Origin of the sequence: Pedobacter terrestris (genome assembly GCF_052343045.1) — a bacterium.
Classification (GTDB): Bacteria; Bacteroidota; Bacteroidia; order Sphingobacteriales; family Sphingobacteriaceae; genus Pedobacter.
Window position 1 is genome coordinate 4,208,158 of record NZ_CP180264.1, and the last position, 115,343, is coordinate 4,323,500.

Sequence of the window (115,343 nt, forward strand, 5' to 3'; positions counted from 1 at the left end):
CGACAACCAAAGTGCTGCTCAGTTTGTACTTCTAATGGAAAAGCTAACATCGGCAGGTTTTGATCATTATGAAATTTCTAATTTCGGCAAACCTGGTTGTTATGCGGTGCACAACACCAATTATTGGAAAGGTGTAAACTACCTCGGCATTGGGCCGTCCGCACACGGCTTTGACGGACACAACCGTTATTTGAACCCAGCAAATAATGCATTATACACGCAAGAACTTGCACAAAATAAGCTGCCGGAAATTATAGAAGAACTTAGCCTGAATGATCGTTTCAATGAATATGTGATGACATCTTTAAGAACCATATGGGGAATTAACCTTCAAAAAATTGAACAAGAATTTGGAAAAGATTTTCTGGAAGAAACCCGATACAACTTACGGAATTTTAACGATAAAAACTGGCTGTTAACAACCGGAGATCAGATTGTGTTGAGCCAGGAGGGTAAACTTTTTGCCGATCATATTGCATCAGAACTTTTTATTGTAGATTAAGATTTTAATACGCAAATCGGCCTCTCAATCATTCAATCATAATAATATTGTATGTCAAAAATTATATGGATTACAGGCGCATCTTCCGGAATTGGTGAAGAACTGGCCTACAAATATTTTAAAGCTGGTCATAAATTAATTATTTCTGGCCGAAACAGAGATGAACTTTTCAGGGTCAAATCAAACTGTCAAAATTCATTTAATGTGCATGTGCTTGCTTTTGATTTAGCTGAAACTGGAACCTTAAAACGCAAAGCAGATGATGCCGTAAAAATTTTCGGGAAGATTGATATTTTGATCAATTGTGGAGGTGTAAGTCAACGTGCATTGGCTATGGAAACGCAGCTTGAAACCGAACAGACCATTATGAACACCAATTTCTGGGGAACTGTTGTATTAACGAAAGCAATTTTACCAAATATGCTTGCAAACGGCGGCGGCCAAATTGTGTTAATTAGCAGTTTAGTTGGCAAGTTTGGTACCAAATTCAGATCGGCATATGCAGCATCTAAACATGCTTTGCATGGTTATTTTGATTCTTTACGTGCAGAAATTTACGACCAAAATATAGACATTACTATTGTTTGTCCGGGTTTTATTAAAACCAATGTTTCTATTAACGCTTTAACTGCAAAAGGAACCCAACAAGGAACAATGGACAATGCCCAGGCAAATGGAATGCCTGCTGATGTTTGTGCCGCAGAAATTATTAAAGCCGTAACGGCCAAAAAAGAAGAAGTTTACATAGGAGGCAAAGAAACCAAAGCGATTTTTCTGAAGCGTTTTTTTCCAAATATCTTTTCAAAAAAAATACGGAACGCCGAAGTCGTTTAATAGACTTTCTGTAAAAAATACTATACCAGGCCGGGCAAAAAGAACAGATGTTTCTTTTACCCGGCCCTCGTTTTTTAAACCGTTTTGGCGCGACATCCTTTTTGCCTTTTTCTGGCAAAAAGATACAGCAGAAAGACGGCCAAAATTGGCCATTACACGTTAATACTCATTTTCAAATTCTTTTACCCCAAAGGCAAATTAAATTTTAAGCAATTGATTTACTGGTCATTATATAATAAAAATTATTTACAAAAACCAAGGTTTACAGAATCAACGTACATGTTGACAAATAAAGAAACCATAAAATAATAAATAATGAAAAAGTTAATCTTATCTGTTTTTGCTGTTGGTGTAATGGCATTTACAACTCAAGTTTTTGCACAGAAAAACCCTATGGTTGGTGGCGCAGCGATGTATGCAACCAAAGATATTGTAGATAATGCTGTAAACTCTAAAGACCACACTACTTTGGTTGCAGCAGTTAAAGCTGCTGGCTTGGTAGAAACACTTAAAGGTAATGGCCCCTTTACGGTTTTTGCACCAACAAATGAGGCTTTTGATAAATTGCCTAAAGGAACCGTTGAAACTTTAGTGCAACCAGAAAACAAAGCAACTTTAACAAAAGTACTGACTTACCACGTGTTGGCTGGAAAGCTGGATAGTAAAGCTATTGCAGCTGCAATTAAAAAAGGAAATGGCAAGGCAGAATTTACAACAGTAGAAGGCGGAAAAATTTGGGCTTGGATGGAAGGGAAAAAATTGGTACTGAAAGATGAAAAAGGCGGGATGAGTACAGTAACCATTGCAGATGTGTATCAGAAAAATGGTGTAATCCATGTGGTTGATACGGTATTGATGCCTAAATAAATTTTTGTTGCTATCCCTATTGTTTGCGATCTGGCCAGTAAAGTCAGATCGCATTTTTTTTATTTTTCTAAAATCCAAGCCAATTTTGTTTACGTATTTAACCATCAACAGACATTTCGGCCTTTGCGGCTTTTAAAAATATAATCACGTCCCGAATGATTCAATACTAACGTTCTCGCCATTGGTGAGAACGTTTTTTATAACCTAAATGTATTACTTTCTGACTCTTTTCGACTAATTGTCAGCTAATTTTAAAGATTTTAGAATTGCCCCATAAGTTTTATTCAGGTTATTAAATTTGCTTTTTCTTAAGAATTATTTAACATGAAGTTCGACTTATCTCCGATAGATGTTGTTGATGACATATCTAAAATCGATTTTGAAAAGAATTATCTAAAACCACGAAAACCACTTGTAATAAAGAATATGGCTAAAAAATGGCCTGCTTATCAAAAGTGGACACTAGACTATATGAAGGAAGTTGTTGGCGATACATCAGTTCCCTTATACGACAGTTCTAAAGCCGATCCTTCAAAACCTATTAATGCTTCTGCTGCCGAAATGAATTTTGCAGATTATATAGACTTAATTCAAAATACCCCAACAGATTTAAGAATCTTTTTATTTGACCCAATTAAACATGCCCCAAAATTACTGGACGATTATATTGCGCCTAAAGATTTGATGGGCGGTTTTTTAGACAATTATCCAAACATGTTTTTTGGTGGCGAGGGCTCTGTTACCTTTTTACATTACGATATTGATCTGGCACATATTTTTCATACACATTTTAATGGCCGCAAACATGTAATTTTGTTTGATTATAAATGGAAAGAACGTTTGTATCAAATTCCATATGCAACTTACGCTTTAGAAGATTATGATATAGAAAATCCCGATTTCGAAAAATTTCCGGCATTAAAAGGTATTAAAGGTTTAGAAACACATTTAGAACATGGAGATACTTTATTTATGCCTACCGGATACTGGCATTGGATGAAATATTTGGATGGCTCCTTTTCGATTAGTTTACGTGCCTGGGATAAAAGCTGGGCTGTAAAAGCAAAAAGTTTATACAACCTTACGTTACAACGAAAATTTGATGATTTTATGAAAGCAAATTACCGTGAACGTTACATGAGCTGGAAAGAAAAATTAGCCATAAAAAAGGCAACAAGAGCATTAGAAAAAAACCTGCCAAACCTATAGATAGAATACAATGAGAGAAATGGCTTAAATCAAAACTTTCATCTCAAATAAAAATTACTTCTCTCATTCCACATTCAATCAACAAAACATAATGCATCAGAACATTATTAAAATTCAAGAAAACATTGAGCCTTTAAGGCAGCAAATTATTAACCACAAAGTGTATACAGAGATTGGTGCTATAGAAGATTTACAAATCTTTATGGAATACCACATTTACGCCGTTTGGGATTTCATGTCGCTACTAAAAGCTTTACAAATTAATCTTACATGTACAACTTTGCCTTGGTTCCCAGTTGGTGATCCGGTAACCCGGCAATTGATTAATGAAATTGTAGCCGGTGAAGAATCTGATGTAGATGCCAATGGCGAAATAAAAAGTCATTTTGAATTGTACCTCGATGCAATGGAGCAATGTGGCGCAGATATTGGTCCGGTACAGAAATTCCTAATTTCACTAAAAAATGGCCGCAGCCTCGAAATGGCTTTCGAGCTTGCAGAAGTTCCGACAGCTGCGAGAGAATTTGTACGGTCTACTTTTGAAACCATTAACAGCAAACAAAACCATTTACAGGCTGCTAGTTTTACCTTTGGCCGCGAAGATTTAATTCCAAACATGTTTTTTAGCATGGTAAACGATCTGAACAGCAGCGCACCAGAAAAAATGTCGACATTCAAATATTACCTGGAAAGACATATTGAGGTAGATGGTGATCACCATAGTCATCTTGCTTTAAGCATGACCGAAAAATTATGCGAAACCAACGATGCTTTCTGGGCCGAAGCCGAAGAAACTGCTACAATGGCATTACAACATAGGATAAAACTTTGGGATGCAGCCTATGAAAAAATTAAGACCAGAAAGGTACTTGCTTAAATCTGTGTTTACAAATTATTAAATCTGCGTAAAAAAGCATTTAATAATTTGTATCACATTTTTTTTCATCGCTATATTTTGTAAAATAAAATGTACACTTTTGCTGTTCGGCTATAAATAACCGAGTTACACGCATGAGTTTCATTTTAAAACCTGTAGATACAGTTGAAAGTATCACACCAGAGGATTTTAAGAAAAATTATCTGAAAACGAAACGTCCATTGGTAATCAAAGGCCTAACGAAAGATTGGCCTGCACGGGAAAAATGGACTACAGAATATCTGAAAGAAATAGCCGGAGAGCTGGAAGTTCCATTGTATGATAATTCTAAAGCCGATCCTTCAAAGCCAATAAATGCAGCTACCGCACACATGAAATTTGGAGATTATCTGGATTTAATAAAACGTGAGCCTACAGAGCTGAGAATCTTTTTCTTCAACTTGTTTAAGAAAGTTCCGAGCTTAATTAATGACATCAAAATCCCAAAAGATTTGATGGGTGGCTTTATAGAAAGCATGCCGGCGATGTTTTTTGGCGGATCTAACTCTGTAACTTTTTTACATTACGACATCGATCTTCCACATATTTTCCATACGCACTTTGGTGGCAGAAAGCATATCGTTCTGTTCGATTACAAATGGAAAGATCGTTTATATTGCCTGCCTAATGCAACATATGCCCTTGAAGATTATCAGGTAGACAATCCAGATTTCAAGAAATTCCCTGCACTCAACGGTGTAGAAGGATATGAAGTTTTTTTAGAACATGGCGATACTTTATTTATGCCAACGGGAATGTGGCATTGGATGAAATATGTGGATGGTTCTTTCTCTTTAAGCTTGCGTGCATGGGATCAATCAATAACCAGAAAAGCGGCTAGTATTTGGAGCTTATTTACACATGGCGCGATTGACAGTGTAATTAAAATGGCATTTAAAGAAAAGTACGCAAACTGGCGAGAAAAGAAAGCCGTTAAAATAGCAGAAAAAGCACTTGCCAAAGGCAAACCATAAGTCTTTTCCATAAAATACGTAAAGGGGAAATATTTCAATTTCCCCTTTTTTATTTGATCATTTTTAGATTAAATCCTTACAAGCGATTAACTTTATCAAATGGACAATACTACACAGACCGAAAAACAGAAAATGCTTGCGGGTAAAGCCTACCAGGCCGGTGATGCAGAACTTTCTAAAGAAAGATTAAAAGCCAGAGAAATAGTATTTGAGTTTAATAACCTGGCGCCAAAGTTCATTAAACAGCGAAAAGAGTTGTTAAAAAAACTATTCGGCAAAACACAAACCATGTTTTATGTAGAACCACCTTTTAGGTGCGATTATGGTTATAATATCGAAATTGGAAATCACTTTTATGCAAATTTCAATCTCGTTGTTTTAGACTGTGCAAAGGTTTCTATTGGCAATAATGTATTTATTGGCCCAAATGTAGCCATTTATACCGCAGGTCATCCGCTTCATGCGCATCTGCGCGATCAGGAAGTGGAATGGGCACAGCCAATCACAATTGGAGACAGTGTTTGGATTGGAGGAAATGCTGTAATCAATCCGGGCGTTAAAATTGGGTGTAATGTAGTAATCGGATCGGGAAGTATAGTTACAAAAGACATTCCGGATGGTGTTTTTGCTGCCGGAAATCCGTGCAAGGTCATCCGCCAGATTACAGATGAAGACAAAGAATTTTATTATAAAAACCGCACATTGGGCGAGTAAAAAACCAGCAAAAGGTTCAGCAGTTTTACTCGCTGAACCTTCAAAAATTACTTCGGTAAATATTAACTACTGTGGTCTACCGCTACTTTCCACTCGCCATTTATCTTTTTAAAGAGCAAAGTATAATAACCTTTCGGCTCGTCTTTCGCACGTTTTAAGTTCCAGCTTCCCAACACAAAAGCAACATCTTTGGATAAAAACTCTACCTTCTTAATCCCGAAAGTAAGTATACCCATTGCAGCTTTATCCGGGTAGGTCTTTTTATAATTGTCAAGAGTTTTCTGCCAACCATAAGTCGGTCCGTTTTGGCCGACAAACAACAAACTGTCGCTTTTTATATAACCGTCCATAAACGTTTCTACATCGCCTTTATTCCACGCTAAACGTTGCGATTCCAAAACATCCAAAATGGCTTGTTTATCTTTTGGACTTTGTGCCTTTGCTGCAAAGCCGATAAACATCAATACTATTATAAAAAGCTTTTTCATAAACCTGTAATTTAACTGTTGTTTGAATAAATAAAAATGCAATTATTTGTTGGAAAACCACGAAAAATTGTTCCTTTACAAATCATCATTAGAACATGCAGAAAACAGTAACATCAATAGGGGAAATTTTGTGGGATGTTTTCCCGGAAGGTAAAAAAGCCGGTGGCTCATCTATGAATGTAGCCCTAAATCTTCATAAACAAGGCATAAACAGCCGGTTCATTAGTTCCGTTGGCGAAGATGAAAATGGAAAAGAACTTTTAGATTTCCTTGAAAAGCAAAACTATCCTGTAAACCTCATTCAAAAATCACATTTACCAACCAGCACGGTTCAGGTATTTTTAGACGAATCGCAGCAAGCAACGTACACCATTGTTGAGCCGGTTGCGTGGGATGCTATTTTATTAAATCCGGAAACAATTAATGCGGTACAAAACGCTGATGCATTTGTTTATTGCAGTTTAACCTGCCGCAACGAAACCAGCAAAACTACTATTCTGTCTTTGTTGAAAGAAGCAAAACTGAAAGTATTCGACATTAATCTGCGGCCACCGTTTTACAGACCAGAAACACTAAAAGCCTTGCTTGCTGAAGCGGACATTCTGAAAGTAAATGAGCACGAAATTGTATATCTAAGAGATCAGTTTGCGTTGAGTGGGAACAATGACGAGCAAATACTTAAACAACTGGCCATTATGTTTGACATCCAAATCATTTGTTTAACCTTAGGCGATAAAGGCGCTTCTGTTTTGCACAGTGGCCAGCTCCATACACATGCTGGTTATAAGGTAAAAGTTGCGGACACTGTTGGTTCCGGCGATTCCTTTCTGGCAACTTTTATCTCCAGTTTTCTAAATGGTTACCCAATGGATGTGATTTTGGATCGCGCATGCAAAGTTGGTGCTTTTGTAGCATCTCAAACAGGTGCTAATCCTCCATATGGAGAAGAAATTTTTGGTTAATTTTTTCTGTTAAGGGTAACTTTTATTTTTATGCCTAAAGCGTGCGCTGATTTTGAGAAGAAGACCTTATGTCGAGTTTGGAGGGGAGAATAACGGTTCTTTCATCGTCATAAATGATTTTACCATTTACCATTTTAATAAGCAAAGCCGCAGCCGTTTGGCCCATTTCAAAAGCAGGCTGTGTGATTGTGGTAACGGATGGAGAAAGAATGGCGGCATGTTTCGCGTTAGAGAAAGCAGCCAATTTAACCTCATCCGGAATACTGATGTTCATTTCGGCACAAGCTTGATATAAAGGCAGAATTAAATCTTCACCAGAGGCAATAAAAGCGTCTGGTGGATTAACACTTTTTAAGCAATTTTTTATTTGCTCTAAATTTGATGGTTCACTACCACTGCATAAAATAAAACGATCTGCATCAACCTTGATACAACAATCTGCATGTGCCTGTATGTAGCCTTCACTTCGTTGTTGGTTAGTAAACAAAACATCTGATGGAGATAAAAAAGCAATTTTGTAGCAACCACTTTCTATCAAATGACGGGTTAGTTGGCGGCTGGCTTCAAAATCATTTGTAATCACAGATCCATCACCAATTTCTTCTAAAATTCGATCAAAAAAAACAATGTCAACGCCCGCTTCTTTTAAATTCTCGAAACAAGTGTAATCGTCGTAGCGACTAACAACCGAAATAAGCACACCATCTACACGGCCGTTGGCTAACTGCGCCAAAATGGATTGCTCCCGCTCAGGCTTATCATGGCTTAGGTAAATCATCACATCAAAACCCTCACTTAGCGCAACCTCTTCTGCACCATTAACGAGCCGCGCAAAAAAGCTGTCTGCAATATCGGGTACAACTATCGCAATAGTTCTACATTGTTTACGCCGTAAATAACTTGCGTGCGGGTTCGGGCTATAATTTAATTCTTTAGCCAAAGCCAACACACGTGCTTTGGTTTCTTCTCCAATATCATAACTGTCTCTCAGTGCTTTTGATATTGTTGCGGTTGATAAATTAAGTCGCAAAGCCAGATCTTTCATTCCAACTTTTCCCATACTATATTTTTCTTTCTACGTAAATGATTAAGTAAATATATCCATTCAAAAACTCAATATCACAGCTATTTAATCGCAAATTTGAGTAAAGCACTAAACTGAATGAGCACGACATCCTCTGGAATCTTGATGCACATAGCGTACAAATGATTTGGTGCCTATATAGGTTAAACAACTTTCCTGTTTATCGGCCTGAAGTCTTCCAGAGCTACCATCAGGCCAAATATGACATGGCGCTTAAATTAGTTCGTTCTCAAACTTTTATATTCGATAATTCGTTATAAAAGCACATGAGAGGTTTTCGTTTTTCTGATTATAAGCCAGGTGATAAACCGGCTGGGGGGTTTGATGAGTTGCTGAAATTATTTAGTGAATTGCTGAATTATACATCTGGCGATGCTGCTGAAGCATTAAGCTGGCTCAATGAACTCGACAAACAATACAATTTGACATCTAATGATTATGGCATTGGAAACTTTATAGACGATTTAAAAGACAAAGGTTATCTTACAGATGATAACCAAAGCGGAGAGCTTAAAATTACACCAAAAACCGAACAAACCATACGCAAATCCGCGCTTGAAGAAATTTTCGGTAAGTTAAAAAAAGGCGGAAAAGGCAACCACAACAGCAATAAAAGTGGTTTAGGAGAAGAAAAAAATGCCGATCGCCGAGAATACAATTTTGGTGATAGCCTCGATCAGATTGATATGACCGCGTCTATCCACAATGCACAGATTAATCATGGCATTGGCAACTTCACGCTTACTGAACGCGACCTGGAAGTAGAAGAAAAAGATTTTAAAACTCTAACTTCTACAGTCTTAATGATAGACATTTCGCACTCCATGATTTTGTATGGCGAAGATCGGATTACACCGGCTAAAAAAGTTGCTATGGCACTCGCAGAGCTGATTAAAACGCGCTATCCAAAAGATACATTAGATATTGTTGTATTCGGAAATGATGCCTGGCCCATCAGCGTAAAAGATTTGCCTTATCTGCAAGTTGGCCCTTACCACACCAATACTTATGCTGGTTTAGAGCTTGCCACAGATTTACTACGCAGGCGAAAAACCCACAACAAGCAAATTTTTATGATTACCGATGGGAAACCAACCTGTTTAAAAGAAAACGGCCGTTATTATAAGAACAGCATGGGCTTAGACCGGAAAGTAATTAACAAAACATTAAATATGGCCGCGCAATGTAAACGATTGAAAATTCCAATCACCACATTCATGATCGCCAAAGATCCGTACTTACAACAGTTCGTGCGCCAATTTACCCAAATTAACGGCGGACGGGCATTTTACAGTTCATTGAATGGATTGGGAGAATACATTTTTGAAGATTACATTAAAAACCGAAGAAGAACAGTAAGATAGTTTTTAAACTGTACATACATGACAAAACGAACAAATACATACAAATTAACGCTAGAAGCACTTAGTCTGGCAAAAGAAGACGAAATTAAATCAGAACCGCTTACTATTGAATTTGACAATCACGATAACATTTTCAATATTATAAAAGCAATTAAACAAAAAGATTTGTTTCAAACTGAAGGAGACAGCGCGGAGTTCGCCATTGGATTAAAATTATTTGGCGAAGTCATGCTGAAAAACCGAGACAATGATCTGTTTGCCGAATTGAAGCCTGCTTTTGCTGAGTTTATGAAAAAGTTAAAAAGCAAATAACCAAAAGCATTAGGTAACTGGTTTACACCCGAATTATATTTACAATACTCATCCATGCAAAATACAACACTAGGCCAGTTAAAGGCAACCAACTATACATCCCGAAGCGTAAAAGACGAATTGAGGGAAAACTTAATTAAACAGCTTCGCGATAAAAAATCGGAATTCAAAGGTATTATCGGGTACGACGAAACTGTAATTCCGGAATTGCAAACTGCCATTTTATCGCGCCACAATATTTTGTTGCTGGGTTTACGTGGTCAGGCTAAAACGCGGATTGCCCGTTTAATGGTTAATCTACTGGACGAATATGTTCCATACGTAGCGGGAAGTGAAATTTTCGATGATCCACTGAATCCGATTTCCTGGTATGCGAAAAACGAAATTGAGCAAAAGGGAGACGATACAGAAATTGCCTGGTTGCACCGGAGTGAGCGTTATACTGAAAAATTGGCTACTCCAGATGTAACCGTTGCAGATTTAATTGGAGACGTTGATCCCATTAAAGCCGCAACTTTAAAACTAACCTACAACGACGAACGTGTAATCCATTTCGGTTTAATCCCCAGGGCACACAGAAGCATATTTGTAATTAATGAACTTCCGGATTTACAAGCCAGAATCCAGGTAGCATTGTTTAATATGCTCCAAGAAAAAGACATCCAGATTCGCGGTTTTAAACTGCGCCTTCCATTAGATATTCAATTTGTATTTACAGCAAATCCGGAAGATTATACCAATCGCGGCAGTATTGTTACGCCTTTAAAAGATCGGATAGAAAGCCAGATTTTAACGCATTATCCAAAAAGCATTGAAATTTCAAGAAAAATTACTTTCCAGGAAGCCAAATTATCGACAGAGCAGAAAGAACAGATTGAGGCAGATGGATTGGTAAAAGACTTGGTAGAGCAAATTGCTTTTGAAGCCCGGAAAAGTGAATTTATCGACCAAAAATCAGGCGTTTCTGCAAGGCTAACCATTTCTGCATATGAAAATTTAATCAGTACAGCAGAACGCAGAATGTTGATTGCCAACGAGAAAAATACGTTTGTTCGCCTGTCTGATCTTGCTGGAATTATTCCGGCCATTACCGGAAAAATAGAACTCGTTTATGAAGGCGAGTTGGAAGGGCCCGCGCACGTAGCTACTACATTAATTGGTAAAGCCGTAAAAACTTTATTTGCCCGTTATTTCCCGGATCCAGAAAAAGCAAAAAAGAGCAAATCGGCTAATCCATACGTTCAGATTACCGAATGGTTTACAGAAGGGAATAATCTTGATGTGACAGATGTTCTAAGCAATAGTCAATACAAAAAAGTTTTAATGAGTGTACCAAACCTGTACGATTTGGTTAAGAAATTTCACCCGAAATTAAGCGAAAATCAAACGTTATTGCTAATGGAATTCGTGCTTCACGGATTGGCAGAATATTCTCAACTCAGCAAAAACCATCTGAACGGAGGGTTCGCATTCTCAGACATGTTTGGCAGCTTATTTAACGCAGAATTTGGAGAAGAAGAGGAAGACGAAGACGATTTTAGATAACCGTCTATATTCATAATTTAATTAGCTTTGGTGGCATTATCTGTAAAGATAAGCAATCAAAGCTTTTTTATTTACACCACATTAGTTACAAAAATGGGCAGATTACCCCTCATCCTTGCAGGCTGCATTCTCATTATCCTATTCGATGTTTATTGCTACCGCGCCATTACTTCAGTTTTTAAAAAGTGGAGACCCACAACCAGAAAAATATTTGGAATTGCCTATTGGACGTATAGCCTCTTGCTTATCATTGGCGTGTTTTGTGGCATTTACCTCAACCTATTTTTAACACTCCGGGCAATTATTCTTGTAGCATTCTTCTTAACAGTTGCCTGCAAACTGGCTATGTTGCCATTTCTTTTACTTGATGATTTACGCAGATTATACATCAAGTTATTCAAAAAGAAAACTCCTGAAACTAAAAGTTCAGCGCCTTTAACACCTGGCGACGATACGATTAGTCGTTCTGACTTTCTGGTCAAAGCTGGATTGGTTGCCGCTGCAGTACCGTTAACATCACTAAGTTGGGGCATTATTTCTGGCGCCTATGATTATCAGGTAAGGCGCGTAAATTTAATTCTTCCCCATTTACCAAAAGCATTTGAAGGCATTACACTCGGACAGATTTCAGACATTCATTCAGGTAGTTTCTACAACAAAACCGCAGTAAAAGGCGGCGTAGAAATGTTGCTGGCAGAAAAACCAGACTTCATCTTTTTTACGGGCGACCTTGTAAATAATCTGACCAAAGAAGTGCGCGATTATCAAGATATTTTTGCCAATGTTAAAGCACCGCTTGGCGTATATTCTTCACTAGGAAATCATGATTATGGGGATTATTATTTTGGAAAAGAATCTTCTCCAGCTAAGGTTAAAAACCTGAAAGATATGGTTGATGTGCACAAAGTAATGGGTTATGACCTATTGATGAATGAACACCGACGCTTGAAAGTGGATGGTGAGGAGATTGGTATTTTAGGTATTGAAAACTGGGGCATGGGCAGATTTCCAAAATATGGTAAAATGGAACTTGCGGTTAAAGATACAGATGATTTGCCGGTTAAATTATTGCTGAGTCACGATCCGTCTCATTGGCGTGGAGAGGTATTGCAGAAATATCCGCAAATTGATGCGATGTTTAGTGGTCATACTCACGGTATGCAATTTGGTGTTCGCCTGAAAGAATTGCAATGGAGCCCCGTGCAATACATATACAAAGAATGGGCAGGTTTATATCGCGAGCAACAACAACAGCTCTACGTAAATGTAGGTTATGGCTTTTTAGGCTATCCGGGCAGAGTAGGTATTTTACCCGAAATCACAATTTTTACGTTGAAAAGAGCTTAAATATTTTTGAGTGAGAAAATGGGCGTTTCGCCAAAACATTCTCTCACTCAAAATGACACCGTTATCGTTAACTTATCCTGCGTTAAAACGATAACCAATACCACGAACAGTCTGCAACAACTGTGGATTATCCGGGTTTAATTCAATCTTCTTACGCAAGCGCACAATGTGCATATCTAGCGTACGGGTATTAACATCAGAGTTGTAACCCCAAACCACCAACATCAGTTCATCTCTATTGATTACTTTACCGGGATTACGTAAAAAGTAAAGCAGAATCCGGTTTTCCAGTATAGTCAACTCAATCTTCTTTCCGTCTCTAAATAAAGTATGGATATTTGGATGGTGTTCCATATTTCCGAAACGGTGAATTTCTGCGGTATCTTTATTTACAATAAACTTCACTTTACTGTCTAACATGGCAACCAAAACATCCATATTAAATGGTTTGGTAATGTAATCTGAAGCGCCAAAATTATATGCATCAATTTTGTCTACATCCTGGGCTTTTGCAGTCATCATAATAATAAGGTTTTCAAAACCTTGTTTACGAACATTCTCGCAAACTTCTGCGCCTTGTTTGTTGGGCATCATCCAATCCAGCAGAACAATATCCGGCTGATCGGCAATTATCATACGTTCGCCTGCCTCGCCATCATTGGCTTCCAAAATTGTATATCCTTCTGCTTTTAGTCTGTGAGCAACCAAAAAACGAAGGTTTTCATCATCTTCAACAATTAGTATTTTTACTTCTTTAGACATCTGTGTTGTATAAAAGGTGTTTAGTAGAGCGGTGCTCTCTGCAATTGTTTATTTTATAAATGGCCGCCTGTATTGCGTACAGGTTGCGGCGGTTTTAATTTTCGTAAGGAAGCACAATTTTAAACTCTGTACCTACGCCAACTTTACTTTTGACCGAAATTTCGCCCTGCATAAAGTTAACCAGTTCTTTGCAGAATGCCAAACCCAAGCCTACACTTCCCATTTGGTTGTATTGATTCTGTATTCTGAAAAATTTCTTGAAGATATTACCCAATTCGCTGCCGGCAATTCCAATTCCTTTATCTGCAAAACGAAATACCAGGACGCCTTTAATCAGCTTAGCAGATATGTGAAGTTTCTTGTTTTCGGGTTTAGAATATTTGTATGCATTTTCTACCAGGTTATCAAATAAACTGCCCAGAAGGACAGGATCGCTGATGAAAGATGTAAAACCTACAACTTCGTACGTGATATCGAAATCCGGATGTTTTAGCGTATGCGATTCTATTGTACTTTCTATAAAATCTGTAATATTTACCGCTTCCTGGTTTAGTTTAATTGCTTTATTTTCAATCTGTGTAAAGGCCAGCAATTTATTCATTAAACCGTTTAGCTTATCGGCTTCTTCATCCAGAATTTTACCGTATAAATTCAGTTCGCGTTCAGAAAGAACCGTAGCACTTTTAATGTTATTTCCAGCAATTTTAATTACACTTACCGGTGTTTTAAATTCATGCGTCAGGTTATTTACAAAATCATACTGCAGTTTAAACATTTTGCTGTTGATGTTTAAATTGCGATAAATTAAAAATGCAACCAGCAAAAGCACACCATACACCAAAAGCAAAACCAAAGCAATCGGCATAAAATAAATGAACGTTTCTTTTTTGATATAAGATTTTGAAGAAATCATGTACAACTTAAAATTCGAAAATGCGCCTGGAAGTGCAATTTCGGTAGTCATGTTTTCTTCAGAAATATCTATAGGATCATAAGTAAGCGGTTCTACTTTGATGGTTTGATACAGTAAAGGTCTGGTATTAATGATTTTTAACCGAGATGCCGCCAGTTGAAAAACCAGCATATCTTGTTGATAAACCGGCATTGGATCAAGTTTACGCTTCATCATCTCCTTATAGTTTTTCAAGTCTTCAATTCTAGGAATATTGAGATAACTGATCTTATTAGTATTGGGATTTACTACAGAAAAGTTGGTAAAAAGCGCTTCTTGAGTGGGAACACTGGTGGTATCCAATTGATCTACAAAAGTTGCGAGTTTATATGCCAGTGCGTTAAAATCATCACCTACATTAAAAGCCTTCGTATTATTTTCTGAATATAATTTTGTAGAATCTGAAGGAATACCTTTCCCAAACTGAAAGATGAATTTTGGCCCGATGCCGAGTTGATTGGCATTAATACCATCTCTAACGGGCATATTCTTAACTTCGGTATCGTAAAATATCACTTTAGTTACAAAGGGATATTTAAGCATAACGGTATCTACAAAACGTGATGCTGTAGATGAATCCAGAAATCCGTTGTAATACGAAATTTCGGGCATTTTATTCTGGAAAAAATCATTATAGGGTTTAATGGTTTGTTCCAAAACATTTACCTTTTCAGATACAAAATCTGTTTCGATGGTTTTCTTGCTGAAATTAAAGGCCAGAAATAAGGAAAGGATAAAGAGGATTGAAATCAGTGCGATAAAAGTAACTACAAGGGAAAAATTTTTCCTATACCCGCTGTTCTTATCTAAAGCCATGAACTATCGCTTGTTTAAATTTTGCTCTAGAAACGTTTCGAGCGCTTTATAAAGTGCTGTTCTGCCTTGCTGGCGCAATACCGGATTTGGGCCTTCTTCTTTTTCTATATAGGTTACCTCAATATTTCGTTTTTTCAATTCTTTAATAAATTGAACACCTTCTGCAACGTTTACGCGCGGATCTTTAGAGTTTTGCGCAAAAAATACCGGCGCTTTAAAACGATCGGCGTGAAAAACCGGAGATGCATAACGCATGTAATCTGTATCGCTTTCCGGATTGCCTACAATTTCATAATACATTTGCAGATTAGTCTTTAAAAATGGTGGTATGGTCTTAAAATAACTAAATAAATTGATAACACCAGAATTTGATCCACCACATTTATACAATTCGGGGTTTTTATATAAACAGTTCAAAGCAATGTATCCGCCAAAACCATAACCGTATACGGCAACTTTATTTGGATTAACCAGTTTTTTATCAATTAACCACTGCACGCCATCATTTACATCTAACTGGATTTTATCTCCCCATTCTTTAAAGCCCGCAGCATAAAATGTTTTGCCATAACCGGTAGAACCACGATAGTTTACCTGAAGCACAGCATATCCTCTGTTGGCTAAAAACTGAACTTCTGCATTATACCCCCAACTGTTACGCCCGCCCGGACCATGATGCGGAAGCACAACCAAAGGCAAATTAGACGCCTTTTTATGATTTGGCAATGTTAAATAACCATTAATTAACAAACTATCTCTGCTGCGGTAACTGATCGGTTTCATCTTACACATTTGTTCTTCCTTTATTGAAGAGTTAATGTCTGCCAGCTTTTTAAGTTTATTGTCTTTGGCCAGATACAAATAGTAAGAACCCGGATTTTTATCGGTGAAGGTACGCACAATAAATACGCTGTCTTCTTTGTCTTTATCCATAATCTTCCACTCGGTTCCGGGTAAAAGTTTTTCAATTTTAGAGTAGGTTATTTTCGTTTCCTCATCCAGATAAACTTTCTCTTTCTTCCAGGTTTCGCAGGTTACAAAAAGCATTTTCTTTTTAATGCGCGAGTATTTTGCATCAACCACATTCAGTTTATCATTCCCGAAAAGGACTTTATTTTCAGCACCTGTTTTTAAATCTAGTGCAACAAGCGCATTTTTATCCCGATTTACATTAGAAATAGCATACAAAACATTGTCTTGATTTTCAGAAAATGCAACGGGTTGTAAAGTAGTATCAAAATTATGTGTAGTAACTGGCGTAAATGGCTTGTTTTCGCTATCGCGATACATTAGCGTTTCGGTTAAACCATCGCTGGCTACTGCAATTTTTAAAACGCCTTTACTATCTGTCATCCATTCGGTAACATTGCCCGGATTTTTGGCGGCAATATCCATCTTCCCATTTCTGACATTTAAACGGTATACATCAAAAACTGTAGAATCTCGTTTATTTGATGCAACAATAATGTATTTATCATCAATTAACTGGTCTTCAATAACCTGCAAACGTGTTTTCTCATTTGAACCCAACTGAACTTGTTTTGACCCATCTTTGTTGATTACAAAAAGATCAGATTTGCGGTCTTTACTATCGTCTTCAGTATAATATACCAATTCATCGTTACTCGTCCAGAAGTAAAAACTGATACTTTTATCGCTCAAACGGGTAAGTTGAACGTTTTTACCATCGGCAATGCTTTCTACAAATAAATCGAGCTTTTTATCTTGCAATTTAAGGTAAGATAAACTCTTTCCATCTGGAGAAACACGGTAATATGCTTTATCCTGCGTTTTAAAAAAATCGTTCACAGGGATCGTATCTTCCCCGTCTGTGCTTTTGCAAGCCCAGATAAGAGACGCCACAAATACCAATAAAACAATCCTTTTCACCATAAAAAAATAATATAGGACGACAAAAGTATGCAACCTAAACGCTTTAAGATAAAATACACCAACAATGTTACTTATGTCGCTATATTGAAGCGGATTAATTTAGTGTTTATAACATATCTTGGAAACAGTACACGAGTAACATTTAAAATACGTTTTAATTTAGCATGCGCCAGAGCCAGTGAAATATTAAAATGTTACATTTAATTTTTGATTCCCTGCATATGAATAGATTGCTTTTCCTTTTCCTTCTTTTCTTTTCTACAGCAATTGAGGCCCAGGTTCTTTTTCAGGGACAAAATGCCAATAAGGATGAAAGTGCCTTAGCTATTCAGTATTTTCAGGATGGAGAATATGAAAAAGCTTCGGTGCTGTTTGAGAAACTCATTAACAAACCCAATAGCGAAGGCTATTTTGATTTGTATTTTACCACATTAATGCGTTTAAAAAAATATGATGTAGCAGAGAAACTGGCCAGGAAACTTATTAAACAAAGCGGGCAAAATGCAGACAGTTACCAGGTGGCATTGGGTAAACTTTACCAGGAAAAAGGAGATGAACAGGCAGCAAATAAAATTTTTAACGAGGTAATTTCCAAACTGCCGAATGAAGAATTTAAGATCAGGCAGCTCGCCAATAGTTTTTACCGCTATGAAAATTATGAATTAGCGGTACAAACATTTAGGCAAGGCAGAAAAATCCTGAACAACAATGAAGCATTTACTTTTGAATTGCTAAACATTTACCGGTTTAAAAAAGATAAACCAATGTTGATGCAAGAATATCTTGGTGCATTAGAAACCATGCCGCAATTATTGCCACAGGCAGAATCTGTTCTTTCCAGCATTTTTGAAGATAAAACAGATTACCAGACTTTTCAGGCAGCCATTTTAAAAAAAGTGCAGAAATTTCCGGATGCACCGATTTATATACAATTGCTTACCTGGAACTATATTCAACAACAAGAATTTGAGCTTGCTTTAAGGCAATTGATTGCTTTTGATAAAAGAACGAAAGCAGATGGTGCCACCATTTTTAATGCCGTTTATACCTTTGTGGATAATGCTGCGTACGATGCCGCAATTAAAGGTTATGAATACTTGCTTACGAAAGGGAGAGAAAATACCTATTATTTGCCCTCCAAAATTGAGCTGCTAAACACCAAGTTTAACATGCAAACCAAAGGGAAATATGCAACTGCAGATTTGGCATTGCTGGCCAAAGATTACCAGGGTTTACTTGATGAATACGGAAAAAATAAAAATACACTATTTGCCATGAAAAAAATGGCAACCTTGCAGGCATATTACCTTAATGAAGCCAAAAAAGCAGAAGCGATTTTGGAAGAATCTTTGCAATTGCCCGGACTTTCATCAAACGATATCGGTCAATTGAAAATGGATCTTGGCGATATTTACATTCTAACAAACCAACCTTGGGAAGCATTTTTGGTGTATGAACAGGTAAGTAAACAATTTGAAGGCCAGCCATTAGGAAATGAAGCGCGCTTTAGAAGTGCAAAGCTCTCTTTTTACCAGGGAAATTTTGAGTACAGCAACAGCCAATGTGCCATTTTAAAAACGGCTACATCACAACTGATTGCAAACGACGCTTTAAATTTAAGTTTATTGATTTCTGACAATATACAAACGCCGGCAGACAGTAGTGCATTAAAAATGTTTGCCGATGCCGATATGCTGGTTTTTCGGAATTTGCCAGAACAAGCCATTAAAAAGCTGGACAGCATTACCATCCGATTTCCACAAAATAGTTTGTCTGATGCCGTGCTGATGAGTAAAGCACACATTTTAATTGAGCGAAATGATTACCAACAGGCTGCCGAGATCCTGAAAAAAATCTCTGAAGATTTTCCGGATGGAATCTGGACGGACGATGCTTTATTCAGTCTGGCCGATCTGTACGAGAAAAAATTGAATAATGCCGAACAGGCAAAAATCTATTTTCAGAAACTGATCACAGATTATCCGGGCAGTATGTTTAGTACAGAAGCACGTAAAAGATTCCGTAATCTGCGCGGCGACGGTATTTCTTAAAACCGTTTACAGCATTTATTTCCAGTCCCAAAGCACAATATTCCATTGATCACCACTTTGATCTGTATAATCGTGAATGGATTTAAAGCCAACATGCGCATGTGCCGTCATTGAGCGCAAATTGTTGCTGGCTATTTCTGTAATGGCAAAATCATAGCGTGCAGAGAAGTGATCTTTATACGCATCGTAACAGGAACGAAATAAACCTTTAGCCCGAAAATCTTTATCAATACAAACCTGGCCAACTACTACATAATTGTAATCTGAAACAGGTTTATCACCGTAAAAAACCTCATCAAAACTGTCATACATTTCAATGAGTCTGGGGATATCATTTTTAGACTTTTCGGTCATTCCCAAAACGTAACCAATAACGTGTTGGCCATTTGTTGCAATTACATTTTTTTCGTGTTTATGCATTTTCTGCAGATCATCAAGCGTGTGCGATACCGTTACAAACCCTTGCTGCTGTATGTCATCGGCAGAAAGTACGTGTTTTAAATTCTTTTGCTGAAGGTCAATAATGCCATCGAGATCTCGATTTGTGGCAGATAAACGAATTTGGATCATCAGAGTATAGATTTACAGCCTAAGATAAGAATTGCGATTTAGAGATCAACTCAGATCAATTCTTATCTTTGCATTATGCTTTTATACAACGTAACACTGATTTTAGAAGATTCTGCAGCTGCAGAATGGAAACAATGGATGCTAGACACGCACATTCCGGAAGTAATGGCCACGGGTTTGTTTGTATCTAACCGATTGCTGAAAGTTGTAGATTCTCCAAATGAAGGAGTAACATATTGTGCGCAGTATATCTTGGAAACATTAGAAAACTACAACACCTATCAGGAACAATATGCGCCAGCTTTACAAGCTACATTAAACGAAAAGTTCGAAAACCGTTTTGTAGCGTACAGAAGTTTGATGGAATTTGTAAATCCCTAGTTTCGTAAAGAGGAATAAATAAAATCCAACATTTGGATATAAACGATGGAAATTCAAAGTTCCCATTAGGGGATTTGGGGGTTTATCTTCTGATTTGCTTTATGTCGCTCGGCGTCTCTGTTGGTTTTCTTTTCGAGGTTTTTGTGTAGCGCATCTGTCAGGTCAATTCCGGTTTGGTTGGCCAAACAGATCAAAACAAACATTACATCGGCCATTTCATCAGCAAGGTTTACCTCCTCATCACTCTTTTTGAAAGATTGTTCACCGTATTTTCGGGCCATAATCCGAGCAACTTCGCCAACTTCTTCCATTAAAATGGCAGTATTGGTCAATTCGTTAAAATAACGGATTCCGGTAGTGTTGATCCATTGATCTACTGTTTCTTGTGCTTCTTTAATAGTCATTGTTGCTCTTTTATTATTTCGGCTTCAATTATTGGATTGATGTTGATTTTTGCTCCCTCCAGCAGAAAAACTTTGGTACCATACTCGCGCGAGTACGGATTTTTTACTTCGCCAATCTGCGTAATTTTTTCGAAAATAGGCCTTTCTTTTTCGCGTTGCGGATCATCATCACCTATCGGCCTAATTAAAATTAAATCCTTAAGTGGTTTACTCATCCTAAACCATTTAAAATAGTCATCGCTATAGGCAACCGCGCCGATATGTGGATATTTAGAATAGTAATTAATGGCGCCTGCTTCTCCATAATTATCTGCGCGCACCAAAACCGAACTTTTATCTTTAACCTTGCTGTAGGCAAGATCTGTTAAATACGCCATTTCTTTCCAGCCTTGCATATCAGCATAATCTTGCGGCAAAGTATGGTCTTTTCCGTCTTCCCAACGAAGCAAACCGACTCTTTTAAACCTCTCGCTATTTTGAATAATTTGTTCTGGCGAGTATAACGGCATTAATAAAGGTAAAACGTATACAAATGATCCAACGGTAAATACCAAAAGTGTGGTGAGCAGAGCCCTGCGTTTAGCCAAAACCGACGCAAAATAAACAGCGCCAAAGCAAAGCAAAACGGGATATAAGCCCAAAGTGTAATAATCTTTCCCTTTAAAATAGATGAACACCAACAACGTAAATATATAAGTAAGAACAACCCAGCGATATGGATTAAATCGCTTGGAAAATATTAATGCAAAGATCCCGGCGAGCAGAAAAAATATGGCGTTGAGGAAAAACAGAAGCTGGCTCATCAGAAAGTTGCTTAATGTAACATGCACCAATTGCAGTTTTTGCAGTAAACGCATGTGATGAAGTACCGGAAAATTGTTGCTCATCTGCCACAAAATATTGGGCATGGCAATTAAAACCCCAAGCAATACCGCAAAATAAAGGTGTTTATTGGCGAGTATTTTTCGCTGCTTACTTACAACAATTGCCGGCAGCAAGCCTATCACAAGAAATAAAATATTGTATTTATTTAAAAAGCCAATTCCAATTGTGGCTGCAAAGAAGTAGAGATATTTGTTTTGATCAACGTTAAAATAACGGATTAGAAAATAAAACGCTGCTGTCCAGGCCAAAACATCAAAAGAATTAGGTTGAAATAAGCTGTTCAAGCGGAGAAAAATTGAGCAAATCATGGCCATGCAAACCATGCATTTTGCTAAAAGATTTCCTTTTACGGCATCAACAATTTTCCAACAAAACAGCATGGTAAGTGCACCAAAAATTGCCGGAAACAACCGAACCAGGTAAAAACCACCGCCAAGTTGCTGAATAATTAAAGAAAACAATGACGTTAAAGGTGGTACCGAAAAATAACCGAACGCAAGATGATTGGCCTGATCAAGATAAAGAAATTCATCCCGATGAAAATCATAAACACGGTTTACCAAAACCAGGCTTAATACAATTTTAATTATCAAGAAAAGACACAGAATTATGGGTTCTGAAATTTTTATCGGTTTTTCGGATTGAGCGTTCATTGATCTGTTTATTGTTTATCTTTTGTATCTATCAATATCGTAACCGGCCCATCATTTACAAGTGCAATTTTCATATCTGCACCGAAAATTCCGGTCTCTACTTTTTTACCCAATAAAGCAGAGAGTTTTGAAATCATTGTTTCATACATTGGAATGGCAAAATCTGGTCTTGCCGCACGCGTAAAGCCTGGTCGGTTTCCTTTTTTGGTTGATGCAAACAAGGTAAACTGACTAACCAGAAGAATATGTCCATCAATATCTGCCAAAGCTTTGTTCATCAGTCCATTTTCATCAGAAAACACACGCATATTCACAATTTTTTGCGCCAGCCAATCCAGATCTTCAAGCGTATCTGCTTCTTCAATGCCCAATAAAACGAGAAATCCGGTTTCAATTTGTCCGGTAATATCTCCGTCTACTTTGCAACTTGCCTCGGTAACTCTTTGTAAAACTGCGCGCATTTATTCTATTTTTGATGATTATTTGATATGCGCAAGATAACCATTTTCATACTCTCTCTACTTTTCCTTTTCGGCTGCAAGCAGAAATCGGTTGTTCATCCAACATTTTATTTCTGGAAAACGGCGTATCAAAATCATCCTTCAGAAACAGCCTATTTAAATATTTTCAAATCGAAATCATTATATGTGCGTATAATGGATATAGATTACGATCCGGATTTTAACCAAGCTGTACCGGTTTCGCCAATAAAATTTATCGATGCACTTCCTGCCCACATTGATATCATTCCGGTCGTTTTCATCGTCAACAATGTTTTTAATACTATGGATTCTTCCAAAACTTCGCAGCTCGCCGCAAAAATTGCATCGTTCGTAGAGGCGAAAGTCAAACAAGCAGGAAAATCTGGTTGTACAGAAATTCAAATTGATTGCGACTGGACCAAAACCACCAGAAATAAATACTTCGTTTTTCTTAAAGAACTTAAAGCAAATCCACTTCTTAAAGGGAAGACGATTTCTGCCACATTGAGGTTACACCAGGTAAAAAATATTGTTTCTAACGGGATTCCTCCAGTAGATAAAGCCATGTTAATGTGTTACAATATGGGAAACCTGAGGAAATATGGCAAACAAAATTCTATTCTTGATCTTCGGGAAATGAATACTTACCTGAAAGATGACCTTGAAAATTATCCACTTCGCTTAGACGTGGCTTTACCGGTTTTTGAATGGGCGGTAGTGTTTCGTAAAAAGCAGTATGCGGGTATCTCCAAAAGATTATTAAAAGCCGATATCCACAACAAAAATTTATTTAGCCAACAAGGTAAAAGCATCGTCTACACCTTGCTGGCCGATTTTTCAAAAGCCGGTTTAAAACGCGGCGATGAAGTGCGCTGGGAAGAAATTACGACGGACGATTTGCTTAAAACATCTGATTTTTTATCCCGATATTTAAAACCCGAAGAACGAAATCTTGTTTTTTACCATCTTGACATCAACCTATTAAAACATTTTCCCCATGAAAGCTTTCAAAAAATTATCGCTCATTTTTAGTGTATTTCTCTTGTTTTATTTTGGCGAAATTGCTGTAAACATCGCCTGCGGCGGAGAAATAGATCCTTACGATTATTACATTACGTATTTCCACAACAACACATCTGGTGAAGAATATACACCTTTCGCATTCAACGAAATGGTATACCTGAACAATGAAAATGATGTAGAAAGTGAACCGGCCACTAATAGCCGCGAATGGGCAAAATATCTAAATGCGAAAGAACAGGATGTTTTAGCCGTAATGTATAAAACAGATAGTGCAACAAGCCAGAAACTATCTACCTATTCGGGTAAAGTTGCTGACCTTCCAGACAGCTTGCAGAACAATAGTTTTCTAAAGGCTTTAAGCAAAGACAAAAAAGCATTAAAGTACTTTCTTTTTGCAAAAAGTGTAGAACCTCTGGCCAATGTAACGTTCAGTTTATGGGATCCGCAACCTCGGGATACTACTGCAATGACAGAAAAAGGAAATGAGGCACTTGCCAATGCAACTGCAGAAAAAGATACTTTTTTGAAGCTTCGCTATGCATATCAATCGGCCAGAATGTTTCATTACGCCGGAAATTTCCAGCAATGTAAAGATGTATACGAAAAATACATTGCCGGTACAAAACTAAATACTGCACTTAAAGGTTGGGCTTTGGCTTTATATGCTGGCGCTGTACGTAAACTGGGCGAACCGGAGAAAGCTGCATATCTCTTTTCGAAGGTTTTTGCCAGCAATCCAGAACGCAGAACACAAGCCTACAAAAATTATTACTATACCAGTTCTCCCCTGGCTGGCGCTTTGAAGTTTGCCAATAATACCGATGAGCAAGTAAACATTTGGGCCATTAATGGTTTTGGAAATTATGAATACGATTTAAAAAGCCTGAATAAAGTATATCAACTTTCGCCTTCAAGTCTTATTGTTGGCGCCTTGATGGTGAGAGAAATCAATAAACTGGAGAAAAATTTAATTCAGGCGAGCGACATTTCCAATATAGGTTACAACTATTATTTTACTGATGATTACCGCGGCCAGAAATACAAAGACAGCATTAAAATTGTAAACCTGAAACAACTTCATGATATACAGAATTTTGCGCTGAAACTGGCTGCAGAGAAGAAATATCCGCAACCTGAACTGGGAACTTTAACTGCGGCCTATTTATCGTGGATGGAAAACAAAAATCAAGATGCTGCACGTTATCTTTCTCAATTAAATGCTGAAAATTTGACGGAAAAGCTGCGCGATCAGTTCCGGATTACCGATTTATTAATCAAATCTACGAACATCAAAAAAGGAAATCCATTTAATGAAAACGAACTGTTACCGACATTAAAGTGGCTTGATGAAAAACGTTTTGCAGAAAACAAAGCCCAGCCGAAAGACAAATATTACTACTGGACAGATGGCAACAATCGTTTCACTTTAACGACAAGAAATTTCTATCAACAGATTCTGGCTCCTGCTTATATGAAATTGGGCGATACCGCAAAAGCCGCTTTGGCGATGGTAAAAGGCGATTTGAAATACGAGAAACTTACAGAAACTTCTTTGTTTAAAAATATGAGTTACCAAACTACAGAATTTTGGCAGCGCTATTTAAGTCCGAGAAGTATGAATGGACTTTCTATTTTCAAAAGTAAATCTAGTGGAAATGACTTAACAGCTTTGCTGGCAAAAGCATTGAACCAGTTAAATAATGATGATTTTTATGAATTATTTGGCACAACCTATCTGCGTACACACCAATACGCAAAAGCTGTAGAAATGTTTGGAAAGGTTTCTTCGAACTATCAATATTTTAGTCCGGAGAACTGGTATTCAAGTGATTCTGAAGCAAAATTATATGCCAATCCTTTTATAGAAAGCATTAACGATTATCCAAAAAAATACGTCAATGCAAAAGCCGCTGTGAGTAAGAAAAGTTATGCAGCAGAAATGTTGCGTTTGCAGAAATTGCTGGTATCTGATAAAAAGAATGCTGCGCTTTACTATTATAAAATGGCAAATGCCGTTTATCAAACCGGTTATTTTGGCAATGCCTGGTTTTTGATTAGTTACGACTGGTCATCTTATGACAATACCAGCCCGGTTAAATATGTTTACGATGCAGATTATAAAACCGCTGCAACAGCTAAAACCTGGTATTTAAAAGCCAGAAGTTTAAGTACAGATGCCGATTTTAGAGCTAAATGCACTTTTATGCTGGCCAAATGCACGCAGAAAAGAATTATCATGAGCAGCAAAATCAACTCTTTCAGCTATTTTGATAAAAGCGACATTAAATGGAAAACATTTTTGCGGGCAAATTATGCCAATCCTTACTTTCAGGAGTTGAGAATGAGTTATTCAAAAACACCTTTCTATCAACGTGCAGCCAAAGAATGTAGCTATCTGGGCGATTTTATAGTAAAATAGTCTGAGGAAGGTAGAAGGAGGAAGGCGAAGGGTAGAAGGCAAAAAACTGGAAGCCAAAAGCGCCTGTAAATTGCAAAAACAAACCTTCGTGTTTCTCTGTGCCTTCCTCTGTGTTCTTTGTGGTCGAAAAAGAAATGTCTAAATCATTACCATCTGATCAAAGCGCTTGCCCAGGTAAATCCAGATCCGAAAGCAGCAAGACAAACTAAATCTCCATCTTTAATTTTCCCGGCTTCCCAGGCTTCACAAAGTGCAATCGGAACAGACGCTGCTGTGGTATTTCCATATTTTTGAATGTTGTTAAATACCTGATCATCGCGTAAGCCTAGAAGCTGTTGTACATACTGACTGATGCGAAGATTTGCCTGGTGCGGAACCAACATATCCAAATCCTTCTCTGTCAGATTATTTTTGGCTAAAGCTTCTTTAATTACTTCAGGAAATTTTACAACCGCTTTTTTAAAAACTGCAGGTCCGTCCATATAAGGCAATGCGGCGCCACTTTTTATAATTTCTTCAGTCATGAAAAGTCCGCCTAGTTCCTGATCCGGAAATGCAGGTTTATCTTTTAACCATTTATTGGCATGAGCGCCCGGATAATGCATGGCCAAAATTTCGGCATCTGTACCATCACTGTGTAAATGTGTACTCAAAATGCCTTTACCTTTCTGCTCTGTTGGCTGCAATACAACAGCTCCGGCACCGTCGCCAAAAATTACAGAAACATTGCGGCTTCGGGTTTCAAAATCCATTGCGAAAGAATGTTTTTCACTTCCTACTACTAAAATATTTTTATACATGCCGGTTTTGATGAACTGATCTGCGACGGACAAAGCGTATACAAATCCTGAACATTGATTTCGGATATCTAAAGCGCCAATTTCATTCATACCCATTTCACGTTGCAGTAAAACACCACAACCGGGAAAATAATAATCCGGGCTTAACGTAGCGAAAATGATGAAATCGATTTCTTTTTCTGTTACTCCGGCACGTTGCATTGCAATTTTGGCCGCTTCAATTCCCATTGTAGTAGTGGTTTCTTCATTGCGATCTGCAAAACGGCGTTCTTCAATGCCTGTCCGTTCTCGTATCCACTCGTCGCTGGTTTCCATAAACCGGCTCAAATCAGAATTGGTATAGATATTCTTGGGGACGTAATATCCTATCCCAGCAATTTTTGATTGGTGCATGTTAATATTATTAGTTTTGGTTAATCAAATGTAATTAAATTAAGCAACGAAGAAGATAAATCAGAATTGGTTGTGCTTTTTCAATCAAACACTTACCTGTGTATGAATATCCGAAATACGTATAGAAATGGTTTTTGAGCGGTTAGATTTCACTCTGATATCTCAAATCGATATGTTCGGCTTTAAAACGAGATGAATCTGAAATCTATTGTCTCAAATCTCCATTAATTCCCTACTTTTGTAGTTATGTCAACAGAAACTAAAGAAGAGACCTTTACGCTCGACGAGATTTTAACTTCCCTTAAAACCGTACACCGCCTGATTTTGTGGAATGATGATGTCAATACCTTTGATCATGTGATTCATTGCATGATGAAATATCTGGATTACAGCGAAACGCAAGCTGAAAAAATCGCTTGGAAAGTACATAATGAAGGAAAATGTGCTGTACTAGAAGGTTCGTTTACAGAGATGGAAGTATACCGGAAAATCCTCCAACAAGAAGGATTAACCGTTTCTGTAGATTAATTGTGGCGTCTTAAGTTAGCAGAATCTGTTTAATCCAACCGTTTTAACACCTCATTTAACTCTGCCTGCGTAGTTTGAGTTTTATCTTTAGCATACCAGCTGTGAAGTTTTTCGGCAAGTATGGTCATTTCTGAAGTTTCCGTTTTCCACTCTTTTAACAGCACTTGTAGAGCTTCAGGCCGCGGCGCCCAAGTGGCCAGAACGTGTTCAAACTGCTCATCCAGAATAATCAATACCGGGATTGCTCTACCTCCATTGGTTAGATGTGCATCAATTAGCGGAAGATTTTGATCGCGTAGCACAAATTTTAAATCTATTTTACCTAAAGAAGTGCTTGCAATTTTATTGAATACCGGAATAATCTGCGCTGCATCTCCGCACCAACCTTCTGTAATTACTAAGAAATTATAGCGTCCTTTTAAAGCATCAATTGTTGCATTCATTTCTGCGGTTAAACTTACCGTTTTATCAACCCGATTCATCCGCTGAACATTCATTTTACTGTAATGCAACATGGCTTCAGACTGATCTGGACCTGTGGTTTTTCCTTCCAGTAAAAGACGATCTACCAAAGCGCGGTAAGTTTGATAATCCAACCCGTTTTCGTTGTAAATTTCGCTGTAATTGAGCATATTCTTTCTTTTATGCTGCAAAGGAAAGCAGAAAATTGATCAAAATAATCACCGTTTTGCAAGAAAAATACGCACTGGTTTTCACTTATCGTGAAACGAAAAAAAACAGTTAAACGGAAGTGTTATTGATGTTTATAGATTTAACGCCAATTGCAATTGTAAAATTTAAGCTTTCATCAATTCTGCAACGTGCTGGGTAAGTGCCACAAAATCTGCAACAGTCAATTGCTCTGCCCGTTTTTCAAAGTAAATGTGATTGTCCATTTTATCTTTCGGCATAACCGCCGAAACTGCATTACGCAATGTTTTTCTACGTTGATTAAAACCTGCTTTCACAATACGCCAGAACAATTTTTCATCGCAATCCAATTCTGCAACACCATTTCTGGTCAGGCGAATAACCGCCGAATGTACTTTTGGTGGCGGATTAAATGTACCAGGTTTTACGGTAAAAAGGTATTCTATCTTATAATAAGCTTGCAGAAACACACTTAAAATGCCATATTCTTTGCTTCCTGAAGGCGCCGCACAGCGTTGTGCAACTTCTTTTTGAAACATGCCAACCATCTCTACAACTTTGTTTCTGTTGTCAAGAATTTTAAATAAAATTTGTGAGGAAATATTATAGGGGAAATTGCCAATAATGGCGAAAGGGTCTGGGAAAATGGCATCAAAATCAAGTTTCAGGAAATCGCCGTTAATTAATCTGGTGCCCAGTTGAGGATATTTTTCGTTTAAAAAGTGAAAAGATTCTGTATCAATATCAATCAGGTAAGTTTCCAGATCGCTACGTTGAAGAAGAAAATCAGACAAAATGCCCATTCCGGGGCCAACTTCAAGCACTTGTTTGTATTGATCTGTACGAATCAGACTTTCTACAATACGATTGGCAATTCCTTTATCGGTTAAAAAATGCTGACCTAAATGTTTTTTCGCTTTTACTAAACTCATCTTACGCTTTATTTTGCCACGGAGGCTCAGAAACCAAAGAAAAAATATAAAAGAAGAGAAAAACCTGTCTGCTCGACTTTTAAACTGTGTTTCTATGGTTACACTATTTTATACAAAATAACTAATTTTTATCCGGTAAGCACCTGTTTAAACGAAAATCAGTATTTTGCGCTAAATTTTTTCAGCAATTATGAGCAATAAACTTAAAATAGGCATTAGTATTGGCGACGTGAACGGAATAGGTTTAGAAGTAATTATCAAGACATTATCTAATCCGGCTATTTTAAATTATTGCACTCCAATTGTTTATGGCCACACCAAAGTATCATCTTTTCATAGAAAAGCGAATAACCTTGGCGATTTCAGCTTCAATGTAATTAACCACGCCAACCAAGCGCAGGTTAAACGGGCAAATATGATCAACTGCTGGGATGACGATGTAAAAATCGAACTCGGACAGGTTACTGCTACAGGAGGCAAATACGCGCTCCTTTCACTAGAACGTGCAACTGCAGATTTAGTAAACGGAGATATTGATGCGCTGGTTACTGCGCCAATCAATAAACACAATATACAATCAGAAACTTTCGCCTTTCCGGGCCACACAGAATACCTTCAGGAAAAAAGCGGAAGCCGCGATGTGCTAATGTTTTTAATTAGCGAAGGTTTGCGCGTTGGCGTAGTTACCGGACATATTCCCGTAAAAGATGTTTCATCTGCAATTACTAAAGAAAAGATTGTTAATAAGATAAAACTGATTAACGATAGCTTGAAAAAAGATTTCTGGATTGAGAAACCAAAAATTGCTGTGTTGGGTTTAAATCCCCATGCAAGCGACAATGGTTTGCTTGGTACAGAAGAAGCAGAAGTGATTAGTCCGGCAATACAAGAAGTATATGAAAAAGGCATCATGTGTTTCGGTCCATATCCGGCAGATGGCTTTTTTGGCAATGGCAGTTACAAACAGTTTGATGCCGTTTTGGCTATGTACCACGATCAAGGCTTAATTCCATTCAAAACACTAGCCTTCCACAATGGCGTAAACTATACCGCGGGTTTAAACTTTGTTCGTACGTCTCCAGATCATGGCACAGGCTATGATATTGCAGGTAAAGGTTTGGCAGATGAAACTTCTTTCAGGGAAGCCTTATTTTCTGCAATACACATTGTAGAGAAACGCAGAGAACAAGCAGAAATGCTAAGCAACCAGTTGCGCACGGGCGGAAAAATTGTGGAAACGCAATTTGACATTAAAGATGATGCTTCTTAAAAGTTGAAATAAGTTTAGCGCATGCTGCCTAAACAAAATCAGTTTTTCGGAGTGTAAGATACAAACATCATTTTTTCCAAGCGGGAAATACTGCTTGCTTAAATTTTTATATATCAGTTTTTTTGAGATGGATTAAATACCGGCGCACTAAAACCGGGATCAAAATAACATTAAAATGAAAGCCATTCAACCCATTGTTACTCCGGAAGACTTAATTCCATTAAACCAGAAACAGGAAATTGTACTTATTGATGCCAGCGCCGGATCCAAATCGAGATACGACGAACAACATCTTGAGGGTGCATTATTTGCCGATGTAAATACAGACTTGGCAAATATTACGGATTACGCCAACGGCGGAAGGCATCCTTTACCAACCCTGATACAATTTTCAGATTTACTTGGCCGTTGGGGTGTGCATGCAGATAGCCACGTTATTGTTTATGATGATAAAAATGGCGGAAATGCTGCCGCCCGTTTATGGTGGATGTTAAAAGCCATTGGACATGAAAAAGTTCAGGTTATAGATGGTGGATACCAAGCTGCTGTAAAAGCCGGATTCCCGGTAACTGCAGAAACGAAAAATATAAAACCAGCGCAACCTTACCCAATTGAAAAATGGATTTTACCTACGGCAACTATTGACGAGGTGGAAAATGCAAGGCAAAGTGAAAACCACATTGTGATTGATGTAAGAGATGCGAACCGTTATGCTGGTTTAACAGAGCCTATTGATCTTATTGCCGGACATATACCTGGCGCCATAAACATTCCCTTTACTGAAAATTTGGATGCTCAGGGTCGTTTTCTATCACCAGAAGTTCTTCAACAAAAATATGCTGAGGCATTATCTTCCATTAAATCAGACAATACCATTGTGCACTGCGGATCTGGAATTACGGCTTGTCACACTCTTTTAGCCATGGATTATGCAGGTTTAGCAATTCCCAAATTATATGTAGGATCTTGGAGTGAATGGAGCAGAAACGATAAACAAATGGTTTTGGCTATAACTTAGGTTTTACTTTGCACACTGGCTAAACGAGTTTAAACCCTAAAGGCGTAGCAAAACGGCGCAGGCCTGCGGCTGGTGTTAAACAAAAAGCGGGGCCAGAGCAACCGAAAAGCAATGAAACTGATATTCAAAAAATTAGGATTTAAAAAAACACGATAAAAGATCCAATATTTTTTAAAAAACATTTTTTATCTAATTTTTTATCCATACATTTGCAGGCTAAAATTTTACAGTACTTTGAACCCGTTAAAACAATTTTCAGTACCGTTTACCGGATTAAAATTGGGATCTCATCAGTTTGAATATGAGCTTAATGATCACTTTTTTAATGCTTTCGAGTACTCGTTAATTAAAAGCGGACATTTAAAAGTAAACCTGGAACTTGACAAACAAGAAACCATGTTGATTTTAAAGTTTAAAGTTGAAGGCAACGTAAATCTGGACTGCGACAAATGTTTATCCGAATTTGCTTATCCGGTAAACCTTTACGAAAGACAGATTGTAAAATTTGCTGAAGATGAATTGGAAAGCGATGATGACGAAATTATCTCGCTTAGCAGAAAAGAAACTGCGATTGACATCTCTGGCCCGCTTTACGAAATGATTAACGTAGCGGTACCATACATTAAAAACTGTGAACAGGCAGGTAAAGACTGTGATCAGGAGATGATCAATAGACTGGAAAACCTGTCTTTTGACAAACAAGAAGACGAAAGTGAACAAACAAGCGACCCACGTTGGGAAGCACTTAATAAGTTAAAAAAATAATTAGATTATACACCAATGGCACATCCAAAACGTAAGATCTCTAAACAGAGAAAGAATAAAAGAAGAACGCACTATAAAGCGGAATTACCTTCTTTAGCAACATGCTCGGCAACAGGTGCTATCCACGTACCTCACCGTGCTTATAACGTTGATGGTAACTTATACTACAACGGCAAACTGGTTATCGAAAATACTCAGATAGGGTAATTTTCTTAAAGAATTGTTTGTGTTTTCAGCGGCTTTAGTCATACCTTAGTCCCCTGAAAATTTCGGGATTTAACCCGAAAAAACACAAACAGATTTTTTCTATGAAAATAGGCCTCGACATAATGGGCGGAGACTATGCTCCCAAAGCAATTGTTTTGGGAGCAATAGCAGCTCATAAATCGCTAAATGCCGGAGAACAGCTAGTTCTAATCGGCGATACTGAACAGATTAAACCCATCCTCGCAGAAGAAGGTTTTAATCCTGATCATTTTGAATACGTACATACCAGCGAAGTGATTGGTATGGGCGAACATCCTACAAAAGCAATCGTTCAAAAACCAAATTCGAGTATCTCAGTTGGTTTTAACCTTTTGAAAGAAGGTAAACTCGATTCATTTGCAAGTGCTGGAAATTCCGGTGCCATGTTAGTTGGTGCCGTTTTTAGTGTAAAAACCATTCCTGGTATTATACGCCCATGCTTGTGCTCTATCTTACCAAAAGTTAAAGGCGGTACTGGCCTTCTATTGGATGTTGGCGCAAATGCCGACTGCAAACCCGACATTTTATTACAATTTGGTGCCTTAGGTAGCCTTTATGCAGAAAATGTACTTCAGGTAACCAACCCTAAAGTGGCTTTAATGAATATTGGTGAAGAAGAAGAAAAAGGCAATATGCTAAGCATGGCGACGTTTCCGCTTATGAGCGATACCAATTTGTTCAATTTTGTGGGCAATGTAGAAGGCAGAGATTTGTTTAACGATAAAGCTGATGTGATTGTTTGTGATGGTTTTACCGGAAATGTGATGCTTAAATTAGCAGAATCTTTCTATGTATTAACTGTTAAAAAAGGAATGAAGGATGAGTTTTTCGATCGTTTTAACTATGAACAGTATGGAGGCAGCCCGGTACTCGGTGTAAATGCCCCGGTAATTATTGGCCATGGAATTTCGAGCCCTTTGGCTGTTAAAAACATGGTGCTCCAATCTCGTGAGATGATTACAGCTGGTTTGATCGAAAAGATAAAAACGGCGTTTAAATAATTTATTTTAAGATTTAAAGATGAGTAAAATTCGCGCTGCTATTACAGCAGTTAATGGTTATGTACCCGATTATGTGTTAACCAACGCAGAGTTAGAAACCATTGTTGATACTTCGGATGAATGGATCACCAGTAGAACAGGTATAAAAGAACGTAGAATTTTAAAAGGAGAAGGTTTAGGTACTTCTGACATGGCCGTACATGCGGTTAATGGATTGCTTAAAAAAAGAGGGATTGATGCAAAAGAAATTGAACTGATTATTTTTTGTACCACTACACCAGATTTTACTTTTCCGGCTACGGCAAATGTTCTGGCGGATAAAGTAGGTGCTAAAAACGCCTGGGGATATGATTTGCAAGCAGCTTGTTCCGGATTTCTTTTCGGATTAAGTACTGGCGCGCAGTTCATTGAATCTGGAAAACACAAAAAAGTATTGGTAGTTGGTGGCGACAAAATGTCGTCTATCATCAATTACGAAGACCGTACAACTTGTATCATCTTTGGAGATGGTTGCGGTTGCGCATTATTAGAACCAACGGAAGATGGATTAGGCATACAGGATTCAATTCTGAGAACCGATGGATCTGGCCGTGATTTTCTGGGCATGAAAGCCGGAGGTTCTGTTAAACCAGCATCGCACGAAAGTATAGATGCACGCGAACATTATGCACACCAGGAAGGTCCTACTGTTTTCAAATTTGCAGTAACCAATATGGCAGATGTGGCCGCAGAAATTATGGAACGCAATAGCCTAACGGCAGATGACGTTGCATGGTTAGTACCACACCAGGCCAATAAACGCATTATTGATGCCACAGCAAACCGTATGGGAATCGGAACCGATAAAGTAATGATTAATATTGAACGCTACGGCAATACAACAAATGGTACCATCCCGCTTTGCTTATGGGAATGGGAAAGTAAATTGAAAAAAGGCGACAACATTGTGCTTGCGGCCTTTGGAGGTGGTTTTACCTGGGGTTCCATTTATTTAAAATGGGCTTACGATAGCCAATCTTAACATCGCCTTTTAAGCACAGCTTTAAAACGCTGCAAATCATTGAATAAAACAAAAAAAGTATAACTTAGTTAATTCATTATACACTATTTTTTACATAACAAAGCCTAAAAAATGGATATCAAACAAATACAGGAACTGATTAAATTTGTTTCTCGTTCTGGTGTAAACGAAGTTGCTATTGAGCAAGAAGACTTTAAGATCACCATTAAAACAAACCAAACGCCAACAGTTGTTCATGCTACGGTACCACAAGTGCCACTTGTACAAGCTGCAGCACCTGTAGCAAGTGCGCCTACTGCACCGGCAGCCGTTGTTACCCCAGCTGCGCCTGCTTCAGATGACAGCTCGAAATACATCACTGTAAAATCCCCAATGATTGGTACTTTTTACCGTTCTTCAAGTCCGGATAAACCATCTTTCGTGAATGTCGGTGATGAAATCGGAACTGGAAAAGTAGTTTGTATTATTGAAGCAATGAAACTTTTCAACGAAATTGAAAGTGAAGTTTCTGGCCGTATCGTTAAAATATTGGTAGAAAATGCATCGCCGGTAGAATACGACCAACCTTTGTTTTTAGTAGAACCTATTTAGTAGCTGATTCACAGATTAATTTGATTTCACAAATTTTATTATGCCACTTAATCGGCATGATCTTTTAAATCTGTGTAATCCTAAATTAAAGATTATGTTTAAAAAAATACTTATTGCCAACAGGGGTGAAATCGCTTTGCGTGTTATCCGTACCTGTAAGGAAATGGGCATCAAAACTGTTGCTGTGTATTCTACCGCCGATCGCGAAAGCTTACATGTACGTTTTGCTGATGAAGCGGTTTGTATCGGTCCGCCACCAAGTAAAGATTCATACCTAAATATTCCAAATATCATCTCTGCAGCCGAGTTGACCAATGCAGATGCCATCCATCCAGGTTATGGGTTTTTATCAGAAAACGCTAAGTTTTCTAATATCTGCCGCGAGTATGGGATCAAATTTATTGGCGCCACACCTGAGCAAATTAACGACATGGGCGACAAAGCTTCGGCTAAAGCAACCATGAAAACAGCAGGTGTTCCAACTATTCCGGGTTCTGAAGGTTTGTTAACCAGCGTTAAAGAAGGTATCCAGATAGCAAATGAAATGGGCTACCCGGTAATTCTAAAAGCAACTGCCGGTGGTGGTGGCCGCGGAATGCGCGTGGTTTGGAAAGATGAAGATTTTGAAGGCGCCTGGGATAGTGCACGTCAGGAATCTGGTGCTGCATTTGGCAATGATGGTTTGTATCTTGAAAAATATATCGAAGATCCACGCCATATTGAAATCCAGATTATTGGCGATCAGTTTGGTAAAGCATGTCACTTATCTGAGCGCGATTGTTCTATTCAACGTCGTCACCAGAAACTGGTAGAAGAATCTCCTTCTCCGTTTATGACAGAAGAACTTCGTTTGAAAATGGGCGAAGCAGCAATTAAAGGTGCTGTAGCTGTAAATTATGAAGGTGCTGGAACAATTGAATTTTTGGTTGATAAACACCGCAATTTCTACTTTATGGAGATGAATACCCGTATTCAGGTAGAACATCCGGTAACAGAAGAGGTGATCAATTTTGATTTAATCAAAGAACAAATTAAAGTTGCTGCAGGTATTCCAATATCCGGAAAGAATTATTTCCCGGATATGCATGCCATAGAATGCCGTATCAATGCAGAAGATCCATTTAATAACTTCCGTCCGTCACCGGGTAAAATTACTAATTTCCACTCTCCGGGAGGCCATGGTGTGCGTGTAGATACACACGTTTATGCAGGTTATCAGATTCCGCCAAATTACGACAGTATGATTGCGAAGCTGATTACAGTTGCGCAAACGCGTGAAGAAGCCATCTGTACTATGGAGCGTGCATTGGGAGAATTTGTAATTGAAGGTGTAAAAACTACCATTCCATTCCATTTGCAGTTGATGAAAGATCCGAACTTCAGAGCCGGAAATTTCACAACTAAATTTATGGAAACATTTGATTTATCAGAATAATCTAAACTATTTCTATATTTAGCACGTAAATACCATTCTATTCAATTAGAATGGTATTTTTGTTTTTGAACCATGAGCAGCAATAAAGAAAGATCATCCTTAATCAAGGCTATAGGAGAAAAAGGTAAAAACATTGAGGCAGAAATGTCTTTTTTTGACCATCTCGACGTTTTACGTAAACATTTAATCCGAGCAGTAATCGCTATCGCTGTTTTCACGGGTATCGCATTTTATTTTAATGAAGAATTGCTGGACAAAGTAATCTTCGGACCGAAAAAGCCTGGATTCTGGACCTACAGGATGATGTGTAAACTGGTAGATATGTTCCCTTCACTTGGGCAAGACATGTGTATCAAAAAAATTAATGGCGAAATTATCAACACAGAAATGGCCGGCCAGTTTAACTTGCAGTTAAACGTATGTGTTATGTGTGGTATTGTGGTTGGTTTCCCCTATCTACTTTGGGAAATCTGGCGTTTTATTAAGCCGGCACTTCATGAAAATGAGCGCAAATCTGCAAGCGGCTTTGTATTTTTCGCTTCGATACTTTTCATTATCGGTATATTATTCGGCTATTTTATCGTTTGTCCGCTATCGGTAAACTTCCTTACAGGTTACACGGTAAGTGCAGAAATCAAAAATACATTTACAGTAGATTCTTATCTATCATCTGTTGCAACTTTGACCTTAGGTACCGGAATCATCTTCGAATTGCCGATTATCATCTTCATTTTATCGAAATTAGGATTGATGACGCCTAAGCTGATGCGTTCTAGCAGAAGATATGCAGCCGTAATTATCCTGATCATTGCAGCAATTGTAACACCAACGCCAGACATTATGACGATGTTGATTGTTGCTACACCACTATTTTTACTTTATGAGTTGAGCATTTTCGTTTCAGCATATATAGATCGCAAACGCAAGAAAGCAGAAAAAGAATTTTATACCAGTTAACAAAAACATTACGAACGAATTTTAATATTCTCTATACTTTTGACCATGCCCGTTAACCGATTTAAAATTGCCATTGGCGCTGATCATGCAGGTTTTGAATATAAAGAAGCTTTAATCAAACATCTTGTTAATTTCGAAGTTAAAGACTTTGGCCCATACTCTTCAGATTCTGTAGATTATCCCGATTTTGCACATCCGGTTGCATCTGCTGTAGAAAACGGAGGTTTTGATTACGGCATTTTACTATGTGGTTCTGCAAACGGCGTGGCCATTACAGCAAATAAACATCAGCATATCCGTGCAGGTCTTTGCTGGGAAAATGAAGTAGCTGCATTGGTACGCAAGCACAACAATGCGAATATTTTGTGCATTCCGGCCAGGTTTGTATCAGAAGAACAAGCGAAAGAAATTACAGATACTTTTCTCCGTACAGAATTTGAAGGTGGCAGACACCAGAATAGAATTGATAAAATTTCTTGTTAACAAGAACTCAACTAACTTATTATATGAATAAACGATTTTTAACCCTTACATTGGCCTCGCTGTTATCGGCAAGCTGTTTTGCTCAGGTAAAACCTTTACCTCAAAATAAAGACGCAGTCCGGTTTAGCAAAGCCATCAATCCGGAAAACGCATACAAACACCTTTCTGTACTGGCTTCTGATGAATATGAAGGCCGTGAAACCGGAACTAAAGGTGCGTGGATGGCTGCAGATTACATTCGCGATTATTTCAAATCACTTGGCTTAAAAGGTCCTGTGAATGGAAGTTATTTCCAGAAAATTGATTTGGTAAACGTTACACTCAAAGAAAGCCATGTTACTCTTAACGGGCAGCCAAAAGAATACCAGAAAGATTTTGTGGTACAACCCACGCTAATTAGCGATAACGGTTTTACTTTCTCTGCTGATCAGATTGTTTTTGTTGGATATGCATTAAACAAAGACGGATATAATGATTTCAGCGGACAAGACATTCAAGGTAAAGTGGTCATGATGTTTAACAGCGGAGACCCAACCTTAGCCGCCGGAACACGTATAGACCGTGCAACATATCGTGCCATTTTAGAAAAACGAGCTGCTTTCTTCGCTCAAAATAAGGTTAAAGGCATTTTAATCATTGATCCAACTGTTGATCGTTTAGATGCAAATGGAAAAGCCAACATGAACAACGGACGTGTTTTGGTGAAATCAAAAAGTGCCATAGAAGCACAACAACAAAATGATATTCCGAGAATTTCTATCTCTACAGCTTTTGCAAATGAATTGTTAAAAGGCGCCAATACAACGGTTGCAGATCTTCAGAAAAAAATCATCGACAGTAAACAACCAGCATCTCAGGTTTTAAATGTTCCTTTCTCTGCCAGTGCAGCGAAAACAGAAACTGCGGTTAGATGTGAAAACGTTCTTGGCTTTTTAGAAGGTTCAGATCCAAAACTTAAAAATGAAGTATTAATTCTTACCGGGCATTACGATCACATTGGTTTGGTAACCAACCCAAATGCCACGGATAAAGTAAATAATGGTGCAGATGACGACGGTTCTGGTACCACTGGCGTACTTTTAATGGCCAAAGCATTTACCGATGCCAAAAAAGCTGGAAAAGGTCCAAAACGCAGCATTCTTTTTATGACTGTAGTTGGCGAAGAAAAAGGATTGTGGGGATCTAACTGGTATTCAGAAAACCCGGTTTTCCCTGTTGAAAATACAATTGCCGATTTGAATACAGATATGATTGGCCGTATCGGCGAAGAATATTTGGGTAAACCAGATTCCGCTAACTACATTTATTCTGTAGGTTCTAAAATGTTAAGTAGCGATCTTGCAAACCTAAGCGAGCAGGTAAATGCAACTTATACCAAAATAAAACTGGATTATAAATATGATGACCCGAAGGATACAGAGCAAATTTATTACCGCTCAGATCATTACAACTTCGCAAAGCTAGGCATTCCAATTATTTTCTATTACGATGGTATGTTGCAGCAAGACTACCACAAACCTGGAGATGAAGTAAGCAAAATCAACTTCCCGCTATTGTCTAAAAGAGCCAAACTTACCTATTACACCGCATGGGAACTGGCCAACAGAGCAAAGCGCCCGGTTGTAGATATGGATGGAAAAGGAAATCCAAAAAAATAAAATCGAAAGGCCTCTTGAAAATTCAAGGGGCATTTTTCGTTTAAAGCCTAAACCAAATATCTGTAAAATCAATACGAATTTTGGTTATATAGAAACTCAGCATGGTTTCCTATCTTTGGCCATTAATGCAGATTAGTTGAAACAAAGTGAATTGATCTTCGTTACAGATTACAAAACAAAAGCCGATGAAAACTGCCGAGGAATTTTTAGAGAAATCAGACGAGAAAGCATTCGATATTCCCCATCGCAATACCATCAATTATAATATTGGCAAATACAATGTTGCCGTAGCACGAGGCATTTCACGATTGGAGAATCTCGAAGCGTCAAAGAAAAAGGCACATGCAATTAAATGGCGGGTGATGGAAAATCTGGATAAATTTCTTCCGGAATTTGAGGCCAATTTTCAACGCCGTGGCGGAAAGGTGATTTGGGCAAATGATGCCGAAGAAGCACAGAAAGAAATTCTGAATATTATTCAGCGCGCCGATGGTAAAACTGTAATCAAGTCAAAATCTATGACAACGGAGGAAATTCACATCAACGATTTCCTTGCAAAAAATGGAATAGAATCCCTGGAAAGCGATTTAGGCGAATATATTGTTCAGTTGCTTGGGCAGGCGCCATATCATATCGTAACACCAGCAATGCATTTGAGTGCAACGGATATAGCAAAACTTTTTCATGAAAAATTCAATACGCCGATAGATGCAACTCCACCGCAATTGGTGCAGAAAGCGAGAGAATTGCTGCGCGATAAATACCTGCGGGCAGATATTGGCATTAGTGGCGGAAATTTCTTAATTGCCGATACAGGCAGCATTGCCCTTACAGAAAATGAAGGCAACGCGCGTTTAAGTACCACATTTCCAAAAATTCATATCGCCATTGTAGGTATCGAAAAAGTAATTCCATCACTTGCAGATTTAGATTTATTTTGGCCTTTGCTGGCCACACATGGAACAGGACAAAATTTAACGGTATACAACTCGATTTTAAGCGGCCCGCGGCAAGCCAATGAAACCGACGGACCTGAAGAAATGTATGTAATCCTGCTGGATAATGGCCGCACAAATTTGCTGGCTCAGAAAGACCAACGCCAGGGTTTATACTGCATCCGTTGTGGCGCATGTTTAAATGCTTGTCCGGTGTATAAAAATATTGGCGGACATACATACAATACCACATATAGCGGCCCCATCGGTTCGGTAATTACGCCACATTTTAAAGGCATGGAAGAATTTAAACACCTAAGTTATGCTTCCAGCTTATGCGGAAAATGCTCAGAAGTCTGTCCGGTAAAAATTGACATTCATAAAATGCTTCTGCTCAATCGTAGAGATGCAGCAGCCGCACATGAAAACGGGAAGGTTGAAGAAGTAGGCTGGGGAATGTTTAACCGTATGATGCAAAAACGTAAATGGATGGACTTTTTTGGAGGAAAATTTAAGAATTATATGCTGAAAACTTTCTTTAGGAAAAGCTGGGGCAAACATCGGGAACTGCCAAATGTAGCAGACAAATCTTTCTCCAAACAATGGGAAGATCTGAAAAAAAAGCGCGAAGACTAAGCTATATATTAATCATTTCATTCGACATTTAATCCATAAATCTATAACGGATTCGGCTTACATTTTTGTTATATTTGATTTACCGACTAAACTGATCCAAATATGGAAACGATTTTGCTGCAAATTACAAACGAGAAAGCTTATAAACTTTTACAAGATTTAGAAGCGTTAGATATTGTTAAAATTTTGGAAAAAAAAGAAGCGCCAACAGAAAGTCTATGAAAGAAATTCGCCATCTTCACTAAATCTTACTGATCAACAATACGAAGAATTTCAGTAATATATCATTGATACCAGAAATGAATGGGAAAGGAATATTTAATTGACACCAATACCATTATTGACTATCTTGATAATAAAATTGGTAGAGATGGAATGTTATTTATGCATCCAATTATAGATCGCGTTCCAAATAGATCTTTCATAAATAAAACCGAGTTATTGGGATTTAATACTACAGCAGATGGGTATCAGACATTACTTGATTTTACAAACTCAAGCAACGTCGTCGGCTTAACAGAAGAAATCATAGATTCTCAATCAATATTTGTAAAATGTCTAAAATAAAACTTCCCGATGCCATAATCGCCACAACTGATATAACTCAAAACCTAACTTTGATCACCTGAAACTTTTCCGATTTTTAAAAAATCAAAAACCTGAAAATGGTCAACGCTTGGGACAACTCCTCTCTTAAATAACAAAACATGCAATTCAACCGCGGACATAAAGACAACAAATTTTTAATTGATTTGTACAAAAAGCTTCTTTATCCACGTATGGTTGAAGAGAAAATGCTCAAGCTTCTCCGTCAGGGCAGAATTGGAAAATGGTTTTCAGGCATCGGTCAGGAGGCCATTTCAGTTGGTTCTACGCTGGCCATGCAAAGCAACGAGTATATTTTGCCCATGCACCGCAATCTGGGCGTATTTACCAGTCGGGGTATTCCATTAAAAAAACTAATGGCCCAATGGCAAGGCAAAGCAACCGGTTTTACCAAAGGCCGTGATCGCTCTTTTCATTTCGGTACGCAGGAATATAAAATTATTGGGATGATTTCTCATCTCGGTCCGCAAATGGCACTTGCCGATGGAATTGCATTGGCAGACACCTTAAATAAATCAGCCAAAGTAACATTGGTGTATACTGGAGAAGGCGCAACAAGCGAAGGTGATTTTCATGAAGCCGTAAACCTAGCAGCAGTTTGGAACCTGCCGGTTATTTTCCTCATCGAAAATAATGGCTACGGTTTATCTACCCCTACCCAAGAACAATTCAAATGTGAACAACTTACGGATAAAGCAATTGGTTATGGCATTGAGGGTATTCAAATCGATGGAAACAATATTCTGGAAGTTTATGATACCATTAATCGTATTGCGATGGATATCCGGGAAAATCCCCGTCCGATCTTGGTTGAATGCCTGACCTTCAGAATGCGCGGGCACGAAGAAGCATCCGGAACAAAATATGTCCCTCAAACGCTGTTGGATGAATGGGAACAAAAAGATCCAATCCGAAATTTTGAAGCTTTTCTCCTTGAACAAGAAATTTTAGATTCAGACCAGCTCATTGACATCAAAATCAAACAAAAACAAAATATAGATCTGGAAGTAGAAGTTGCTTTTGATGAAGAGGAACCCACTGCAAATGCGTTAAAGGAAGAAAAAGACATGTACTTTCCATTTGTACAATCTCCGGTACTTCCTCAGCAGAACAACTCAAACAAACGATACTTAGATGCAATTACCGATGCCTTGGATTTAGCTTTGGCAAAATACCCGCAGCTAATTATTATGGGCCAAGACATTGCAGAATATGGCGGAGCATTTAAAATTACTGAAGGCCTGGCAGAAAAATATGGTAAAGCAAGGATCAGAAATACACCAATTTGCGAATCTGCAATTGTTGGTGCGGCTTTAGGTCTATCTATTAACGGTTACAAAGCGCTTATGGAAATGCAGTTTGCAGATTTCGCGACCGAAGGTTTCAATCAAATCGTAAATAATCTGGCCAAAACGCATTACCGCTGGGGAGAAAAAGCAGATGTCGTAATCCGCATGCCAACCGGAGCCGGAACGGGCGCAGGTCCATTTCATTCGCAAAGCAATGAGGCTTGGTTTACCAAAACACCAGGGTTGAAAATTGTGTATCCGGCTTTCGCTTGTGATGCAAAAGGTTTACTTTTGGCCGCAATTGAAGACCCAAACCCTGTATTGTACTTTGAACACAAATACCTGTACAGAAATTTAACAGGCGCGGTACCAGAAGGTTATTTTACAACTGAAATTGGAAAAGCAGCAACAGTTTCTGAAGGAAATGAATGTACCATTGTTACGTATGGTTTAGGTGTACATTGGGCGCTGGATTATATCCATGAACATCAGCTCAGCGCCACCGTTGTTGATTTAAGAACATTGCAACCTTGGGATAAAGAAACGGTAAAACTGGCCGTTCAAAGAACGGGGAAAGTTTTGATTTTGCATGAAGATACACTCACGAATGGTTTTGGCTCAGAAATAGCAGCATGGATTGCCGAACATTGTTTTGAATATCTGGATGCACCAATTTTTAGATGTGCTAGTTTAGATACCGCAATTCCGATGAATAAACTTTTAGAAGATGATTTTCTGGCTAAAGCCAGATTAGCAGAAACGATAAATAAATTATTAAAATACTAGAGCGCGATTGATTTGAAAGTAAAAAACTGAAGTTTAATTTCGTTTTCAAAATCAATCGCCAAATAAAAAACCGCAATGTAAACTGGGGTAAAAAGATAAAAGATGAGCCAATTTAAAGTTGAAGGAAACATAGTTGATATTGAAAACCGAAACATATATTTCGGTAAAATATCGGTAGAGGCAGGCAAAATCAAATCAAAGGAAAAGATGTCTGATGCAAAAGATAGTGCCCATTTTATTTTACCCGGATTTATCGACAGCCATGTCCACATTGAAAGCAGTATGCTTATTCCGAGTGAATTTGCCCGCCTTGCTGTTGTACACGGCACGGTTGCTACGATCAGCGATCCGCATGAAATTGCAAATGTCTGCGGTTTGGAAGGTGTAGAATTTATGATTAGTAATGGAAATACTGTTCCCTTTAAATTTAATTTTGGCGCCCCAAGTTGTGTACCTGCTACACATTTTGAAACTGCCGGAGCAGAACTAAATGTTGAAGATGTTCGCGCATTGCTGAGCCGGCCGGAGATCAAATATTTAAGCGAGATGATGAATTTCCCTGGTGTTCTCAATCAAGATAATGATGTAATGGCAAAAATTGCCGCCGCTCATGAGTTTGGGAAACCTGTAGATGGACATGCACCCGGCTTGCGTGGCGGTGCTGTACAACAATATATTGATGCAGGCATTTCTACCGATCACGAGTGTTTTACGGCCGAAGAAGCTTTAGATAAGCTTCAACGCGGAATGAAAATCCTAATTAGAGAAGGAAGTGCTGCAAAAAATTTTGAGGCACTGATTGGCTTGCTGAACGATTGGCCGGAAATGATTATGTTTTGCAGTGATGACAAACATCCAGACAGTTTAGTTGCCGGGCACATTAACGAACTTTGCGCACGCGCCGTAGCTAAAGGAATAGACCTTTTCAATATTTTACAGGCCGCCTGCATCAATCCAATTAAACATTATCAACTTGATGTTGGCAGTTTGAACGTTGGAGACAATGCCGACTTTATTATTTCAAGAGATCTCACAGATTTCAAAGTTGAACAAACTTATATCAATGGCATTTTATTAGCCGAAGAAGGTGAAACTGTTGGTGACTGGATCAAATCCGCAGCCAATAAACCCTCAGTAAACAATTTTGATTGCAGTGTGAAAAGCCCGCAAGATTTCAAACTTCCACATTGTGGAGAAGACCGAATACCTGTTATTGAAGCGCTGGACGGACAACTGATTACACATAAACTTTCGGTAAAACCTCGTGTGCTGAACAATGAAATTGTTTCGGATGTAGATCATGATATTTTAAAAATTGTAGTTGTAAACCGTTATCACGATGCACCCGTGGCTATTTCTTTTGTAAAAAACTTTGGCTTAAAACACGGTGCAATAGCTTCTAGTGTTGCGCATGACAGCCACAATATTATTGCCGTTGGTGTAGATGATGAAAGCATTTGTAAAGCCGTTAACCTGGTTATTGCGCAAACCGGCGGTGTTGTGGCTTTAGGCAATGGAAGAGAAGAGGTTTTAGCTTTGCCGGTAGCGGGTTTAATGAGCGATCATAACGGACACGAAATTGCCGAACAATACACCTCAATAGATCAGTTTGCCAAAAATTTAGGTTCTACGCTAGAAGCACCTTTTATGACACTTTCTTTTATGGCGCTTTTGGTTATCCCGCATTTAAAATTAAGTGATAAAGGTTTGTTTGATGGCGATGAATTTCGATTTATTTAGCAAGGCTTAAAGCAAGGCCTTAAAAAATATTAAGCGAGTACCAAAACTTCTGCCAGCGGATTAAACAGATAGGTTCTTTTATCATCCAGACAAATACAGCGGTATCGTTTACGGATCCGTTCTCCTTTGATAAAACGCCTTCCATCTTTAATTTGAAATGTAGTTTGAATTGGCAACTGCTCTAAATGAAGGCTTTCATCTTTCTGCGGATCGTATTTTTTTAAAGCGCGGGATAAGTGTAAATCAGAACAACTTGATGCAGCCGGATTAGACATGTAATTATCTATAGCCTGATGAATATCGTTTGGGAAAATATGGAGATCAAAAAAGGGAACCATCATCCGCTGGAAGTTCTTTTTCCATTCTAAACCATGTGGTTTCACTTTGTTTTTATGGTCGTTCCAGGTGAGCAAATGTGCAAACTCATGCACTGTAGTTACCAAAAAAGCGTAAGGATTGAGATTGAAGTTTACCGAAATACGATGTCCTTTGCCTTGAAAAGGATGGCGATAATCGCCAAGTTTTGTAGAACGGGTTTTTGAAATTTTAAACTCACATTGAAAATAATCAATCCACCTGGCAATAAGTGGTGCTGCCTGTTCTGGCATGTACTGTTCTAAAAGTTTAACTTTCTCCAATATAAATTTTTATAAAATTTTATAAAAATAACTAAACCATATAAGAAATAGAAGACCAGTAAACAATATCATCAGCACACTAATGTAAAAATCTATACAGCTCGTTAACATACGTTTTTTGTCCGTACTCAAAAATATTCAAGCAATTAAAATTAATCATTAATCCCATTGGTACACTAAGAAGTTTCATGTAGGATAATAGCTGAGCCTGTATTGGCAAGACTTTTTCAACTGCTTTCAATTCTACCACAAGTGCGTTTTCTACAAACAGATCACAAAATAAATCTGTTTGAACCAACTCATCTCTATAGTAAATTGGCACAGACATTTCAGACTTGAACTCAATGCCTCGATGAATCAATTCTCGTTTCAAACATTTATGATAAATGCTTTCCAGTAAGCCTGGCCCCAAAGATTTATGAAACTCAATTGCGGCTCCGTTTACTCTGTAAACAAGATCTTTTAATTCTTCTCTATTCATAAAAGCTTATTTGTTCTTACATCCCTTATATGGTTTATTTTTTCCACTGTGGTTAAATCACTCTTCAGTCGGAAACATCGAAGCCAGTGCCATTTTAATTTCTCCAAAACTATAATCGTGGCCTAAAAAATCTTTAATTGTTTTCATTGATTTTGTTTGAAGGCTTTCTACAGCAGAGCTTATATTTCTCAGTTTATTGGCTTTTACAAAATCTTTAACATCCAATTGTTGTGTAGATACATAATAGGCCAAATGACCTTCAATTGTTGTAAGTGAAAATCCGCGTTCTTTTGCAATTTCGTCTATCGTTTTACCCTGATTGTACATATCAAAACTAACCAGTTTTGTATCTACCTTTGGTTCCTTTTTCTTCTTTTCAACTGGCGATTTTACTTTAATTGTTGTGCCTTTTAATTGTACAGCTTTCTCCAGTTGCTTATTCCGCTCAACGGTATTGAGCAGTGCGTCCATATCCCCTTTGCTAAATTCTTTTCCATCAACAAAAGCTTCTAGTAAAGCTTTGCTTTTATGCATCTTTTTTAACTGCTCGTAAATCAATATTTCGAGTTCAAGCAATTCTGTCAAATAGGTTTTGATTTGCTTTTCATCTTTAATGGCTTCGATATGTGCCAAAAAGCGGTCAGAAATTTCCTTGATCAACGGATTAAAATATTTCAATGCTGCATCAACACGTTTAGATACATTGAATAAAGTATGTTCTGTTTTTTGCGCAAACAGATTTTTAAGTTGATTGATGAAGGTATCTGCCGTTGCAGTAATTTTCACAAAATCATCGTAAACCAATTGCGCCCAATCGTCATGTTTTTGCTTCGCAGATTTTCCTTCACTTTTGTCAAAAGTTTGCCTGTGTTCTTTTAAATAATAACGTGTAACATTCAAATCAAACGCAGCCAACAGATAACTTCTGATGAATGTGTAACTTTCTTCTCCAATTTGCTGATTTAAAATATCTTCAGGTTGTTTTGTATTGGAGAAGTAATGAATATTCTGATCTTGTTGTAAACCGGAATCACGCAGGTGCGACGTTAAAACCAAACCTTTTAAAGAGCGCAAGCGCGAAAGCGCAACGTATGCTTGTCCGGGTGCGAATGCGTCGCCAATATCAATAATGGCTTTATCGAAGGTCAAACCCTGACTTTTATGCACCGTTATAGCCCACGCAAGCTTTATGGGATACTGCATAAAAGATCCGGCAACGTTTTCCTGAATTTCGTTTGTTACTTCATCCAGTTTATATTTAACATTTTCCCAGGTGTAAGGCGCAATCTGAATGACCATTTTATCTTCTGGCAATTCTATTTCAATCAAATCCTTTTCGATATGATGAACGATACCAAGTTTACCGTTATAATACCTTTTTTCTCCTGTCATGTCATTTTTGATAAACATGATTTGTGCACCAACTTTTAATTCAAGGCTTTTATCATTTGGGTACGCATACTCATTAAATTCTCCCTGAATCTTCGCTTCAAAAAAGTAAGATTTGGTTTTTAGTTGTGTAATCCGCTCGCGGTTTATACTGTCGGCTTTATGGTTGTGCGTGGTTAATGTAATGAAATTTTCATTGGCTGCTGGCTTAAAATCCTGTTTAAAATGTTGACGAAGAAGTGCGGTATCATCTGCATGAATTTGATTGTTGCGCAGATTGTTTAATAAATTGATAAACACGGCATCATCCTGACGGTAAATTTTATCCAGTTCAATATAAACCGGAGGATTTTCCTGCAAGGCCAAAGCATCAAAAAAGTAAATACTTTTATAAAATTTAGCCATAATTCGCCACTCATCGTTTTTCACTACCGGCGGTAGCTGATGAAGATCACCAATAAATAAAAGCTGAACTCCGCCAAAAGGTACATTTTTATTTCGCCTAACATAACGTAAGGCAAAGTCAATCGCATCCAGCATATCGGCGCGTAACATACTTACCTCATCAATAACCAAAAGCTCTACCTCTTGCAACATGCGTCTTTTATTGCCTTGCATGTTCAGGTGCTTAACCAACGTTCTGGGTGTATTAAAATTAAAATTGATGTTTTCATTTACAAGCGCACCGGCAGCATCTGGAAAAAACGCACCAAAAGGCAATTGAAATAAAGAATGGATAGTAACCCCGGCAGCATTAATTGCAGCAATACCTGTTGGTGCACAGATTAAGGTTTTCTTATGCGTAAGCTTAATCAGTCTTCTTAGAAATGTAGTTTTACCTGTACCTGCTTTCCCGGTTAGAAAAACATGTTTAGAGGTATAATTCACAAATTTCGCTGCAATTTCTGCAGGCATAGAAGTTTCTTCTACAATTGGCATCGGCAATAATTTTTAGGTTTGGCTTTATCAGGGAGGAACAAATAAAACTAAACAATTTAGCACAAAAATAGAAATATTGCCGGGCTTTCTGCCAACGCTTACAATATCCGCTGTGCATAAGTATACAATTGCCCAGTTTTTATTATCTTTGCAACCTCATGAAGCACAACTCTAAAATCCTAGTTTCCACCAGATTTCTTTAGCGCTTCCTCCTATCTTATAATTTCCTTTTATTATGCTTAACCCCGAAATAGAAAAACGCAAAACCTTTGCTATTATTAGTCACCCCGATGCGGGCAAAACCACACTTACAGAAAAGTTTCTGTTGTTTGGAGGTGCCATTAATACGGCTGGTGCAGTAAAAAGGAATAAGGCAAACCAAAGCAATACTTCAGATTTTATGGAGATTGAGCGTCAGCGTGGAATTTCTGTAGCCACATCGGTTATGGGTTTTGAATATAGCGACAAACGCATTAATATTTTGGATACGCCGGGTCACAAAGATTTCGCAGAAGATACCTATCGTACACTTTCAGCGGTAGATAGTGTAATTCTTGTGGTAGATTGTGTTAAAGGTGTTGAAGAGCAAACGGAGAAACTGATGTCAGTTTGCCGCATGCGAAATACGCCGGTAATTATTTTCGTCAATAAAATGGATCGTGAAGGTAAGGATGCATTTGATCTTTTGGACGAAATTGAAGAGAAACTAGCCATTAGTCTTTGTCCGCTTTCGTGGCCCATTGGACAAGGACATACGTTTAAAGGTGTATATAGCATATACAACAAACACCTTAATTTATTTAATTCTGATAAAACCAAGGTTACGGATTCTGTTGTAGCGGTTAATAATCTTGATGATGAAGCGCTTTTAGATTATCTTAAAGACAACGAAGTACAGACTTTAAAAGACGATGCCGAACTTGTAAACGGCGTTTATGGCGATTTAGATATTAGTTTATATAAAGAAGGTTTAGTGGCGCCTGTATTTTTTGGTAGCGCAATCAATAACTTTGGGATTAAGGAACTTTTAGACACGTTCATTGACATTGCGCCGAGTCCGCGCCACCGCGAAGCAGAACAACGTGATGTATTGGTAGATGAAAAGAATTTTACCGGTTTCGTTTTTAAAATTCATGCCAATTTAGATCCGAAACATCGCGATCGTATTGCCTTTTTACGCATTTGTTCGGGCAAATTTGAGCGCAATAAATTTTACTACCATACTCGTCAGGATAAGAAACTGAAATTCAGTAATCCGATGGATTTTATGGCAAATGAAAAAAGCATTGTTGAAGAGGCTTGGCCGGGCGATGTTGTAGGTTTATATGATAGTGGAAATTTCAAAATTGGCGATACGCTTACTGAAGGCGAAAAGCTTCAGTTTAAAGGCATACCAAGTTTTTCTCCATCAATCTTTAAGGAAGTAGAAAATATGGATCCTATGCGCACCAAACAGCTTGAAAAAGGTATTGAGCAGCTAACGGATGAAGGTGTTGCGCAATTGTTTGTAATGCAACCCGGAAACCGGAAAGTGATTGGTGCTGTTGGAGAACTTCAGTTCGAAGTAATTAACTTTCGTTTAGAACATGAATATGGTGCAAAATGCAGATTCCGTACTTTGAGTTATAGCAGATCGAGCTGGGTAAATTCTACCGATCGCAAAAAACTGGATGAATTTGTAAAAAGAAAACAAGCGCATATTGGAACGGATAAAGAAGGACTTCCCGTTTATCTTGCCGATAACGATTATATGATCAATTTAACCAAACAGGATTATCCGGATATCGAATTTTTCAAAACCAGCGAATTTAAGTAAGTCGGAGGTTAGTAGGCCGAAGTCTGAAGATATACAACAAAGCTCCTTTCAAAATGTTGAGAGGAGCTTTGTTTTTATAACACAATTGGATTCTGGCGATTATCCCCAAAAAAAGAACTTCAATTTTATCTGCTTAACTCCTTAATTCAAATTCCAAACCTTAAAATTCTTCAGTTGCGCTATATCTCCTTTAGCAAATGCAGATATTCCATTTGCATTTTTTCCCGGAAATACCATCGTAGTAATTACTTTTTCTCCTCCATTGGCAAATACTTCTAGCGATGATTGATCAATCAGAATCTGAAATTTTACTTTGCCCTTAAGCGGATGAATCTTTGTTTTTTGAACCAGATTTTTATCCTCTTTGATTCCTTTTTCTGAGCGAGAACAATCTACATATAACTCTTGCTGATCTGCGTAGTAGCCAACTTCTACTTCTTTAACTACATTTCCTTTATCATCTTTAAGTTGCAAAATTTTAATGCCCACGGTTTTCGCATGTTGAAGATCAAATTCTGCATCAATCCAATTGGAATTTGACAAGCTATCCAAGCGCAATTCTCCGCGGATTTCGAGGTTTTGCTTAGAAAAAATGCGGTTTTTTGATAAACTGTTTAATTTTTCCCCGATAATGGATGTTGGTTGCTGAAATAGACGAATGCCTTCCGGTGTTGATCTAAGCGATAAATCTCTGGGGATAGACATTTGTCCTTTCCAAGGAAAAGTTTTACTGTTTCCGGGTTGTAACCAGCCAAGCAAAATCGATTTGGCATTTGGTGCGTTGTTCCAGGGAATTGCGGCATAAAAAGAATCGCCATCATCTACAGTCAATGTCCAATCTGCAGGATTATTATTTTTAAAAGTTTTACCATCAAAATCGCCAATAAAATACTGCATCATTGGTCCGCGCGGGCCGAAAAGCGAAATTGCCAAAACCCATTTCACATCGTCTTGATTTTCATCAACGGCTAAAGGAATTAAAAACGGGCATTCCCACCCATTTCCGGTATTGCCTTCGGGGCCAAAATCACTTAAAGCCGTCCAATCTCTCAAGTTTTTTGAGCCATAAATGAGTGCCTGATGTTCATCTACCATTGCAACTGTCATAATCCATTGTTTAGAAGCGCTATGCCACCAAACATTAGGATCTCTAAAATCTTTCTTATTTAGGTTGAGGATTGGATTTTTCTGATAATTGGTAAACGTTAAACCGCCGTCATTACTGTAAGCCAAATATTGCGATTCATTGTGCTGTTTGGGTAAATCTGCAGTGTAAAATGCCACCAACGGTGCTTTTCCATTTTTTCCGAATCCGCTTACATTTTCTTTATCTAAAACGGCAGAGCCTGAAAAAATCATAGTTGTGGTATCTGCGGTAATTTTTTCAGGAATCGCCACAGGCAAATGTTTCCAATTTACTAAATCTTTACTCATGGCGTGCCCCCAACTCATGTGCCCCCATTTATTCTCAAACGGATTGTACTGATAATACAGGTGAAATTCTCCATTCAAAAAAATCAAACCATTTGGATCATTAATCCAGTTTTTCTCTGCGGTAAAATGGTAGTTCGGACGCCATTGAAGTGTCGGTTCTTGCGCGATACTCTGGAGGGATAAAAGCATCACTGCACAGGCGATAATTTTATTGAATTGCATGTCTTTCTATTTGGTTAAGCAGATTTTATAAACATTTTTAGTTGAAAATAAATTTAACATAAAGCACTTAAAAGTTGCTTCATTGACAGCAAATTATCTTTGTTATTTATTTAAACGCTTTTTTGATGTAAAACAGATAAGCCTTACATTTGGCTAATCCCTCCGTTAAAGAACTAAAACACAGTAACTATGCAAGAACCTTTAAATTTAGATCCTACAAAAATCGATAGCACTTGGGACAAATTTTCATCAACAGCGATGGATTATGCACCTAAAATTGCAACAGCTGTAGTCTCAGCAATTATTATTGCTTTACTGGGATTATGGATTATCAAAATTATCAATAAGATTGTCACCAAAATTTTCGAAAAACAAAAGGTTGACCTTTCGCTCAGACGTTTTTTAAGTACGCTTATCGATTGGTCGTTAAAAATTCTTCTGTTTATCATTGTGATTACTCAACTGGGTGTTCAAACTTCTGCTTTCATCGCGATGATCGGTGCCGCTGGTTTAGCTATTGGTTTGGCTTTACAAGGTTCGTTATCAAATTTTGCAGGCGGCGTGTTAATTCTAACATTACGTCCTTTTAAAATTGGTGATTACATCTCTAGCAGCACAGGTGTTTCCGGAACAGTTGTTTTAATCGATATTTTCAATACGAAATTACAGACACCTCAAAATCAGTTGGTGGTGGTTCCAAATGGAACGCTTTCTAACAGCAGTATTACCAATTTTACAGAACTTGGAACAAGGAGAACCTGGTTTGATATTGGCGTTTCGTACAGTGCAGATTTAAAAAAAGCAAAAGATATTTTATTAAGTGTCGCAGAAAAAAATACGTATGCACACAAAGATCCGGCGCCTCAAATTGTAGTTACAGCGCTCGGAGATAGTTCTGTAAACTTATCTATACGCGTAACAACCTCAAATGATGATTTCTGGACGATGAATGAACAGCTAATTATCGATTGTAAAAAAGCATTAGACGAGGCCGGTATAGAAATTCCATTTCCCCAGACCGATGTACATATCATCAACAATCCTTAAAGGCAGTTTGGTTAAAACAAAAATCCCTCAGCATTTTATCATGATGAGGGATTTTTTATTACCTAATTTTAGTTGTTATTTCAGTTTGCTCAAGGCAACTTTAATACGCGGCATCATATCTTTAATGTCTTGTAAAGTACAGGCGCCAACAGATGCTCTAAACCAAGGCATAGAATCTTCGTTGCCAAAGGCAGAAAAAGGAACTAAAGCTACACCGGCTTCTTTAATTAAATAAAAGTTCACATCTGCACTGTCTTTCAACAATTGGCCATCTTCAGTTGTTTTTCCGATATAATCAATTTTAATGGTCAGGTAAATGGCCCCCATAGGTTCAACAGCATTTACAGCGAAACCTTCTGATTTAAGTTCTTGGAAACCTTCATAAAGCGCGGATAAACTGTCCTGAATTTTTGCCTTAAAGGCGGTTAGAAAACGATCTAGTTCTACTTTATCGGCAAAATATTTTGCCATTGCAACTTGTTCTGCTTTTGGAGACCATGCGCCCATATGGCCAACCAGTGCTTTCATTTTATCGACAATAGATGCCGGCCCAAAACCCCAGCCAACACGCACGCCAGTTGCAGCTAAGCATTTTGAACTTCCATCTACAAAAACAGTATAATCGCGCATTTCTGGTCGTAAACTTACCGGATTTACATGCTCTACACCAAAAGTAAGCAAAGAATAAATCTGATCGTACATCATGTACAAAGGTTTTTCATCCGCTCCGCGAGATTGGTTTTCTTCCAATACAACATCACAAATTTCAGCAAGCTGATCGGCAGTAAACATCGTTCCGGTAGGATTCAATGGTGAACATAAAGCCAATAAAGTTGCCCCTTTCAAATGCGGTTTTAGTTGCGCTGCTGTAGGCATAAAATTATGTTCTGCATCGGTTTCTACAGCAATTGCATTTGCCGATGTTAAGTGGCAATAATGATTGTTATTCCATGATGGAGCAGGAAAAACTACTGTATCTCCGGGATCAATCAGAGCAAGATATGTTGCATAAATTAATGGTCTGGAGCCACCTGCAACCAGAATTTCATTATTTTTATAATCGAGATTGAAACGATCTTTTAAAACCTCTACCACAGTATCGCGTAAAGGCAAGATACCATCTGCCGGCGGATAATTGGTTTGATTTTGATGATAAGCTTCTACAATTCCTGCTTTTAATGCTTCTGGAATTGGATAAATATTTGAATCGAAATCGCCAATAGTCAAATTCGCAATGGTTGCACCTGTGCGTTTCATCTCATTTACTTCATTTCCAATTTTGATAATCTCTGAGCCAATTAATGAGTTGGCGAGTACTGAAACTTTCATATTTTTTGTTTTTAACCTATACAGCTGTTTGTTACCGATCTGATTTTATTATTTAACCAGATTTTCGATCGCTCTTTTTACTTTTTCGAAACCAAACTGACTACAAACGGCTTGCATTGATGCAGAAATTTCTTCGTTGCATAAATTGCCAATGCTCCCCTCATGAGTATGATGAATTTGGTTAGATGGAGCAAAAGTACCGTTTTCTATCTGTTCGCCAACAATTTTATATGCTTCTCTGAAAGGAACGCCTTGCAAAGCCAAATCATTTACCACTTCTACACTAAATAAGTAATCGTATTTTTTATCTTTCAGGATATCATCTTTAATGCTGATATTCTGAAACATGAAGGTTGCCATTTCCAAACATTCGTTAAGCGAAGAAATTGCCGGAAAAAGGTTTTCTTTAAGCAATTGCAAATCGCGGTGATAACCTGAAGGAAGGTTGGTAATCATCATAGCAATTTCATTTGGCAATGCCTGGATTTTATTGCAACGCGAACGAATTAGTTCAAATACATCCGGATTTTTTTTGTGTGGCATAATGCTGGAACCGGTTGTTAATTCTGGCGGAAAGCTGATAAATCCGAAGTTCTGATTGATGAAAAGACACACATCCATCGCCATTTTAGCCAATGATGCAGCAATCGCAGACATCGCCTGCGCCAGAATACGTTCCGTTTTACCACGGCCCATTTGCGCATATACCACATTGTAATTAAGGCTTTCAAAACCCAATAAATTTGTAGTAAGCGTACGGTTTAATGGAAATGATGATCCATAACCCGCAGCAGAACCTAAAGGATTTTTATTGGTAATTTTCCAGGCAGCAAGCATCAATTCTAAATCATCTGCTAAACTTTCTGCATAAGCACCAAACCACAAGCCAAAAGAAGAAGGCATTGCAATCTGAAGATGCGTATACCCCGGCATCAGTTTATCTTTATGCGTATTGCTAAGTTCAATAAGTTGGTTAAACAAAACCGAAGTATTGTTTACCATATCTTCTATACAGCTTCTGAAAAAGAGTTTCAAATCTACCAGAACCTGATCATTACGAGAGCGGCCACTGTGTATTTTTTTGCCTGCTTCTCCAATACGTTGGGTAAGCAACCATTCTACCTGAGAGTGCACATCTTCTACACTGTTTTCGATGGTGAAATTGCCAGCCTCAATTTCTGCATAAATATTCTTCAGTTCGGCTTGTACTATGCTGAGTTCTTCGGCAGTAAGCAAATCGATTGTTTCTAGCATTTGGGTGTGTGCAAGCGAACCAAGCACATCAAATTTTGCCATCTGCAAATCCAGTTCGCGGTCTTTACCTACAGTAAAACTTTCTACAAATTGGTTTACATCAATATTTTTTTGCCAAATTTTCATTCAAAAAATCATTTAAAACCTGCAAAATACTTCGTACAGATTCAATTAAAACATGTGTTAAAGGCTTTATTTCGCCCAAAAAATTTATCGGCAAAAGTACGATAAATCGGTCATAACTCAGACACTTAACATTTGTTAATATATCTTAATCTTGGAAAAAAACCCTTATAATTCTTATTTTGTCGAAAACAACCTTTATGAAGAAAACCAAATTTATTTGCACGCTTTTGTTGCTTGCCAGCACTTTGGGTGTACACGCACAAGAGAAACCCGCCTTAACCTGGAAAGATGTTTCTAAATGGACTTTCAACCGGGGCAATTCATTATCTGCAAACGGACAATGGCTGGCTTGGGCAAGCGGACCAACCGAAGGCGATTTAAAACTGACCATTAAAAAAACTTTCGATACCTTACAATACAGCTATCCCATTGGTGCAGTGGCCAATACAGCTGTATTCTCTAAAGATTCTAAATATGCGGCTTTCAAAGTTTCTCTGACAGATGCAGAGGCAAAAGCGGCAAAAAAGACCAACAAGCAGCAGTATGATAAGTTAACAATTGTATCTCTGGCAAACAATAAATCTGTTGTTTTTGAACGAGTAAAAAGTTTTGATTTCTCTGGCGAACAGGCAGACTGGATTGCCATTCAATTTGCTGCTTTAGAAAATGCAGCAAAAGATAAAGACGCAGCAAAAGGAACCGATGTTATTCTTTACCAGCTTAGCACAAAGAAAATTTTTAATATTGGCAATGTATCTGAATTGGCTTTCAATAAAGCAGGCACACAACTGGCCTATCTTATTGATGCAAACGGGCAGAACGGAAATGGAGTTTTTCTGCGTGATATGAAAACCGGAATTACCACCGCACTCGATAACGATAAAGCCAGTTACAAAAGTCTGAACTGGAATGATGTAGGAACAGCTTTCGCATTGTTAAAATCGAACAAAAACGATAAATATAAAGATGAGGTCTATTCGGTTTTAGGTTTCAATAAACTAAATGGTGAAGCCACTGTAAAAACAGTTTACAACGGACTGGAAGATGCGAATTTTACAAAAGGAATGGGCATTAACGAAAATGCAAATCCATATTGGTCTGACGATCAGGGAACATTATTTTTTGGCATCAATACTTTAGAAAAAAAGGAAGATAAAAAAACCGACAGCAAAAAGGATTCTACTGCTACGGCTAAAACCGATCCTAAAAAAACAACTACAAAGACAGATAGCGCAGCAAAAGTAAAAACAGATAGTTTAGCAAAAACAAAAGCTCAACCCAAAAAAGAAGATATTGAAAAACCAGATGTATCCATTTGGAATTGGCAAGATAAACGCCTGCAATCTGCGCAACAAACCCAAGAAATGCGCGATAAAAAATTTAGTTACCTAAGCGCTTATCGCCTTGCAGATAAAAAATTTGTTCAACTCGCAGATAGCATTACACGCACGGTAACCATTGCGCCGAATAGTTTGTATGCTATTGGATATGATCTAAATGCCTACGAATTAATGGCCAATCTAGACGGACAAAGCTACGCAGATATTTATCTAACGAACCTTAAAACCGGTGTAAAGAAACTGCTTTTTAAAAAAATGTACACATCTAGTGGCGGCAGACTAACAACTGCACCAAACGGGAAAATAGCTTCTTACTATGAAGACGGCATTTTTTATAGTATCGATTTTGAGACCGGAAAAAAATCTAACTTAACCGGAAAAATCAAATCTTCTTTTGTAGATGCGTTGGACGATCATAACATTCAAAAACCTGCAACACAAAACCTGGGCTGGTCTGCAGATTCTAAGTTTGCTTTGATTAAAGACAATTTTGATTTATGGAAAATTTCTGCCGATGGAAACAGCGTCACGCCACTATCAAACAACTGGAAAGCAAAAAAACAGGAAGTAAACTACCGCTATTCTATTTATGATGATGAAAAAGGTATTGATTTGAATAAAGACCAATATTTTGCTGTATTTGATACACAAAATAAACAAGCTGGAATAGGATTGCTTGCCTCCGGAAAAAATAAAATTGAGGTTCTTTTTATGGACAACAATACTTACTCTGCTCTTGCAAAAGCAGAAAAATCTGAAACGTATGTGTTCACCAAAAGTAATTTTGCAAATTCGCCAACATTGTACGCATCAGCCTCGCCAAAACTACTGAATCCGAAACAGACAAATACAAACACACCTGATCAGGCTAAATACGCGTGGACCGCTGGCGTAAAACTCATCAATTATGTAAGTGCCAATGGCGATAGTCTACAAGCTGCAATGTATTTGCCGGCGAATTATCAGCAAGGAAAATCTTACCCAACAATTACCTATATCTATGAACGCCTAACAGATAATTTGAATGCATACAACATGCCTTCTTTTCCTGGCGGTGGTTTTAATACCGCATTGTATACCAGCAATGGTTACGTGGTTTTAATGCCAGATATTAAATACAAATTGAATGATCCGGGAATGTCTGCTGTAGCTTGTGTGGTTCCGGCAGTACAAGCGGCTATTGCAACAGGAATCGTTGATGCAAAAAACGTTGCTATACACGGCCACTCCTGGGGCGGTTACCAAACGTCATTTCTGATTACACAAACCAATATTTTTAAAGCAGCAGCAGCGGGTGCGCCACTAACCAATATGATTAGCATGTACAGTTTAATTTATTGGAACAGCGGCGGTGCCAATCAAGCTATTTTTGAATCTAGTCAAGGTAGATTAACTCCGGGATACTGGGACAATTGGGATGCTTTTACCAGAAATTCGCCCATTTATCACATCAAAAAAGTACAGACGCCTTTATTGCTTTTACATAACGATAAAGATGGCGCAGTTGATTATACGCAAGGAATTGAATATTACAATGGTTTAAGAAGATTAAATAAACCAGTAGTGATGATAACCTATAAAGGGGAAAATCATGGTATATCTAAATTACCGAACCGAAAAGATTATGCTGTAAGGATGATGGAATATTTTGATTATCAACTAAAAGGGAAACCAGCTCCGGATTGGTGGAGCAAAGGAATAAATCGGTTAGATATGGAAAAACACCTGGAAAACCGTGCTTTCGATGAAACACAACAGAATTAAAACAAAATTGCCGCCAGTAATCTGGCGGCAATTTTGTTTTAATGTGTTTGAATTATAAAATCACAGGTTTAAGCATATTAACATATCCTTCTACACCTTCCGCCACTTCGCGTACATATAAAAATTCATCGGCCATATGCGATCGGCCAGAAAAACCCGGACCAACTTTTACAGAAGGAATACTTAATAAAGCTTGATCTGAGGTGGTTGGCGAACCATAAGTAGTTCGGCCTAAAGCCACGCCGGCCAAAACAACGGGGTGATTTTTATCAATAGAAGAAGGTTTTAAGCGAATAGAACGGGGAGTAACATCGCAATCTACATTTGCGCGGATAATTTCCAGAACTTCCTCATTGGTATAGGCATCTGTAACCCGAACATCAACTGTAAACGTACAGTTTGCAGGTACCACATTATGTTGAGAACCTGCATTTATAATGGTTACGCTCATCTTTAACGGACCAAAAACCTCAGATACTTTCGGGAATTGATAAGTTCTGAACCATTCAATATCTTTCAATGCTTTGTAAATGGCATTTTCACCCTCTTCGCGTGCAGCGTGACCAGCTTTACCGTGCGATACGCAATCTAACACCAAAAGGCCGCGTTCTGCTATAGCCAGATTCATTTCTGTAGGCTCACCTACAATACCAAATTCCAGTTCGCCTAAATCTGGTAAAACCAGCTCCAAACCATTATTTCCGGATATTTCTTCTTCGGCTGTTGCAGCCAGGCAGATGTTATACTTTAAGTTTTCCTGCGCATAATAATACAGAAATGTACCAATCAGCGAAACCAAACATCCGCCCGCATCATTGCTGCCTAAACCAAAAAGTTTATCTCCTTCTATAGCGGCATCATAAGGATCGCGAGTGTAACCAGAGTTCGGTTTTACGGTATCGTGATGAGAGTTTAGCAACAACGTTGGCTTTGATGCATCAAAATATTTATTGTAAGCCCACACATTGTTCATTTTCCGGTGAATCTGAACACCTCGCTCTTCCAGAAACTGCGCAATTAGATTTGCCGTTCGGTCTTCTTCTTTACTGAAAGACTGAATACGGATCAATTGCCGCAACAAATCCAGACTTTCTTTTTGTATATTTTCTAACAACATAGTATCAAGTAATTGGTGTGAAGCATCAAGAACATCTTTCAAACTTTACACTTTTTTATTTGCTTCAATTTACCTGCTTTTAGCTTTCTTTGGTATATAAATCTCCTGCTTTCAAAGCAGAAAGTTTAATTCCTTTAATCAAAGAAGAACTAAAGCCGTTGTGTTCCATTTCATTTAAACCAGCAATGGTACAACCTTTCGGCGAAGTTACTTTATCTATTTCAGATTCGGGATGTGTTCCGTGCAATAAAAGCAAATCTGCCGCTCCTTTTGCCGTTTGAACAGCCATTTTCAGCGCTTCATCTGCGTGAAAACCAATCTCTACACCGCCTTGAGAGGCCGCGCGTATGGCGCGTAAAAAGAATGCAATACCGCATGCACAAAGCGCTGTGGCAGAAGTCATCAGATCTTCATTGATTTTTACAACGGAACCAACAGTTTCAAACATCCGGGTGATTTCTGTAATATTTTCTGCCGATGCATTGTCGCTCGCCATGCAAGTCATGGATTGGCCAATGGCAATTGCAGTATTTGGCATAACACGGATCACCTCAACATCATTACCTAATTTTTCGCGAACGGCCGCACAACTCACGCCAGAAATAACTGAAATTACCAAATGTTTATCCGGATTTATAACTGGTTTAATTTCATCCAAAACCAAGTTAAGTTGTTGAGGCAATACCGCCAAAATAACAACATCGGCCGAGGTAACGGCTTCCTTATTGTTATTTCCAACTTTAAAGCCGGCATCTGCAAATGCTTTAAGATGATCAATATTCCGGCGGGTAAGGATAATGTTTTCGGCTTTCTCAAAATCGGCTTTTACCAATCCTTTCGCTAAAGAAAGGCCAATATTTCCGCTCCCGATAATGGCAATTTTTTTCATGTGGTTCGTTTTATTTTAGGTGATTACACCGGTTTCAATCATTATTTAGCTTTTACCACAAAGGCACTAAGACACGAAGTTTAATTAATATCTCTTTGTATTCTTATTGGCTTAGCGGCTACCTATATATACAAGTTATCTTCAGGGTTTCATCTTTGTGCCAAAAGTACCTTCATCAAGTTGTGGAAGTTCATCGGCTTTGCCAATATATACCGCAGTAACACCTTTTTTAATGGCATCAAAAGCATTATGCAATTTAGGGATCATACCGCCTGCAACAGTTCCGTCTGCTTTCAAACCGTCAAATTCATCGGCTTTAATTTCGCGAACAACTGTAGCCTCATCATTTACATCTTTCAATACACCTTTTTTCTCAAAACAGTATACCAAACGCGTATCATAAAGTTCAGACATTGCAACTGCAACTGCAGAAGCGATTGTATCTGCATTGGTATTGAGCAATTGCGTTTCACCATCATGTGTAATGGCACACAAAACAGGAACCAGTCCGGCTTTAAGCAAACTATCCAATGTTGATGAAGCAACTGAATTTTCATCTAAATCACCAACATAACCATAATCGATTTCTTTAACCGGGCGTTTTTTTGCTTTGATAACATTTCCGTCTGCACCGGTTAAACCAATGGCATTACTGCCTTTTGCCTGTAGTTGTGCTACAATATTTTTGTTAATCAAACCGGCATAAACCATCGTTACAATACGTAAGGTTTCAATATCGGTAATCCTCCGGCCGTCTACCATTTTCGCTTCAACGCCTAAACTTTGGCCCAACTCTGTGGCAATTTTACCGCCTCCGTGAATCAGAATTTTATCGCCCGGCAAAGCAGTAAAATTTAAAAGAAACTGGTGTAAATTTGCAGAATTATCAATAACGTTTCCGCCGATTTTTATAATGGTTAGTGGTTTCATTTTTTCGTGTTTTCGTTATTGCGAGGCACGAATCAATCCCTCTAATAAAATTGTTTCGTGCCTCGCAATGACGGTTTACTATTTACAATTCTCCCAGCATGGCTTTCAGAACGGCTTGTGCAGCCCACAAACGGTTTCCTGCTTCGTGAATTACGAGTGAGTTTGGCCCGTCTAAAATTTCTGAAGAAAGTTCCAAATCCCGACGTACCGGCAAACAATGCATTACTTTTGCATCATTGGTGATGCTCAGCTTACTGTTGTTCATCATCCATTCGCCCGAAACCGGAAATACCTTTCCATATTCTGTGTAACTGCTCCAGTTTTTCACGTAAACATAATCTGCATTTTTCAACGCTTCATCCAGATTGTGTTCTATCTTTGCGCCATTGGTAAAATCAGCAGAAAGTTCATAGCCTTCCGGGTGTGCAATAGTAAAATCAACCATTCCTTCAGCTTGCGCTTTACACATCCATTCTGCAAATGAATTTGGAACGGCTTGTGGCAAAGCTTTAACATGAGGTGCCCAAGCCAATACAACTTTGGGTTTGGCTGCCTTATCTTTCCAGGTTTCTTCTATTGTGATGATATCTGCAAAACTTTGTAAAGGATGGCGCGTAGCACTTTCAAGACTTACTACAGGAACCGCGCAAAATTTCACAAATTTATTGAAGAAATCTTCGCTATAATCTTCTTCTCTATCGCTCAGTTTTGGAAAAGAACGAAGGCCCAGAATATCACAATACTGACCCATAACAGCCGCTGCTTCTCTGATATGTTCTACTGTAGAACCATTCATCACAACCCCATCCTGTGTTTCAAGTGCCCAACCTTCTTTATCCAGGTTCATCACCATAACATTCATCCCCAAATTTAATGCAGCCTTTTGGGTACTTAAACGGGTACGCAAACTGGGGTTCATGAAAACAAGTCCGAGGGTTTTGTTTTTACCTAAATCCTGATGCGCATATGGGTTTGCCTTTAATGCAAGTGCGTCTGCAACGAATTGCCTGATGTTTGGAACATCTTGTACGGAAGTGAACAACTTCATCTTTTTATGAGGTTAAAGGTTGAGTGTTAAAAAAGTTGAAGATTTCCCTCAACCTTCCAACACTCAAAATTTATAAAATGCGATTATCACCGCTTAATTTCAAATATTGTTGTGTAACATATTATTTTACCAACTGCGCAAACGCCGATAAAAACTCATCAGCATGTGCTCTTGTTAAGTTTAGTGCAGGCAGTAAACGAATCACATTCGGCTTTGCTTCTCCCGTAAAGATAAAGTGCTTAAACAACAACTCTTTCTTAACATGAGCCAATTCTTCAGGCAATTCAATACCGATCATTAAACCTCTTCCGCGAACTTCTTTTACCTGGCTAAATTTTTTCAGCTCAGAAATCAGGTAGTTTCCAGTTTCTTCGGCATTTTGCATCAGGTTATCTTGCTGCATAACTTCCAAAACGGCCAATCCAGCGGCGCAAGCCAAATGGTTACCGCCAAAAGTTGTACCCAATTCGCCATGCCAAGGTTTAAATTTTGGAGCGATAGAAATCCCCGCGATCGGAAAACCATTCCCCATTCCCTTTGCCATTGTATATACATCAGCTTCTACACCCGCATAATCATGAGAATAGAATGAGCCTGTACGGCCATAACCGCATTGAACAGAATCTGCGATGTAAACGGCATTATATTCATCGCAAAGCGAACGGATTTTCTGTAAGAAACTTTTTGAGGCTTCTTTAATTCCGCCTACACCTTGAATACCTTCGATAATTACGGCCGAAATTTCATTCCCTTGGGATTTAAAAGTTTCTTCTAAAGCAACTTCATTATTAAAAGGCAGAAAAATAACGTTTTCAGTTTGATTAACAGGCGCTACAATTTTCGGATTATCGGTCACTGCAACCGCTAAAGAAGTACGACCGTGAAATGCGCCGCTAAAAGCGATTACTTTTTTTCTGCCATTGTAAAACGATGCCAGTTTTAGTGCATTTTCATTGGCTTCTGCACCAGAATTACATAAAAACAGTTGGAAATCTTTTTTGCCAGAAACCTCACCCAATTTCTCTGCAAGCTGGCTTTGTAAAGGAATTTTAACAGAGTTGGAATAAAAACCAACTTGATTAAGTTGATCTGTTAGTCTGCTTACATAGTGCGGATTGGTGTGCCCGATAGAGATTACCGCGTGGCCGCCATATAAGTCTAAATATTTTTGTTCGTTAGCATCCCAAACATTACTGCCAGATGCTTTTGTAATTTCTATATCGTTAAGAGGATAAACGTCGAATAGGTTCATTTTTTTTAAGGTTAAAGACTAAAGACCAAAGACTAAAGCTTCCGACATATTTCCTATAGCGGTATGCTAAATCAGTAATTTTTAATCGATGAGTATTTATGGTCGCAAATGTTTTATTAAGCCTATTAACATCGCTTTAACTTCGCCGGCCATTTTATATATTTCTAAATATTGCTTTCATCAGGATATTCCAAATCTCTTGCGAGAAAACATGCATATTCCATTTCCTGAACCGAGCCTAACGCATTATCAAGAAAATGTGCAAAATCTTTTTCAGTTCGCCGACCTGCTCCTTCAACAATGTTTAAAGGAGCCGAATAAGCTGCTCTTTTTATCTGACTGTATAAATCATATTTTTCATGAGCGGGTAATGCAGGTAAAATAACCTTGTAAACATGCAAAACCATCAAATGTGATTTCTTCCAAACATCAAGCTTTTGGTAATCTCTCATTTTCTAAGTTTAAAGGTAAGAGTAAAAAGACTAAAGCTTAATGCAATAATATTCAAATCATTACTTCCTTTATAATGACACCATGCTATTTTCGCTTTGGTCTTTGTTCTTTCTCCTTTAGTCTTGAATTAAAAGTTCGCTGCTTTCAATCTTAGACCCGCTGTTTCTTCCAGACCAAACATTAAGTTCATATTTTGAACCGCTTGTCCGCTGGCGCCTTTTAACAGGTTATCGATAATGCTGATAATAAACAATTTATTGCCATGTTTTTCTACATGTACAAGTGCCTTATTGGTGTTTACTACCTGTTTAAGATCGATATTTCGCCGACTTACATGTGTAAAAGGATGCGTTTCGTAATAGTCTTCATATAAGGCTTGTGCTTCTTCCAATGATAAATCGCTCTCTAAATACATAGCAGCTAAAATGCCACGGGTGAATGCCCCGCGTTGCGGAATGAAACTCAACCCCTCCGCTCCTGAAGAGGAACCAGCCTGACGAAGGCTCTCGCCTATTTCATTTAAGTGCTGATGTTCAAAAGCTTTGTAAATGGAAAGGTTATTGTTTCTCCAGCTAAAATGAGAAGTTGTAGCCAAACTTTGTCCTGCGCCAGTTGAACCGGTAGTGGCATTGATATGAACTTCGGCGTTTATTAATCCTTTTGCAGCCAAAGGCAATAATCCCAATTGGATGCATGTCGCAAAACAACCTGGGTTAGCAATATTTTTTGCCCACTTTATTTTCTCGCGGTTTAACTCGGGAAGTCCGTAAACAAACTCACGGGTTTCGAAACTAGAATTTGCAGTTAACCTAAAATCCTGGGATAAATCGATGATTTTGATATTTTCATTGATTGGATTGGCCGCTAAAAACTTCTTTGCATCGCCATGTCCAACGCATAAAAACAATACATCAATATCTTGTGGGATATCATTTACGAAACGTAAACCGGTATCACCAATCAAATCCGTATGTACATCAGAAATTAAGTTTCCGGCATTACTGGTACTGTTTACAAAAGCAATTTCCACATCTGGGTGATTCACCAGAATACGAAGCATTTCGCCTCCTGTGTATCCGGCGCCACCAATAATGCCTGCTTTAATTTTATTACTCATAATCTTTCTATCATTTATAGACGATATGAAAATTATATTTTTAAAATTTCATTCGACTAGTTGTCCCGAAGAATCGGGAAGCTCAGGGTGAAACTAAAAATAGATTGCTTCGTTGTTCCTCCTCACAATGACGATTTGTGAAGAAACCCTCAGCCTTCCACCTCTTAGCCTTCAGCCTCGTTATTCACTTTATGCCAAATCATCACCTGGTTACCGAAAATTTTCGAGAAACCTTTAACATCTTCACCGCTCCATGCGTTATTCATTTCACCATAGCTACCAAATTTATTGCTCATTAAATCGTGGTTAGATTCAACACCAATAATCTGGAAACGGTAAGGCAATAGTTCAACAAAAACTTTTCCGCTTACAAATTTCTGTGTATCGGCTAAGAAAGCTTCAATGTTCCGCATAATCGGATCGTGAAACTGACCTTCATGTAACCAGTTGCCATAGAAAGAAGACAATTGTTCTTTCCAGCTTAACTGCCATTTAGTTAATGTATGTTTTTCTAAAGTGTGGTGTGCTTTTATAATCAATACCGGTGCGGCAGCTTCAAAACCTACACGGCCTTTAATACCGATAATGGTATCGCCAACGTGGATATCTCTGCCAATGCCGAAAGGTTGAGCAATAGCCTGTAATTTCTGAATTGCTCTAACCGGTGCTAAAGTTTCTCCATCAATTGCAACCAATTCGCCTTGATTAAAAGTCAGTTCAATTTTGCGGGCTTCTGTTTCAGAAACCTGAGTTGGCCATGCACTTTCTGGTAAAGTTTCGTGAGAAGTTAAAGTCTCTTTTCCGCCAACTGAAGTCCCCCATAAACCTTTATTAATTGAATACCTTGCTTTTTCTGCACTATATTCAACACCATGTTCGGCTAAATATTCGATTTCTGCTTCGCGGGATAACTTCAGATCACGAATTGGAGTAATGATTTCCACTTCCGGAATCAGGATATTAAAAATCATATCGAAACGAACCTGATCATTACCTGCGCCCGTACTTCCGTGCGCAACATAATCTGCACCGATTTTCTTCACATAATTTGCAATTGCTGTAGCTTGGCTTACGCGCTCTGCACTTACAGAAAGTGGATAAGTTGCGTTTTTAAGCACATTACCAAAAATCAGGTATTTAATACAATCTTGGTAATAGGCTTCAGTTTCATCTACCACAGCATGAGAAACAACTCCTAAAGCATAGGCCCTTTTCTCGATTTCCTTCAATTCTTCATCAGAAAAACCACCTGTATTTACAATTACAGAATGTACCTCAAGACCGCGATCCTGAGCAAGGTAAATACAACAAAACGAGGTATCTAAACCTCCGCTAAAAGCTAAAACAACTTTTTTCTTCATGCTATGTTATTTAAATAATAAAGTAAATAAAACTAAAAGGCCTTTCAACCCGGATTTTGGTTTAGGCTTAACTACTAAACGCTGCTTAATGCGCATAAAACGTTCGTATAATTTGGGTTTCTTTTGCAATTCTTCGGCAAATCTTTTGGCTGCATCGTGTTTTTGTGTTGCCGGATCATAAAGCATAGCAGTACACATACAATTTTTGCGTTCCTTCATTTTTAAAATATCGAAGTTCACACAACTTTGGCAACCTTTCCAGAAATCCTCATCTTGAGTAAGTTCCGAATACGTTACCGGTTCATAACCAAGGTCTGAATTGATTTTCATTACAGCCAAACCTGTTGTTAAACCAAAAATTTTGGCTTTAGGATATAACGATCTTGAAAGTTCGAAGATTTTTTCTTTGATGGCATGCGCCAAACCAGCTTTACGGAATAACGGAGAAACGATTAATCCGGAATTGGCCACAAACTGGCCATGGCTCCAGGTTTCGATATAACAAAAACCAGCCCACGTTCCATCCAGATGAAAAGCAATTACAGCTTTACCTTCCTGCATTTTATTGGCTACATATTCAGGCGAGCGTTTGGCAATACCGGTGCCGCGGGCTTTAGCAGATTCGGCCATCTCGGTTACAATCTGTTCTGCAAATACACGATGTTCAGGAAGTGCAACCTGTACAATAAATTCGTTAATATTCATTAAGTTTCTAACGAAAAAATAAAAGTATTCTTGTTAATTGGGTTTTTAGAGAGGATCAATTCCTCGTTACGTTTAGTATAGAGTACTAAATACGTGGAGTGAAATTTTGCCGGCTCATGGGGAAATGGAATACGGTTTCAAAACGATTAATAAACGTACTCTTCTCAACCGCATTTAGGGTTGTGAAAGAAGAATGTTTATGTAAAAGTAATTTAATCATTTCTAGCGTATTAAAACGGCTTTAACTCTATTGAGGTGCAAAGGTTTAAATAATAATTGAGTTACGCAATAGTTTTTAACTTTTTTACATTTTTATACTAAATGCAAAAACCCCCGAAATTTCCGGGGGCTTTGTTGTTTATTTTTGTGTAAGGGATACCGAAACCCGTGTTCCATCTAAAAAAAAGTTTAGCTTTTTCGGTTTAGCGCCTGCAGGCAGCTGAAATGTCCAAATGCTTTCTGAAGTAGATTCTGGCTGTGGCGAGTTTTCTCCTTCAGAATTGCTGGCAGAAACGGCATTTCCGTTGTCCATTTCTAAACGGGCATCTGAACTCGAAAGACTAAAATATTTTTTGTTTTCTAAAGGGCTTTTGTTTGAAATGGTCAGTTTCAATTTCACTTCAGAACCTGTAGATTTTCCGTCGGCATCTTGCAAAGAAAGTGAGCTGGCCTCAGTTACTTTTACAAAAGCCTCTTTACTTTTACCCAGTATGGCAGAATCTGGTGTAATAGTATACTGAATCGTTTCTGGGGCATTTTCTTCTTTAACCGGTACCGTTACTGTAGTTTCTGTTTTGGTAATTGTGGTATCAGCAGGCGTGTCTTTTTTATCGCTTTTGCATGAAGCCAGAAAAATAAGGCCCGCAGCAGCAATACTTAGAATGGGTTTTTTCATTTTTAATAGGGTTTTTAAGCGTAATACAAATTTAGTTCGTAAGCTTAAAGATATAGTTAACTTACAAACAAATCTTTGAGCATTCAGATAAACCATACTGTACTGATTTTGTTTGCTTTACTCCATGAAAAAAGTACTCAACGGTAGCAAATCTGCGCAGAACTTTAACATCATTTAACTTCTTTTATTGGTATTTAAACACAATATTTGCATGTTAGTATCAAAATGAACTGGCAAACAAATTATTTTATGTTCAGAAAAGATGGATATTTTTACCCATCATCAGGATTAATTATGAAAAACTCTACAAAAAAACTTTTTAAATGCCCCTTAATCTTAACGCTTCTGCTGGCTATACTTTTCTCCGCCTGTAAAAAACAGACTACAGATGATACAATTGCATACTTGCGGGTTACAAATGCTTCTCCATCTTTAGCCACATATAATGTGCTCATCAACGGCAGCACCATTACATCTGCAGCCTTACCTTACGCGGGTGGCACAGCTTACAGCTCCCGAACCTACGGAGATTATACCATTAGCTTTACACCTGCAAGTTCTCTAGTGCCGTTGTATACGTCTACTGTAAACTTGCCTGTAAGTACATATACTTCATTTTATTTGGTGAACAAACCCGGCGGCTTAGATAAACTAACTTTAACAGATGACCTGAGTGTTCCGGCAACAGATAAAGCCTACGTTCGCTTCATTAATTTATCGCCAGATGCGCCAGCAATGGATGTAATAAAATCTGATGGAACAACCAATCTATTCTCAAACAGAACCTATAAAACTTCAAGTTCTTTTATTCAGGTTGATGCGGGTTCATATACCTTAAATGCCAAAGAAACCAGTACCGGAACGGTAAAAGCTACGCTTACCAATTATACTTTTACAGCCGGTTATCATTATGATGTAATTTATGGTGGTATGGTAACACCTGCCAGTGATTCAGAAAGAGCGGTGAGCTTAAACGCGATATTGATCAAATAACATTTACAAAATATTAGAAATCCTCTGTAACCAAGAGGATTTTTTTTGCCTAAAATTCAAGTTATGGTCAATAAGTGAAGGCCGACTATGCCTCCAGAATAGTATTTATGGCACATTGGTGTTTAGGGATTTGACATAAACACCAAATAATTTAGAATAATTCAAAATAATTCTTGTATTTAACATTTTTGCGACGTTACTTTGCGATTGTTTAGAACAAATCCAAATAATCATACATGCGCAAAATCAGACTAATTAGTTTAACAATATTAATTTTTGCCTTTAAGACTGTCGCTTTCGCACAACAAACAGCATCGATAAGAGGCACAATTACCACATCCGATGGGAAACCCGCTCCATTTATTTCGGTAGGAATAAAAGGTAGAAATATGGGTACAACATCAAATGAAGCTGGTGTGTTCAGCATTACGAAACTGAAAGGTGGCACCTACATTGTTAAGGTATCGGCCGTAGGCATCAAACCTGCAGAAAAAGAAGTTACTCTTACTTCTGGCGAAACCAAACAGGTGGATTTCACATTAAGTGAGAACAACGAAATATTACAGGAAGTTACCATTGCCGCGATAAAAGATAAATATAAAGTTAGTTTGCCTTCTGCGACATTACGGCTTAATGAACCCCTATTGGAAGCGCCACAAAACATACAAATTGTTAGCAATCAAGTGATCAAAGATCAGCAAATTATCAGCATGAGCGACGGATTGATTCGCAATGTAAGTGGAGCAGTCCGCCTGGAGCACTGGGGCGATTTATATACCAATATCGTAATGCGAGGGTCGCAAATCCAAGCCATGAGAAATGGCTTTAATGTGGTATCGTCATATTGGGGGCCACTAACGGAAGATATGAGTTTTGTAGACCATATCGAATTTGTGAAAGGCCCGGCCGGATTTATGCTGGGCAATGGCGATCCTAGCGGGTTGTATAATGTAGTGACCAAAAAGCCTACGGGAATCAATCAAGGCGAAGTTTCCTTTACTGCCGGAAGTTATGATTTATACAGAACAACGATAGATCTGGATCATAAACTTACACAAGATGGAAAATTTCTCTTTCGTTTAAATGCTGCAGCGCAGAATAAAGCTTCTTTCCGTCCGTACGAACAAAATGATCGCTACAGCTTTGCGCCTGTATTAACCTATCAAATTACACCAAGCACCAAACTGACTGCAGAATATGTTTTGCAAAACGCTAAGATGACTGAAGTAGGTTCTTACTACATGTTCAGTACTGAAGGCTATGCAACATTGCCAAGAGATTTTACGCTTACGCAGCCAGGGGTTCAGCCAACACGTATTACAGATCAAAGTGTAACGTTAAACCTTCAGCAACAACTGGGGCAAAATTGGAAACTAACAGCCCAGGCTGCTTATTATAAATACATGCAAACAGGTTCTAGTTCGTGGCCTTCAGCCGTTTATCCAGACGGAACGCTGATCAGAAACATCGGAATCTGGGATGCTGAAAGTTCTATGAAACTTGCTCAGTTGTTTGTAAATGGAACTGTAAAAACCGGTGGCATTGTGCACCGCATTCTTGCTGGTTTTGATGGTGGTAAGAAAAATTATATCGCAGATTGGGGTCAATCTCACGATCTTGATCTGGCATTCTCTCCTTTCAATCTAAACAGTCCGAATTATGATTTCCCATCAAACGGATATCCAAATTTTGATCGCTCTACGAGCCTTTTGGAAAGAGCAACTGCAGCCGGTGGTTTAATGGATCAAAAATATTTGAGTGGATATGTACAAGATGAACTTGGATTTTTCAACAATGTATTGCGCTTAACCCTTGCCGGACGCTATACATATGTAAGCCAATCTGCATGGGGCGCTTCACCTGATAAAGCAAAACATGTAACACCAAGAGTGGGATTAAGTGTTTCTGTAGACAAAAATACGTCAATTTATGCTGTGTATGATGAGGCTTTCACGCCTCAATCTGGCTTGGTACGCAACGGCACAACACCAAAACCAATCACAGGCAATAATAAGGAAATCGGGATCAAAAAAGATTGGTTTGATGGCAAATGGAATACAACATTATCGGTATACAGAATCATGAAGCAAAATGAGCTTACTGCCGATCCATTTAATCAAGCGGGTGAAAACTTCAGTATTGTTGTTGGTGAAAAGAGAGCACAGGGCGTGGAGTTTGATCTTCGTGGAGAATTAGCTAAAGGATTAAACCTGATTGCGAATTATGCATATACTGATGGAAAAGTAACGTCTCTGGCCGAAGGGGTCCAAAACTCCACAATTTATGTTGGGCAGGTTATTCCGGGATTTGCAAAACACACTTCAAATGCTTGGTTAACCTATGCGGTACAGGAAGGTGGATTAAGAGGCTTCGGAATTTCAGGTGGTTTTACTTACCTGGCGGGGAGAGCTACGCAGAATTTCAGTCCGACCAATCCTGAGCAGAACTTGCCAGATTATTTCAAACTGGATGGCGGTTTATTCTGGCAGAACAAAAAGCTTAAAATAAACGGAAACGTATTCAACATCCTGGATAAGTATTTATTTAGTGGTTCGTATTATACCAATTACTGGAATGCACCAAACTACGACCAGCCTGCTTATTCATGGCAAGCAGAAGCGCCAAGAAATTACCGAATAAGTATCGCATACAAATTATAAAAAATAATAAGTGTAACCAATAATAATTAACTGCTCCGGCAATATTCAGATCAGATGGTTTATTGCCGGCGTACTTGAATTCAGAAAAAATGAAAACTAAAATTTCTTTACTTGTATTGTTCATCGCTTTTAGCGTATCTACTGCATTTGCACATGCTTTATGGATAGAAACTTCTTCAACAGGCCAGAAAGGCCAGCCACAGGAAGTGAAAATTTTCTTCGGCGAATACGAAAGCAAGGCACCTGATACCGCTGCAAAATGGTTCAGCAATCTAAAAGATTTCAAAATCCTGGTAACAGCGCCAAATGGCAAAAGCCAGTTTTTAACAACTACAGAAAAAACACTTTTCTATACAGGAACATTTACACCAGACCAGGATGGCGTGTATAAATTATCTGTTGTGCATGAAGTTGCTGCAGTTTTTGAACACGCAAAAATTGAATATTATGCCTTTGCAGATGTTGCAGTTGGTAGTGGCAAAAAAGTTGCAGGTTTCCCTTCTGGTGCAACTTTAACTTTACAGCCGGAGAAAAATGCTGCAAAGGCTTCAGAAACAACATACATAGCATTGTGGAATAAAGCCGCTTTTGCGAAACAAAAAATTGCAATTGTAAATCCTGACGGAAGCAAACAAAATCCAGAAACAGATGAAAAAGGAAAGTTTGTTGCGAATACCACTCAAAAAGGAAATTATTTTATCGAAGCATTTACTGAAGATAAAAAACCAGGAAAACTGAATGGTAAAGACTATGAAAAAGTCTGGTATTTGGCTACTTATTTCGCGGAAGTGAAGTAATTTTAGAAAAAAAAACTCATTGCAAAAGCAATTGATCTCAAGGTCAATTGCTTTTGACATTAAATCCCATTCATGACTGCAAAACAATCCAATAAGAAGAAAAATAAAAAATCGAAGATCAGGCGCATTAGCGATTGGTTGCATCTTTGGTTGGGTATTGCAACTGGTTTAGTGGTTTTTTTGTTAGGCGTAACGGGCTGTATTTTCGCTTTTCAAAAGGAAATTACAGAATGGATACACCTCGATGAGATGTATGTTGATGTGCCTGCAAACCCAAAAATAAAACCTTTAAGTATCCTTTTAAAACGTGCAAATGCAACTTTGGGCGACACTAAAAAAGCGAATTTCATAAACACGTTTAAAGCTCCGGAAAAAGCTTGGGAATTTGGAACCTATAAAGCGGGCAACCCCAAAGCTTTCTGGTATTTTGATTCTGTAGAGTATTATGATGTGGTACGCATTAACCCATATACGGGAAAAGTTCTTGCAGTGACCGATCTTAAACATGAATTTTTTGGGGTGATTAAAATGTTGCATTGGAGTTTATTGATCAATCATCCAATTGGTCAACAAATTATCGGCTGGTCTACCTTTATATTCGTTTTCTTGCTGATTTCAGGAATCGTAATGTGGTGGCCAAAAAATCTCAAAAAATCAAACTTCGACAAAAGCTTTAAAGTAAAGTGGACAGCCAAATTTAAACGTCTGAATTATGATTTACACAATGTGTTGGGTTTTTATGTAATGATCATAACACTGATACTCGCACTCAGCGGGATGATTTGGGCTTTCACCTGGTTTCAATCTACAGTATATGTTGTTGCTGCAAGAAGTACGAAACCGCCGGTTTACCTCACAACTCAATCAGACTCCACCCAAACCGTTACCGTTAATGCCTTGGATATTGCCTTTGTAGAGGCGCAAAAAAGATTTAAAGATGTTGATCGAATTGCCATTTCGCCAGCAAGTGGAAAAGGAAATGGCGTAATTTATACGACGGGTTACCGCGGAAAAGAAACCTATTGGAATACAGATGAAATTCAGTTTGATCAATATACAGGCAAGTTTTTAGGCCGGAAAAATCAATCAGATAAAAATGCAGGCGAAGCGCTCATCGCAATGAATTATGATATTCATGTTGGTGCTATTCTCGGCATCGCCGGAAAAATTATCGCCTTTATGGCCAGCCTTGTTGCAGCCAGTTTGCCCATTACCGGTTTCATCATCTGGTGGGGAAAAGGAAAAAAGAAAAAGAAATCAGTCACAACAGAAAATACTGCTCAATAAAATTAAAAAAATGAAAGTTTCAGTTCTATTTGCCATACTCAGCTGCATGACTATTTTCAGCGTAAATGCCCAAACCAAAGTAGAAACTCCAAAAGATAAGTTAGAGAGAGATCGTAAAGCCATTAAATCACTTGCGGGTTTTTACAAAGTGAGTTTCAATTATGCAGAGGTAAATGCGCCAGATACTGCATATAAATTCAGCAAACCTTATAGAAGCCACGGCAATGAATGGGCAGAAATCATTGTAGATGAACCTAAAAAAATCGTGATTCAACACATGCTGGCAATTGATGATTCTACGGTAATCAAACATTGGCGACAAGACTGGACATATGAAGATCCAGAAATTTTGGTATACATGAAAGACAATGCCTGGAAAAAAGTAAAACTCAATCCGGCAGTTGTAAAAGGAAAATGGACTCAAAAAGTATATCAGGTAGATGATAGTCCGCGTTACCAGGGTTACGGAACCTGGAGCCATGTAGGCAATCATGATGCATGGCAAAGCGTAACGGATTCTCCTTTACCGAGAAGAGAATCTACAACGCGTAACGATTACAATGTTCTAAAACGCGGAAGCCGGATTTCTATAACGCCTAACGGGTGGGTGTTTGAGCAAGACAATGATAAAGTACTGCGCGCAGGCACATCAGACAAAGTATTGGCTACAGAAAAAGGTTATGAAGAATTTACCAAAATTGATGCAAAACCTTTTGATTATGCACAACAATGGTGGGCAACACAAGCTGCCTACTGGAAAGATGTACGCTCTGTTTGGGACGATGTTATTGGTGCTACGTCCAATCTAAAAGTGTTGACCAAAGCAAATGGCAAACTTTTATACGAAACACTTTTCTCATTGGGCGATCAATCTGTAAAAGAAAAATGGACAGCACAGCAAAACAAAGAAGCTGTTAAAAAAGCATTAACACCTTATTTAATAAAAGGCTAATTGGCATAGGTAAGTTAATCACAAAAAGCATACTTCAGTTTTTAACCATATAAGACATTTAAGAAACTGAATAACTTCTTGTAAAAGCTTAAATGCTCATATATGTCTTATCTGATTATCTAATCACAAAAAGGATGCTTCAGTTTGTAATCACATCTTGTAAAAGCTTAAACGCTCTTATATGTCTTATATGGTTATCTAATCACAAACAGTATTCTTCGGTTTCTAAACCATATAGACATTTAAGAAATATAGCACATTCTAAAACTTAAATGCTCTTATATGTCTTATATGGTTAACATATCACAAAAAGCATTCTTCAGTTTTAACCATATAAGACATTTAAGAAACTGAGTAACATCTTGTAAAAGCTTAAATGCTCTTATATGTCTTATATGGTTATCTAATCACAAAAAGGATGCTTCAGTTTGAATCACATCTTGTAAAAGCTTAAACGCTCTTATATGTCTTATATGGTTATCTAATCACAAACAGTATTCTTCGGTTTTTAACCATGTTAGACATTTAAGTTTTACACCTGTTGCGATTTTTTAATCAAGCAACGTCCAGGTTTTTCTGGCTTGTACCTGTTGTACCACTTGTTGTTCGGCAACAACGATATTTTCTTTCCGCTGGCCAATGTATTCTAATGTGCTTAACTTATTCCATAAAGCTACCAGAACGCTCATAAATTCATTCACGAGTGCAATAGATTTAAAAATTTGTTTATGGTCATACACCAACTCAATATTTTTGGCCAGCAGTTCTTCAAAATTTCCCGGTGTAACATCTTTCCATTCATAGAAATATTTAAGCAATTCTTCTCGCTCGCGCGGGTCTACCAGTTTAATTGCGGTAAAGAATATATGTGCCAGATTGGAAAAATAGCTGATCAATACTGTTGGTGCTTCGCGATGACTTACATTGCGATAACTGTAAAATATACGCGCAATATATTCGACCAATTTTTCAGAAACCATTCTGATATTTTTTCCGAGTGGAGTGATGTTATCTTTCCCACTGGTTTTATCAATAATCTTAAAAGCGGCGAGTTGAAGATCATTTAACAGCACGCTAAAAAGATCGTAATAACGGATCAATGCCGGATGACTGGTTACTGTAGAACTTGGCGGAATATAATTGCGGTTAATAGTTAACCTGCCGTTTTCATGATAAACTTCTCCAATAGTAAGGTAATAACTGTCTGGAAGTTGTGCAGCGATTTCCGTTTCGGGCAAAATCATTATTCCGTATGCTTTGCTGAGTTCGGGGTACCGAATTGGACTTTCTTCAGGATCTGGAAGACCGGATGGCACACGTTTAAATGGATTTACTGTAAGTAAAATCAAATAGTTACGCGGTTCTGTTTGCCCAAAATAATGGTTGTGCACCAAGTTATCCGCATTATCGCTTTGCGTAATATCTATGTGGCAACCTTCTGGCGTTACGGCATTGCAATAACGCACTCTAACTTCGAGATGGTTGCTTGCCTTTTCCATAATTTCTACATCGTAAGAGTTGCTGTAACCGGCGAAGGGCGGCAGCAAGCCGTAATTGCTGTTGTGTAAATTCAAAGAAACAGCATCTCTAACAAAATCCTGTATATAAAGGTCATTTATGGTAAAATGGTTGCTCGAGAGTTTCATCCCGTTCACCCAATTTATCGGTTTGTATTTTAAAGGCTTAATCATAGGTATGTGGTTTAGATGTAGATGGCGCTTTCTCCTATTTCATTCGGCTTATTTACGTTTTCAGAAACGCGTTTTGCGTAAATGGTCATCTTTTCAGTTATTCCATTTTCTTTAATCTCCAGATCTGGATCAATAAATATATTTCTTTTAAAAAATGAGGTTTTGACAAAGAACATCCAATTGTAACTCTCTGCGTTATCGTCTCTGAATTCTACCGGGTTTTTCGCAAACTTTAAATTATAATCGTCAATAAATTTATGGAACCAGACACCGAAGTTCATATTTTCTGGTGCTTTTACTTTTACTTTTAAAGGTTCTGCATCTGTTGAGCGTTTATACAATTCCAGTTCCAGAACCAGTAGTTTATTAAAATCCAGATGATCCATATTAATGTCTAATGGTGTCGGCGGATATTTCCAGATTTTATAAATCTCTGATGGAATGCTGAGCAAGGCAACATATGCCCACCAAAAAAATAGCGGAACAAAAAATGTGGCAATAGAACCTGCGCCCCACCAACCAAAATATACGGAACTGAGCCAGTTAAAAGCCAGCTGAAAGAGAAAAACTGAAAGTAAACCGGCAATCAGAATGGAGAAAAAAATGAGCATCTTCCGTTCAATAAGTTCTTTTGCGTAATATTTCGTCATTAGAAAAACGAATAAAGAACCCATTAACAAATAAAATATCTGGCAGATAAAATATCCCCAGGGCATAAAATTAAAATTTAGAAAACCCAGAAAACCGGGTAATGCCAAAATAACTGCAATAATCAGAACACTTACAATAAGTTTTTTGTTGTTCAAAAACTGATTCTTCTTGTTCACTATGGCCAGAACTGCCGTAGATATGAGAAAAATAAGCGGGAAAAGCAGGTATCTAACAAAGAAAGATTGAACGTCCATAGATAGGGATGATTAGATTTTGATGTTTTCAGTACAAAAATAATACCTTTAATAAAATTTAATTTTCGATAATAGTTTAAAGTTGTTAGGTTAATATAAACAAAGTAATACGTTTAAAGTTTAATGAAAAAACAATCTTCGCCAAATAACGAAATATTTTCAGACTATAAAGCTGTAGCAAAAGCTGCGGATCTCATTCAGCAAAATCTGATCCATATTGACGATATTGAAATTTTGCCTTTGGGTGCCGATAAACGGGCATTTTCAAAAGATATAGAAGAACAAATTCCCTATTTTTCTGAGAACCGTTTAAAAGACCGCTTGAGCATTACAGTAAACCGGGAAGGTTTATACGATATGTTGCCAGAAGGATTGTTTCACCGGCCACCAAAAGGCAGTTCTGGTATGGATGAAGAAGCGATGATTAAAGATGTGCGCGAACGCCGCGAAGAAGAACGTGTAGCCCGATTGTTTTTTAGCCCTTTTGATGCAGAACTAAACCATATGCGTATTCTTACCGAGCTGTATGAGAACCGCATTGATAAAAAAACCAGTTTTACAGATTTAAACAGGCTTTTTGAGCTCGGGTGGCCGGAGTTTAAATTACTTAATAAAGAGCAAAGCATTATTTGGATGCACATGCTTCCAGAAATTCAGCAAAAAAGAAATGATGCCGATTTTGTGGAGAAAGTATTGAATGCAATCTTTAATATTCCCTTTAAATTATCTGACAACTCTGCTTTTACAAAAGCAGTAAAAATTAGTGCAGATCTGCAAACCAGGCTAGGAGAAAGTGCCTTGGGCATTAACACCATTATTGGCGATGATTTTTCGCCAGAGCATGAGCAACTGCTTTTGCAGATTGGACCAACTTTACCAGAAAACCTGGTTGGCTTTATGCCCGGCCAAACCAACAGAAAAATTCTCGATACCATTCTGGATTATCTTATTCCGGTGGAAACCGAAATTACATTAAGAATGAAAGCCGATGAAGCCCATCAGGAAAGTTTTCTGGAAATGGAGAGTCCTACCAGTTTTCTGGGTTACACCGTTTATATCTGAAATGTTTTCTCTTTAATTAGCAGACGGTAATTTACATGCATACTGCTGCGCAGTTTTAGCTTAGCCAAAGTAAGCTCCAGCAATTCATCCCAATCTTCTGTACTAAGATTTGCCTGTAAATTGGGCACAATAACAATATCTGTGGTACGCACAAAACCTTCATTTGGATTCGCTTTCAACATCAATCCTTTTTCTAAACTCACACTCAAAATGCGATCCGCAAGTTCGTGATGACAGAAATTAATGATGTCAGATTTCGTTACGATACGATCGGCGGTGGTTAAACCATATTTATACGCCTGAACCCGATTGGCTGCATTTAATCTGGATCGGCCGCCCTTACTTTGTGTAAGCAAACGGATACTTTCTGGCGCAAGTTTATTGTTGTTTTCAAAAAGCATAAGTTTACTCCCAACATGAATCCTGTTGGCTTCTTCGGTTTGGGTAATCCAAATATCCAGAAACACAATATCGGCACCATCAAGTGGTTTTACAACAATATAACCCGGCATTTCCTTTACATTTTTAAGGCTGGTGCGGCTTTTCTGTTCAATCAGTGTAATGGTTTGTTCCAGGTTTTTAAGTGCGGTACTCATAAAATCTGGTCCGTAGGCAGAAAATGCTGCCTTTTCATCTCTCAACAATTCAAAAAGATAATCAATCAGTTCTTTGGCATTTCTGGTATCAAAACGTTCTGTACCGCCGTAGCGAATAGAAAAAGAACCATCACCTTTTTCATCTTCATTAGTATAGGGAATTTCATTGTAATTTTTCTCTCTATTATCTTTAAGACTATCTACGGCAAGCATTTGATCAATATCTTCGGTTTTAACCGGAATAATATTGCTCATCACTTTTAAACGGTGTTTTACAGAAATTAATTTTTTATTAACCACCGGAAAAGCGTTAATGCTGATGTGAAGTTCATTGAGCATCTCTTGCGAAATTGCTGCCGGAAAAACCAGTTTAAGCCAGATCAAATCATCGGAGATACGATTTAATGCCGCAGGCTGAAAAATTGCATCAAAAGATGCGGGCCTTTTCGCATATTCTATCGGATATTCCACATCATCTAAAGTTAAAAAACGCTGAGCATAGAACTGTAAAATATCTGCCTTAATCAGATTTAACAATTGTTTATTTCTGAACGCCGCTTGGTCTGGCGCCCGAAATTCTTCTTCCATAAAACGCTCAGAAAAAGCCGCAATTTGTTCGTCGTGTATATACCAGCGCACCAGCGATAAAAGCTCATAAGTATGATCCGGAAGTGCGTAATTTTTCCAATCGAAAAAGAAATTCAATCCCGATAAAGATTTGACATCTGAAAAACCTGTAAAGCCCAAATACACCGTATTGGGTTCTACCGAAAAGCCCGGTAAGGTATTGGCGGCTAAAGTTTTGTTTTGATCGGCAAGCAAAAACATCTGCTGGCCTGTGGCCATATATTTAATTTCTGCATTAAATAGTTTTACCTTATGCAATGGACTAAAAAAAATATCCTGATGTTTGTTTCCACCTTTAGATTCTTCGCTGACCAAGGTTTTCTTAAACGTAAAATGTGCCTTGGGCGAAATAAAATCTATATTTTCTAAAGGTCTGGCATGTAAAATCGCATGTGCCGGAAGTGCAGACGTAAGATGATCTGGAGCAAGAATACGGCTAATCTTATCAAAGATTCTATTTTCGAGATTTTTTACATCATTAGAAACATTAAATAGCTCATTGCTAAGCACTTCAAGTATAAGTTTAACCAATGGATCAAATTCATTTCCGTCTTTAATGTTCCAGAAATCTTTCGCATTGCGAAGTATTCTATTTCGGATTTCTTCTTTTGACGTGTAAAAATCGGTATTCATAGAGGATGTATAATTTAGTGGTCGGTTGCGTTAGGTAGACAATGGACTGAGGAACAGTGCCGTATTAAAAAAATATTTTTCTCCTGTTAATTTAATGTTAGCCCGTACAGTAATGTCTACCTTTTTTTTGATCTCTGTAATCTTTCTTAAAGGATAAACATTTTCAACTTCTGTAATGCGTACTTCTACGGTTACATCGTACAATCTGGCTTCGTTATCGACGATTGATTTGAGCAGCGATTTTCTGAATTTTTCTTCCCAGAGTGCCTCACTAACGATTAATTCAAAATCAAGATCCCATATTTCACAACCAAAGCGCTCATTGTATCGGTGTTCCCCGTAACGGGTAAAAATAATCAGTTCAATATGGTTAGAAATAGAGCGGCCAAGATCTGCCTGGGTAAGTTCTCCGCCGGCCAGTACCGCACCGAATCTAAATGGCTTGTTATAAAAACTATCGTTCATAAAACCGTTTGGCTTAAAGTTTGTTTACATTCTCGTGTCTTGATACGATCAAAACATAAAATATTTTACTCTAAAACAACAATATATAAAAATTGTTGTGGCTTAATGATAATTTGAGGAGGAAGGGTGAAGCGGGCAGAAAACAAATTATTTTGTGGCTTTGGGTAATTGCGACTAAACATTAACGATCATCCTATGAAACCTGTTAACTCTTTCGAAATTAAAAAGTCGTACAGAATTTTTATCCTCAATTTTGTCTTCTTAACGTTCTTCTCCATCTTTTGTGTATTTCTATACTTTGCCGCGTCTGATCATGAATACAGCCTTCTGCAAGAAAAAGTAAAGGAAACAGAACGTTTGCTTATTCTCAGAAAAGACATTAATACCAATCTTGATTTGGTGCTTCTGCGTTTTAGAGAACTTTCCAGGTTCAAAAACTACAATGCAGATGAGCTAAGTAAACAAGAAATACTGCTTCAGGATATTCAGAATACCAATTTCAGAATTAAAGCGCTTATTGCAAAAAAACCGAAAGAGAGTGTCAGTTTTGATTTGTACGACAAATTAAACAATACAGTTGGCGCAATGGCCGGTTTACAAGATTCTTTATTAACCACACGCTACAGCATTGAGCGTTACAGAAGCCAGTTAGACGATTGCCTGAGAGTAAATAAAGCCGCCGCAAACCGCATCAGAAGCGGCAGATTTGGACGATAAACGACATCCCCTATGATAAAACTAAGCATTAAAGAAAGAAGAGAACAATTTCAGTTTTTTCTGGCACTTTTTGTTATTACCGTTGGTTTACTAAGCTTTTGCATTTTTTATTCTGGCAACCAACGCTACGAAATATCCAAAACAGAACTTGAAAACAAAATTACCGAAGACGAAGAATTTGAACAGACCGTACAAATGGTCATCCCGATTGTAGATACCACATATAAACAGATTGTTAACTACAATCCAAATGTACAGGCGGTATTTCTGAAAAGCGATATATCCAATGCATTAAATTCTATCAAAGCCGCTTATGAGCGCAAAGCTTCAGATTCGAGATACAAAACTTTTATTCAAACAGCACAATTGTATAACGTTCTTTTTTATGACAAACAAGAACAGAAAGGCAATCTGGCGGATATAGAATCACTGAAAAAATCTTTAGAAGATTGTGTCATTTCCAGACGACAGCTTCAGCAATCCCTCTCTAACCGTTAGAAAAACATTATCAACCTATAAAAAAACGCCACCTATGTCTAATACCAAACAAGTAAACGCTAACTCACAGGGATATGTCATTCTATATATCCTGCTTGCAGTAATCTTAATTTCCGGGGCCATATTTCTTTTTAAAAGCTCCCTTTTCGAAAAACGTACCGTAAATGCGCGCATCCTGAAAGATGAAATTTACCTGAATGAACCACTGGTTTTTGCAGACAATACCAAATCTTCAAAAAAATGGCAATGGGAATTTGGAAACGGCGATGTTTCTAAAGTTCAAAACGGCTCTTATCATTATCCTAAAGCGGGTTCATATATCGTACGTATTACAGTAGATGGTGAGCTTAAAGAACAATTTCCCGTTAATGTACGCGATACGGTCAGAACGCAAATAGACAGCATTATTACCATTAGCGGCCCAACTGCTGGTGTAGTAAATGAAGAAGTCCGCTTAGAAGCAGACGGCGATGCACGAAGCTTTGAATGGGCTTTTGGAGAAACCGGACGTGTAGACGTAAAAGGTAAAACCGCTTTGTATACCTACCGTGCACCAGGAAAGTATGTGGTTAGACTGCGCAGCGAAAAAAGCAGATTACCTATTTACCACACCATTATGATTACCGATCCGAATGCAGAATTGGTTGATGGTTTAGTAGCGCCAGGTGATGGGGAAAGAAAAACGATTGACGACATCAGACAACGTTTGCAAGCTATAGCGAATGGTGCCGATTTTAACTCCAATTACTACTATCTGATTAACAAATATATGTGCAGAAGTGAAAAGGTTGCCGTAAATGTAGAAATGAACGGCAAGAAAAAACAAACCGATTTCTATTCGTATTGCATGGGACTTACATTTGGCGGCGAAATTACTGTAGATGAAGCACAACTGACCATTAAACCCAACTCTTCTTGCGCCAGTTTAATTAATATTAAACAACACTCTGGTAACTCACCGGCCGTTGCCGATGTGAAATAAAAAACATCTAATCATCCTATACTAAAGCTCACAACCCATATCTATGAAAAAATATATTGCACTCGCTCTTATCCTATCGGGATTCATCTGTGCAAAAGCACAATCGCCAGCCTCTTTCGGGCGTAAAGTGAAAAATATGCCCAAAGCATATGAAAAACCATCAGAACAATTAAATATAAATGAATCCTCAGGTACTAGTGATTTGCCCTGGATTGTTTTTTCTGATCGTCAGGACAACTACACCACAACCGCACCAGGCGGAAGTTTGATTATGAAGAAAATCAATTTTATGGAACCATTTTATGTTTCTAAAGAAGAAAATGGTTACCTGAAACTGATTAAATATAAAGCCGGAATGATTAAAGGCCGCAAACTGAACGATAAAAAAAGCGTAATCAGTTATGGCTGGATTTCTAAATCTAAATTGCTGTTGTGGCAACGTTCTTTTTCCAATCAGCAAACCGGATACCCGGAAAAAGCAATTGGAATTGTAAACGGGAAAAATCCGCTTACAGAACCAAGATTTTACTACGACAATACCGATTCGATACTGGTATACAACACACCTGAACTGAAAGACCGCAGAACGAAAATCCGCCTGCACGAGATTGCTTACATCTTCAAAAAATCTGAAGACGGCAAAAAATATTTAGTTGGATCTGATGATCAGTTGGTTGCAGATACCGCTTTGAAAAGTGTTTACGGATGGGTTTCTGCAGAAGCCGTACACAGTTGGGGAGACAGACTTTACATTGCCGCAAAAAAAACCGGATCGGATGATTCTACCACAGCTGCCTTTAATAAAGGTTTGCCCGCCGGAAGTTATGTTGCAGACCCGTTGTTGCCGCAAGACAATGTAATCTTACGTGCGCTGCCAGTTGTAGCCAATGAAGATGGCAACTTTAAAGTAGGAACTGCGATTGATGTTTACAATAAAAAAGACAATACACTGCTCACTATAAACGGATCGTCTCTTTCCTTTAAAGACTACATTTTATTGCGCAAAAACAAGAATAAAATTAACGTAGTTTTTGTAGTAGATGGCGGAAGTGCAATGACCAAATATTTCGCTGGAATTACCAATACCATTCAATCTTTCGAAAATATATTTAATGATTTCGACCGCAAAAATATGAGTTATGGTGCTGTAGTATATCGCGCATCAACCGGATGTTCTGTTTCCGGAATTTCAAAAAGTGATGTAACACCAGATTACCGCCGCTTGATGACGTTTTTAACCAATGAAGCGCGCAATACTGAAAGATGTAACGGTGCAATCAACGAACAACCGGTTTTTCAGGCCGTTGGAAATGCAGCAACTTTATTTAAAAACAAAAGCAACCAAACCAACCTGATTGTTCTTGTAGGCAGTACCGGAAATATTGATGATGCGAATGAGCAACAAATTAATCAGCTAAGCAGCGAAATTTCTAAGGTAGATGCCCGCATTCTTGCGCTCCAGGTGTACAGCGATTTTAATCCAACTTTCAACAACTTCGTTATTCAATCCAGAAAACTGGTTTCAGAATCAGCCATTCGCTCTGCAGAATACCGCAAAAATACGATGGTAAAAGGCGAAGGATTAAAAGTATTTCAACCGTATAATACTTCATTGCAAGATTCCATTTCCTATTATCTGGATTATCCTAACAACAGTTTAATTCAGGGTGGCGTGGTATTTCCAACTAAAGGAAGCATCAATTCCAACCAAAGTATCAATACCGCAATGCGCCGCTTTTTGCAACAAACCAATATGGATATCAATGCGCAAATCAGTTCATTAGACAGTGCTTTCAGACATACAGGCATTTCCCGTAAAAACCTTTCATCAAGTGTAGAAAGTTTACTGGCTGCACCCGTAGGCAATCAGGTAGCCGATCAGATGCCGCACAATGAATTCAAATATTTTGCTGCCGCCAACATGAATGGCGAAGCCGTAAAAAACAACCCGAACGATTTGCAATACATGATTGTACTTAACAATATGGAGTACAAACAAATTGTAGACATTTTTTCTTTAATGCTTGGCGAAAACCTGCAACAAGATCAATCTTCTTTCCGCAGCAAACTGCGCAAAAACTACATCAACATTGCTAAAAATTTATTGAAATTAAAGTCATCGTCAGGCGAAATCAAAAGCATGACGCTGGGCAACTACGTAAAGTTAGTTACGGGTTTACCTATTACTACCGGCAATTTTAACACCTATACCGTTGGTGATCTGAACAACAATTCAAAAATGCCTTTGTCAGAATTTGAGAATTACATCCGTACGCTCAATTTATCGGTACAGGAAATTAAACACGCAACACAAATTGAGCAGCAGTTTATTTCTAACGGAAAAAACTACTACTACATTACCGAGAGCAATTTTAATCAACCCGAAAACGTAAAAACCAAATAAGCTTATGGCCATTACGAATTTAAGCGAATCGGTAAAAACCGCCTTACATATTGCCCAATCGCTGGCAAAAGAATACCGCAATGCAAACTTTTCAGCCGCACATCTTTTAAAAGGATTGATGCATAAAGATGTAGGTTTGAGACCTTTTTTACACTCAATTGGCAAAGATGAAGAGTATATTAGCGAATGGGCAGAAGTTAGGATTGATGCTTTAAACAAAACTTCTGATGTGCCAGAAACAGTTTCGAGCACTTCAGAAATACCTGTCGTGTTTGAAGAAGCAGACAACATCAGAATTAAACTTGGCCTTGATCTGATTACGCCAATTTGCGTACTTACAGCTTTAGCCAAAGCAGGAATTGGTTTTTCTGCAGATCAGCTTAAATCTTTCCCAATCAAAGAGCGGGAAATTTTAGATCTGTATGTAAAAGACGAGGAAATTGCGCAAGCCATTACACCAGAATCATCTGCAGGTGCTGCAAAAGCAGAACATAAAAAAACTGGCAATGCGCTGCATAAATATTGTATAGACCGTTTGCAATTGGTTAGAGACGGTAAAACCGATCCGATTATTGGCCGGGATAAAGAAATGCGTATGATGATGGAAATCCTTTGTCGCCGCACCAAACCAAATGTAATTTTAACCGGCGATGCGGGTGTAGGTAAAACCGCATTGATTGATGGTTTTGCATTGGATATTGTACAACAACAAGTTCCGGAAAGTTTGAAAAACGTTCAGCTTTTTGAGCTTGATCTGGGCGCACTTATTGCCGGCGCAGGTTATAAAGGTGAAGTAGAAGACCGACTGAAAAATATCATCAAAGAAATTAAACAATTTGAAAAAGCGGTATTGTTTATTGATGAAATTCATACCCTTCTGGATCAAAAAGGCCCGGTTGGTGCTGGCGTTGGCAACTTGCTTAAACCAGAACTTGCCCGCGGCGAAATTACCGTAATTGGTGCCACCACGCAAGATGAATACCGCAAAATTATTGAACCAGAACAAGCGTTTACCCGCCGTTTTGAAGTGCTTCAGATTAACGAACCAAATGAAGAAAGCACCATTAAGATGCTCGAAAAACTGGCACCGAAGTATGAAGAACACCACCAGTTAAACGTAGAAAAAGATGCCCTTGTTGATTGCGTTCGGCTGGCGAAAAGATACATGAAAGATCGCCGCCTGCCAGATTCTGCATTTGATTTGTTAGACCGCACAATGGCTGCAATGAAAATGATGAACGATACTTCCGATCAGGTCTTGGAGATATTAGAACAAAATCTGGCAGAACTGAAGCGCAATCAAGAACTTGACGAAAGTGATCGCTTTGCGGATTATAAATGGCAGCTTGCTTTATTGCAGAATAAAATTAGCCCGGTTTTACTGGGCAGGCTAACCGATGAAACGCAGACCGAGAGTTTTGAAACGGCAGAGGAAATTGAAAATTACCTCAACAAAAGTTTGCTGGAACTTAAACATTTTGCATCAGAAAAAAGTGAAACCGTTGGCAAACAAGATATTGCATCGGTAGTTTCTTACAAAACCGGAATCCCGATGGGAAAACTACAGGCCGGAGAGAAAGAAAAACTACTGAATATGGAATCTTATCTCAAACGGCGCGTAGTTGGGCAAGACCAAGCTTTAAAAGCCGTTTCTGATGCCATTTTAGAATCGCGAAGTGGCTTAAATAAAAAAGGCCAGCCAATTGGTTCATTCTTTCTGCTCGGCCCAACCGGAACCGGAAAAACAGAGCTTGCAAAATCAATCGCTGAATTTTTGTTTAACGACGAAAAAGCAATGATCCGTTTCGACATGTCTGAATTTAAGGAAGAACACAGCGCTGCGCTCTTGTATGGTGCGCCTCCGGGCTACGTAGGTTATGAAGAAGGCGGCTTACTGGTTAACAAAATCAGGCAGCAACCTTATTCAGTCCTTTTGTTTGATGAAATTGAAAAAGCACATCCATCGGTTTTCGATACATTTTTGCAAATTCTGGACGAAGGGCACATGCACGATCGTTTAGGTAAAGAAGGCGATTTCAGCAACTCCCTAATCCTATTCACCTCAAATATCGGGAGCGAATGGATTGCAGAACAAATACAGAAAGGAAGTATTCCTGTATCTAACCAATTAATGGAAGTAATGGCCGGACATTTCAGACCAGAGTTTCTCGCCCGGATCTCAGAAATCGTTCCATTTGCGCCAATTAATGAAAACAATGTGGTGCGCATCTTTGAAATTCAATTGAAAAGCCTCATAGACTCGCTAAATAAACTGGGCATAGAATTTATCATTGATGAGGACGCCAAGAAAATGATTGCGCTTGATGGCTTTACACCAAAATATGGTGCAAGGCAACTCTCTGCGGTAATCCGCAATTTACTGCGGAGGCCAATTTCAAAGTACATTATCAGCGGCGAACTAAAAAAAGGTGCGCAGGTACACGTTTCCAAACATCCGGAAAAAGACGAGTTGCTTTGGAATATTGAACAAGCTGAACCAGTTATCGCCCAACAAAACTTAAATTAAAACGTTATATTACAGTTAATAATCATCGTAAACCTAAAAACTACATACCATGTTCAACTATGAAATTGGTGGCAACGAAAGGAAAATAGATACCTCTGAAGCTTTCGCAGAGATTGCCCATAACAAAACATTATTCGTTCAAAAACTTACAGATAACGAACCCATCAAACCAGAAAAAGTAGAAGGTTTGAAAACGGTTGATGATGTTTTTAAACATTATAAACCAAACGTAAATGTTGCATTTGAAAAACAAGACGGCGCAACAGTAGCCGAAAACCTGAACTTTAGCAGCCTGGCCGATTTCGGTGTTAAAAACATTGTTCAGCAAAGCAATTACCTCAGTGATGTAAACATTGAAAGAGAACTTTCGCTCAATGTAATTAAGCAGTTAAAATCTAACAAAACCTTAAAGGCTACTTTGGATAATGAAGACACCAAAGCTGCATTTATTAATGCGCTGAAGAATTTTGTAGACGAATTGGAAGAAAATAAATAATTGAGAACCATCTAAAACAGCATATTATGTCTACTGAAAAAGAATTACAATCAGACGCGGTAAATGCGCAGGCAGAATATAAAACTGCCGAACAACATGCGGAAAAAACGCTGCTGAAAGACAATTTGGAGAAATTGGCCCGCGTTGGCGGTTTCGATTTGTTGGAAGCCACAATAGATGGACTTCAAAACTTAAACCCTGAGCGTAAAGCCCGGAAACAGATTTTCTTAACCGGCGATGAGAAAAAGAAGGAAAGATCTGAATTGAAGAAAAAACTTAAACTTTGGATTGAAGTTTTGGAGTCTTCTAACTCTGTTGCAGATATGGTGGAAAAAAGCAACGATAAACTAAACGCTGCAGAAGAAAACCTAAATAAAAATATTGCGACAGCACTGGAAAGCACCAGAGAACTGGAACAAGCTTACCGTACAGTACATCTATTTTATAAAAATACAGAAGCTGATAAACTTAAAAACGTAGTTCTTTTAAATGCGTCAATGGATCAGATTAAGGATCTGGACAACCCGCGTTTCATAGATTACGTAGATAACGAGCTCAAACAAAATTATGACCGGTTGGATTTGCGCCAGAATTACTCGTTAATGGTTGTGCCAGGTTATATGGGTTCTAACAAAGTGGTAGAACGCTGGGGTAAAATTGCCCACAGCAACAAAGCCATGCTGGTAACCGATTTTGCTGATCTGGATCAGCCGGATGATGTAATTGATCTGTTTACAGCAGCCAACTTTACCGGTGCAGATGCCTTCCGTTCTAACGTAATCATGACTGCAAACTGGTTAATTGGCCGCGGTAAAGTTGCAGAAGTTGGCGAAGAAGATGATTTGACCGTTCCGGGATCTGCTGCGCTTGCCGGCAAAATGTATTACACTTTAATGTCTCAGGTTACTGCAGGTAAAAAACACGGTTCAATCAATGAAATTGACGGTGTAAAATTCGATTTGAAAAAAAGTGAAATTTCGCACCTTGAACGTGTTGGACTCGTGCCGATGGTAAACGAATACGGTAAAGTTATGGCCTTCTCTGCCAAAACATTATTCAATGGTGATAACATTGGTTTACAAACCTATTCTGTAGTGCGTGTATTTGATTACATCACTAAAGTATTGTTTGATTTCTTAAACAGAAGAGCTTTTGAAAACTGGACATCAAAAACCGAACAGGATTTACGCGCACAGATTGTAAAATTCCTAGACGGCATTCAAGGTGCAGACCGCTTAATTGAGCGTTTTAAAATTATGCGCTTTGAGCGCGATGAGTTGCAGAAAGACCGCATTCATCTTGATATTCACATTACACCATATTTCCCTGCAAAAAGTTTTGTTGTGAAACTTGATGGGCACAAAGGCGAAGATGAACAAACCACTTGGGCATCAGAATACAATCAACAGTAATATACTGCACTATTAAACGAAAAAGCTGGCCATGTGCCGGCTTTTTTGTTTTCAAATCCTTTTTGTGGTCTGAACAACTAAAAACCTTTACTCAGATTATCAGCCTTTACCAATTGAAATAAAAAACCAGTAACACCATTTTACGCCAACAGAAATTTAAAGTGAACCATTTTTTAACCTTAACATCAACCTTTTAAAAATACTGGCACGTATTTTTTAAATACTTATCAACCACTTAACAAATTCTTTATAATTTTGTAACGCATCTCCATTAAAGTTACAAGGCCATAAATGAAACAAGTACTGATCCTGAACGGAGATACTGAGAAAACGGTATATACAGATTTTTTGATCAATGCCTATAAAAAAGGCGCAGAAGATGCAGGGGCAACTGTAAAAGAGCTTGCCATTATCGATCTGATTTTCAATCCAAACAAAGTATTCAACAATCGGCAAATTGCAGAACTCGAACCCGATTTACAAAAAGCATTGCAACTGATCAGGCAATCAAATCATATTATTCTGTTTTGCCCGGTATATGTAGACCACATTCCAAGCAAAATAAAAGGCTTTTTTGATCGGTTATTTATGCCCGATCAGATTTTCAACAGCCAGCAATCGCATATCGATAATAATTTTAGCGGAAAATCTGCCCGCATCGTCTCTATTCTCGACGAACCCACTTTTAGAGAATGGAAAATAAACAAGCAGACAACTTACCTTTCGATCAAAAAACCTGTTTTCGAGAAATGCAGAATCAATCCCGTACATACAAACACCATTGGTCAGCTTCGCTCATTAGAAAACCATTACAGTCAGAAATGGCTAATTAAGATGGAAAAGTTTGGTAATCAACTCATTTAATGGTTACAAACCCTGTCTAAAAACTGGACAATCTGTATAGTTTTCAAACACGTATTTACCTCAATTCCTAAAAGGAGTACGTTATTTGCCTTAAAATTTATTTGGCCTTTTCTTGTCGAAATCGATAAATACAGTATCGAAACCGAAGATTTTAAACTGTTGAGCAGAATTGGTCAACCTACTTATTCTACTAGTAATGAACATGCTAGACAATAAAAGGCTTAATAGTTGGTTAACTATATACAGCAGCACGACGCTGTTTTAACTAATTCTTTAACCTTTAAATTTTAAGACTATGGCTTTCAAAGCTAGATTAAATTTAGCAGGCAAGGAGTACGATGTACTTCATTGTGCCTACGCGTTAAACCGTGATGTTGACGCTAAAGGAAGACCCTCTTCCGGTGTTTATGGTGGAACGATTGATATCGAAATCGAATCTACAGAAGACACTTCCATCATCGAGGCGATGGTGAACAATCAGTACAAACCTATTGTAGGGAATTTACTCATCAAAAAAACGGAGGAAGATTCCAAAATGAAAGAAGTTAATTTCGAAGATGGATACATTGTTAAGTATTCTGAAGGAATTAACATTGTTGGCGACCACCCAATGACGCTCAAATTCCAGATTTCTGCACGTAAATTAAAACTTGGAAATGCCGAGCATCTGAACGACTGGCCAAAAGCATAATTTGCTGATCAGTCAAAAACCGCTGGCGCGGTGTATAAACACCAGCCAAAAATTCATTCATTTTTAACAATTAAAACTTACTACAATGGCTTTTAAAACCCGTTTAAATCTAGGATCAAAAGAGTTTGATGTCCTTCAATGCAATTTTTCTTTAAACCGTGATGTGGATGCTAAAGGGCGTCCGTCTTCAGGGGTTTACGGTGGTACAATCCACATCGAAATCGAATCTACAGAAGATACTTCAGTAATCGAATCAATGGTAAACAACCAATACAAACCACTTACAGGAAGTATCGTTTTTAAGAAAAGCGAAGAAGATGCAAAAATGAAAGAATTGACTTTCGAAGATGCATACATCATCCAATATAATGAAGGTATTGCTGTTAATGACAATACACCAATGACTTTAAGTTTTGTGGTATCTGCACGTAAATTAAAACTTGGTAACGCAGAACACGAAAACGATTGGCCAAAAGCCTAATCCAAATCTTTTCAGGCTAAGCACCATCTACCGTGCTTAGCCTTCTTTTTTTCAACAACTACCACATCTTATCCATCTGCCATGATTACTAAAATATCTGGTAGGGCAACAAACCTGGCCGTTACGGTGAGTGTATTTTTGTGCCTTAGCTGTTTTATATTTATGGGTACAAGTTGCTCACAATCTGCAAAACAGGATACCGAAAAGGAAACGACTAAACTTCAGACTCAAGATACCGCCGGGCTGCTTTTTACGTATATCGATAGCCTTGCACAAACACTGGCTGCCAGTCGTTACAGTGAAAATGATTTGAGCGCCATTACAAACTATTTTGCCAGAAATTTATCCATTTCCAATTTTGATTCGGATAAAAGCAATCCCGATAATACAATTCTTGTTAGCACCCGTTTAACAGATGAAACGGCAACAGCCGATATTGTGAATATCAGCCTGCCAGAAAAACTTCGGTCTCAAATCACTTTTACGCAGTTGCAGAACCATTTCGGCGCACTTGTTCCAGAAAATGAAGATTTGCCCAGACCAAGACAGCCGCTTCCTGCACAGATTAATCTGGATAAACATTTGGGTACTACAGATAGCGGAATGAGCCTTTTTATCCTCGCAGCAGATTTTCCGGATGCAAAGCGCAATACGATCAATCAACTTCAGGTGGTAAAAAACAAAAAATAATGACGTATGGCCGAATTTAGTTTAACCAAAATAAAAGAATACGACGCACACGGAGGCCCGTCTAATGAAAGCCAGGGCGGAGATGGCCACATGAAAACCTCTACGCGTTCTGGTATTTATGTTATTCACAGTATTGAAAAACACGTTAGTTATGGCCGATATGCCTTTTGGTCTGGTTTGCCTTGGGGAACTGAAATGACACTTAAAGGCGATGTAACTATGGTAAAACACCGCGGAACCTGGCAAAAATTAACCGGTATAAACAGTGAGTTTGCCAAATTTAAAAATCGGGAAAGAGAACTCTCTCAGTATTTAAAGCAAAGCTATTTTGAGCTTTACAATAAGAATGAATTTCCGACAAGTTGGGTATTTAATGATTTTGGCCACATATCCGTAAAGTATTTTAAAGATGCCAATGGCAATTGGAAAATGGACGGTAAAGAAAGCATTATGAGCGATTTTATCCACACCACACCTGTTGATGAAGCCAGCACAGCACGGCAACTTCCGGTTACACTTTCAGAATCACATGGATGTATCCACGTAAAACCGCATGAACTGGATATTATGATTGGCAACGGTTATCTAAAAAAAGGACTGAGATTAGAAGTACATAACTACACCGAAAAAAATATTGCATCAACATTAAAACGAAAAACCGGAAAGGCACCTTACGAAGTACATTTTTACCCAGGAAAACTAAAAATTGCCGTGTACAAAGTGGAGTTGAAAAATTAAAGCATGCGAAACATCAATGCCCATGAAAATTTATGGATTTATATTGCTTTCTATTGTTCTATCTATTGGAATTGATGCAAATACTGGGCAAATCAACACCGTTTACTATATTTCAAAACAAGAAAATTTCAATACATTTTTTAAAAAATTTAAACAAAACATCTCTACCAAAAACTTTAAAACGCTTCAATCGCTCATGCATTTTCCTTTTTATACTGGAAAATCATCTCCAGAAAATCAAAATCGCGAAACTGCCAAATACCCGATTTCGTCTACAGAATTTAGCACTTATCAAACCACCATTTACCATCAGGATGTTATCCGGCTTTTGCCAGTTACCCCAATGGGAAATGTATCAGAAATCAATACAAACACAGACGATCCTTACTATCAGCATTTAAGAAAAACCAGCGATAAAGGCAGCAAAATGTATGAGGTTTATCTTCAATACCCGGAGCAGAATACACAGGCAGAAAGTTATTTCGGCTTTGTATTCGGTAAAGTGAATGGAAAATACAGGGTGTTGGCCTATTATGCCAAATGGCCTGTAAAATAATACAACTATGGAAAAGAAGCTGATTTCAGAAATCAATATCGAAGGGAAAGCAATTACGCATTTTGCGTCATTCTCACTCCAGCAGAAATTTAATGAACACCATTATTTCGAACTTCGTTTTAACCACGATCAGATGGGCGCACCTGGATTAGTTTCGCTTAATGATAGTCGGGATTTTGTAGGGAAAACCTTAACCGCATCTTTTGGGCATACGCCCGATAAACTCCAGAATTTTGCTGGTTTAGTGACTAAAGTGGAATTGGCGCAAAGCCACGGCTACCATGGTTTGCTAATTGTAAGTGGTTACAGTCCAACAATTTTAATTGACCGCGGACCAGATCTTGGTTCTTACCTCAACAAAAGTTTAGACGATATTGTTAAACTGGCGACAAGCGATACGCCGGCAAATGATTTAAAAATTGTCTCAAAAGCCAGTAGAACCGCACCAGTGGATTACCTGATCCAATACCGCGAAAGTGATTTTGATTTCCTCAACCGCTTATCTGGTGAGTATCACGAATGGTTTTTTTACGATGGCGAACAATTGAATTTCGGTAAACCAGACGAACAAAAAGAAGTTGCACTTTTTTATGGCCGCGATGTTCAAAACCTTCAATATGCGATGGAACTTGCGCCAATTAAAAACAAACGGTTTGCTTACAATCCAAAACAAGATGAAATGCTGAGCAGCGAAAGCCCCGGAAAACCCGATGGAAATCCTGATCTCGCACATGCAATACAGGCATCAAACACAGTCTATAGTAAAACATTCAATCAACCTTCATTGATTCGCGTAGACAATAATGGCGACATTAAAAGTTATGTAGAGAATGAAGAAAAAGCCAACATCAGCGGACTTTTGCGCATCAATGCAACTGGCGATAACGCAGAACTCGCCATTGGCAGCATTGCCGAAGTAACCATGAGTTTAAAGCAGGAATTGGCCTTTGTAACCGATAGTCTGGGCAAATTTCTAATCACCAATATTTCACACAATATAGATGGTACCGGAAAATACCACAATACATTTGAGGGTTTGGTATCAACAACAGAAAGGATTTTAGTTAAAAACTTCAGCAGACCCAATCCGGATATTCAGCTTGCCGATGTTATAGATAATGCCGATCCGCAGGGGCAAGGCCGCATTAAAGTAAAGTTTAAGTGGCAATGCCAAACCAATGACGTTACTGAATGGCTCCGGGTAATAACACCAGATGCAGGCAGCTCTGATAAAGTAAGTAAAAACCGTGGTTTTACTTTCATCCCCGAAAAAGGAGATCAGGTTGTTGTGGCATTTGAAGAGGGAAATATTGCAAGGCCAATTGTTATGGGTAGCGTATTTCATGGTAAAATAGGTTCTGGTGGCGGCGATACAAATAAAACAAAATCCCTGACTACCCGAAGTGGGAATACCATTATCATGAATGATAGCGATGGAAGTATTAATGTAAAAGATCCAAGTGGCAATGTAATCACCATGCATGGAAATGGTCAGGTAACACTAACAGCACCCAATTCATTTACCATCAACACAAAAGATTTTATAGTAAACGCAAGCAACAGCATTGCAATAAACGCACAACCCGGAGAAGAAGGCGGCGGAGAAGGAACCATTGCCATTAGTGCGAAAAAAACTATTGCCGCAACCGCGGATACCGAAGGTATTACCATTGATGCGACAGAAATGGGCGTTGCCATAACCGGAAAAACCGATGTCTCTGTAGAAAGTACAACGGCCTCTGCAACATTTGCCGGCAATACCGATACTACAATTGATGGAGCCGATGTAAAAATGAGCGGAACCACTACTATCAGAATTAGTTCTAGTGATACTGATATAACCTAAAAATTATGCCTGACGAATTAGAATATATTGTAGATAAAGCGGTTTGCCATTGCGATAAAGGTGCTGCGCCAAATTTTTTTAAAGGCCTTGCCAATCAGAATGTAAAAATTAATGGCTGCATGGCCTGCACCAAAGCAGATAAAATTCCTTTAGCAAACATACCGTCTTTCGGCGTTTGCAGCGTTACAGGTTCTACTTGTACACCCGCACCAACCGACTGGACAGATACCTACAAGGTAAAGATTAAGGGAAAAGAAACCTTATTGTTTAAATCTAAATTGCCTTGCAGCATTGGTGGAAAAGTAGAATTTATAACCAGCGGACAAATCCCGGTTAGTGAAGAAGATCTTGCTGCAATGACCGATGAGCACAGCGAAGAGCAAGAAGATGAAGGTTGGGGCTGGTGGGATACCGCAGAATTGATTCCGGTTGTTGGAAGTGTAATTGGAATTGTTCGCTCTGCGGCCAAAGGCGATTGGTGGATGGCAGCAGCCAACGTTGGTTTCCTGGCATTAGACGTTGCCGGATTGGTTAGTTTTGGTGCAACAACCGCCGCTTCTACCGCAGCAAAAGGCGGTTTAAAAGCAGGCTTAAAAGTGGCCGGTAAAGCCGCGTTAAAAAGCGCTGGTAAAGTACTCACTAAACAAGGTGCCAAAGCTTTGGCTAAAGGTATTGCCAAACATGTAGATGATATTGCCAAAGCAACCATGAAAGTTTGTGTATTTGCATGTTTTCCGGCAGGCACACTTGTTCATACATCAAAAGGACAGAAGGCAATTGAAGATATTTTAGAAGGCGATGAAGTGTGGGCCTGGGATGAAGAAACCAATACTACAGCACTCAAAAACGTAATCTCGACAATGCAAAGGGAAGTAGATGCAACTGTCGAAATTAGCCTTGAAGGTGAAACCATAGAAACCACTGCAGAACATCCTTTTTATACGCGAAATGGATGGAAAGATGCTGCCGACCTTAATGAAGGTGAGGAATTAATAACTAAAGAAGGCAAATGGAAACCGATAAAAAAGCATGGTTTTTCTTATCAGAAGCGCAAAGTTTTTAACTTTGAAGTAGCCGGCTGGCATACTTATTTTGTTGGTGTATTGGCATGGTTAGTGCATAATGCAGCAAAGTGTATTACAGGCGCAATCAAAGAAATCAGTAAAAGGCTTAAATACTTAGGAAGAACTCCGGGTAAAGCTTCAAGAACAGGAAAAGAAGTTTTTGAACGCATGAAAAAAGCCGGAACAGCCAGAGAGGTGGTAGACGATTTCGGGAATGTAGCCAAAGAATTTTATGATGCGGAGAACAAAATCTGGCGAAATATTAAAGAGGCGGATATGGGGCACATAGAAGATGCGGTTTCCTGGTGGAATAAAACAGGGAGGAATTATGGTGCAAAATCCAAAGAAGTAAGAGAATGGATGCTGGATTCAAAAAATTACGTTTACGAATATTACAAAACAAATAGAAGTAAGGGCGCACAGTTATTGGAAGAATACTTACCCCCGTTAAAGTAAATCAAATATGAGTAGTAAAGAATTAAAGTCTGACGTACAGGAAAAAATCAACCTATTTACCGCAAATGCACGCGAATGTTTTCAGAAAAAAGATTTTGAAGGCTTCATCAATTGGCAACTGGAAAAATGGAATGCTATACCTGAGCCTAAAGAAGAATGGGAAGAGAGTTTTAGGGTTGCAAAAGTATTAATAACCTTCTATTCCAAACACCATGTAAATTTTGAACAAGCCAATAAATGGCTGGAAAAATTGGCATTTCTGGATGAAAAACAACAGCAACACCCAGGAGAACTCAGCTTAATGACGGGAAAAATCAGATTCGAAGAAAAACGCTATGATGAAGCGCTTCAAGCATTCAAAACCGCCTACGCCGAATCTGAGGGGCATTGCTTTGGAAGCGGAGATGACGTTTACCTTGACTTTTACCGCAATCCGGAAAAATACACTAAATAATCGCCATGGAATTATCGGATGATATTTATGATAAAATAACTTCTCTCTCTGAGCAAGGAGACGAATATGCATCGCGTGAACAATTCACCTCTGCGTTAAAGTTATATGAAGAAGCCCTAGCACTTGTACCGGAACCTAAAACAGACTGGGAAGCTGCAACCTGGCTTTACGTTGCTATTGGCGATGCCTGGTACAATAAGCAACATTTTGAAAGTGCAATGAATGCGTATCAGAAAGCATTAATGAGCCCTGATGGCACTACAAATCCTTATATCTGGTTTTGTATTGGTCAGGTTTATTTTGAAGAACAAAACCTGGAAAAAGCCAAAACGCATTTTATGAGTGCCTATCTATTAGATGGTGATGAAATATTTCAGGATGAAAATCCGCAATATTTCGCACTCATAAAAGACGAGGTTGAGAAAGGAAAAACCTCACCACAAAATATACAAACAGACCAACCGCCACAAAAAGGATGGTTACCACCAGATTGGAATAAAAGTTAAGCTTGTTTTCAACAACAACACTCCCGCTCGTTTGTAACGAGTGGGAAAATACTACATCGTTTTTAACGGTAAAACATTCAAATGCCTACAAACAAGCCAGACTTACTGCTCAATCTCGTCAAATAAATACCATTTCAGCTTTTAATTTTCCGGCAAGCCCACAATTGCACGATGTGCTGTATGATATTTTTACAATAAAAATTTATTGTCTACATTGAGCATTCAATATGAAAAAAGTCTTTTTAGCTGTTTCGCTACTTTTCACATTAACCTGCTGTGCACAAGATTCTACATATACCAGAAAAATTGTAAATGAACTTACATCGCCAAAATTTTGGGGCAGAGGTTATATCAAAAACGGCATGGCAAACGCGGCAAAATTCATTTCAGAAGAATATAGAAAAATTGGATTACAACCGCTAGGAAATGATTTTCTGCAAAAATTTTCTTTCCCGGTAAATACCTTTCCTGGGAGAATGTTGGTAGAGGTAAACGGAAAAAAACTCATTCCGGGAAAAGATTTTATCATCAATAACGAAAGTATTGGTGTAAATACCATCTCAACATTAATACAAACCGACAGTGCAAATTTTAAAGGTTCAGGTAATCTTCGGGTTGTTTTAAAAGATAAGTTGACCTGGTCAGTTGCTACCGAAACCAACGATAAAACTATCATTCAAATCCACAAAAAAAGTTTATCGGCAAAGCCTGAAAAAGTTAAGCTCGATATCGAAAATGTTTTTGTTCCAGATTTTGAGGCCGCAAATGTTTGTGGAATAGTTAAAGGGAAAAAACATCCGGATTCTGTATTGATGATTACAGCACATTATGACCATTTGGGTGGCATGGGAAAAGAAACCTATTTTCCGGGCGCAAATGATAATGCTGCAGGCGTTGCAACATTACTAAGTCTAGCTAAATATTACAGCCAAAATCAGCCAGACTACTCCATTGTATTTGTTTGTTTTGCTGCAGAAGAAGCCGGATTAATTGGTTCGCACTATTTTACAGAAAATCCTTTAATCCCGTTAAGCCACATCAAATTTTTGCTCAATCTGGATTTAGTTGGCACCGGCGAAGCCGGAATGACTGTCGTAAATGCAACCGTTTATCCTAATGCATTTGCTCAATTGAATGAAATTAACAACAGCCAACGATATATTTCCAAAATCAATTCACGTGGTAAAGCGGCCAATAGCGACCATTATTTTTTCTCCGAAAAAGGTGTTCCGGCTTTTTTCATCTACACACAAGGCGGGCCAACGGCTTATCACGATGTTTTCGATCAAGCAGCACAATTGCCCCTAACCGTATACAACAACTTTTTTAAATTGATAACGGGTTTCTTCCAGAAACAAATGTACAACAACTGACTTTTCTGTTTTATATACGGTTATCGTAGACTAAAAATTCTAGAGGCATTTATGCCGAAAATAACGGAAACAAAGCTTAGTTCTTTTCGACTAAAATTTTAGTTACAAAACATTTCCGTGCAACGTAAAGCGTATCTTCACGTCTTATCTAAAACAAACGTATTCATCACATTTATCGATCGTTTCATCCCTTTTTTATCTTATAGAAATCTGGCCGACTTAAATTGCTGATGCAAAAAAACTCTTATGAAAAAAATCTTACTAACCATTAGTCTCCTCCTAAGTATTATTAATCTTTTCGCACAGAAAAACGGATCGGTAACGGGTTATCTTTCCGATGAGAAAAATCACAAGGAAAAATTGGCTTATGCAACCGTTTCGATTTATAAATCTGGCGACAGTACACTTATCGGTTACAAATTATCTGATGATAAAGGGTTGTTTAAGCTAAACAATTTACAGGTGGATGCAAAATACCGTTTGGTGGTTAATGCCTGGCAATATGCTCCTTTTAAAAAGGAAATAATCATTAGCAAAGCGCAACCCACATTAAACCTCGACACCATATTTCTGAATACTAAGGAAAATGATTTGAGTGAGGTAACAATTACGGCAGACCGGCCTCCAATTGTAGTGCGTAAAGATACAATTGAGTTTAATGCAGAAGCTTTTAAAACACTGCCCTCTGCTGTGGTTGAAGATTTATTAAAGAAGTTACCCGGCGTGCAAATTGCTGCCGATGGAAGCATCACTTTTAATGGCAAACAAGTAAGCAAAATTTATGTAGATGGTAAAGATTTTTTTGGCGGAGACCAACAAATCGCGACAAAAAACTTACCTGCAAATATTATTGATAAAGTTCAGGTAACGGATGATAAAATCGCAAAACGAAGAAATCCGGATTTAACTGAAGGCGAAATACCTCAAGTCATTAATTTGAAACTAAAAAAAGCCATTAAAAGTGGTGCTTTCGGGAAACTGTATGGCGGCGGTGGTATTAAAAACATGTATCAGGCCGGAGGTATCATGAATTTTTTTAGAGATACTACCCAAGTTAGTGTGTTGGCTTATGGAAACAACATCAACCAGCCAGGTTTTAATCCAAATGATGTTCAAAGAATTGGCGGTTTTGCACGTAGCGGAGTAAACTCTATGATGATGTCATCAACTGGTTATTTTGAATTTAACGGAATAAATTTTGGTGGTACATATAGTGGTGTTCAAACATCGTCTGGCGGCGGTTTCAATTTTAACACCATCACTAAAAAAGGGCTTAAAGTAAATACCCAATATTTCTTCGGCCGTGCCGATAACGTACTCGAAAGATTAAGCAATACCAACCAAACGTTGGGCGAAGACCGGTTGATTACTGCAGCTTCAGAAAATACAAATACACTGACTTTAAAGCATAATATTGGCGCCAAACTGGAAATAAAAATTGACTCACTCACGCAACTTTTTATCAACCCAATGGTAAGTCTCAGTTCAGCAAATTCAATAAGTTCTGCTTTTTCCAGCAATACTAGTGAGAACAATCAATTGATTAATACCTTACAGAACCTGAACAACAGAAACACGGCAAATAACACCTATCAGTTAAATGTAGATCTGCAAAAAGATTATAAAAAGGGTGGACGTTCTTTAAATGCCGGATTTAATGTTTCGCAAAACCCAATGCCAAATCTAACATACAACCAAAGCAACAGTGTCTTTTTTCTTACGCCAGCAACATCAGAAATTGACCAATTGCGAAACAACAAAGTGGAGAACAGCAGATCTTATCTATATGCAAATTATACCGAACCCATTTCTAAAAAACTTGATTTGAGGATAAACCTTAGTGGAAATATTTTAGACAACGAAAATGCGCTGAGTACTTTCTATAGAAATCCGGCCAACCAATTGTATGACATCGTAATTCCGGATTTTACCCAAACGGTAGAACAATCGGGCTTTAAAACCAACGCACGAGCAAGCTTACGCTATAAAATAAACAAAAACCTTTTTATACAACCGGGTTTTGTACACAACTACATTTACTTAAATAATAGTTTTACCACTGCTGCAAACATTAACCAAAGATTTAATTTTTTCTGGCCGTCGCTTTCTTTCAAGTATAAAATTTTCCAGATTGATTATAGCGCGCGTTTTACAGAGCCTGATGTAAGTTACATTCAACCTGTGCCAGATAATACCAATGCATTGTACATTAGAAATGGCAACCCAAACCTGGTACCTGCACGTACTCAGAACCTGAGCATGAATATGTATAAGTACGACCCGAAAAGTATGATCAACTACAATTTGTACGCTTATGCAAATTTTACTAAAAATGGAATTGTGAATACCACTACCATTACCAATGAAGGCGTGCAAATTACAAACCCAATTAACAGCAGCGGCATTTACAGCTTTAGTGGAGGATCTAATGTTTCAAAAGAATTTAAAATTAATAAAACATCATTAAAACTAAGCGGCGGTTTTTGGATGAATTATAACCATTCGCCAGTAATTGTAAATGCAATAATAAGTAACTCAGACATTTATTACATCGGTCCGAATGGCGGCGTCCGATTGAACTTTAATGATAAAGTTGAGCTTAATCAAAGTTATTCAATCAATATGAACAGAAGCCATTATCAGGACGATTTTTATACCAATATGAGCTATAATACGCAAAGTTCTACATCGGAACTGGTTGTGCGCTACCCTAAAAAACTTGTTTTTGAAACCTCTTTTCTCCTTACTGTCAACACACAGCAGCTTGCAGGTTACAACAACAATATTAAACTTTGGAATGCTGCATTAACATATCTCTTTTTAAAAAATGATCGGGCGCAACTTAAATTCTCTGTAAATGATATCTTGCAAAGCAATGTATCCAGGAACATTCAGATTACAGGCAATAGGATTGTAGATTCGCAAAGCAACAATTTGGGTCGCTACGGAATGCTTACCTTGACTTATAACATCCAGAATTTTGGACAAAAAGTAGGCGGCAGACAAACGTTTTTTAATTTTTAAAGTTAAAGCTTAAAGCAAAAAGAATAAGGCTCAAAGAAGGCTTGAACGCATTCTCGGTGAACATCTCTGTGTTCTTAGTGATCTTTGTGGTTAAGCAATTGTGCAAAGCATAACACAATTAAACTCTGTTTAATCCAACTGATTTCCGTGCCTTCAGTGATTCCGTTGCAAATACAAAGCAGCAAACCTGAAGGCTTAATCTCAAGCAAACATCAAAGTTCAAGTCTTTTGAATATTCTCCGAGCTTCTCGGTGGTTAAACAAACTTTGTAAAATACAATTACTTTAAACTCAGTTTCACCAGATACTGATCTTCTCCGTCGTCGAAAATGATTTCACAATTCCAGCCAGTTTCCTCTGCTATGGCTTTAATGTTTTCTTCATCTACGTAAACCCAGTTAAACCAATTGTCTTTCTCGCCCTTATATTCATATTGATAAGAGACTTCGCCGTAGTATTGGTTCTGCGGTTTAGGCATGTCATGATAGAGATAAGAAATATCTGAAGAATCGAAAATTAATTGGCCGCCTGGATTAAGTAAATCCCGAATTTTTACCAAAAATTCTTTAAAACCCGCCAAAGTCCCGGTTAAGCCAATTCCATTCATCAACATCAGAATGGTATCAAACTTTTCGGTATAGGTAAAAATATCCTGAACAAATGCTTTTTTTACGCCACGGTATTTCATAATCGCGACCGCTTGTTCAGAAATATCAATTGCAGTAACATCAATATTAAAAGCCTGTAACAACAAAGCATGACTTCCAACGCCGGCACCAATATCCAGAACTTTACCTTCGCACATTTTCAATGCCTGAAGTTCTAAAACGGGCATATCTTCATCATCACGAAAGAAAAATTCAAGCGGCATTTCTTCAGGTTCGCCATAAGAATTGTGAAGCCATAAAATATCTGCTTCGCCATTTTGATAAATATCTTTAAGGGCTTTTCCAAAAACATCCATGGCGCAAAGATAAAGATGAAAGACTAAAGCAGAAAGAAAAAAGCCCGGAGTTAAAACGGGCTTTTGTTATGTGTTCAATGAATTGTTCTACAACTCAAATTCTTGGTGATATTCCGGAATGGCGACATGTTTAAAACCATTATTTTTTAATGTGCCTGCAAAATGCTGCTGTACATCATACTCACCATGAACGAGGAAAAGTTGTTTAACTTTTTCGGCCTCCTGACAAGACAAAAACTGAAGCAAATCTTCGTAGTCGCCATGTGCACTCATAGATTTAATTGAACGCACTTCGGCTTTCACTTCATAATCTTCGCGAAAAATATCTACTACTTTTTGTCCGGCCATTAAACGCCCGCCCAATGAAGAAGGTTCGCAATATCCAACCATTAAAATGGTGTTTTTTGCATTACTTATGTTATTTCTGATGTGGTGTTTTACGCGCCCGGCTTCTGCCATTCCTGATGCAGAAATTATGACGCATGGCCGCGGATCATCGTTTAATGCGCGCGATTCTTCAACACTCTCAATAAACTTCAATCCTTTAAAGGCAAATACGTCATGATCAATTTTCAATGTTTCTTTAACCCCGTTGTTATACACTTCAGGATGGTTTTTTAAAACTTCTGTGGCTTTAGAAGAAAGCGGACTATCTACATAATACGGAATATCCGGAAGTTTGCCTTTAAGCTCTAATCCATTCAATGCATACAAGAGTTCTTGGGTTCTACCTACACTAAAAGCAGGAATAACTACTTTGCCCTTTTTTATAGTGCATGTGTTTCGAATGATCTCAAGCAACATATTCTCGATAGGTTCAAGATCTTTGTGAAGCGAATCGCCATAAGTCGATTCCATAATGATATAATCTGCCTGATCAAATTGCTGCGGACTTTTAAGTAATAAATCGCCATATCGACCTACATCGCCAGAAAATGTAATTCGCGTTGGCTTACCATCTTCAGTAATGGTTAAATGAACGGCCGCGCTGCCTAAGATATGACCGGCATCTGTAAGTTTCAATCTGATGTCAGGTTCAATTTCAAAATCTTCTTCATAATCCACAATTTTCATCTGGCCAACCGTTTTAATCACGTCGTCTTCTGTGTAAAGTGGTTCTTCTGGCTTTTCACCATGCCGCAAATGTTTGTTGGAAAATTCGGCATCCTGCATTTGGATTTTTGCAGAATCCATCAATAAAATTCTCGCCAAATCCATCGTTGCCGAAGTGCAGAAAATTTTCCCTTCAAAGCCTTCAGCAACCAATTTTGGCAACAAACCACAATGGTCTATATGCGCATGAGACAATACAAGATGCGTGATGTTTTTTGGATTAAAGCCAAAATAATCATTCAATTTTTCTGTAACCTGCCCCATACCCTGAAACATGCCACAATCGAGAAGTATTTGAGTATTGTTTTTGAGCGTAATGAGGTGTTTGCTTCCCGTAACCGTGCGGGCAGCTCCATGAAAAGTAATTTTCATTTAATAAATGGTTAGTATTCTAAGAAAATACACTGCCGGATAAAATCGGGCAGTGTATTTCTTTTATGCTTTTATGTCGGCTATTTTATCTTTAACCTTATCCGCAACATCTGTTGCTTTGCCTGCTAAATCTGCAAGTTTATCTTTTGATGCATCAAGAACACCGGCCAGCCAGTCTGATACTTTTCCTTTAATGTCATTAGAAGAATCGGAAGATAATGCCAAAGCTATGGTTGCGCCAAGCGCAGCACCTGCTAAAACGCCTACTATAATTTTTGTTTCCTTTTTCATGTTAAATTCGTTTATTGTTTAATAACAGTAATTTGTGGTAGCTGTTTTATTTTTTTCAACATTCAAGCCAAAATACATGAAAAGCATTTTTTTTGTCGATTTAGACAACACCATCTATTTTACCAAACCAAATGAGGAACAATTGATGCGTGGATTGTACAATGTACTAGAGCAACAAGACTTGGGCATTAGCCAATTGGAATATGAGCGATCCAAAGAAGATATGTTGCGTACGCCCTTTTTAAAAGTGGCAGAAAAGTATGGTTTTAGAGCAGAAGCGGTTACGCAAACAATGGAATATCTGCAAACCAGATCGGTTACAGAACCATTAAAACCCAGCGCCGATTATCACCTGATTAAAAAACTTAAAGGCCGTAAATTTATTGTAACGGCTGGTTTTGTTAAACAACAAACTTCAAAAGTCAAAATGTTGGGCATAGCCGATGATTTTGAAGAAGTACACGTGGTGGATGTTTCAGTTTCTAATAAGAAAGAAGTTTTCGCAAACTTGATTAAGCAACATGGATTCGATACCAAAGACATTTTAATCATTGGAGACGATGCACATTCTGAAATTAAATTCGGTTTGGAATTGGGAATAGATACTTTTTTGCTCGATCCGGAAAACCGCTATCCAGATGCCGAAAGCACTTTTCGCGGATCAAATTTAAGTACGCTTTTAGAAGCAGCAGGTCAATAAAAAATCCCGGCGTTAGGGCCGGGATTGTAGTTATTATCCTCTTCCGCCCCGTGTTGGTCTTCCACTTTCAGAGCTTCTTTGTTGTTGTTGCTGTTGTTGTTGTTGAGACCTTTGCTGTTCTGCCTGTTGTCTTTGCTGTTGTTGCTGGCGTTGCTGTTGCATTTGCTCATTACGCTGCGCACGTTGCTGTTCCATTTGAGCACGTTGTTGTTGTTGCTGTTGATTACGTTGTTGCTCAACCTGCTGCTGGCGTTGCTGTTGCATTTGCTCATTACGCTGCGCACGTTGCTGTTCCATCTGCGCACGCTGTTGTTGTTGCTGTTGATTACGTTGTTGATCAACCTGCTGCTGGCGTTGCTGCTGCATTTGCTCGTTACGTTGCGCACGTTGCTGTTCCATTTGCGCACGCTGTTGTTGTTGATTACGTTGTTGCTCAACCTGCTGCTGGCGTTGTTGCTGCATTTGTTCGTTACGTTGCGCACGTTGTTGATCTGCTTGTGCACGCTGCTGATCAGATTGTTGCTGCCGTTGTTGCATTTGCTCGCTGCTATTTCGGCTTGGTCTGCTGCCGTTTACATCACGATTATATACATCACCACGATTCATTTGAGAATTTGTATTTCCTCTGTTCATATTGGCATCCCCTCGTTGAGGTTGTCCATTATTTCGTTGTGGGCTGTTCTGATTATTTACATCAGCATTTTGCCTTGACGTATTTCCTCCGCGTCCAAATCCTGCGTTGCCACGTTCAAAGTTTTTAGGTGCTGCGCTTCTGTTGTCTACATTACGTTCTGGCCTTGGTCTATAAATAGAAACTTGTCTGCTGTCTACACGGCCAACGCCTGGCCTGCTGCTTTGTGTAACCCGATAAACCCGAACATCTCTGTTTGTGGCCCTTCTGATATCTTCTCTTCTTGGTCCACCATAATAACTTCTATTGTTATACACATATGTGTTGTTGATGATCGTTGTATTGCGGTAATAAACATTATTTCTTCCGTAGTCATATCTTGGGAAGGAATTGATGTAAATATTTGCCTGAGGGATAAAATTCCAGCAAAACTCAGGGACTACATATCTGCGGCCGAAGCTAATGTTAATATTAATACCGGGAGCCATTGGTGCCCAACCATAATATCCATCGCCACTTCTCCAGTCTACCCAAGCCGGGCCCCAGGTTGTATCAGGCATCCAGACCCATTGTCTATAGCTATTGTATACCCAGCGGCCATAATGGAAAGGCCCCCAGCCCCAGTTGTAATTCGACACCCAAGTATTGCCATATTCTGTCATTACCCATCTGCCATTTGTATAATAAGGTCTGAAATCAGACTGATCTACATCTGGCCGCCAAACATATCCATATTGGGGATCCTGGATCCAGGTGCCATAAGGAGAAAGTTCATCGTAAAAGGTTTGCAGAGACACGTTGTTGTCATTGTAATACTCATCCTGATAATTATCAGAATAGTCCTGCGCCCGGACTACAGAGTTGCTGCCGGCAAGGAGCCCGAAAAGCCCCAACGCAATGGCCGTTGTTTTCAGTGTTTTCATTTGTGTATTTTGGTTTGTGTGTGTAATGATTAGATAGCTAAAACCATGCAAAGGTTTAATATGCCAGCATAGCTTTTTGTTTTTATTCCGGTATTGCTCCGAAAAGCACTTTTAACACTTATTTAACGCTTTAAACATCAAATGATTGTGTTAAAATTAAGTCAGTTTAAAATAAAATTTGCTACACAACTTAAGCTCTGCGCGAATATGCCGGTATACATACAAATTTTAAAACTTAAATTCTGTTTTTTTGTAAGTACTTTTGTACCATGCAAAAAGGCACTTTATATCTGATTCCCGTACCATTGGCCGAGGAAGTTACCGCTAAATCTTTTACTCCATACCTGGTTGAAACCATCAATCAAATTGACACCTATATTGTAGAGAATTCTAAAACCGCCAGACACTTCCTTAAAGAGGCGGGATTAAAAACTCCGCAGAAAGATTTAACGGTACATGATTATGGTAAACACAACCGTGAAAATCTAGGTCCGTTTTTTAAAGAATTGTTAGAGGGTAAAGATGTTGGTCTGATGAGTGAAGCCGGTTGTCCGGGTGTAGCAGATCCGGGAGCAGAAATTGTCGCAGAAGCACACAAAAAAGGCATAAAAGTAGTTCCTTTGGTTGGTCCAAGTTCTATTTTACTTGCTTTAATGGCTTCCGGTTTTAATGGACAGAGTTTTACATTCTGGGGTTATTTACCTATTGATAAAGAGCAGAGAAGCAAACGCATTAAAGACCTGGAAATTTCTGCAACACGTTATAAACAAACTCAACTTTTTATCGAGACTCCATTTCGTAACAATCAAATGTTAGAGAACATTTTAAAGAGTTGTAAAGGAAATACGCAGCTTTGTATCGCTTGCAATATTACAGCTGAAGATGAATTTATCAAAACCCAAAGTATCGCACAATGGCGTAAAGAGGAAGTTGATCTTCATAAAAAACCAGCTATTTTCCTATTGTTTTAAAGGAAAACGATAGCATTAACGATACATTCCTTTTCCATCAATAAAATCAATCACTTTTTCGGGCAAGAAGAACTGCACATTCTTCTTCTCCTGAATGGATTTGCGAATGAAAGTTGAAGAAATTTCCATCAGTGGAGTTTCAGTGATGACAATGGAAGGGTGATTTTCCCATTCTGCTACATCAGAACCTGGGCGAGGATATACATAAATGGTATAATCGCGCAGCAAAATCTCATAATTTTTCCATTTCCTGAGCGAAACGAGATTGTCTGCACCCATAATTAGCGCAAAGGTTTTGCTCGGATATTTCTCTTTAAGATAAGCTAAAGTATCTACCGTGTAAGACGGTTGCGGTAGTTTAAACTCAATATCGCTCACCTCAATGTTTTCTGTATGCTCCGTTGCTAAGCGCGCCATCTCCAAACGATCGTACATGTTGCCCAAGCCTTTGCGCTCTTTGAGCGGATTTTGAGGAGATACAACCAACCACACTTCTGTTAAATCGGTATGGTTGGCTAAATAATTTGCAATGATCAGATGCCCGGTATGGATGGGATTATACGAGCCAAAAAAAAGTCCTGTTTTCATTACGAAACTTTAATATTAACCTTTAAAAAAGGCGAAACTCTATTTTTTCAGGAAATCGCCTACTAATTTTTCTGCCTCAGCACATGCTGTCCCCAGGTCGAAATTATTCAAAATAACATCAAATTTATCCGCGTATTGCAATTCTTTTTCTGCCTTTGCAAAACGTTCCTGCAACTTTGCCGCGCTATCTGTTCCCCGGCCAGATAAACGATCCTTTAATACCTCTAACGATGGTGGCTGCACAAAAATGGCTAATGCATCTTCTTCATACTTACGTTTTAAACGCAATCCGCCTTCAACGTCAATATCGAAAATCACATGTTGATCGGCATTCCAGATACGCTCAATTTCAGAACGCAATGTTCCGTAAAAAGTACCATTGTAAACTTCTTCAAACTCTACAAACTCATGCTGAGACACACGGTGTAAAAATTCTTCTTTAGAGATAAAATAGTAATCTTTATTGTGTTGCTCTGTTCCGCGGCTGCCGCGCGTAGTAGCAGATATTGAAAAACTTAGCTCAGGGAACTTAGTTAGTAAATGATGAACGATAGTGGTTTTACCTGCGCCAGATGGAGCCGAGAATATAATTAATTTGCCTTGTTTCATTTTTTAAGCTAAAAGCTGAAAGCAGGAAGACTAAAGTAACTTTTAGCTTTAGTCTTTTTGCTCTATACTACAATACGTTTAAAAGTTGCTCTTTGATTTTTTCCAACTCTTCTTTCATCCCGACAACGAACTGCTGAATTTGTGCATCATTCGCTTTTGCGCCCATCGTATTAATCTCCCGACCAATCTCCTGAGAAATAAATCCTAATTTTTTACCGTTTGCCTCTTTACTATTTAGTGTTTGTAAAAAGTATTCGCAATGGCTTCTCAACCGGGTTTTCTCTTCGGTAATATCTATTTTATCAATGTAATAAATGAGTTCTTGTTCAAATCTGTTCTGATCTACATTTACCTTTCCTACGGCATCATCCAAAAACTGATTAAACTTATCGCGGATGTTTGCAATACGGCGCGGTTCAAGTTCTTCTACAGACTTAAAGTATGATAGGATATTGGTAATTCTAAGTTCAAGATCTGTTTTAAGCACCGCGCCTTCATCTTGCCTGAAAGAGTTGAAACTACCTAAAGCTTGAGTAAATATCTTGTACAACTGATTCCATTCTTCTTCTGTAACACTTTCTTCTTTATAAGTAATTACATCAGGAAAGGTTAATGCCGTTTGCAATAAATTGCTTGTATTGGCATCTAACTCGGCATTTACTGTAGTCAACTGCTTGTAATAATGTGTTAAAAGTGCGGTATTGATGGTTGCGCCGCTTACTTCGCCACCGTTACGTTCTACAGTAATGTTGAGACTTACTTTTCCACGCTCAATATCTTTGCTGCATACATTGCGGAGAATGATTTCCTTATCTGAAAAAGATTTTGGGAATTTTAGGTTCAGTTCGAGGAACTTGCTGTTAAGCGACTTGATTTCTACGCTGTATTTTGCGTTTGCATAGTCGGCTGTTGCTAAGCCATATCCTGTCATGGATTTTATCATGCGCAAAGGTAGTAAAATAAGTTTGTATTCGATTAGTCAACTGATGTGTAACGGAGCTTAAGCGGCGTGGAACAGATGCGTCCGAGCGACAAAACCTGTTAACGTTTCATTAACAACTATAAACTTTAACAAAGCGTACTTTTATAAAAATCTTGAGAGAGATGAAAACTAATCAATTGTATATATTCCTGATTCTTTTTACAGTCTTTTCAACGGCTATGTGCTGCGCTAACGCTCAGGAATTTATAAAAGGAACATTACTGGAAAAAGGTACAACCATAAGAATTGCGCTCGCCACTGTTACAAACAAAAGAACAAACGAATCTGTTGGAACTAATGACATGGGTTATTTTCAACTGGTTGCGGAAATTGGAGATACATTAGTTTTTAGGAAAGCCAATTTCATTCAGGAAAAAATTAAGGTTACAGACAAAAAAGATGTTATTGTCCATCTCAGGAGAATGAATATCAATTTGGATGAAGTGACCATTTTAGCCACAAATAAAAAACAAAATTTGACAGAGGCGAAACTTGAACATCGCAATAAAACGTATTTTTACAACCACAAAAGAAGTATTTTCCAGTATCTAAAGTCACCAATTTCTGTTATACAAGAATTGCTTTCAGCAGACAGAAAAAATGCCAGTAGATTTAATAAATATTATAACCGTGAGTTTGATGAAATGGAAATAGACCGGTTTTTTAACACAACATTGGTTAAGGAAAATACAACTTTGAATGGTAACAATCTTGAGCAATTTTTACTGAACTACAGGCCAACGCTTGAGCAAACGAGCAAATGGAATAATTATGATGCGATTACATACATCAGGCGTTCGGCTAAACATTATTTGGATACCTTGAAACAGGTACCTTAAAAAAACACATGAAATTAAAATTTATTCTGCTTATAACATTTTTAACGCTTGCTGGCTTTCCTATAAAGGCACAGGATTTTCTGGTAAAAGGTGTAGTTTTTGAAAGAGGAACAAATATTCGGGTTGCTTTAGCCGTAATTACCAATACCAGAACTCAATTGGCTGTAGGTAGTAACGATATGGGATTTTTCCAACTTAAAGCCATTATTGGCGATACCTTATTGATCACCAAACGGAACCTGCAAGACCAAACCGTTATTGTTCAGGATCAGAAAGATTTAATTATTTATCTGCTTCGTGGCACTACAACCTTGGATGAAGTAACCATTAGGGGAAATACAAAAAAAGACGATCTGGCCGAAATCAGACGGGATTTCCGGAACAAAGGTGTGTACAACGGCGGAAAATCTTCTATTCTCGGCTCAGTTTTTCATCCATTTAATGCCATTTATAACCTGTTTGGCAAAGATCCAAAAAATGCCAGAAGATTCAATCGTTATGCAGATAATGAGATTAAACAGAGTGAAATAGATGTTTATTTCAATGCAACCACCATCCAGAAAAATTCAGATTTAAAGGGAAAAGACCTAGAAACATACATGTTGAATTGTCGGCCTGATTACGAAAAAGCCCAGAATTGGAACAGTTACGACTATTTAAAATACATTAAAGATTCTACCAAAAAGTTTAGTGATACACTCGGAAAAGGCGGAAAGTAATATCAATACTTATATTTCAGATCATTCAAAAGGCTTTTGAAGTCCGGCTGGTTAAGTTCAAATCTCTCATTCCAAATGAATTAATGAACTAATGACTAATCACTAATGAACCAACAATCTAAATACTAAGTGCTTCACAAGCTTTTTCAGCAGCAAGCTTTTCTGCATTTTTCTTGTTGTAATCGCGTCCTGTACCATAACGCTCGCCATCAACTAATGCACTAATGGTGAAGAGTTTTGCGCTTTCACCTTCCTCGTTTTGAACCAATTCAAACATCACATCTTTGCCGTGACGTTGGCACCACTCAATAAGTTTACTTTTAAAATTGGTTTCGGTAAGTTCCAGCGTGTGGATATCGATATGTGGCTTAACGATTCTTCTCAAAAGAAACTCTTTTGCAAAATTATAGCCTTTATCCAGGTAGATTGCGCCGATGATGGCTTCAAAAGCATCACCCAGCATAGAGTTGTGTTTGGTCTGAACGCTTACAGAACGCTGGTCAAACTGAATCAGTTTATCAAAGCCCATTTTCCTGGCCAACTGGTTAAGATTGGCACGGTTAACAATCTTTGAACGCATTTCTGTAAGGAAGCCTTCTTCTTTATACGGATATTGTTTAAATAAGAGTTCGGCAATTACCGAACCCAATACCGCGTCGCCCAGAAATTCCAATCGTTCATTGCTGCTCCGACTTCCATTTTGCAGAAGTTTAGCAACAGAACGATGCCTGAATGCCATTTTGTATAAAGTAATATTTCCGGGCACAAAGCCTAAAATATTCTTTAGCTTTTTGACAAACTCCCTTTCTGGGGAAACATAAAGTTTATATAATTTGAATATCGGCATTAAACGAAATAACAGAATTAACGGCTAATTAGCATATTTAACTAAGTTATCTATTTTTAACCAGCATACAAAATTATCACAAAGCAATAAACTAACCTTCGTACTTCTTAAAAATTACTGAGGCATTATGTCCACCAAAACCAAAAGTATTACTTAAAGCAGCTCTAACAGTACGTTTTTGCGCTTTATTAAATGTAAAGTTCAATTTAGGGTCAAATGCTGGATCATCAGTAAAGTGATTAATTGTTGGAGGTACAATATCGTTCTGAACAGAAAGAATCGCAGCAATAGCTTCAATGGCACCAGCTGCACCTAAAAGGTGGCCTGTCATTGATTTTGTAGAACTGATGTTAAGTTTATAGGCATCTTCTCCGAAAAGATCTGCAATAGCTTTGGTTTCACTAATATCTCCAAGTGGAGTAGATGTACCATGCACATTGATGTAGTCAATGTCAGCAGTTGTTAACCCAGAATCTCTCAGTGCGTTAGACATTACCATTTTAGCACCTAAACCTTCAGGGTGTGGGGCAGTGATGTGATTTGCATCAGCACTCATTCCACCACCTACAAGTTCGGCATAAATTTTTGCCCCCCTTGCTTTGGCATGTTCAAGTTCTTCAAGGATAATTGTTCCGGCACCTTCGCCAGCTAC

At 38.2% G+C, this 115,343-nt stretch carries 105 protein-coding genes (2 of these 105 only partly in view); 64 read left to right on the top strand and 41 right to left on the bottom strand.

Annotated elements, in window-relative coordinates; all coding sequences use genetic code 11:
• The 7 genes from hemW to ACJVDH_RS18000 form a co-directional block, all read left to right on the top strand.
• Nucleotides 1-502: the end of a radical SAM family heme chaperone HemW gene (gene hemW / locus ACJVDH_RS17970; RefSeq protein WP_443944780.1), read on the top strand. Its footprint begins 626 nt before the window's first position; 502 of the gene's 1,128 nt are visible here — the last part of the coding sequence; its start codon lies off the left edge, out of view; the stop codon is at nt 500-502.
• A gap of 51 nt (nt 503-553) precedes the next feature.
• Nucleotides 554-1,336 carry an SDR family oxidoreductase gene (locus ACJVDH_RS17975; protein WP_443944781.1) on the top strand — a complete coding sequence of 261 codons (783 nt, stop codon included), beginning with the start codon at nt 554-556 and terminating at the stop codon, nt 1,334-1,336.
• A gap of 315 nt (nt 1,337-1,651) precedes the next feature.
• Entirely contained in the window at nt 1,652-2,203 is a 552-nt protein-coding gene (locus ACJVDH_RS17980) for a fasciclin domain-containing protein (RefSeq protein ID WP_443944782.1), read from the top strand.
• 324 nt (nt 2,204-2,527) lie between these two features.
• A complete protein-coding gene (locus ACJVDH_RS17985) occupies nt 2,528-3,412 on the top strand; it encodes a cupin-like domain-containing protein (protein ID WP_443944783.1) in 885 nt (294 codons plus the stop codon).
• Nucleotides 3,413-3,503: 91 nt separating this feature from the next.
• The gene (locus ACJVDH_RS17990) at nt 3,504-4,289 is read left to right on the top strand and encodes a DUF3050 domain-containing protein (RefSeq protein WP_443944784.1); all 786 of its coding nucleotides are present in this window, start codon (nt 3,504-3,506) and stop codon (nt 4,287-4,289) included.
• A gap of 134 nt (nt 4,290-4,423) precedes the next feature.
• On the top strand, nt 4,424-5,302 hold the full coding sequence (locus ACJVDH_RS17995; RefSeq protein ID WP_443944785.1) for a cupin-like domain-containing protein: 879 nt from the start codon (nt 4,424-4,426) through the stop codon (nt 5,300-5,302).
• 99 nt (nt 5,303-5,401) lie between these two features.
• Nucleotides 5,402-6,016 carry a sugar O-acetyltransferase gene (locus ACJVDH_RS18000; RefSeq protein WP_443944786.1) on the top strand — a complete coding sequence of 205 codons (615 nt, stop codon included), beginning with the start codon at nt 5,402-5,404 and terminating at the stop codon, nt 6,014-6,016.
• 62 nt (nt 6,017-6,078) lie between these two features.
• Here the strand turns inward: ACJVDH_RS18000 and ACJVDH_RS18005 are convergent, their stop codons facing one another.
• On the bottom strand, nt 6,079-6,504 hold the full coding sequence (locus ACJVDH_RS18005; RefSeq protein WP_443944787.1) for a YybH family protein: 426 nt from the start codon (nt 6,502-6,504) through the stop codon (nt 6,079-6,081).
• Nucleotides 6,505-6,599: 95 nt separating this feature from the next.
• Between ACJVDH_RS18005 and ACJVDH_RS18010 the strand changes: the two genes are divergently transcribed.
• Complete coding sequence (locus ACJVDH_RS18010; protein ID WP_443944788.1) at nt 6,600-7,466, top strand: carbohydrate kinase family protein; 867 nt, start codon at nt 6,600-6,602, stop codon at nt 7,464-7,466.
• Nucleotides 7,467-7,500: 34 nt separating this feature from the next.
• Here ACJVDH_RS18010 and ACJVDH_RS18015 read toward each other — a convergent pair whose 3' ends face one another.
• Entirely contained in the window at nt 7,501-8,526 is a 1,026-nt protein-coding gene (locus tag ACJVDH_RS18015; protein WP_443944789.1) for a LacI family DNA-binding transcriptional regulator, read from the bottom strand.
• 290 nt (nt 8,527-8,816) lie between these two features.
• On the opposite strand from ACJVDH_RS18015, the gene ACJVDH_RS18020 reads away from it, so the two are divergent.
• The 4 genes from ACJVDH_RS18020 (at nt 8,817) to ACJVDH_RS18035 (ending at nt 13,118) form a co-directional block, all read left to right on the top strand.
• Complete coding sequence (locus tag ACJVDH_RS18020; protein ID WP_443944790.1) at nt 8,817-9,914, top strand: vWA domain-containing protein; 1,098 nt, start codon at nt 8,817-8,819, stop codon at nt 9,912-9,914.
• Nucleotides 9,915-9,932: 18 nt separating this feature from the next.
• Entirely contained in the window at nt 9,933-10,226 is a 294-nt protein-coding gene (locus tag ACJVDH_RS18025; RefSeq protein ID WP_443944791.1) for a DUF3861 domain-containing protein, read from the top strand.
• Nucleotides 10,227-10,280: 54 nt separating this feature from the next.
• Nucleotides 10,281-11,771 carry a magnesium chelatase gene (locus tag ACJVDH_RS18030; RefSeq protein ID WP_443944792.1) on the top strand — a complete coding sequence of 497 codons (1,491 nt, stop codon included), beginning with the start codon at nt 10,281-10,283 and terminating at the stop codon, nt 11,769-11,771.
• Between the two features lie 93 nt (nt 11,772-11,864).
• A complete protein-coding gene (locus ACJVDH_RS18035; protein WP_443944793.1) occupies nt 11,865-13,118 on the top strand; it encodes a metallophosphoesterase in 1,254 nt (417 codons plus the stop codon).
• Between the two features lie 72 nt (nt 13,119-13,190).
• On the opposite strand, the gene ACJVDH_RS18040 is transcribed toward ACJVDH_RS18035, so the two are convergent.
• From ACJVDH_RS18040 to ACJVDH_RS18050, 3 genes are all read right to left on the bottom strand, one after another.
• Nucleotides 13,191-13,880, bottom strand: a complete 690-nt coding sequence (locus ACJVDH_RS18040) for a response regulator transcription factor (RefSeq protein ID WP_443944794.1) — start codon at nt 13,878-13,880, stop codon at nt 13,191-13,193.
• 94 nt (nt 13,881-13,974) lie between these two features.
• Nucleotides 13,975-15,648: a sensor histidine kinase gene (locus ACJVDH_RS18045; protein ID WP_443944795.1), complete on the bottom strand. Its 1,674-nt coding sequence runs from the start codon at nt 15,646-15,648 to the stop codon at nt 13,975-13,977.
• A 3-nt stretch (nt 15,649-15,651) separates the two neighbouring features.
• Nucleotides 15,652-17,541, bottom strand: coding sequence for a S9 family peptidase (locus tag ACJVDH_RS18050; RefSeq protein WP_443944796.1), 1,890 nt, complete (start codon nt 17,539-17,541; stop codon nt 15,652-15,654).
• Between the two features lie 221 nt (nt 17,542-17,762).
• Here ACJVDH_RS18050 and ACJVDH_RS18055 point away from each other — a divergent pair, with 221 nt between their 5' ends.
• A complete protein-coding gene (locus ACJVDH_RS18055) occupies nt 17,763-19,592 on the top strand; it encodes a tetratricopeptide repeat protein (protein WP_443944797.1) in 1,830 nt (609 codons plus the stop codon).
• Between the two features lie 15 nt (nt 19,593-19,607).
• Here the strand turns inward: ACJVDH_RS18055 and ACJVDH_RS18060 are convergent, their stop codons facing one another.
• Nucleotides 19,608-20,162, bottom strand: coding sequence for a GNAT family N-acetyltransferase (locus ACJVDH_RS18060; RefSeq protein WP_443944798.1), 555 nt, complete (start codon nt 20,160-20,162; stop codon nt 19,608-19,610).
• 75 nt (nt 20,163-20,237) lie between these two features.
• Between ACJVDH_RS18060 and ACJVDH_RS18065 the strand changes: the two genes are divergently transcribed.
• Nucleotides 20,238-20,543, top strand: coding sequence for a DUF4286 family protein (locus ACJVDH_RS18065; RefSeq protein ID WP_443944799.1), 306 nt, complete (start codon nt 20,238-20,240; stop codon nt 20,541-20,543).
• 65 nt (nt 20,544-20,608) lie between these two features.
• Here ACJVDH_RS18065 and ACJVDH_RS18070 read toward each other — a convergent pair whose 3' ends face one another.
• Genes ACJVDH_RS18070 through dtd form a run of 3 tightly spaced genes read right to left on the bottom strand, consistent with a single transcriptional unit; the run spans nt 20,609 to nt 22,946 of the window.
• Nucleotides 20,609-20,947, bottom strand: coding sequence for a nucleotide pyrophosphohydrolase (locus ACJVDH_RS18070; RefSeq protein ID WP_443944800.1), 339 nt, complete (start codon nt 20,945-20,947; stop codon nt 20,609-20,611).
• A complete protein-coding gene (locus ACJVDH_RS18075; protein WP_443944801.1) occupies nt 20,944-22,485 on the bottom strand; it encodes an ArnT family glycosyltransferase in 1,542 nt (513 codons plus the stop codon). Before ACJVDH_RS18075 ends, ACJVDH_RS18070 begins: the two co-directional genes overlap by 4 nt.
• An 8-nt stretch (nt 22,486-22,493) precedes the next feature.
• Nucleotides 22,494-22,946, bottom strand: coding sequence for a D-aminoacyl-tRNA deacylase (gene dtd / locus ACJVDH_RS18080; protein ID WP_443944802.1), 453 nt, complete (start codon nt 22,944-22,946; stop codon nt 22,494-22,496).
• Between the two features lie 27 nt (nt 22,947-22,973).
• Between dtd and ACJVDH_RS18085 the strand changes: the two genes are divergently transcribed.
• Both ACJVDH_RS18085 and ACJVDH_RS18090 read left to right on the top strand, forming a co-directional pair.
• Nucleotides 22,974-23,999: a hypothetical protein gene (locus ACJVDH_RS18085; protein ID WP_443944803.1), complete on the top strand. Its 1,026-nt coding sequence runs from the start codon at nt 22,974-22,976 to the stop codon at nt 23,997-23,999.
• Nucleotides 23,965-26,409 carry a hypothetical protein gene (locus ACJVDH_RS18090; protein WP_443944804.1) on the top strand — a complete coding sequence of 815 codons (2,445 nt, stop codon included), beginning with the start codon at nt 23,965-23,967 and terminating at the stop codon, nt 26,407-26,409. Before ACJVDH_RS18085 ends, ACJVDH_RS18090 begins: the two co-directional genes overlap by 35 nt.
• Before the next feature lie 146 nt (nt 26,410-26,555).
• Here ACJVDH_RS18090 and ACJVDH_RS18095 read toward each other — a convergent pair whose 3' ends face one another.
• Nucleotides 26,556-27,602, bottom strand: a complete 1,047-nt coding sequence (locus ACJVDH_RS18095; RefSeq protein ID WP_443944805.1) for a 3-oxoacyl-ACP synthase III family protein — start codon at nt 27,600-27,602, stop codon at nt 26,556-26,558.
• Between the two features lie 246 nt (nt 27,603-27,848).
• Here ACJVDH_RS18095 and ACJVDH_RS18100 point away from each other — a divergent pair, with 246 nt between their 5' ends.
• Nucleotides 27,849-28,130 carry an ATP-dependent Clp protease adaptor ClpS gene (locus ACJVDH_RS18100; protein ID WP_443944806.1) on the top strand — a complete coding sequence of 94 codons (282 nt, stop codon included), beginning with the start codon at nt 27,849-27,851 and terminating at the stop codon, nt 28,128-28,130.
• A gap of 29 nt (nt 28,131-28,159) precedes the next feature.
• Here the strand turns inward: ACJVDH_RS18100 and ACJVDH_RS18105 are convergent, their stop codons facing one another.
• Both ACJVDH_RS18105 and rsmA read right to left on the bottom strand, forming a co-directional pair.
• Nucleotides 28,160-28,762, bottom strand: coding sequence for a thioredoxin family protein (locus ACJVDH_RS18105; RefSeq protein WP_443944807.1), 603 nt, complete (start codon nt 28,760-28,762; stop codon nt 28,160-28,162).
• Between the two features lie 165 nt (nt 28,763-28,927).
• Nucleotides 28,928-29,713, bottom strand: coding sequence for a 16S rRNA (adenine(1518)-N(6)/adenine(1519)-N(6))-dimethyltransferase RsmA (rsmA, locus tag ACJVDH_RS18110; RefSeq protein ID WP_443944808.1), 786 nt, complete (start codon nt 29,711-29,713; stop codon nt 28,928-28,930).
• A gap of 190 nt (nt 29,714-29,903) precedes the next feature.
• Between rsmA and pdxA the strand changes: the two genes are divergently transcribed.
• The 15 genes from pdxA to ade all read left to right on the top strand — a co-directional run bounded on the left by pdxA (nt 29,904) and on the right by ade (nt 46,150).
• The gene (gene pdxA / locus ACJVDH_RS18115) at nt 29,904-30,983 is read left to right on the top strand and encodes a 4-hydroxythreonine-4-phosphate dehydrogenase PdxA (protein ID WP_443944809.1); all 1,080 of its coding nucleotides are present in this window, start codon (nt 29,904-29,906) and stop codon (nt 30,981-30,983) included.
• 175 nt (nt 30,984-31,158) lie between these two features.
• Nucleotides 31,159-32,001, top strand: a complete 843-nt coding sequence (locus ACJVDH_RS18120) for a sulfurtransferase (RefSeq protein ID WP_443944810.1) — start codon at nt 31,159-31,161, stop codon at nt 31,999-32,001.
• Between the two features lie 279 nt (nt 32,002-32,280).
• Nucleotides 32,281-32,766 carry a YceD family protein gene (locus ACJVDH_RS18125; protein WP_443944811.1) on the top strand — a complete coding sequence of 162 codons (486 nt, stop codon included), beginning with the start codon at nt 32,281-32,283 and terminating at the stop codon, nt 32,764-32,766.
• Nucleotides 32,767-32,781: 15 nt separating this feature from the next.
• On the top strand, nt 32,782-32,973 hold the full coding sequence (rpmF, locus tag ACJVDH_RS18130; RefSeq protein ID WP_443944812.1) for a 50S ribosomal protein L32: 192 nt from the start codon (nt 32,782-32,784) through the stop codon (nt 32,971-32,973).
• A gap of 101 nt (nt 32,974-33,074) precedes the next feature.
• Entirely contained in the window at nt 33,075-34,013 is a 939-nt protein-coding gene (gene plsX / locus ACJVDH_RS18135; protein WP_443944813.1) for a phosphate acyltransferase PlsX, read from the top strand.
• 19 nt (nt 34,014-34,032) lie between these two features.
• Entirely contained in the window at nt 34,033-35,034 is a 1,002-nt protein-coding gene (locus tag ACJVDH_RS18140; protein ID WP_443944814.1) for a beta-ketoacyl-ACP synthase III, read from the top strand.
• Between the two features lie 111 nt (nt 35,035-35,145).
• Nucleotides 35,146-35,625 (top strand): acetyl-CoA carboxylase biotin carboxyl carrier protein, encoded by a 480-nt coding sequence (gene accB, locus ACJVDH_RS18145; RefSeq protein WP_443944815.1) that lies wholly within the window; start codon nt 35,146-35,148, stop codon nt 35,623-35,625.
• Nucleotides 35,626-35,719: 94 nt separating this feature from the next.
• The gene (accC, locus tag ACJVDH_RS18150) at nt 35,720-37,060 is read left to right on the top strand and encodes an acetyl-CoA carboxylase biotin carboxylase subunit (protein ID WP_443944816.1); all 1,341 of its coding nucleotides are present in this window, start codon (nt 35,720-35,722) and stop codon (nt 37,058-37,060) included.
• Between the two features lie 72 nt (nt 37,061-37,132).
• Entirely contained in the window at nt 37,133-38,017 is an 885-nt protein-coding gene (gene tatC, locus ACJVDH_RS18155; protein WP_443944817.1) for a twin-arginine translocase subunit TatC, read from the top strand.
• A 45-nt stretch (nt 38,018-38,062) separates the two neighbouring features.
• Nucleotides 38,063-38,500, top strand: a complete 438-nt coding sequence (rpiB, locus tag ACJVDH_RS18160; RefSeq protein WP_443944818.1) for a ribose 5-phosphate isomerase B — start codon at nt 38,063-38,065, stop codon at nt 38,498-38,500.
• Between the two features lie 23 nt (nt 38,501-38,523).
• Nucleotides 38,524-40,158, top strand: a complete 1,635-nt coding sequence (locus ACJVDH_RS18165) for a M28 family peptidase (RefSeq protein ID WP_443944819.1) — start codon at nt 38,524-38,526, stop codon at nt 40,156-40,158.
• Between the two features lie 185 nt (nt 40,159-40,343).
• Nucleotides 40,344-41,729, top strand: coding sequence for a LutB/LldF family L-lactate oxidation iron-sulfur protein (locus ACJVDH_RS18170; protein ID WP_443944820.1), 1,386 nt, complete (start codon nt 40,344-40,346; stop codon nt 41,727-41,729).
• 303 nt (nt 41,730-42,032) lie between these two features.
• Nucleotides 42,033-42,296 carry a hypothetical protein gene (locus tag ACJVDH_RS18175; RefSeq protein WP_443944821.1) on the top strand — a complete coding sequence of 88 codons (264 nt, stop codon included), beginning with the start codon at nt 42,033-42,035 and terminating at the stop codon, nt 42,294-42,296.
• 140 nt (nt 42,297-42,436) lie between these two features.
• Entirely contained in the window at nt 42,437-44,410 is a 1,974-nt protein-coding gene (locus tag ACJVDH_RS18180; RefSeq protein ID WP_443944822.1) for an alpha-ketoacid dehydrogenase subunit alpha/beta, read from the top strand.
• Between the two features lie 102 nt (nt 44,411-44,512).
• The gene (ade, locus tag ACJVDH_RS18185; RefSeq protein ID WP_443944823.1) at nt 44,513-46,150 is read left to right on the top strand and encodes an adenine deaminase; all 1,638 of its coding nucleotides are present in this window, start codon (nt 44,513-44,515) and stop codon (nt 46,148-46,150) included.
• A 29-nt stretch (nt 46,151-46,179) separates the two neighbouring features.
• Here the strand turns inward: ade and ACJVDH_RS18190 are convergent, their stop codons facing one another.
• The 3 genes from ACJVDH_RS18190 to ACJVDH_RS18200 form a co-directional block, all read right to left on the bottom strand.
• Nucleotides 46,180-46,788 carry a SprT-like domain-containing protein gene (locus ACJVDH_RS18190; protein ID WP_443944824.1) on the bottom strand — a complete coding sequence of 203 codons (609 nt, stop codon included), beginning with the start codon at nt 46,786-46,788 and terminating at the stop codon, nt 46,180-46,182.
• A gap of 79 nt (nt 46,789-46,867) precedes the next feature.
• Nucleotides 46,868-47,269 carry a GxxExxY protein gene (locus ACJVDH_RS18195; protein ID WP_443944825.1) on the bottom strand — a complete coding sequence of 134 codons (402 nt, stop codon included), beginning with the start codon at nt 47,267-47,269 and terminating at the stop codon, nt 46,868-46,870.
• Nucleotides 47,270-47,326: 57 nt separating this feature from the next.
• Nucleotides 47,327-49,597, bottom strand: a complete 2,271-nt coding sequence (locus tag ACJVDH_RS18200) for a helix-turn-helix domain-containing protein (protein ID WP_443944826.1) — start codon at nt 49,595-49,597, stop codon at nt 47,327-47,329.
• Between the two features lie 235 nt (nt 49,598-49,832).
• Here ACJVDH_RS18200 and ACJVDH_RS18205 point away from each other — a divergent pair, with 235 nt between their 5' ends.
• Complete coding sequence (locus ACJVDH_RS18205; RefSeq protein ID WP_443944827.1) at nt 49,833-51,413, top strand: peptide chain release factor 3; 1,581 nt, start codon at nt 49,833-49,835, stop codon at nt 51,411-51,413.
• A 141-nt stretch (nt 51,414-51,554) separates the two neighbouring features.
• Here ACJVDH_RS18205 and ACJVDH_RS18210 read toward each other — a convergent pair whose 3' ends face one another.
• Nucleotides 51,555-53,069, bottom strand: coding sequence for a glycoside hydrolase family 32 protein (locus ACJVDH_RS18210; protein WP_443944828.1), 1,515 nt, complete (start codon nt 53,067-53,069; stop codon nt 51,555-51,557).
• 189 nt (nt 53,070-53,258) lie between these two features.
• Here ACJVDH_RS18210 and ACJVDH_RS18215 point away from each other — a divergent pair, with 189 nt between their 5' ends.
• The gene (locus tag ACJVDH_RS18215) at nt 53,259-54,116 is read left to right on the top strand and encodes a mechanosensitive ion channel family protein (RefSeq protein WP_443944829.1); all 858 of its coding nucleotides are present in this window, start codon (nt 53,259-53,261) and stop codon (nt 54,114-54,116) included.
• A 75-nt stretch (nt 54,117-54,191) separates the two neighbouring features.
• Here ACJVDH_RS18215 and ACJVDH_RS18220 read toward each other — a convergent pair whose 3' ends face one another.
• Together ACJVDH_RS18220 and argH are read right to left on the bottom strand one after the other, a co-directional pair.
• Nucleotides 54,192-55,445 (bottom strand): pyridoxal phosphate-dependent aminotransferase, encoded by a 1,254-nt coding sequence (locus ACJVDH_RS18220; RefSeq protein WP_443944830.1) that lies wholly within the window; start codon nt 55,443-55,445, stop codon nt 54,192-54,194.
• A gap of 48 nt (nt 55,446-55,493) precedes the next feature.
• Nucleotides 55,494-56,825 carry an argininosuccinate lyase gene (gene argH / locus ACJVDH_RS18225; protein ID WP_443944831.1) on the bottom strand — a complete coding sequence of 444 codons (1,332 nt, stop codon included), beginning with the start codon at nt 56,823-56,825 and terminating at the stop codon, nt 55,494-55,496.
• Between the two features lie 197 nt (nt 56,826-57,022).
• Here argH and ACJVDH_RS18230 point away from each other — a divergent pair, with 197 nt between their 5' ends.
• Nucleotides 57,023-59,929: an alpha/beta hydrolase family protein gene (locus ACJVDH_RS18230; RefSeq protein ID WP_443944832.1), complete on the top strand. Its 2,907-nt coding sequence runs from the start codon at nt 57,023-57,025 to the stop codon at nt 59,927-59,929.
• Between the two features lie 52 nt (nt 59,930-59,981).
• On the opposite strand, the gene ACJVDH_RS18235 is transcribed toward ACJVDH_RS18230, so the two are convergent.
• The 10 genes from ACJVDH_RS18235 to ACJVDH_RS18280 form a co-directional block, all read right to left on the bottom strand.
• Nucleotides 59,982-61,046 carry a M20 family metallo-hydrolase gene (locus ACJVDH_RS18235; protein ID WP_443947636.1) on the bottom strand — a complete coding sequence of 355 codons (1,065 nt, stop codon included), beginning with the start codon at nt 61,044-61,046 and terminating at the stop codon, nt 59,982-59,984.
• A 79-nt stretch (nt 61,047-61,125) separates the two neighbouring features.
• Nucleotides 61,126-61,935: a pyrroline-5-carboxylate reductase gene (gene proC, locus ACJVDH_RS18240; protein WP_443944833.1), complete on the bottom strand. Its 810-nt coding sequence runs from the start codon at nt 61,933-61,935 to the stop codon at nt 61,126-61,128.
• A gap of 141 nt (nt 61,936-62,076) precedes the next feature.
• A complete protein-coding gene (gene argB / locus ACJVDH_RS18245) occupies nt 62,077-62,865 on the bottom strand; it encodes an acetylglutamate kinase (protein WP_443944834.1) in 789 nt (262 codons plus the stop codon).
• 82 nt (nt 62,866-62,947) lie between these two features.
• A complete protein-coding gene (locus tag ACJVDH_RS18250; protein ID WP_443944835.1) occupies nt 62,948-63,913 on the bottom strand; it encodes an acetylornithine carbamoyltransferase in 966 nt (321 codons plus the stop codon).
• Nucleotides 63,914-64,034: 121 nt separating this feature from the next.
• Nucleotides 64,035-65,165 carry an aspartate aminotransferase family protein gene (locus ACJVDH_RS18255; protein WP_443944836.1) on the bottom strand — a complete coding sequence of 377 codons (1,131 nt, stop codon included), beginning with the start codon at nt 65,163-65,165 and terminating at the stop codon, nt 64,035-64,037.
• 164 nt (nt 65,166-65,329) lie between these two features.
• The gene (locus ACJVDH_RS18260; protein ID WP_443944837.1) at nt 65,330-65,617 is read right to left on the bottom strand and encodes a four helix bundle protein; all 288 of its coding nucleotides are present in this window, start codon (nt 65,615-65,617) and stop codon (nt 65,330-65,332) included.
• 128 nt (nt 65,618-65,745) lie between these two features.
• On the bottom strand, nt 65,746-66,735 hold the full coding sequence (gene argC / locus ACJVDH_RS18265; RefSeq protein WP_443944838.1) for an N-acetyl-gamma-glutamyl-phosphate reductase: 990 nt from the start codon (nt 66,733-66,735) through the stop codon (nt 65,746-65,748).
• Nucleotides 66,736-66,899: 164 nt separating this feature from the next.
• Nucleotides 66,900-68,096, bottom strand: a complete 1,197-nt coding sequence (gene argG / locus ACJVDH_RS18270; protein WP_443944839.1) for an argininosuccinate synthase — start codon at nt 68,094-68,096, stop codon at nt 66,900-66,902.
• Between the two features lie 6 nt (nt 68,097-68,102).
• Entirely contained in the window at nt 68,103-68,801 is a 699-nt protein-coding gene (locus ACJVDH_RS18275; RefSeq protein WP_443944840.1) for a GNAT family N-acetyltransferase, read from the bottom strand.
• Nucleotides 68,802-69,159: 358 nt separating this feature from the next.
• Nucleotides 69,160-69,696, bottom strand: a complete 537-nt coding sequence (locus ACJVDH_RS18280; protein WP_443944841.1) for a hypothetical protein — start codon at nt 69,694-69,696, stop codon at nt 69,160-69,162.
• A 249-nt stretch (nt 69,697-69,945) separates the two neighbouring features.
• Between ACJVDH_RS18280 and ACJVDH_RS18285 the strand changes: the two genes are divergently transcribed.
• The 5 genes from ACJVDH_RS18285 to ACJVDH_RS18305 all read left to right on the top strand — a co-directional run bounded on the left by ACJVDH_RS18285 (nt 69,946) and on the right by ACJVDH_RS18305 (nt 76,385).
• Complete coding sequence (locus tag ACJVDH_RS18285; RefSeq protein WP_443944842.1) at nt 69,946-70,689, top strand: DUF4397 domain-containing protein; 744 nt, start codon at nt 69,946-69,948, stop codon at nt 70,687-70,689.
• Between the two features lie 236 nt (nt 70,690-70,925).
• Entirely contained in the window at nt 70,926-73,349 is a 2,424-nt protein-coding gene (locus ACJVDH_RS18290; RefSeq protein ID WP_443944843.1) for a TonB-dependent siderophore receptor, read from the top strand.
• Between the two features lie 89 nt (nt 73,350-73,438).
• Nucleotides 73,439-74,146 (top strand): DUF4198 domain-containing protein, encoded by a 708-nt coding sequence (locus ACJVDH_RS18295; protein ID WP_443944844.1) that lies wholly within the window; start codon nt 73,439-73,441, stop codon nt 74,144-74,146.
• A gap of 72 nt (nt 74,147-74,218) precedes the next feature.
• The gene (locus ACJVDH_RS18300; protein ID WP_443944845.1) at nt 74,219-75,433 is read left to right on the top strand and encodes a PepSY-associated TM helix domain-containing protein; all 1,215 of its coding nucleotides are present in this window, start codon (nt 74,219-74,221) and stop codon (nt 75,431-75,433) included.
• Between the two features lie 10 nt (nt 75,434-75,443).
• Complete coding sequence (locus ACJVDH_RS18305; protein ID WP_443944846.1) at nt 75,444-76,385, top strand: DUF6607 family protein; 942 nt, start codon at nt 75,444-75,446, stop codon at nt 76,383-76,385.
• A 551-nt stretch (nt 76,386-76,936) separates the two neighbouring features.
• On the opposite strand, the gene ACJVDH_RS18310 is transcribed toward ACJVDH_RS18305, so the two are convergent.
• A complete protein-coding gene (locus ACJVDH_RS18310) occupies nt 76,937-78,076 on the bottom strand; it encodes a hypothetical protein (protein ID WP_443944847.1) in 1,140 nt (379 codons plus the stop codon).
• Between the two features lie 11 nt (nt 78,077-78,087).
• Complete coding sequence (locus ACJVDH_RS18315) at nt 78,088-78,981, bottom strand: TssN family type VI secretion system protein (protein ID WP_443944848.1); 894 nt, start codon at nt 78,979-78,981, stop codon at nt 78,088-78,090.
• Nucleotides 78,982-79,104: 123 nt separating this feature from the next.
• Here ACJVDH_RS18315 and ACJVDH_RS18320 point away from each other — a divergent pair, with 123 nt between their 5' ends.
• A complete protein-coding gene (locus ACJVDH_RS18320) occupies nt 79,105-80,043 on the top strand; it encodes a type VI secretion system baseplate subunit TssG (RefSeq protein ID WP_443944849.1) in 939 nt (312 codons plus the stop codon).
• Here ACJVDH_RS18320 and ACJVDH_RS18325 read toward each other — a convergent pair.
• Both ACJVDH_RS18325 and ACJVDH_RS18330 read right to left on the bottom strand, forming a co-directional pair.
• The gene (locus tag ACJVDH_RS18325; protein ID WP_443944850.1) at nt 80,034-81,899 is read right to left on the bottom strand and encodes a type VI secretion system baseplate subunit TssF; all 1,866 of its coding nucleotides are present in this window, start codon (nt 81,897-81,899) and stop codon (nt 80,034-80,036) included. The genes ACJVDH_RS18320 and ACJVDH_RS18325 overlap by 10 nt on opposite strands.
• A gap of 30 nt (nt 81,900-81,929) precedes the next feature.
• Entirely contained in the window at nt 81,930-82,364 is a 435-nt protein-coding gene (locus tag ACJVDH_RS18330) for a GPW/gp25 family protein (protein ID WP_443944851.1), read from the bottom strand.
• Nucleotides 82,365-82,559: 195 nt separating this feature from the next.
• Between ACJVDH_RS18330 and ACJVDH_RS18335 the strand changes: the two genes are divergently transcribed.
• The 19 genes from ACJVDH_RS18335 (at nt 82,560) to ACJVDH_RS18425 (ending at nt 104,143) form a co-directional block, all read left to right on the top strand.
• Nucleotides 82,560-83,081, top strand: coding sequence for a hypothetical protein (locus ACJVDH_RS18335; RefSeq protein ID WP_443944852.1), 522 nt, complete (start codon nt 82,560-82,562; stop codon nt 83,079-83,081).
• Nucleotides 83,082-83,093: 12 nt separating this feature from the next.
• Nucleotides 83,094-83,579, top strand: coding sequence for a type VI secretion system transmembrane protein TssO (locus ACJVDH_RS18340; RefSeq protein ID WP_443944853.1), 486 nt, complete (start codon nt 83,094-83,096; stop codon nt 83,577-83,579).
• Nucleotides 83,580-83,613: 34 nt separating this feature from the next.
• Nucleotides 83,614-84,561, top strand: a complete 948-nt coding sequence (locus ACJVDH_RS18345) for a PKD domain-containing protein (RefSeq protein WP_443944854.1) — start codon at nt 83,614-83,616, stop codon at nt 84,559-84,561.
• A gap of 43 nt (nt 84,562-84,604) precedes the next feature.
• On the top strand, nt 84,605-86,965 hold the full coding sequence (gene tssR, locus ACJVDH_RS18350) for a type VI secretion system protein TssR domain-containing protein (RefSeq protein ID WP_443944855.1): 2,361 nt from the start codon (nt 84,605-84,607) through the stop codon (nt 86,963-86,965).
• A gap of 4 nt (nt 86,966-86,969) precedes the next feature.
• On the top strand, nt 86,970-89,492 hold the full coding sequence (locus ACJVDH_RS18355; RefSeq protein ID WP_443944856.1) for an ATP-dependent Clp protease ATP-binding subunit: 2,523 nt from the start codon (nt 86,970-86,972) through the stop codon (nt 89,490-89,492).
• A 49-nt stretch (nt 89,493-89,541) separates the two neighbouring features.
• Entirely contained in the window at nt 89,542-89,988 is a 447-nt protein-coding gene (locus ACJVDH_RS18360) for a hypothetical protein (protein ID WP_443944857.1), read from the top strand.
• A gap of 26 nt (nt 89,989-90,014) precedes the next feature.
• On the top strand, nt 90,015-91,400 hold the full coding sequence (locus ACJVDH_RS18365) for a DUF5458 family protein (protein ID WP_443944858.1): 1,386 nt from the start codon (nt 90,015-90,017) through the stop codon (nt 91,398-91,400).
• 291 nt (nt 91,401-91,691) lie between these two features.
• Entirely contained in the window at nt 91,692-92,264 is a 573-nt protein-coding gene (locus ACJVDH_RS18370; protein ID WP_443944859.1) for an NAD(P)H-dependent oxidoreductase, read from the top strand.
• Nucleotides 92,265-92,559: 295 nt separating this feature from the next.
• A complete protein-coding gene (gene tssD / locus ACJVDH_RS18375; protein ID WP_443944860.1) occupies nt 92,560-92,955 on the top strand; it encodes a type VI secretion system tube protein TssD in 396 nt (131 codons plus the stop codon).
• 85 nt (nt 92,956-93,040) lie between these two features.
• A complete protein-coding gene (gene tssD, locus ACJVDH_RS18380; RefSeq protein ID WP_443944861.1) occupies nt 93,041-93,436 on the top strand; it encodes a type VI secretion system tube protein TssD in 396 nt (131 codons plus the stop codon).
• An 81-nt stretch (nt 93,437-93,517) separates the two neighbouring features.
• Complete coding sequence (locus ACJVDH_RS18385) at nt 93,518-94,126, top strand: hypothetical protein (RefSeq protein ID WP_443944862.1); 609 nt, start codon at nt 93,518-93,520, stop codon at nt 94,124-94,126.
• Between the two features lie 6 nt (nt 94,127-94,132).
• Entirely contained in the window at nt 94,133-94,864 is a 732-nt protein-coding gene (locus ACJVDH_RS18390; protein WP_443944863.1) for a hypothetical protein, read from the top strand.
• Nucleotides 94,865-94,886: 22 nt separating this feature from the next.
• Nucleotides 94,887-95,420, top strand: a complete 534-nt coding sequence (locus tag ACJVDH_RS18395; protein ID WP_443944864.1) for a hypothetical protein — start codon at nt 94,887-94,889, stop codon at nt 95,418-95,420.
• Nucleotides 95,421-95,427: 7 nt separating this feature from the next.
• Nucleotides 95,428-97,266 (top strand): type VI secretion system Vgr family protein, encoded by a 1,839-nt coding sequence (locus tag ACJVDH_RS18400; protein WP_443944865.1) that lies wholly within the window; start codon nt 95,428-95,430, stop codon nt 97,264-97,266.
• 5 nt (nt 97,267-97,271) lie between these two features.
• The gene (locus tag ACJVDH_RS18405; RefSeq protein ID WP_443944866.1) at nt 97,272-98,786 is read left to right on the top strand and encodes a polymorphic toxin-type HINT domain-containing protein; all 1,515 of its coding nucleotides are present in this window, start codon (nt 97,272-97,274) and stop codon (nt 98,784-98,786) included.
• A gap of 7 nt (nt 98,787-98,793) precedes the next feature.
• Entirely contained in the window at nt 98,794-99,240 is a 447-nt protein-coding gene (locus ACJVDH_RS18410; RefSeq protein WP_443944867.1) for a hypothetical protein, read from the top strand.
• A gap of 5 nt (nt 99,241-99,245) precedes the next feature.
• Nucleotides 99,246-99,746, top strand: coding sequence for a tetratricopeptide repeat protein (locus ACJVDH_RS18415; RefSeq protein ID WP_443944868.1), 501 nt, complete (start codon nt 99,246-99,248; stop codon nt 99,744-99,746).
• 227 nt (nt 99,747-99,973) lie between these two features.
• On the top strand, nt 99,974-101,119 hold the full coding sequence (locus tag ACJVDH_RS18420; protein WP_443944869.1) for a M28 family metallopeptidase: 1,146 nt from the start codon (nt 99,974-99,976) through the stop codon (nt 101,117-101,119).
• 246 nt (nt 101,120-101,365) lie between these two features.
• Nucleotides 101,366-104,143, top strand: coding sequence for an outer membrane beta-barrel protein (locus ACJVDH_RS18425; protein ID WP_443944870.1), 2,778 nt, complete (start codon nt 101,366-101,368; stop codon nt 104,141-104,143).
• 279 nt (nt 104,144-104,422) lie between these two features.
• Here ACJVDH_RS18425 and ACJVDH_RS18430 read toward each other — a convergent pair whose 3' ends face one another.
• The 3 genes from ACJVDH_RS18430 to ACJVDH_RS18440 all read right to left on the bottom strand — a co-directional run bounded on the left by ACJVDH_RS18430 (nt 104,423) and on the right by ACJVDH_RS18440 (nt 106,882).
• On the bottom strand, nt 104,423-105,106 hold the full coding sequence (locus tag ACJVDH_RS18430; RefSeq protein ID WP_443944871.1) for a class I SAM-dependent methyltransferase: 684 nt from the start codon (nt 105,104-105,106) through the stop codon (nt 104,423-104,425).
• An 87-nt stretch (nt 105,107-105,193) separates the two neighbouring features.
• Complete coding sequence (locus ACJVDH_RS18435; RefSeq protein WP_443944872.1) at nt 105,194-106,591, bottom strand: MBL fold metallo-hydrolase RNA specificity domain-containing protein; 1,398 nt, start codon at nt 106,589-106,591, stop codon at nt 105,194-105,196.
• Nucleotides 106,592-106,654: 63 nt separating this feature from the next.
• Nucleotides 106,655-106,882 (bottom strand): YtxH domain-containing protein, encoded by a 228-nt coding sequence (locus ACJVDH_RS18440; RefSeq protein WP_443944873.1) that lies wholly within the window; start codon nt 106,880-106,882, stop codon nt 106,655-106,657.
• Between the two features lie 76 nt (nt 106,883-106,958).
• On the opposite strand from ACJVDH_RS18440, the gene ACJVDH_RS18445 reads away from it, so the two are divergent.
• Nucleotides 106,959-107,582: an HAD family hydrolase gene (locus tag ACJVDH_RS18445; RefSeq protein WP_443944874.1), complete on the top strand. Its 624-nt coding sequence runs from the start codon at nt 106,959-106,961 to the stop codon at nt 107,580-107,582.
• A gap of 33 nt (nt 107,583-107,615) precedes the next feature.
• Here the strand turns inward: ACJVDH_RS18445 and ACJVDH_RS18450 are convergent, their stop codons facing one another.
• Nucleotides 107,616-109,136 carry a DUF6600 domain-containing protein gene (locus ACJVDH_RS18450; protein WP_443944875.1) on the bottom strand — a complete coding sequence of 507 codons (1,521 nt, stop codon included), beginning with the start codon at nt 109,134-109,136 and terminating at the stop codon, nt 107,616-107,618.
• Nucleotides 109,137-109,405: 269 nt separating this feature from the next.
• On the opposite strand from ACJVDH_RS18450, the gene ACJVDH_RS18455 reads away from it, so the two are divergent.
• Complete coding sequence (locus ACJVDH_RS18455; RefSeq protein WP_443944876.1) at nt 109,406-110,107, top strand: SAM-dependent methyltransferase; 702 nt, start codon at nt 109,406-109,408, stop codon at nt 110,105-110,107.
• 15 nt (nt 110,108-110,122) lie between these two features.
• Here the strand turns inward: ACJVDH_RS18455 and nadD are convergent, their stop codons facing one another.
• The 3 genes from nadD to ACJVDH_RS18470 all read right to left on the bottom strand — a co-directional run bounded on the left by nadD (nt 110,123) and on the right by ACJVDH_RS18470 (nt 112,235).
• Nucleotides 110,123-110,695 (bottom strand): nicotinate (nicotinamide) nucleotide adenylyltransferase, encoded by a 573-nt coding sequence (gene nadD / locus ACJVDH_RS18460; protein WP_443944877.1) that lies wholly within the window; start codon nt 110,693-110,695, stop codon nt 110,123-110,125.
• Between the two features lie 39 nt (nt 110,696-110,734).
• The gene (gene gmk / locus ACJVDH_RS18465; RefSeq protein ID WP_443944878.1) at nt 110,735-111,304 is read right to left on the bottom strand and encodes a guanylate kinase; all 570 of its coding nucleotides are present in this window, start codon (nt 111,302-111,304) and stop codon (nt 110,735-110,737) included.
• A 67-nt stretch (nt 111,305-111,371) separates the two neighbouring features.
• Nucleotides 111,372-112,235, bottom strand: a complete 864-nt coding sequence (locus ACJVDH_RS18470; RefSeq protein ID WP_443947637.1) for a YicC/YloC family endoribonuclease — start codon at nt 112,233-112,235, stop codon at nt 111,372-111,374.
• A gap of 173 nt (nt 112,236-112,408) precedes the next feature.
• Here ACJVDH_RS18470 and ACJVDH_RS18475 point away from each other — a divergent pair, with 173 nt between their 5' ends.
• Both ACJVDH_RS18475 and ACJVDH_RS18480 read left to right on the top strand, forming a co-directional pair.
• The gene (locus ACJVDH_RS18475) at nt 112,409-113,125 is read left to right on the top strand and encodes a hypothetical protein (RefSeq protein ID WP_443944879.1); all 717 of its coding nucleotides are present in this window, start codon (nt 112,409-112,411) and stop codon (nt 113,123-113,125) included.
• 8 nt (nt 113,126-113,133) lie between these two features.
• Nucleotides 113,134-113,844 carry a hypothetical protein gene (locus ACJVDH_RS18480; RefSeq protein WP_443944880.1) on the top strand — a complete coding sequence of 237 codons (711 nt, stop codon included), beginning with the start codon at nt 113,134-113,136 and terminating at the stop codon, nt 113,842-113,844.
• A gap of 118 nt (nt 113,845-113,962) precedes the next feature.
• Here ACJVDH_RS18480 and rnc read toward each other — a convergent pair whose 3' ends face one another.
• Nucleotides 113,963-114,691: a ribonuclease III gene (gene rnc, locus ACJVDH_RS18485; RefSeq protein ID WP_443944881.1), complete on the bottom strand. Its 729-nt coding sequence runs from the start codon at nt 114,689-114,691 to the stop codon at nt 113,963-113,965.
• Between the two features lie 91 nt (nt 114,692-114,782).
• A protein-coding gene (gene fabF, locus ACJVDH_RS18490; RefSeq protein ID WP_443944882.1) for a beta-ketoacyl-ACP synthase II crosses the window boundary here: on the bottom strand, nt 114,783-115,343 show its end. 693 nt of this gene lie beyond the right edge of the window; the window shows 561 of its 1,254 coding nt (coding positions 694-1,254); the start codon falls outside the window, past its right edge; it ends in the stop codon at nt 114,783-114,785.

Bases quoted from the DNA above. Each gene is read 5' to 3' on its own strand.
- ACJVDH_RS17975 (WP_443944781.1), top strand. From the start codon at position 554: ATGTCAAAAATTATATGGATTACAGGCGCATCTTCCGGAATTGGTGAA.
- ACJVDH_RS17980 (WP_443944782.1), top strand. From the start codon at position 1,652: ATGAAAAAGTTAATCTTATCTGTTTTTGCTGTTGGTGTAATGGCATTT.
- ACJVDH_RS17985 (WP_443944783.1), top strand. From the start codon at position 2,528: ATGAAGTTCGACTTATCTCCGATAGATGTTGTTGATGACATATCTAAA.
- ACJVDH_RS17990 (WP_443944784.1), top strand. From the start codon at position 3,504: ATGCATCAGAACATTATTAAAATTCAAGAAAACATTGAGCCTTTAAGG.
- ACJVDH_RS17995 (WP_443944785.1), top strand. From the start codon at position 4,424: ATGAGTTTCATTTTAAAACCTGTAGATACAGTTGAAAGTATCACACCA.
- ACJVDH_RS18000 (WP_443944786.1), top strand. From the start codon at position 5,402: ATGGACAATACTACACAGACCGAAAAACAGAAAATGCTTGCGGGTAAA.
- ACJVDH_RS18005 (WP_443944787.1), bottom strand. From the start codon at position 6,504: ATGAAAAAGCTTTTTATAATAGTATTGATGTTTATCGGCTTTGCAGCA.
- ACJVDH_RS18010 (WP_443944788.1), top strand. From the start codon at position 6,600: ATGCAGAAAACAGTAACATCAATAGGGGAAATTTTGTGGGATGTTTTC.
- ACJVDH_RS18015 (WP_443944789.1), bottom strand. From the start codon at position 8,526: ATGGGAAAAGTTGGAATGAAAGATCTGGCTTTGCGACTTAATTTATCA.
- ACJVDH_RS18020 (WP_443944790.1), top strand. From the start codon at position 8,817: ATGAGAGGTTTTCGTTTTTCTGATTATAAGCCAGGTGATAAACCGGCT.
- ACJVDH_RS18025 (WP_443944791.1), top strand. From the start codon at position 9,933: ATGACAAAACGAACAAATACATACAAATTAACGCTAGAAGCACTTAGT.
- ACJVDH_RS18030 (WP_443944792.1), top strand. From the start codon at position 10,281: ATGCAAAATACAACACTAGGCCAGTTAAAGGCAACCAACTATACATCC.
- ACJVDH_RS18035 (WP_443944793.1), top strand. From the start codon at position 11,865: ATGGGCAGATTACCCCTCATCCTTGCAGGCTGCATTCTCATTATCCTA.
- ACJVDH_RS18040 (WP_443944794.1), bottom strand. From the start codon at position 13,880: ATGTCTAAAGAAGTAAAAATACTAATTGTTGAAGATGATGAAAACCTT.
- ACJVDH_RS18045 (WP_443944795.1), bottom strand. From the start codon at position 15,648: ATGGCTTTAGATAAGAACAGCGGGTATAGGAAAAATTTTTCCCTTGTA.
- ACJVDH_RS18050 (WP_443944796.1), bottom strand. From the start codon at position 17,541: ATGGTGAAAAGGATTGTTTTATTGGTATTTGTGGCGTCTCTTATCTGG.
- ACJVDH_RS18055 (WP_443944797.1), top strand. From the start codon at position 17,763: ATGAATAGATTGCTTTTCCTTTTCCTTCTTTTCTTTTCTACAGCAATT.
- ACJVDH_RS18060 (WP_443944798.1), bottom strand. From the start codon at position 20,162: ATGATCCAAATTCGTTTATCTGCCACAAATCGAGATCTCGATGGCATT.
- ACJVDH_RS18065 (WP_443944799.1), top strand. From the start codon at position 20,238: ATGCTTTTATACAACGTAACACTGATTTTAGAAGATTCTGCAGCTGCA.
- ACJVDH_RS18070 (WP_443944800.1), bottom strand. From the start codon at position 20,947: ATGACTATTAAAGAAGCACAAGAAACAGTAGATCAATGGATCAACACT.
- ACJVDH_RS18075 (WP_443944801.1), bottom strand. From the start codon at position 22,485: ATGAACGCTCAATCCGAAAAACCGATAAAAATTTCAGAACCCATAATT.
- dtd (WP_443944802.1), bottom strand. From the start codon at position 22,946: ATGCGCGCAGTTTTACAAAGAGTTACCGAGGCAAGTTGCAAAGTAGAC.
- ACJVDH_RS18085 (WP_443944803.1), top strand. From the start codon at position 22,974: ATGCGCAAGATAACCATTTTCATACTCTCTCTACTTTTCCTTTTCGGC.
- ACJVDH_RS18090 (WP_443944804.1), top strand. From the start codon at position 23,965: ATGAAAGCTTTCAAAAAATTATCGCTCATTTTTAGTGTATTTCTCTTG.
- ACJVDH_RS18095 (WP_443944805.1), bottom strand. From the start codon at position 27,602: ATGCACCAATCAAAAATTGCTGGGATAGGATATTACGTCCCCAAGAAT.
- ACJVDH_RS18100 (WP_443944806.1), top strand. From the start codon at position 27,849: ATGTCAACAGAAACTAAAGAAGAGACCTTTACGCTCGACGAGATTTTA.
- ACJVDH_RS18105 (WP_443944807.1), bottom strand. From the start codon at position 28,762: ATGCTCAATTACAGCGAAATTTACAACGAAAACGGGTTGGATTATCAA.
- rsmA (WP_443944808.1), bottom strand. From the start codon at position 29,713: ATGAGTTTAGTAAAAGCGAAAAAACATTTAGGTCAGCATTTTTTAACC.
- pdxA (WP_443944809.1), top strand. From the start codon at position 29,904: ATGAGCAATAAACTTAAAATAGGCATTAGTATTGGCGACGTGAACGGA.
- ACJVDH_RS18120 (WP_443944810.1), top strand. From the start codon at position 31,159: ATGAAAGCCATTCAACCCATTGTTACTCCGGAAGACTTAATTCCATTA.
- rpmF (WP_443944812.1), top strand. From the start codon at position 32,782: ATGGCACATCCAAAACGTAAGATCTCTAAACAGAGAAAGAATAAAAGA.
- plsX (WP_443944813.1), top strand. From the start codon at position 33,075: ATGAAAATAGGCCTCGACATAATGGGCGGAGACTATGCTCCCAAAGCA.
- ACJVDH_RS18140 (WP_443944814.1), top strand. From the start codon at position 34,033: ATGAGTAAAATTCGCGCTGCTATTACAGCAGTTAATGGTTATGTACCC.
- accB (WP_443944815.1), top strand. From the start codon at position 35,146: ATGGATATCAAACAAATACAGGAACTGATTAAATTTGTTTCTCGTTCT.
- accC (WP_443944816.1), top strand. From the start codon at position 35,720: ATGTTTAAAAAAATACTTATTGCCAACAGGGGTGAAATCGCTTTGCGT.
- tatC (WP_443944817.1), top strand. From the start codon at position 37,133: ATGAGCAGCAATAAAGAAAGATCATCCTTAATCAAGGCTATAGGAGAA.
- rpiB (WP_443944818.1), top strand. From the start codon at position 38,063: ATGCCCGTTAACCGATTTAAAATTGCCATTGGCGCTGATCATGCAGGT.
- ACJVDH_RS18165 (WP_443944819.1), top strand. From the start codon at position 38,524: ATGAATAAACGATTTTTAACCCTTACATTGGCCTCGCTGTTATCGGCA.
- ACJVDH_RS18170 (WP_443944820.1), top strand. From the start codon at position 40,344: ATGAAAACTGCCGAGGAATTTTTAGAGAAATCAGACGAGAAAGCATTC.
- ACJVDH_RS18175 (WP_443944821.1), top strand. From the start codon at position 42,033: ATGGGAAAGGAATATTTAATTGACACCAATACCATTATTGACTATCTT.
- ACJVDH_RS18180 (WP_443944822.1), top strand. From the start codon at position 42,437: ATGCAATTCAACCGCGGACATAAAGACAACAAATTTTTAATTGATTTG.
- ade (WP_443944823.1), top strand. From the start codon at position 44,513: ATGAGCCAATTTAAAGTTGAAGGAAACATAGTTGATATTGAAAACCGA.
- ACJVDH_RS18195 (WP_443944825.1), bottom strand. From the start codon at position 47,269: ATGAATAGAGAAGAATTAAAAGATCTTGTTTACAGAGTAAACGGAGCC.
- ACJVDH_RS18200 (WP_443944826.1), bottom strand. From the start codon at position 49,597: ATGCCAATTGTAGAAGAAACTTCTATGCCTGCAGAAATTGCAGCGAAA.
- ACJVDH_RS18205 (WP_443944827.1), top strand. From the start codon at position 49,833: ATGCTTAACCCCGAAATAGAAAAACGCAAAACCTTTGCTATTATTAGT.
- ACJVDH_RS18210 (WP_443944828.1), bottom strand. From the start codon at position 53,069: ATGCAATTCAATAAAATTATCGCCTGTGCAGTGATGCTTTTATCCCTC.
- ACJVDH_RS18215 (WP_443944829.1), top strand. From the start codon at position 53,259: ATGCAAGAACCTTTAAATTTAGATCCTACAAAAATCGATAGCACTTGG.
- ACJVDH_RS18220 (WP_443944830.1), bottom strand. From the start codon at position 55,445: ATGAAAGTTTCAGTACTCGCCAACTCATTAATTGGCTCAGAGATTATC.
- argH (WP_443944831.1), bottom strand. From the start codon at position 56,825: ATGAAAATTTGGCAAAAAAATATTGATGTAAACCAATTTGTAGAAAGT.
- ACJVDH_RS18230 (WP_443944832.1), top strand. From the start codon at position 57,023: ATGAAGAAAACCAAATTTATTTGCACGCTTTTGTTGCTTGCCAGCACT.
- ACJVDH_RS18235 (WP_443947636.1), bottom strand. From the start codon at position 61,046: ATGTTGTTAGAAAATATACAAAAAGAAAGTCTGGATTTGTTGCGGCAA.
- proC (WP_443944833.1), bottom strand. From the start codon at position 61,935: ATGAAAAAAATTGCCATTATCGGGAGCGGAAATATTGGCCTTTCTTTA.
- argB (WP_443944834.1), bottom strand. From the start codon at position 62,865: ATGAAACCACTAACCATTATAAAAATCGGCGGAAACGTTATTGATAAT.
- ACJVDH_RS18250 (WP_443944835.1), bottom strand. From the start codon at position 63,913: ATGAAGTTGTTCACTTCCGTACAAGATGTTCCAAACATCAGGCAATTC.
- ACJVDH_RS18255 (WP_443944836.1), bottom strand. From the start codon at position 65,165: ATGAACCTATTCGACGTTTATCCTCTTAACGATATAGAAATTACAAAA.
- ACJVDH_RS18260 (WP_443944837.1), bottom strand. From the start codon at position 65,617: ATGAGAGATTACCAAAAGCTTGATGTTTGGAAGAAATCACATTTGATG.
- argC (WP_443944838.1), bottom strand. From the start codon at position 66,735: ATGAGTAATAAAATTAAAGCAGGCATTATTGGTGGCGCCGGATACACA.
- argG (WP_443944839.1), bottom strand. From the start codon at position 68,096: ATGAAGAAAAAAGTTGTTTTAGCTTTTAGCGGAGGTTTAGATACCTCG.
- ACJVDH_RS18275 (WP_443944840.1), bottom strand. From the start codon at position 68,801: ATGAATATTAACGAATTTATTGTACAGGTTGCACTTCCTGAACATCGT.
- ACJVDH_RS18280 (WP_443944841.1), bottom strand. From the start codon at position 69,696: ATGAAAAAACCCATTCTAAGTATTGCTGCTGCGGGCCTTATTTTTCTG.
- ACJVDH_RS18285 (WP_443944842.1), top strand. From the start codon at position 69,946: ATGTTCAGAAAAGATGGATATTTTTACCCATCATCAGGATTAATTATG.
- ACJVDH_RS18290 (WP_443944843.1), top strand. From the start codon at position 70,926: ATGCGCAAAATCAGACTAATTAGTTTAACAATATTAATTTTTGCCTTT.
- ACJVDH_RS18295 (WP_443944844.1), top strand. From the start codon at position 73,439: ATGAAAACTAAAATTTCTTTACTTGTATTGTTCATCGCTTTTAGCGTA.
- ACJVDH_RS18300 (WP_443944845.1), top strand. From the start codon at position 74,219: ATGACTGCAAAACAATCCAATAAGAAGAAAAATAAAAAATCGAAGATC.
- ACJVDH_RS18305 (WP_443944846.1), top strand. From the start codon at position 75,444: ATGAAAGTTTCAGTTCTATTTGCCATACTCAGCTGCATGACTATTTTC.
- ACJVDH_RS18310 (WP_443944847.1), bottom strand. From the start codon at position 78,076: ATGATTAAGCCTTTAAAATACAAACCGATAAATTGGGTGAACGGGATG.
- ACJVDH_RS18315 (WP_443944848.1), bottom strand. From the start codon at position 78,981: ATGGACGTTCAATCTTTCTTTGTTAGATACCTGCTTTTCCCGCTTATT.
- ACJVDH_RS18320 (WP_443944849.1), top strand. From the start codon at position 79,105: ATGAAAAAACAATCTTCGCCAAATAACGAAATATTTTCAGACTATAAA.
- ACJVDH_RS18325 (WP_443944850.1), bottom strand. From the start codon at position 81,899: ATGAATACCGATTTTTACACGTCAAAAGAAGAAATCCGAAATAGAATA.
- ACJVDH_RS18330 (WP_443944851.1), bottom strand. From the start codon at position 82,364: ATGAACGATAGTTTTTATAACAAGCCATTTAGATTCGGTGCGGTACTG.
- ACJVDH_RS18335 (WP_443944852.1), top strand. From the start codon at position 82,560: ATGAAACCTGTTAACTCTTTCGAAATTAAAAAGTCGTACAGAATTTTT.
- ACJVDH_RS18340 (WP_443944853.1), top strand. From the start codon at position 83,094: ATGATAAAACTAAGCATTAAAGAAAGAAGAGAACAATTTCAGTTTTTT.
- ACJVDH_RS18345 (WP_443944854.1), top strand. From the start codon at position 83,614: ATGTCTAATACCAAACAAGTAAACGCTAACTCACAGGGATATGTCATT.
- tssR (WP_443944855.1), top strand. From the start codon at position 84,605: ATGAAAAAATATATTGCACTCGCTCTTATCCTATCGGGATTCATCTGT.
- ACJVDH_RS18355 (WP_443944856.1), top strand. From the start codon at position 86,970: ATGGCCATTACGAATTTAAGCGAATCGGTAAAAACCGCCTTACATATT.
- ACJVDH_RS18360 (WP_443944857.1), top strand. From the start codon at position 89,542: ATGTTCAACTATGAAATTGGTGGCAACGAAAGGAAAATAGATACCTCT.
- ACJVDH_RS18365 (WP_443944858.1), top strand. From the start codon at position 90,015: ATGTCTACTGAAAAAGAATTACAATCAGACGCGGTAAATGCGCAGGCA.
- ACJVDH_RS18370 (WP_443944859.1), top strand. From the start codon at position 91,692: ATGAAACAAGTACTGATCCTGAACGGAGATACTGAGAAAACGGTATAT.
- tssD (WP_443944860.1), top strand. From the start codon at position 92,560: ATGGCTTTCAAAGCTAGATTAAATTTAGCAGGCAAGGAGTACGATGTA.
- tssD (WP_443944861.1), top strand. From the start codon at position 93,041: ATGGCTTTTAAAACCCGTTTAAATCTAGGATCAAAAGAGTTTGATGTC.
- ACJVDH_RS18385 (WP_443944862.1), top strand. From the start codon at position 93,518: ATGATTACTAAAATATCTGGTAGGGCAACAAACCTGGCCGTTACGGTG.
- ACJVDH_RS18390 (WP_443944863.1), top strand. From the start codon at position 94,133: ATGGCCGAATTTAGTTTAACCAAAATAAAAGAATACGACGCACACGGA.
- ACJVDH_RS18395 (WP_443944864.1), top strand. From the start codon at position 94,887: ATGAAAATTTATGGATTTATATTGCTTTCTATTGTTCTATCTATTGGA.
- ACJVDH_RS18400 (WP_443944865.1), top strand. From the start codon at position 95,428: ATGGAAAAGAAGCTGATTTCAGAAATCAATATCGAAGGGAAAGCAATT.
- ACJVDH_RS18405 (WP_443944866.1), top strand. From the start codon at position 97,272: ATGCCTGACGAATTAGAATATATTGTAGATAAAGCGGTTTGCCATTGC.
- ACJVDH_RS18410 (WP_443944867.1), top strand. From the start codon at position 98,794: ATGAGTAGTAAAGAATTAAAGTCTGACGTACAGGAAAAAATCAACCTA.
- ACJVDH_RS18415 (WP_443944868.1), top strand. From the start codon at position 99,246: ATGGAATTATCGGATGATATTTATGATAAAATAACTTCTCTCTCTGAG.
- ACJVDH_RS18420 (WP_443944869.1), top strand. From the start codon at position 99,974: ATGAAAAAAGTCTTTTTAGCTGTTTCGCTACTTTTCACATTAACCTGC.
- ACJVDH_RS18425 (WP_443944870.1), top strand. From the start codon at position 101,366: ATGAAAAAAATCTTACTAACCATTAGTCTCCTCCTAAGTATTATTAAT.
- ACJVDH_RS18430 (WP_443944871.1), bottom strand. From the start codon at position 105,106: ATGGATGTTTTTGGAAAAGCCCTTAAAGATATTTATCAAAATGGCGAA.
- ACJVDH_RS18435 (WP_443944872.1), bottom strand. From the start codon at position 106,591: ATGAAAATTACTTTTCATGGAGCTGCCCGCACGGTTACGGGAAGCAAA.
- ACJVDH_RS18440 (WP_443944873.1), bottom strand. From the start codon at position 106,882: ATGAAAAAGGAAACAAAAATTATAGTAGGCGTTTTAGCAGGTGCTGCG.
- ACJVDH_RS18445 (WP_443944874.1), top strand. From the start codon at position 106,959: ATGAAAAGCATTTTTTTTGTCGATTTAGACAACACCATCTATTTTACC.
- ACJVDH_RS18450 (WP_443944875.1), bottom strand. From the start codon at position 109,136: ATGAAAACACTGAAAACAACGGCCATTGCGTTGGGGCTTTTCGGGCTC.
- ACJVDH_RS18455 (WP_443944876.1), top strand. From the start codon at position 109,406: ATGCAAAAAGGCACTTTATATCTGATTCCCGTACCATTGGCCGAGGAA.
- nadD (WP_443944877.1), bottom strand. From the start codon at position 110,695: ATGAAAACAGGACTTTTTTTTGGCTCGTATAATCCCATCCATACCGGG.
- gmk (WP_443944878.1), bottom strand. From the start codon at position 111,304: ATGAAACAAGGCAAATTAATTATATTCTCGGCTCCATCTGGCGCAGGT.
- ACJVDH_RS18470 (WP_443947637.1), bottom strand. From the start codon at position 112,235: ATGACAGGATATGGCTTAGCAACAGCCGACTATGCAAACGCAAAATAC.
- ACJVDH_RS18475 (WP_443944879.1), top strand. From the start codon at position 112,409: ATGAAAACTAATCAATTGTATATATTCCTGATTCTTTTTACAGTCTTT.
- ACJVDH_RS18480 (WP_443944880.1), top strand. From the start codon at position 113,134: ATGAAATTAAAATTTATTCTGCTTATAACATTTTTAACGCTTGCTGGC.
- rnc (WP_443944881.1), bottom strand. From the start codon at position 114,691: ATGCCGATATTCAAATTATATAAACTTTATGTTTCCCCAGAAAGGGAG.